The organism is Stenotrophomonas sp. GD03958, from assembly GCF_029839005.1.
Lineage (GTDB): Bacteria > Pseudomonadota > Gammaproteobacteria > Xanthomonadales > Xanthomonadaceae > Stenotrophomonas > Stenotrophomonas hibiscicola.
Genome location: NZ_JAOBZT010000002.1, coordinates 1 through 109,092 on the forward strand (window position 1 = coordinate 1; position 109,092 = coordinate 109,092).

A 109,092-nucleotide genomic window follows, 5' to 3' on the forward strand; every position below is an offset into this window, starting at 1 on the left:
TATCGACGATCCCCTTTGGGGCCGTACGATCCTTTATCGACGTTCGTGTGCGGGATGGGGATCGCTCGACTCGTCTGTCGGCTGGTATCCGCAGATGCATGCTTGACGGTCCCTCCACCCTGGCCCCTACATACCGCGTAGGAGCCGGGAGGAACATACAAGCCATGCTCGACTGCTGTTCGCAAGAAAGTCGAGCATGGCTCGACTCTACAATCAGCGCCGCCCTTCCATCGCCATGCGCACCGCCAACCCGGCCAGCACCGTGCCCATCAGCCAGCGCTGCACCCTCTGCCAGGTGGGGCGCGCGGCCAGGAAGCCGGCGATGCTGCCGGCGGTCAGCGCGATCAGGCCGTTCACGCTGACGCTGACCAGGATCTGGGTCGAGCCCAGCACGATCGACTGCATCAGCACGCTGCCTTCGCTGTCCGGATGCAGGAACTGCGGCAGAAGCGACAGGTACATCACCGCGATTTTCGGGTTCAGCAGGTTGGTCAGGAAGCCCATCGTGAACAGCTTGCGCGGGCTGTCCTGCGGCAGGTCGCGCGCCGCGAACGGCGAACGGCCACCCGGCTTGAGCGCCTGCCAGGCCAGGTACAGCAGGTACAGCGCGCCGCCGATGCGCAGCGCGTCATAGGCGAACGGCACGGTCATCAGCAGGGCGGTGATGCCCAATGCCGCGCACAGCATGTAGAACACGAAGCCCAGCGCCACCCCGCCCAGCGAGATCAGGCCCGCCATCGGCCCTTGGCAGATCGAGCGCGAGATGACGTAGATCATGTTCGGCCCGGGCGTGAGCACCATGGCCAGCGAAACCAGCGCAAAGGCCAGCAGGTCGGAAGTGGCGGGCATGGGCAGTCCTGGCAGCGGGCGTGGCGCAGTGTAACGCCTGCTGCAGGCGCGGCCTGCGCAGGCACCGCTGCCGGGTGACCGTTGCACGCGCATTCCGATGGCCATCACGCCGGTCGCTTAGAATCCGCAGCACCCCACACCGAAGCACCCCCATGACCCCGATCCCCGAGACCGTGCCGCCCATCGAAGTGCGCATGGCCGAAATCGTCTTTCCCAACCACACCAACCACCTTGGCACCCTGTTCGGCGGCCAGGCATTGGCGTGGATGGACAAGGCCGCCTTCCTGGCTGCTGCCCGCTACTCGCGCCGCACCGTGGTGACCGCGCGCAGCGACCAGGTCGACTTCAAACTGCCGATCCGCATCGGCCAGATGGTGGAAACCATCGGCCGCATTGTCGAAGTCGGCCGCAGCTCGATGAAGGTGGAGGTGGAACTGGTCGCCGAGGACCTGCACAGCGGCGAGCGCAAGCTGTGTACCCGCGGCCACTTCGTGATGATCGCGCTGGACGAGGAAGGCCACCCGATCGCGGTGCCGCCGCTGCCGGCCGCCTGAGCCGGCGCTTGCACGGGCGCTGCGGCGCCCCCATCTGGCAGCCATGACCTCGCCGCTGACCGACTTCATCGACCGCGCCCAGCGCCTGTTCGTGCTGACCGGCGCCGGTTGCAGCACCGCATCGGGCATCCCCGATTACCGGGATACCGACGGCCAGTGGAAGCGCACCCCGCCGGTGACCTACCAGGCGTTCATGGGCGAGGCGGCCACCCGCCAGCGCTACTGGGCGCGCAGCCTGCTGGGCTGGCCGCGCTTCGGCCTGGCCCCGCCCAACGGCACCCACCAGGCCCTGGCCGCCCTGGAAAGCCGCGGCAAGCTGCAGGTGCTGCTGACCCAGAATGTGGACGGCCTGCACCAGCGCGCCGGCAGCCACAACGTGATCGACCTGCATGGCCGCCTGGACCTGGTGCGCTGCATGGGCTGCGAGCGCCGCAGTGGCCGCGAGGACGTCCAGCAGCGCCTGCTGGACGCCAACCCCGGCTGGGGTGCGCTGGAAGCCGGCATCGCCCCGGATGGTGATGCCGATCTGGAGACCGATTTCTCCAGCTTCGTGGTACCCGAGTGCCCGCACTGCGGCGGCGTGTTGAAGCCGGACGTGGTGTTCTTCGGCGAGAACGTGCCGCGCGAGCGGGTGGAGGCGGTGCACGAGCACCTGCAGCAGGCCGACGCTGTGCTGGTGGTGGGCTCGTCGCTGATGGTCTATTCCGGCTTCCGTTTCGTGCAGGCCGCGGCCAGGGCAGGACTGCCGGTGGCGGCGCTGAACCGTGGCCGCACCCGTGCCGACGACCTGCTGCAGTTCAAGGATGAGCGGGACTGCGCCGAGGCGCTGGCGTCGGCTATCGAATCACCGGCTGGGTAGAGTCGACTGTCAGTCGACTCTACCGACAACCGTCCCCGCGAAACAGCGATCCATCCAGATGGTTGATCCGGGAGCCGCGCAGCGGTGCAATATGCCCCCCTACGTCGTCCCATCACTGTCTTGAGCCAGCTGTTTTCGCCGATCTCGTTCGGCCCCCTGACCCTGTCCAACCGCATCGTCATCGCGCCGATGTGCCAGTACTCCGCCGAAGATGGCCGCGCCAGCGACTGGCACGCCATGCACCTGGGCAACCTGGCGCAGTCCGGCGCCGGCCTGCTGATCCTGGAAGCCACGGCGGTCGAGCCGCGTGGCCGCATCAGCTGGGCCGACCTGGGCCTGTGGGATGACGGCACCGAGGCAGCGCTGGCGCAGGTGCTGGCCAGCGTCCGCCGCTGGTCGCCGATGCCGCTGGGCATCCAGCTCGGCCATGCCGGTCGCAAGGCGTCGGTGAACCGCCCTTGGGACGGCGGTGGTCAACTGCCAGCCGACGACACGCGTGGCTGGATCACCGTGGCGCCGTCGCCGCTGCCGTTCCATGCTGCCGATCCGACGCCGCAGGAACTGGACGAGGCCGGCATCGCCGAGCTCGTTGCTGCCTTCGTCGCCAGTGCGGTGCGCGCCGAGCGCCTGGGCTTCGAGCTGATCGAGCTGCATGCCGCGCACGGCTACCTGCTGCACCAGTTCCTGTCGCCGCTGAGCAACCGCCGCACCGATGGCTACGGTGGCTCATTGCCGAACCGCCTGCGCCTGCTCGTGGAAGTGTTCGACGCCGTGCGTGCGGCGGTATCGGACAAGGTCGCCGTGGGCGTGCGCATCTCCGCCAGCGACTGGGTCGATGGCGGCTGGGATCTGGTGCAGAGCGAAGCGCTGGCCCAGGTGCTGGACGCGCGCGGCTGCAATTTCCTGCATGTCTCCAGCGGTGGCCTGGACGAACGCCAGAAGATCACCGTCGGTGCGGGCTACCAGGTGCCGTTCGCGGCAGCGATCAAGGCCAAGGTGCGCATGCCGGTCATCGCCGTGGGCATGATCACCGAGCCCGAGCAGGCCGAATCGATCCTGCGCCATCGCCACGCCGATGCCGTGGCCCTGGCGCGCGGCATCCTCTACGACCCGCGCTGGCCGTGGCATGCCGCTGCCGCATTGCGCGACAGCGTGGAACCGGCGCCACAGTACCTGCGCTGCGAGCCGCGCGATGCGCGCGGCGTGTTCAAGACGCGCTGAGGCTCACACCCGCCAGGCCGGCGCGATGCCGGCCTGAAGGTGTTCGAACAGCGCGCGGATCTTGGCGGTGAAATCGCGGCGGTCGCTGACGCAGAAGTAGACCTCCATCGGTTCCGGGCGCCACGCGGTGTCGGCGCCGAACACCGCCTGCAGGCGGCCATCGCGCAGGTACGGCTCGGCCAGGAATGCGGCCAGCCGGGTGATGCCGGCACCGGCCGCCGCCAGCGTCGCCAGCGCATCGATGTCATCGCAGACCATGCTCGGTGGCAGCGCGGCGTCCACGCGCTGGCCGTCCTTCAGCAGGCCCCAGCGCAATGGCCGGCCATCGGTGGGGAAGCGGTGCAGCAGCCCGCGATGACCGCCCAGCTCGGATGGCTGTTGCGGGGTGCCGCGTGCCTTCAGGTAGGCCGGCGAGGCGCAGAACACGAACGGAACACGCGCCAGCTGCCGCGCCACCACCCCGTCCTCCAGCTGGGCCCCGATGCGGATGCTGGCATCCACCGCTTCCGGGCCATGCTGCACGGCGCGGTCGGTCAGGCGCAGCTCCAGCTGCAGTTGCGGGTAGCGCTGCTGCAGCGAAGGCAGCAACGGCGCCAGCACATGGCGGCCGAACGCACTGCTGCTGGCGATGCGCAGCGGCCCGGCCGGTTCGATGTCACCGGCGGTGACCATCGCCTGCGCGCGCGCCAGGTCGGCTTCGATGTGGCGCACCTGCGCCAGGTACAGCGCGCCGGCCTCGCTGAGGGCCAGCTGCCGCGTACTCCGGTTCAGCAACCGTACGCCCAGATGGGCCTCCAGCCGGTTGATGTTCTGGCCGACCGCGGTGGCGCTGATGCCAAGGATGCGGGCCGCGGCGGCAATGCTGCCGGTCTCTGCGGTGCGGGTGAAGCTGCGGATCAGTTGCAACAGGTTCATGACCGACCAGCTTGCCACGGGAAGATCCAAGTATCGCTTGGTACTGAACCAAGCAGGTCGGTTGCACCCGTGATCATCCGGCCGCTGGGCAGGGCGCTGCCCTACACTGTGGCGATGCGCCCCGATTCCATTCTTACCCTGTCCTGCCCCGACCGTACCGGCATCGTCTATCGCGTGTCCGGCCTGCTGTTCGACCACGGCTGCAACATCCTCGACGCCCAGCAGTTCGGCGACGAGGAAAGCGGCCGCTTCTTCCTGCGCGTGCATTTCGATCGCGATGCCGGCCTGCCGCTGGAGACCGTGCACACCGCGATGGCCACGCTCGCCCAGGACTTCGGCATGGACTGGCAGCTGCACGATGGCCGCCGCCGCGCACGCCTGCTGGTGCTGGTCAGCAAACAGGGGCATTGCCTCAACGACCTGCTGTTCCGCGCCCACAGCGGCCAGCTGAAGGTCGACATCGCGGCGGTGGCGTCAAACCACGCCGACTTCGCGCCATTGGCCGCCTCCTACCAGGTGCCGTTCCACCACCTGCCGGTGACCGCCGATACGCGCGCGGTGCAGGAGCAGCAGATCATCGACCTGGTCGAGCGTGAGCGCATCGACCTGGTGGTGCTGGCGCGCTACATGCAGATCCTGTCACCCACGCTGTGCCGCGCGCTGGCCGGACGTGCGATCAACATCCACCACAGCTTCCTGCCCAGCTTCAAGGGCGCGCAGCCGTACCACCAGGCGCACGCGCGCGGGGTCAAGATCATCGGTGCCACCGCGCACTACGTCACCGAGGACCTGGACGAAGGCCCGATCATCGAACAGGACGTGGCCCGCGTGGACCACGCGATGGCGCCGCGCGAACTGGTGCGGCTGGGCAGTGATACCGAATCGCTGGTGCTGGCACGCGCGGTTCGCCGCCATGTGGAGCACCGCATCCTGCTCAACGGGCATCGCACGGTGGTGTTCCGGTAATCGCCCATCCCGCGTCCGCCGGGCATGGCCCGGCACTACCGAATCCTGATTTCATCCCATGAAAAGCCCCCGGTTCGGCCGTCCCGCGATCTGTAGGGGGGCGTAGTTAGGGGGCTGGGTGAATCGATTGTGTTGTTGTGGGCAGGAGCGCGCAAGCGGCATAAGCGACGTGCCCGGTAGCGCCGGGCCATGCCCGGCGGTCACGCCTCAGACGATCGCGATTCCCGCCTTGCCCAGCGCCTCGCGCACCATCACGTCGTTGGCTTCGGTCACCGGCTTGGTCAGCTCCCACAGGAACTTCGCCCGGAAGCCGGACTTCACTGCGTCCTGCGCGCTCCACAGCACGCAGTAATCGCGGGCCAGGCCGCACACGTGCACTTCGCGGATGCGGCGCTCATGCAGCCAGCCGGCCAGGCCGGTGGCCGGGCGCTCGCCATCGGGACCGTGGTTCTCGCGGAAGGCGCTGTACGAATCCACCTGTTGGCGCGTTCCCTTGCGCAGGATCAGGTCGGCCATGGCCCAGTCCACGCCCGGGTGCAGAGCGGCGCCATCGCTGCCCTGCACGCAATGGTCGGGCCACAGGGTCTGCGGCTGCGCGTGCAGCAGGATGGTCTCGAACGGGCGTTGGCCGGGGTGCTGGCTGGCGAACGAGGCATGGTCGGCCGGGTGCCAGTCCTGGGTGGCCACCACCGTGCGGTAGCGGCGCTGCGCCAGCAGTCCGGCAATCGGTGCCACCAGCGCATCACCCTGGTCGCAGGCCAGCGCGCCACCCGGCATGAAGTCCGGCTGCAGGTCGATCACCAGCAGGGCGACGTCGGCGGGCAGGGCGGTCATGGCAGATCCACTACAAGAGAAGGGGCGACCAGCGTGGCCGCCCCTCGCTCACACGTCAATCGCCCTGCGGCGTCCCAGCGTCCTGCCCGTAGTACAGCAGGCCGATTTTGATCCGCTCGCGGCCGTTCTCGCGACGGTGGCGGTTGGCATCGCGCAGCGAATACACGCAGCCGCAGTACTCCTGCTGGTAGAACTGCTCGCGCTTGCTGATCTCGATCATGCGGCTGGCACCGCCGCCCTTGCGCCAGTTGTAGTCCCAGTACTGCAGGCCTTCGTAGCGCGAGGCGGCGCGGATGCCGCAATCGTTGATCTGCGCCATGTTCTTCCAGCGCGAGATGCCCAGCGACGAACTGATGGTGTCGTAGCCGTGCTCGTGCGCGTACAGCGCAGTGCGTTCGAAACGCATGTCGAAGCACATCGTGCAGCGGATGCCGCGTTCGGGCTCGTTCTCCATGCCACGCGCACGGCTGAACCAGTTGTCGGTGTCGTAGTCGCAGTCGATGAAGGGAATGCCATGCTGCTCGGCGAAGCGGATGCTTTCCTGCTTGCGCAGTTCGTATTCCTTCACCGGATGGATGTTGGGGTTGTAGAAGAAGATCGCGTAGTCGATCCCGGAGGCGGTGATCGCCTCCATTACCTCGCCGGAGCAGGGCGCGCAGCATGAATGCAGCAGCAGGCGCTTGCCGTTGGCAGGCAGGGTCAGGGTGGGGCGTTGGAACTCGGTCATCGTCAGGTACCGCATGACCGCCGGCAACGGCGGTGGCCCATGCATCTGTGCGTGGGTGGACAGGGCTGGCCGGATACCGTGAAAAGGACGCACGCGGCCGCACTGCCCGCACTCGCAGGTCAGCGACGGCCCCGGCACCCTCCCCGCGGAGAGTCCAGGTCGAGTCAGGGGACGGTCGTGTCCCCCGGCCGGGGCCGGTATTCGGGCTGATGGACACGGGCCGCAGCCCACCTACTACCTGCCGCTTCCCAGGCGCGAGCCCAGTGCTGTTGGCAGGATTCGTTTCCATTCACCGCTGCGGGGCAGCTCCGGAATGGGCGCGCCAGGCGCCTTCACCGGATTCCCGTTCAAATCCCTGTCGCCATCAATGCTGCGGCGGGGATACCTTCGGCGTGCCCACGGTGGACGCATCGAGGGCAATGGTCAAGGGTCAATGAAAGCTCGGGGCTGTGGTCCGTTTCTCAGGCCGTGAGAGCGCCGCTTGCCATACTGGGCATCGACAGACGGGAGGTGGCTCGTGGCGGCGAAGTACTGCGATCTGGTCATGAAAGGCGGCATCACCAGCGGCATCGTGTACCCCAATGCGGTACTGGCGCTGGCGCGCGAGTATCGCTTCAAGAGCATCGGCGGCACCTCGGCCGGCGCCATTGCTGCGGCGGTGGCGGCTGCGGCGGCATGCGGCGATCGTCGCCAGCAGGCCGGCGAGCACCTGCCCAGTGATGCCGGGTATGGGGGGCTGTCGGCGGTGTCGGCGCAGCTGTCGCGGCGCGGGTTCATCTACAGCCTGTTCCAACCGGCGCGGGGCGCGCGTGCGGCCTATCGGCTGCTGGTGGTGCTGACCGGCAATGCGGGCCTGCCACACAAGCTGCTGTGCCTGGCGGTGGCGGTATTCGAGATCGCGCCGCTGGAAGTGCTGGTGTCGCTGGCGCTGCTGCTGGGCCTGGGCGGGTGGGGCGGCGGCTGGAGCGGTGTGGCCGCCACGCTGCTGCCGTCGCTGCTGTGCGCCTACGGTGCCGGTGTGGCCGGTGCCGCGCTGCGCGTGGCCCGCGTGGCACGGCGCAACCTGCTGGGCCTGTGCAGTGGCCTCGGCCGCGATGCACGCAAACCGGCGTTGACCGAGTGGCTGCATGAGTGCCTGCAGCAGTTGTCAGGCAAGCCACTTGATGCACCGCTGACCTTCGCCGACCTGCACGACGCACCGCGCTATGCCGGCGAGCCGGACAGCCCGCATGCGATCAGCCTGCAGATGATCACCACCTGCGTCTCGCACAACGAGCCGCGTACGCTGCCACTGGGCGGCGCGCAGTTCTGGTTCCTGCGCGAAGAGTTCGAGCAGTTGTTCCCGGCCAGCGTGGTGCAGTGGCTGGTGGATCAGGCTGGCCCGCCGCTGGACGTGGAGGGGCGGCAGTACTACCACCTGCCGCAGGGCCCGAAGCTGCCGGTGCTGGTGGCCACACGCATGAGCCTGAGCTTCCCGTTGCTGATCAGCGCGGTGCCGCTGCACGAACCCTCGCGCCGCGAGCGCCGCTGCGAACCCACCGCGCCGGCGGCCGACCCCGAGCACAACGTGGCCGACAGCATGGAAGGGCTGACCAGCGCCGGGCAGGCTTGCGGTCCGGTGATCACCGCCTTCCGCATCTGCTGGTTCTCCGATGGTGGCATCAGCAGCAACTTCCCGATCCATCTGTTCGACGCCGCATTGCCGCGCTGGCCGACCTTCGCCATCAACCTGGTCTACCCGCAGCACGCCGAAGACGTGAGCCAGGGCAGCGGTAGCCGGCAGGCACTGGAGCATGCCGTGTTCCTGCCCACCGAGAACCGCCACGGCTGGCAACGGCATTACCAGTCCATTGCCACGCCGCTGGCCGCAGCCGAGCTGGGGCGTTTCCTGTTCGCGGTGGTGGCGACCATGCAGAACTGGCGCGACCTGCTGCAGGCGCGCGCGCCGGGTTATCGCGACCGCATCGTGCATGTGAGCCTGCAGGGCGACGAAGGTGGCATGAACCTGGACATGCCGCAGGAGGTGCTGACCCGCATCGCCGACAAGGGCAGCCTGGCCGGTGCGCGGTTCTGTTCGTTCTCGTTCGAGAACCACTACTGGATCCGCTGGCGCAACCTGGCCTCGGCCTACCAACGGTACGCGCTGGAAGTGGCCCGTACCGACGACCCGGCGCAGCAGGTACTGGCCTATCGCGCGGCGTACTCGATGGTCGCTCGCGGCGAACCGACACCGCCGTCGTACAAGCTGGGCTCGGAAGACAAGCGTCGCGGCTCGCAGCAGCTGTGGGCGCAGATGGTCGAGCAGGGCCGAACCTGGGAGGACCTGGGCCCTGACCTGACCGACGGCGCACCGCGTCCGCTGCCGCAGATGAAGGTGACACCTATCTACTGAGCGCGATCGATACAATCGTGCTTCATGCTGCAAGGAGCTGTGGATGTCTGCCCGCCAGGAACTGTTGGATCTGCTTGAACGCCTTGATGCCCGCGATCCGGAGCACCTGCCGGTGGTGCCACTGGCCGCGTACTTCGAAGGCAATGATTTCGAAGAATGCATCGCGCCCAACCAATGGGGTTTCGGCCGCCCGCCGATTGCCGAGCTGTACGCGCGCCTGGCCGCGATTGCCGAAAAGCCCGAGGTGGAAGGCGTGTATGTAGGCCTGCACCAGGACTGGAGCAGCGCATTGGAAGACGACAGCGAATGGCCTGCCGCAGAGAACGTGCACGTGCTCACCCGCGCCGACGTCGAGACCGTGGAAGGTTGGCTGCAGGGTCTGGAATGCGACGGTGTGGGTGAAGGCTGGCCCTACGGCCAGCACATCGACGCCCCCGTGCCCTCGCAAGGCCACCGCGTGCTGACCGTGTTCTGGGACTAAAACGCGCCAACCAGGGCTGGCACCTACCAGTAGAGCCACGCCACGCGTGGATGCATTCCAAGATGAGAATTCATCCGGATGGGGTCAGAGCCCGTTGCGTGGCAACCGGACCCACCCCGCCATCCCACTGAATGCCCGCTTTTGCTTTTGAGGTTGCCGGCCAGCGGCCGGCACTACCGCAGGTGCAGGGCGCAGCGCTGCAGAACCAACCCTATCGCCCCGGCAACTGCGCGAACGCGCGCTGCATGCAATCCTCGCGCGGGCACACCCGGCACCCCGGGCCGATCGACACCGAATTGCCCGGGCTCTGCACATCCAGCCCCAGCGAATACACCAGCCGCTCGGCATGCTGCAGATCGCAGCCCAGCGCCACCGCGAAGGTCTTGCGCGGCTGGCCATGGCCGACCGGACCACTGCTGACTTGCCGTGCCAGCCAGAAATGCCGTCGCCCATCGGGCATGCGCGCGGTCTGCGTAAGGATGCGCCCGGGCTGGTTGAACGCCTCGTAGACGATCCACAGCGGGCACGAACCACCCACCTGCGAGAAGTGGAAGTCGGTGGCCGAATGGCGCTTGGACACATTGCCCGCGCGGTCCACGCGGATGAAGAAGAACGGCAGCCCGGGCGCGCTGCGCCGTGCCAGCGTGCTCAGCCGATGGCAGACCGCTTCGAAGCCGACGCCGAACTGGTGTGCCAGCAGTTCGATGTCGTAGCTGCTGGCCTCGGCCGCACGCAGGAAGCGCATGTACGGCATCACCAGGGCGCCAGCGAAATAGTTCGACAGACCGATGCGGGCCTGAGCGATGCGTGCCTCATCGGTGAAGCCGGCACGTGCCACCACCGCATCGATCTGCGGCAGGTAGCCGTGCAGGGCCAGCTCGGCGGCCATCTGGAATGCCTGCTGGCCTGGCTCCAGGTAGTCCGGCAACCACAGCCGCCGTGCTTCGGCATCGTACTGGCGCTTCTCGCGCCCGGCCTGCAGCGCGGCCACTTCCACCAGCACGCCGTGGCGGTCGGCCAACAGCTGGCGCAGGCGTGGTGCCACGTGCCCGGGCGACAGCCCCCACTCGGCGAACAGACGCTCGGCCAGCTCGTCCAGTTCGGGAATGTGGTTGTGCATGCGGTTGAAGAACTCACGCACCTGGTCGCCTGCGGGCAGGATGCTGCCGGCGCCGGGCTCGCCCAGCTGGAACTCCAGGGCGGCGGCATGCTCACGCAGCGCCAGGTGGCGGCGGTGCAGATCCAGCAGGGCGCGGCTGACCTGCGGCAGGTTGCCGGCCAAGGCGCGCAGCTCGGTCGCGCTGACCTCCGCCAGGCCCAGGTCGCGCAGGGTTTCGCCCAGCGCTCCCTGCAGCGCGGCAGGCTCATCTTCGTCGAATAGTGAGGAAACGTCGCCCAATACTTCGCCCAGCTTCTTCTGAACGGCCGGGGTGAGTGGGCGCTTGTTGCGCTCGATCTGGTTCAGGTAACTGGCCGACAGGCCCAAGGCGCGGGCCAGATCCACCTGGCTGTAGCCGCGCTGCTCGCGCAGCCGCAGCAAGCGAAGGCCAAGCTGCCGCTGGCTGGATGAATAATTCACAGAATTAACATGAATCGTCTGGCGTGTTGGCCAGATTAAGCGGATTCAGGCCGGAAATCGAGGTGGCTGCTGTGAATAATGCCAAGCATCTTTCGAGCCCGTGGGATTGTCGTCATGACTGTTGAAGCGCCCCGTATCCGCATGCTGATCGATGGCCAGTTCATCGAATCGGCCACCTCCCACTGGCAGGACGTGATCAATCCGGCCACCCAGGACGTGCTGGCCAAGGTGCCGTTCGCCACCACCGCGGAAGTGGACGCCGCCGTCGCCGCCGCCAAGGAAGCCTTCAAGACCTGGCGCAAGACCCCGATCGGCACCCGCGCGCGCATCTTCCTGAAGTACCAGCAGCTGATCCGCGAGAACATGAGCGAGCTGGCCCACATCCTCACCGCCGAACAGGGCAAGACCCTGCCCGACGCCGAAGGCGATGTGTTCCGCGGCCTGGAAGTGGTCGAGCATGCGGCCGCCATCGGCAACCTGCAGCTGGGTGAGTTGGCCAACAACGTGGCCAATGGCGTGGATACCTACACGATCATGCAGCCGCTGGGCGTGTGCGCTGGCATCACCCCGTTCAACTTCCCGGCGATGATTCCGCTGTGGATGTTCCCGATGGCGATCGCCACCGGCAACACCTTCATCCTCAAGCCGTCCGAGCAGGACCCGATGGTCACCATGCGCCTGGTCGAGCTTGCCCTGGAAGCCGGCATTCCGAAGGGCGTGCTGAACGTCGTCCACGGCGGCGAAGAAGTGGTCAACGCGATCTGCGACCACCCGGACATCAAGGCCGTGTCGTTCGTCGGTTCCACCCGCGTCGGCACCCACGTGTACAACCGTGCCTCGCTGGCCGGCAAGCGCGTGCAGTGCATGATGGGCGCCAAGAACCACGCCGTGGTGCTGCCGGACGCCAACAAGGAACAGACCCTCAACGCGATGGTCGGCGCCGCCTTCGGTGCGGCCGGCCAGCGCTGCATGGCCGCCTCCACCCTGGTGCTGGTCGGTGAAGCGCGCAACTGGGTGCAGGATCTGGTTGAAAAGGCCAAGACCCTGAAGGTCAGTGCCGGCACCGTGGCCGGCACCGACGTCGGCCCGGTCATCTCCTGCAGCGCCCGCGAGCGTGTGGAAGGCCTGATCGCCTCGGGCGTGGAGCAGGGTGCCAAGCTGGTGCTGGATGGCCGCAAGCCGCAGGTCGATGGCTTCGAGAAGGGCAACTTCGTCGGCCCGACCATCTTTGCCGGTGTCACCACCGACATGCGCATCTACCAGGAAGAAATCTTCGGGCCGGTGCTGGTCATCCTCGAAGCAGAGACGCTGGAAGACGCCATCGCGATGGTCAACAGCAACCCGAACGGCAACGGCACCGCACTGTTCACCCAGTCCGGCGCTGCCGCGCGCAAGTTCCAGGAAGACATCGACGTCGGCCAGGTCGGCATCAACGTGCCGATCCCGGTGCCGGTGCCGCTGTTCTCGTTCACCGGTTCGCGCGCCTCCAAGCTGGGCGACCTGGGCCCGTACGGCAAGCAGGTGGTGCTGTTCTACACCCAGACCAAGACGGTCACCGCGCGCTGGTTCGATGACGAGACGCTGAGCCACGGCGTCAACACCACGATCAGCCTGAAGTAACGGCAGGAGCAGCCATGAGCCACTCGATGACGACGGAACTGGACGAAGCACAGCAGGCGTACCGCGAGGCTGCGCGCGACTTCGCACTGGCCGAACTGGCGCCGCACGCCGCGCGATGGGATGCGGAGGGCATCTTTCCGCGCGAGGCGATCGCCAAGGCCGGTGAACTGGGCTTCTGCGGTCTGTACATGGACCCGGAAGTGGGCGGCAGCGGCCTGAGCCGACTGGACGCCACCGTCGTCATCGAGGAGCTCGCCAGCGTCGATCCGTCGACGGCGGCGTACATCAGCATCCACAACATGGCCTCTTGGATGGTGTCCACGTGGGGCCAGCCGGCACTGCGCGATGCCTGGGGCAGCGACCTGTCATCGGGCAACAAGCTGGCCTCGTACTGCCTGACCGAACCGGGCGCCGGTTCCGATGCGGCCTCGCTGAAGACCACCGCCGTGCGCGATGGTGACTTCTATGTGCTGAACGGCTCGAAGGCCTTCATCTCCGGCGCCGGTGCCACCGAGCTGCTGGTGGTGATGGCGCGTACCGGCGGTGCCGGTGCCGGCGGTGTCAGCGCCATTGCGGTGCCGGCGGACCTGCCGGGCATCAGCTTCGGCCGCAAGGAAGAGAAGATGGGCTGGAACAGCCAGCCCACCCGCGGCATCACCTTCGAAAACGTCCGCGTGCCGGTCAGCCACCTTCTGGGAGAGGAAGGCGGCGGCTTCAAACTGGCGATGAAGGGGCTCGACGGCGGCCGCATCAACATCGCTGCCTGTTCGCTGGGTGCCGCGCAGGGTGCGCTGGATGCCGCACGCCGCTACATGGGCGAGCGCCGCCAGTTCGGCAAGGCGCTGGCCGAATTCCAGGCGCTGCAGTTCAAGCTGGCCGACATGGTCACCCAGCTGGTGGCCGCGCGGCAGATGGTGCACACCGCCGCACGCAAGCTCGATGCCGGTGCCAGCGACGCCAACGTGTGGTGCGCGATGGCCAAGCGTTTCGCTACCGATGCCGGTTTCAGCGTCTGCAACGAAGCGCTGCAGATCCACGGTGGCTACGGCTACATCCGTGAATACCCGATCGAACGCCTGCTGCGTGACTGCCGCGTGCACCAGATCCTGGAAGGCACCAACGAGATCATGCGGGTGATCGTTGCCCGTCACCTGCTCAACACCGAAGAGGAACTGCGATGAAGGATTGGCGTACCCAGGAGCACGTGGGCCTGAAGGTGGAGGTCGATGGCCACACCGCCGTGGTCACCCTGAACAACCCGCCGGCGCACACCTGGACCGTGCACAGCCTGTCGGCGCTGCGCGACCTGGTGGGCGCGCTCAACGCAGACCGCGACATCTACGCGCTGGTGATCACCGGTGACGGCGAGAAGTTCTTCTCCGCCGGTGCCGACCTCAACCAGTTCGCCTCCGGCGACAAGGCCGCTGCGCGCGAGGCCGCGCGCCGCTTCGGTGAAGCCTTCGAAGCGCTGTCCGGTTTCCGTGGCGTGTCGATCGCCGCGATCAACGGCTACGCCATGGGCGGTGGCCTGGAATGCGCACTGGCCTGCGACCTGCGCATCATCGAAGACCACGCCCAGGTGGCGCTGCCGGAGGCCACCGTCGGCCTGTTGCCGTGCGCCGGTGGCACCCAGAACCTGCCGCGCCTGGTCGGCGAGGGCTGGGCCAAGCGCATGATCCTGCTGGGCGAGCGCATCAATGCCGAGACCGCACTGCGCATTGGCCTGGCCGAAGAAAAGGTCGGCAAGGGCGAATCCAAGGCACTGGCCCTGGAATGGGCGAAGAAGGCCGGCAAGCAGAGCCCGACCAGCATCGCCGCCTGCAAGACCCTGGTGCAGTCTACCCGCACCGGCACCCACGCCTCGGCGCTGGTGGCCGAGCGCGAAGCCTTCGTCGACCTGTTCGACACCGCCGACCAGATCGAGGGCGTGACGGCCTTCCTGGAAAAGCGCACCGCGCAGTGGAAGAACGCATGAGCACCGACACCGCTGCCGACGACGCACCGGTGCTGTTCGAAGAGCGCGTGGCCGGCAATGGCACGCGCATCGGCATCGCCACGCTCAACGCGCCGCGCACGCTCAACGGCTTCTCGCTGCCGATGGCGCACCTGCTGCTGAAGCAGCTCAACGCCTGGGCCGACGACGATGGCATCGCCATGGTGGTGCTGCAGGGCGCCGGTGAAAAGGCGTTCTGTGCTGGTGGCGACCTGCACAGCCTGTACAAGGCCATGGCCGCCTTCCGCGAGGCCGGCCACAGCGACATCCGCCAGAACGCCTATGCCGCCGAGTTCTTCGACGTCGAATACCGCGTCGATTACCTCATCCACACCTATGCCAAGCCGATCCTGTGCTGGGGCCATGGCATCGTGATGGGCGGTGGCATCGGCCTGATGTCCGGCGCCAGCCACCGCGTGGTCAGCGAGCGCTCCAAGCTGGCCTTCCCGGAAATCACCGTCGGCCTGTTCCCCGATGTCGGTGGCAGTTGGCTGCTGCCGCGTGTACCCGGAAAGGGGGGCCTGTTCCTGGCGTTGACCGGCGCGCTGCTCAACCCGGGCGATGCCATCTACGCCGGCCTGGCCGATGTGCACGTGGCCGAAGAACGCCGCAGTGCAGTGTTCGATGCGCTGCTGCAGGTGGCCTGGTCCAGCGACCCCGCACACAACCACGAACGCCTGACCCACCTGCTGCAGTCGCATGCCAGTGATGCCGCCACCGGTCCGCTGCTGGCCAATGCGGCGCAGGTCGATGCGTTGTGCGAAGGCGATGACCTTGAAGCCATCGTTGCGCGCATTGCCGGCCTGCAGACCGATGATGCGTGGTTGCAGGCGGCTCAGAAGACCCTTGCTGCCGGTGCACCGGGTTCGGCACGGTTGGCGTACGAACTGCAGCGCCGCAGTGCCGGCCAGGACCTGGCCGCGATCTACCGCCTGGAGTACATCGCCGCCCTGCATTGCGCCGCCCACGGCGATTTCGCCGAAGGCATCCGCGCGCTGCTGATCGACAAGGATCGCAATCCGCAGTGGAACCCGGCCACCCTGGCCGGGGCCACCGGCGCGTGGGCCGACACCTTCTTCGCTTCCCCCTGGGCCGATGCCGCGCATCCGCTGGCCGACCTGGGCACTCCCCTTGTTGAAAGGAGCCTTGCATGAGCCGCATTGCATTCATCGGGTTGGGCAACATGGGTGGCCCGATGGCCGCCAATCTGGTCAAGAACGGCCACAGCGTGCGCGTGTTCGATCTGGTTCCGGCCGCGGTCCAGGCCGCCGTCGATGCCGGTGCCAGTGCTGCGTCGTCGGCACGCGACACCCTGGCCGACGCCGAAGTGGTGATCTCGATGCTGCCGGCCAGCCGCCACGTCGAAGGCGTGTACCTGGGTGACGACGGCATTCTTGCCGCGATTCCGGCCGGCGCACTGGTCATCGACTGCAGCACGATCGCACCGGCCAGCGCCCGCAAGGTCTCGGAAGCGGCCGCCGCACGTGGCCTGCAGATGATCGACGCACCGGTGTCCGGCGGTACCGCCGGTGCCCAGGCCGGCACCCTGACCTTCATCGTCGGTGGCGAGGAGGACGCGCTGGAACGCGCGCGCCCGGTGCTGCAGGCGATGGGCAAGAACATCTTCCACGTGGGCGCCAGCGGCGCCGGCCAGGTTGCCAAGCTGTGCAACAACATGGCGCTGGGCGTGATCATGGCGGTGACCGGTGAAGCCATTGCGCTGGGCGTGGCACACGGGCTGGACCCGAAGGTGCTGTCGCAGATGATGGCGGTCAGCACTGGCCGCAGCTGGGCCACCGAAGTGTGCAACCCGTGGCCGGGCGTGCTGGAAAACGCGCCTGCGTCGCGCGGTTACAGCGGTGGCTTCGGCAGCGATCTGATGCTGAAGGACATGGGCCTGGCAGTGGAAGCAGCGATGAGTGTCGGCGCCTCGATCCCGCTGGGCGAAGTGGCCCGCAACCTGTACTCGATGAACCACCAGGCTGGCCGCGGCAAGCTGGATTTCTCCAGCGTCGTGCAGCTGATCACCAGCGAGAAGTGACCTGGTAGTGCCGGCCGCTGGCCGGCAACCTCATGCCCCCTGTGGGACAACGAAGGTGGGATGGGCGGATGTTCGGTTTCGACCGGCATCCGCCCATTTTTTTCCCTCGCTCGAGTAGTGCCGGCCGCTGGCCGGCATCACCTCATCAGGCCACGACCAGCGTCACGTCGATGTTGCCGCGGGTGGCATTCGAGTACGGGCACACGATGTGCGCCTTCTGCACCAGCTCTTCCACCTGCTCGCGCGGCACGCCGGGCACGTTGATGGTCAGCTCGGCTTCAATGCCGAAGCCGGTCGGGATCTGGCCGATGCCGACCTTGCCGGTGACGGTGGTGTCGGCCGGCAGCGCGACCTTGGCCTGGCCGGCCACGAACTTCAGCGCACCCAGGAAGCAGGCAGAGTAACCGGCCGCGAACAGCTGCTCCGGGTTGGTACCCGGGCCACCGGCGCCGCCCAGCTCGCGCGGGGTCGACAGCTGGATGTCCAGCACGTTGTCGGAGGAGACGGAACGGCCTTCACGGCCGCCGGTGGAGGTGGCCTGGGCGGTGTACAGAACCTTTTCGATGGACATCGGGATGCTCCTGGTCGGTGGGTGGGTGGTGCGTTGGAGCCTACTTTGCCCGCTTTCCGCGTACGTTGGGTTGCAGGGCGTACGAAAAACTTGATCGATCGTCCTGTCGGCCTAGATCGTCCACTCGCGGTCGGTGGTGAACATGATGGTCAGCCAGCGGTCCGGCGAGGCCTCGCCCAGCGCATCGCCGATCTCGTCGCGCAGCTGGTCCCATTCCACCAGCGGCCGTGGTGGGTCGTTTTCCGGCACCACGAAGAACAGCTCGATCTGCTCGCCTCGCCCCACCTGCGCCACGTAGCTGCGGTGCTCGACGAAGCCATGCTTGGCCACGATCGCGCGTGCCACGGCATCCACGTGCGTCTGCAGCTCCGCCGGGGTGACCAGCAGGATGCCGGCCAGCGCCCGGCGCACGGTGCCGAGCGGGGCGATCATCACCAGCACGCAGACGAAGGCAAGGATGGCCGGGTCGATGTACGGCCCGACCCAGGCCCAGGACGTGCCCTGCACCAGCACGCCGCCGAGGAAGGCCAGCAGGTAGCAGGCCGACATGCTGGCCGCGATCACCCAGTTCTTCGCATCCAGTGCGATGAACTCCGAGCCGATGCGGCGGTTGGCGCGCAGGATGAACCATGCCAGTGCGCCTTCGCCGACGATGGACAGCCCGGCGAAGGCGATGGCCGGGCCCAGCGCAATGTGGCGGCCCCCGGACATCAGTGCATCTACCGCATTGACCAGCGCATACAGCGCCGCGCCGATCATCAGCGTGCCGCTCACCCCCAGCACGATCGGCTCCAGGTGCCAGAAGCCCATGGTGAAGCGCTGGTTGAGCCGCGATTGCAGCGCATCGGTCTGCGTGGACAGCGCAATCAGCCGCGCCACCAGCAGTGACAGCCAGGTCATCACCACGTCGATCAGGCCGTAGATGCCGTCGAAGATGATCAGCGAGGAATTGGCCAGCAGGCCGAACACCACTGCGGCGGCGGCCAGTAGCAGCGAGGCGGCGATCGACAGGCGCAGCACGCCTTGTTCGGTGGCGGGGTCGAAGAACTGCGGGCGATCAGTAGCCATGCCCCGATTGTAGAGCGGCGCCATGCCCCGCGGCCTTTCGCGGCCGGTCGCGCTACCTTCGTGCGGCCGCTTCCCGTAGACTGCGCCCCTCCCACGTACCGACGCCCGCCTGCAGTGATCACGCCACCCTGACCCTTGCCGCACATCGGCAGCCGGCCCGCCCGGCTCAGGAACCCGTGTCTTTCCACTGCAGCGCCGCGCGGCCACGCCCGCGTGCGCGCGGAGTTTTTCCATGCAAACGTCCTACCCCCTGCGCCAGCAATGGCTCGGCAACCTCCGTGGCGACCTGCTGTCCGGCATCGTCGTCGCCTTGGCCCTGATTCCCGAGGCCATCGCTTTCTCGCTCATCGCCGGCGTCGACCCCAAGGTCGGGCTGTACGCGGCGTTCTCCATTGCCGTCATCACCGCCATCGCCGGCGGCCGCCCCGGAATGATCTCCGCCGCCACCGGTGCGATGGCGCTGGTGATGGTCGACCTGGTCAAGGACCACGGCCTGCAGTACCTGTTCGCCGCCAGCATCCTGGCCGGCCTGCTGCAGGTGCTCGCGGGCGTGTTCAAGCTCGGCTCGCTGATGCGCTTCGTCTCGCGCTCGGTCATCACCGGCTTCGTCAACGCGCTGGCGATCCTGATCTTCCTCGCGCAGATGCCGGAACTGATTGGCCGCGGCCCTACGGTCTACGTGCTGTGCGCCGCCGCGCTGGCGATCATCTACCTGCTGCCGCGTATCACCCGCGCCGTACCCTCGCCGCTGGTCGCGATCGTGGTGCTCACCGCCGTGGTGATCGGCTTCGGCATCGACGTGCGCAGCGTCGGCGACATGGGCCAGCTGCCAGACAGCCTCCCACACTTTTTCATTCCCGATGTGCCGCTCACATGGGAAACGCTGCGCATCCTGTTGCCGGTGTCGGCCACGCTGGCCGTGGTCGGCCTGCTCGAATCGATGATGACCCTGCAGATTGTCGAGGACATCACCGAGACGCCCAGCGAACGCAACCGCGAATGCGTCGGCCAAGGCGTGGCGAACACGGTCACCGGCTTCCTCGGCGGCATGGCTGGCTGCGCGATGATCGGCCAGTCGGTGATCAACGTGACCTCTGGTGGCCGCGGCCGCCTGTCCTGCCTGGTGGCCGGCGTGTTCCTGCTGGTAATGGTGGTGTACGGCAGCGACCTGGTGCGGCAGATCCCGATGGCTGCGCTGGTGGCGGTGATGATCATGGTCAGCATCGGCACCTTCAGCTGGCGCTCGCTGCGCGACCTGCGCACGCATCCGCGCAGCTCGTCTGCGGTGATGCTGCTGACCGTGGTGGTCACCGTGGCTACCCACGATCTGGCCAAGGGCGTGCTCAGCGGTGTGCTGCTGTCGGCCCTGCTCTTCGCGCGCAAGGTGGGCCACATGCTGGATGTGCAGCGCGACGATGCCGGTGGCACGCAGGTCTACCGCGTGCGTGGGCAGGTGTTCTTTGCCTCGGCGGGGCAGCTGGGTGCGGCGTTCGATTACCAGCACGTGGCGCCGAAGGTGCAGATTGACCTGCGCGATGCCCACCTGTGGGATCTGACTGCTGTGGCCGCGCTGGAGCGGGCGCAGGAAAAGCTGGCCGCGCACGGTGCGGAGGTGACGGTGGTGGGGCTCAATGCGGCCAGCCAGACGCTGATCGAGCAGGTCGGTGGCGCGCGCAGCGCGCACTGAAGTGGTAGTGCTTCAATGCCCGGGTCGGTTCTGGGGGCGGCTAAGCCTCCAGAATTTTCCTGAATCGGCTTTTCAGTGCGGTAGCGCCATTGCAGATGGAGAGTCCATATGTGGCCAGCGCCTTGGCAGACTCGGTGTCATCCTTGGCCTGCCATGAAAGGGCAGATAGCAGGGCCCTGCGGACGCGCGTGACCGAATTGAAGTGTGCCGGCGTCGAGTCCGCCTGAATGGCCGCGATCGTCAACGCTCCACAGATGGAATCGATGTCCTGGAACTGCGAAAAGAAGGGAAGGGCATTCTCCGTCAAAAGAGCATCCACCTCGGTCTTGAGCAGTTCAGCGTCCTGTTCAACGCTTATCCAATGGTCGCTTTTCCCTGGGGGAGCGGCCCTGCAGCTCACATCGCAGTCGGTGTTGTTGAGGTTCGTGGTCTGATCCTTGCAACGCCCCGGGATGAAGCGGGCGAGCACACCGACATTGAATGCGAGTGCTTTGCCGTCGCTTCTGGTCTGCAGTGAAAGAACATCTACGAAATGCTCGCGCACTCTCATGAAGGTCGGCCCGTTGCGCACAAATCCTGCGTCCTTCATTGAGGCGAAGGCGGTGTCCAAAGCTTGCCTTTTCATTGGGCCTCACGAGGCGAACATGGGCGGGAAGATGACTGCAGGTGGGGCATGCCATAACGGGTGTGCCGGTGCGCTGTACTGAAGCCTATCGGCTGAAAAGGAAGGTGCAATGGGGGCTGGCGTCAGAACATGTCGCATTTGACGATAGCTGTGTGATCGCTGTGCCCAGCTCGGTGGGCCCCGATCCTGCACGACCTGCTGCGTTGCATGGGTAGCGCCGGGCGATGCCCAGCGAGCCCGGTACGCGCCTACCTAGATGTTCTCGCGGCCAAGACCCGATTCTTCGGCATTGCTGCCTGTGCCGCGCGCTCGCACCACTGTTCCAAGCGCCTCCTGAAAATGGCTTGCATTACCAGCCGCCAAGGCGGCGCTCAGATAGATGGCGATTGCGACGTCATCATCCAGATAGTCTGCGGGATCGAAGGGAATCGTCTTCAGCCTGCTCATTGCGAATCCAAGGAAAGCGTCTGCAACCTGCAACGCGTTGGACTGTACCTCACATGGCAGACCACCAGCTTGGTCGAGCTTCCCCGAGCGATGTAGTGCAGGGCATTGGACGGTGCCGTTCGATAGCGCACATTGACGCTATAGGCTGCGACTGCATCACTGCGACTTCATGGCTGCTGTTGCGGTTGCTGCATCTGTGGCCTGTGAACCCTGCCCAGGGTGGAAGAATCGCCGCGATCGTGCTCCGTTGTGATCCTCACGACGGAGTACTTCTTCCGGAATGGATACGCTGTTCAACAACGCCACCACGCTGCTGACCTATCTGCTGCCGGGCTTCCTGGCAGCCTGGGTGTTCTACGGGCTGACTTCACACCCCAAGCCACCGCAGTTCGAAAGGACCGTGGAAGCGCTGGTATTTACCTTCGTAGTCCAGGCGCTGGTCAAGTTCATCGAACTGATGCTCCTGCTGGCTGGTCGCTGCTTTGTGCTGGGGATCTGGACCGAGACCAGCAGCCTGCTCTGGGGGTTTGTCCTCGCCGGACTGCTGGGGACAGGATTGGCCCTCGCTGCGAACAAGGACTTTCTCCACGCGGGTCTCCGCCGCGCAGGCTTCACCACGCGGACGTCCCACCCCAGCGAGTGGTACTGCGTGCTCGGTACGCGTCCTGCTTTCGTGGTGCTGCAGTTGAAGGATGGCCGTCGACTGACCGGCTACCCCAAGGAGTGGCCGATCAGCCCGGCTGCGGGACAGTTCTACATGCAGATGCCGGCCTGGCTCGTGGATGCGGATCCGCCAGATGAAGGTGCGGATCCGCTGGCAAACCCCGCCGTGGTGGAGCTTCCGCAGCTCGATGGCATACTGATTCACGCGGTGGATGTGCAATGGGTCGAGATTCTCCAGGAGACAGACAATGGCTAAGTTGAGGAAGGGTTCCAACCCACCACTGGACCAGCTGGTCGTATCCATGGAGAACGCAAACCCCAAGCTCCCCGAGGGCAGGAAGCGTCCGCTGCCACCGCCCAGCCCACCCCGGCCGCCAGCCGGAAGCGGGCCCAACCGGCGCTTGCCGCGCGACTGACCGGGCGCATTCAGCCGGGCGGTGTAAACTATTGATCTCACTGGCAATGCCAGTCTCCACGATCAACGCCCCGATGACGTCCGCCACCGCCCGTTACGCTGATTCCCTGCGCCTGTCCGTTGCCCCGATGATGGATGGGGCGGATTCCCAGTAGATTCAGTGGTTTATGGGTGGTCTGGTGCGCGGGTGGTACGCACGGTGACCAATGTATGAACTGTCGCCGGTGGCTTTAGTCTCTCAGGCCGTGAGACGTGTTTGTGTGATAGTTGCTTTCGCTCAATTTCCCAGATCCTGCATCACCACCGGACGGGAGCTCACCTTATGCCTTATCCCTCGACCAGTATCGCCAACTACTTCTTGGAGCGCGCCTCGCAAGAGAGCCGTGCGTTAACGCCCATGCAGCTGCTCAAGCTGGTGTATATCGCGCATGGGTGGCACTTGGGCTACACGGGCCAGCCGCTCATAGCCGAGGAAGTGCAGGCGTGGCGCCATGGCCCGGTGATCAAGCAACTGTACGACCGACTTCGGCACTTTGGCCGCGAGTCTGTGCGCGGCCTGATTGCTAGTAGCCCTTTTGGAGGGCTGCCCCAGCCGGTAGGCACTGAGGTCGTGCCGCTGCTCGATGGTGTCTGGAAAAACTATTCGCGTTTCAGCGGCATGGAGTTGTCGGATATGACACACCGGCCTGGGACGCCATGGTCTGTTGCCTGGCATCAACAAGGTGGCAAGGACACGATGTTCGCGCCCATGAGCAATGATCTGATTCGTGATCACTATCAGGCGAAGATCCGCGAGGCCCACCAGGGAGCGTAGTTTTAGATGCCACCTAGCACGGATGATGCAGTGTTTCCAGAAATGGAAGCTGCGGCTAAACAGGCCGAGGATGAGTTCAATGCGAATCCGGCCCCGCCGGAAGCAGACGCGCCGACTGAGCTCCGCGAGCTTTTCCAGAGCGAAGCGGATCGAAACCACAAGACGCATCGCTACATGCGCGTGGCCGCGTTCATTGTGTTGGGCGCACTGATAGCGGCCTTCCTCATCGTCCTTCTACTCGTACTGGTAAACCTCCTGAGCAGCGAGTTCTTGTCGGTCTTGGTTAAGGGGGGGACGACAATGAACTGGCACATTCTCGTTTTCGCCGGCGCTGCGTTAGCAGTGTTTGCCGCTGTGCCACTCTCTTTGGCTATGGCATTGGTCAAGATGATCAGCGTTGAGCAGAACTGCGACGCAGACGGCAATTACAAAACGCCAACGACAGAGCTTGGAAAGGTCATCCTTGACCTCATCAAGTCCGTTGCGCAGGCTGCCAAGTCAAATTGAGTTAAACGCGCGCGCGCTGACCATCCCACCAGTTGGCTACATCGCGCACGTCGAGTACCCCGTTGATAGGCCTTGGCGCGTCGCCCCGTGCGATCCAGTTCTGCAGGGTCTTCATGGTCATCTTGGGAAAGAACTCCTCGCGGAACTTCTCCACCGTCATCGTGGGGCCGTACTGCCCGTAGAGCAGCCAAAAGGTCGAGTGTTCAGCTGCGGCCATGCGGGCCTCCTTCCTTCGGTAGCCGGCCGTCCTTCCAACGGCCGTTCTCGTTGTAGCGAATGTGCTGGTAGCGGCCGGTCAGCCGGTGGCGGCGCTCCGTCGGCCAGCTGAGCCAGTTGCGCGCGGTGATGCGCCAGAAAAGGCGGTCAATCCATGCCATTGGTCGGGCCCCCCACCTTCTTCCAGCGCGGATTGGTCAGGCCGTCGTGGTAATGCTGTAAGGCCAGCGTTCCCATCTCGGTGTCCACGGCGAGCAGCTGACCAGTGAGGCGTTCGGCCACCACCAGGACGCGCTCGATCGCGCCGTCAATTTCCTCGCAGGTGAATCTGTACCAGCCCGGTTCCGTCGGCACTTGGTCCATCCACGGCTGCGGAGACGAGAGGACAGGCGGCGGCGCTGCAGCCGTTTGTGAGCCGAGCAGGGCCGGCTGCAGGACGTGGCGCGCGCCGACGACTTCGAGCCCGGCATCGAAGCCGGGGCCGGCTTCAACGTCCACGATGGCGCCCTCCTGCTTGACCAGCAGCTTCTCCAACGCCTTGACTGCGGCCCGCACGTACTTAGGCACCGCTTCGGCCCGCTTATAGCTGTCCACGAGGCGCGCCTTTGCCTCGGCGCTGGGCTCAGGCATAGGCCCGAGACCTCTGAGCGTTTCGACCATCTCCTGCGGCGTCTGGCCGACTTCGCCGCGAACCCATGCCAGGAGTCTGCGTAGGTGGTTGGTCTGCGCCCGCGTCAGGTTGGGCTTCATCGATCACCTCCCGGCGTACCGCGCCAAACGAAGTCGCCCTTGTCCTCAGCCATCAGTGGCTCGCTGGCTTTGCACGGACACTCGAGCCCAATCAGGTGTTCGGCAACAGGTCGCCAGAAGTTGCGGACCACTCCGTTCGGGACGTGGTTGTCTTCCTCGGCGCCATCGATTTCGAAGTCGGCAAGCACCTGCTTTGCATCACTGGAACTGCAGCGCTTCCCGTCACGGCTGATACTGATGTGATACTCCGGCCCTTTGTCGGGCTCGCCCGGATCGGTGGCCACTTCGACAGCGGAAATGACGTTCAGCCCCCTGGCTGGGTGGCGGAATCGGCGCCCGGCATACCCGAGAGTTACCCACATCGGCGGCGGCGGCAGCTCTACCCAGCCGCGGTCAGCTTTCGGCTGTTTCGGGGTGATGATCTCGATCATTTGCCCACCTGCGGGCGTTCTTCCAGCGTGTCGGCCCAGCCGGGGAAGAAGCTCAGCCCGCGAGCCTCGCGAATCCCGAAGTCGCTATCCCAGCCGTCATAGCTGCCAAACGTCTCGGTGTGCGGCCGGCGCTTGAACCAGCACCAGCGGCCATCGCTGTCCATCGCCCGGTAGTTGTAGCCATCCGGGGCCTCGGCCCAGCTGGGCGGCGGTGGGTTCGGGATGGTGGTCCCGATGCCGTGCGCACGCTCGGCCGCACGGATTGCCCAGGTCCCGTAGTCCTCCGGCGTCCAGCCGTCCTGCAAGGTCGGCAGGAGACCGGTCACTGTGGTGGCTGGCAGCGGCGCGCGCTGCAGAATCGCAATGGTCTGTGCTGCCCGTTCGAGTAGCTCGGCGCTGATCCGGTCGGTGGTGGTCCCGCCCGGCTGGCGGAGCGTGGCTGCTGCCGAGCGAAGCTCAGCCATCTGCGCGTAAATTTCAGACGCTGTCATGCCACTCTCCTCGTGCAATTTACGGCCGTAATCGCTGCCAGTACCTTCAGCTCGCTCTTAGGGATGAACTGGCCCAGCTCCATCGCCGAGAGGTAGTACACATACAGTCCCTTTGACCCTCGGTCCTGCACGTAACGCACGACCTGCCGGCCATGCAGTTCGAGGACATAGATGCCGTCGTAGCGCCATTCAGTGCGGGACAGGTCTGCGAGCAGAACGTCACCCTTTTCAAAGCGCGGTGCATTGAGGTTGTCCCGCACCAGGATGTGAGCGCAGCCCTCGGCCGGCGGCGGGAATGCCACCGACGTATGCACTTGGAGTGCTGCCGGCACAGCCTCGCGAATCGTCATCACGTTCATGCCATCGCTCCTTTCACTTGCATGGCCCGCAGCCGCTTGAGCAGCAGGTGGTAGGTCCAGTCGTCGCACTTGCGAATGTGCTTCCACGCCTTGCGTCGCGCGGTCCCTGGCGTGATGGGCCGGCCAGCTTTCTCGGCCTCCTTTGCGAAGTCATCGGCAGCAACCTGCACTGCCGCATTCAGTTCAGCTACCGCCTTACGTTCCTCTGCATCTTTCTGGCGCTTGACTTCGCGCTCGCGCGCCTTTGCACGTCGAGCCTGAGCAGCCTCGTTGTACCGACGGTCGTCCCTCTTCTTCGCGGCGGCGAGTTCGCGGGCGGGAAATGCCAGTGGCAGCATCTCGGTTGTGTCGTCGCAGGCTGTGGCGAACCAGTGAACCCCGCGCCGCCGGTGGTAGATGGCTTCGCCGAACATGCAATAGGGGTGATCGGGATTTGGATCATCCGGGGTCCAGCCCAGCTCCCGTGCCCGGGTGATCAGCGCAGGAGCGGCAACCTCTTCCACCACAACTCGTCCAGCATCGTCGTGGTAGCAGAGGCGGAACGTTTCGTCCTGATGCTCCGCCAGCCAGACGATGCCGGGGAGCATGTAGGAGACCAGGTCGCGGCCGGTCAGCCCCCGCGCCAACAGGCGATCGATGGGGCTCGTGTCGGCGCTCATAGGACCCCCTCCGCCACCTTGCACAGTGCGACGGCGCGCTCGTGCGTCATGCTTACGGCTGCTGCAATGCCCCGCGGGAACTCCTCGTTGCCAAGCGGACCGTTCTCAATCACGAACTGCAGCAGGTCCCTCATGTCAGCGACGCCCACGTACAACTCGTGAAGCGCCTGGGTTACGGCTTCGCGGCTCTCGCCGTCATGGGTACTGGTCGCTGCCCGGCTCACTGCTCCACCCCCACCGCAGCGGCAGCAGTGTCGAGAATCTCGCCGATATGCACGACCGCCAGTGCGGCGTGGTCGGCAATGACGTTCACTGAGGACGACTGAACGTCGCTCAGGTCGCCCTCGCACAGAATGTCGGTATACGCGGTCAATTTCCGGAGGTGCAGCCTGATGAGATTCATCTGCCCAGCGTCGAGGGACACTGCGGGGCTGCCCGGGGATACACTGTTGTTGGCCATGTCTGCTTCCTTGATCTCGTCGATTGCGGGGCGGCTTGGTTGACGGCTCGGGCGTTGGCGCGCTCGGGCCGTCACTGTTTTGGTGCGGTGATTTCCAGATGGCGCGGCGCCCGGATACCGATTCGGGCCTTCCCGTCGCGCGCTGCGAGAACGACGAGGTGGATGCTCTCCCCGATGTGGATCTCGCCTTCCTCGTATTGCTTGATGACACGGCATCCGGAAGCGGGGTGATCGCTACCCTGGGGTGGCGTCGGAATTTTCCTACTCACTTTTCAGGTTTCCTTGGTTCTGGTCGGCGTGAGAAACTGCAAAAGTTGGGGCAGATGCGTCACTCGGTACGGCAACGCAAAAAACGGCACCGGGATGGTTCGCGGCGACGATCTCTGCGATTCGCAGTGGCACAACAGCCGACGCCGTGAGGACGACTAGGATCCAACCCACGCGAATCAGCGTAGAGACCTTGCGGTCCGATCCGTGGGCGTAACCGGCCTTAATGCAGCGGCGGTTAGAGTTCATCCCGGCAACCTCGAGCGCGTCCCAAGGCGGTAGCCGAATCCGCCTCGAAAGCAGCGGAGACGATGCTCAACCGGCAGCAGTAGGGGTCGACGTCCGGGAATGCGACCAGGACAGTCGCCTGGTCGGCATGATCAAGAAGGCTGAAACCTCGGCTCGGAAGACGGCTCTCATAGCGCTTCCGAAGGGTGTTCAGTTGGCGCACCAGCCTGTGCTTACTGCGCCAGGTGTCCCTTGTTGCGTGCATCTCTGTGGCTCCCATCAACCGCGGGTTGCGGCGACAGGGTTAGATTAGGCATTGCTAATCGAAGACGCAATAGGGATCGCTAATTTACTCTGACTAATTTCTAAACTCGTTCAGAAATGCGCATTAGGCGATCTGACGCGCGCTGTACTGGACCACCGCCTTGCCCGCGATGAACAAGTCGTCCGGTGCCGCGTAGGGCGGGAAGAGCGGGTTGGCGCTAACGATGTACACGCCGTCGGACCGGCGCTGCAGCCCCTTGATCTGAGTTTCGCCGCCAATGTTGATCACGTAGATGGCATCGCCGTCGAAGTAGTCGACGGCGGTGTCGACCATGACTACGTCGCCGTTGTTGATGATCGGTGCCATCGACGGGCCTCGGCCAGTGATGAGCTTGAGCCGGCCTGGTTTCGGCAGATAGCCCAGGCGTTGCCGGATATCCCACTCGGCGTAATCCATGCTCCGAATCACTTCCGGGAATTCCTCATTCACGACCCCTGCGCCCATGCCTGCTGCTCCATCAAGTAGCTCGAGGCGAAGGTATCCGGGTGGTGTCTCACGGACGGAGAGCGGCGGCGCGTCCGGAGCATCGTCGATAGACCCCTCGCCTGTAGCAAGCCACAAGGCCGGCACCCCAAGGACACGCGCAGCCTTGACCAAGGCATCTCCCCTGATCGACTGCGATTTCCCGCTCAGCCAGCCGCTCACACTCGGGGCGGAAACCCCAGCGGCCTTGGCCAGTTCAAGTTGAGAGACGCCTGCGCGCGCCAGCGCCGTGCGAAGCCGGGTTGAGAGATCCATGGTTAGGGTCTGTGAATGGAATTAGGCAATGTTACGCACGAAGTCGTTGTAAAGTAAATTAGGAACTGCTAATCTCCTTCGCCATGACCACGACTACCCACGTTTCCGCGATCAGCGATCCCGTACAGGCATCGCAACTGATCGATTCCCTCGGGGGCACGAAGCGAGTCGCTGCCTTGTGCTCCGTCAGAGCCCCTTCAATCAGCCAGTGGCGCAGGCGGGGTATTCCCCGGCCCTGGGCGCTGTTCTTCCAAGCCAAGTTCCCCGACAAGTTCGACGCCGATGGCAATGTCGTAGCCGGGGCTGACCCAGTCGCGGCTGGGTAATCAACTCTGCTGAGGCCGACGGAACGGCCCGGGCGCAGTGAAGGAAAGCGTGCATCCCTGGCGTGGTAGTGGCCGCTCGGGTGTCTGGCGCGAGAACCCAACGTCCAGATACGACGAAGCCCCCGCTGTCGGGCAGACATGCGCGGAGGCTTCGTTCAGAGCGAGGCCACTATGCCATACCACGAATCCGATGCAAACCTGCATGGCCAGGGACCGCGTCCCTATGGCGAAGTCATGCAGGAAGCGCTTACTCGCATCCAGGAGCGCCATGCCAGGCCCTTGGTCAAGCTGCAGGAGCGCCTTCCCGACGGCCGAATCGCGGTAGAGATCTACGACCGGACCCGCCCGGGCGACGAACCCACCTACGACTTCTACTGTTCCGGCCCGCAGCAGGCGCTGGAGTGGATCCAGCAAATGTCAAGCAAGCGCTGGATCACCGCAGAGCACTTGGGCGCCTTCGCCACGTTGATGATTGCCGCATTCCCGGAAGTCTCGGGGGCATCGGCGTGAGCGTTCAGGCGATGACATGGGCGCTGGACCAGCAGGACGTGACCGACTCGATTTCCCGACACGTGTTGCTCTGCCTCGCCAACTATGCGGACAAGGACGGCAAAAACGCATTCCCGTCGGCATCCACGCTCGCGCAGGACACCGGCTTGGCGGTTCGCACGGTGCGTGTCCGGCTCGCCCAACTGCTGGAGGCGGGCATCATCAGGAAGGGCAATCAGGTGATCGTGGCTGCCCACATCCCGGCTGCCGATCGCCGTCCCGTTTGCTATGACCTCGTCATGTCACGGGGTGCACCACATGCACCCCGTGAGGGGGAACGGGGTGCATGCCACGACACCAACGGGGTGCACGCCACGACCGAACGGGGTGCACGGCGTGCACCCAATCCGTCATATAACCATCAGAAAGAAAACCGTACCCCTGTAGTCCCCGGCGGGGACGACACAGCTGATTCGCTTGCTCTGGAGAATCCGGCCAGCGAGGAAGGAACCGATCCCCTCGAGGCCATCGTCACGGCGTACAACCGCATCTTGGGAAACCGCCCAGGTTGCCGAGCCAGCCTCACGACTACGCCGAAGCTCTCCCGCGCGCTGGGTAGAGCCTCCACCTTGGCGCAGACGGTGTGCAAGCAGCATGGGCTGGTGTTTGAGCCGGCCGAGTTTTGGGAGGTCTACTTCACGTCCTGCCTGGACGACAAGTGGCTGCGTGGCGACACGCCCAACCCCAACAACCCCAAGTGGAAGCAGAGCCTGCCGACGCTGATCGATGAGGACCGGTTCGCGCAGATCATGGACACGGTCCTGTCGGAGATGCTGGAGGGCCGGGAATGAGGCGCGAGGACTTTGACGCCGAATCGGCCGTGCTCGCTTGCCTGCTTCGGGACGGGCAAGCGTACTGGCGGATCGCCGACTTCCTGTCGTGCGACGACTTCACCAACGCCGGGAACCAACGGTTGTTCAGGACGCTCCAGCACGAAATCACCGCAGGACGACCGACCGACGCAGTCACCATCGGCGAGCTCGATGGTGGGTTGGCCACCCTTGCGCTGGATATCGATTCGACCTCCATCGGCAACCCGAGGTTCATCCGCAGCTATGCCGAGTTGGTCAGCAAGCGACAGCTGCTGCGCCGACTCCGCGCAGCCGGCCGCATGATCGCCAATCTTGAGCCGGACGAGGATGTTTTCGGCGAGGCGCAGCGAATCCTGGCCTCGTGCGCACCACGGATCACATCGGGTGGCCCGAAGCACATCAGCGAGTTCGTCCGTCAGTCCATGCGCGGCCTGACCGATCGCGCGCATTCTGACCGTGATCTCACGGGCGTTCCGACCGGCTATGCCCCATTGGATGACTTGACCGGCGGCTGGCAGCCAACGGACCTGATCATCATCGCGGCGCGGCCCAGTGTGGGTAAGTCCGCGTTCTCGCTGCAGTCGATCCTGCATGGCACACGGCCAAAGGAAGGTGTGAACGGCTTCATGGCGTCACTGGAAATGTCGGGCGAGCAGTTGGCTGATCGGGCTATTTCCCACATCGGTCGGATCAACGCCGTACACATCCGTCGACCGAAGTTGATGGAGGAGGATGAATGGGACCGGTCCGCTCCAGCGGCCAAGACGCTGATGGAGCACTCGCTGTTCATTGACGAATCCTCGGGCCTGAACGTCGAAGGCATCTCCGCTCGCGCCCGCCAGTTGCACTCGGAGAACCCGCTGGGCTTGATCGCAATCGACTACCTGACCTACATCGACCTGCCTCGCAGGGAGACCACGGAGCAAGGCATTCAGCATGTCACCCGGAGTCTGAAGGGGCTCGCCAAGGAGCTGCGAGTTCCGGTGATCTTGCTTTCGCAGCTGAACCGCGACGGCGACGACGAGCCCAACCTGAAGCACCTGCGCGGGTCCGGCGCGATCGAGCAGGACGCTGACGTGGTGATCTTCCTCCATCGCCCCGACAAGTCCCGCCGCGACGTTGTGAAGGTCAAGGTCGAGAAGCAGCGCAATGGCGCCCTGGGCGAGTTCTACCTGAACGCGATGATGGAGAGGCAGCGCTTCGAGCCTATGGATTGGAACCCGCCGGCTGCACCAGAGCGTAAAACGCTGCGCTCGGTAGGTGCAGCACGGCAGCCAAACCTGCGGAAAAACTGGCAGGAGCGTGACGATGAGTAACTACATCCCTTCGGGGTCTCAGGCACTTCGTCTCTTTGCCGACACCCTCGACCAGCAGGCGGACCGGCTCGACCGCCTGTTGTGGCGGGATCGGGGACAGCGGTCTACGACCGCACAGGCGTACCGCACCTCGGCATCGCTGGCGCGGCAACAGGCGGTGAAGTTGGAGCAGATGGAGAGGCTGGCCGCTGCGCGCGCTGGAGGCGGGAAATGAGCCTGTCGCTGAAGGAGCAGCTGAAACACTGGGGCCACTACCAGGAACATCGGTTCTGCGCACCGCTCGCCCCGGACGAGGCGCCGAGCAGGGACGAACACCCGCTGGCCCGGGCTCAGCAGTTCGCTCAGGGCACGAAGCGTGAACGTCCACCATTGCTCCGTGACGGACACGACCGGCGCATGCTGCTGGGGGCCGGCGCCGGCCGGGTGAATCGCAACGGGGCAGTGCTGCCCGTCGCGCCCTGGGCGGTTGATCCGATCCCATGCACTGAGACCCGCACGCTGGTCTCCCGATCAGCCACCGCCGCCGTGATGGTTGGTTCGCCAGACGAGTATCGATGGATCGACCGCGCGCTGTCCGACCTCTACCGGCAGAACATGGTGCGCGCGCTGGTGGTGCTGGAGGAGTTCACCGGGCGGGGCAGCCAGGCACAGCGGGCCGCAGCCGTCGCCAAGAAGCTCGGCGCCGCATTCACGAAGTGGCAGTACCGAAAGGAGCTGGACAAGGGCATGGCGTTTATGGAGGCGCGGCGCGCATGAGGGATCTGACTTTGGCACAGGCCGCTCGCGATGCGGTGTACCTCTGCGCAGCCTGCGGCGGCGATGGGATCGTCCGAATCAGCGTCACCCGAAACCCCGAAGGAAGCATCCGCCGCCGGCCCAACCTGGTTGCCGCCCAATGGGCTTGGGTGGGTAGCGAATCGCGAGCAAAGCTGCTCGTGCGCCGGCTTCGCAGGCAGTGGGCATCGCGACACGCTCTTGGCGAGGGCTACCGGTTCGACTACGGGTCGGAGGGTGGTGTATTTCGAGCGGGGCTGGATGCGGCGTTCCGTGAGGTGGCCAAGGCGGTCCCGCAATGGGAGAAGCTTGGGCCGGATTCGCTGGTGGTGCTGAAGGCCAGAAGGGCTGGACGCAACTGGCCAAGGGCGTAATCACCGGGATTCCGGTGATTCTGGAGCGTATCCAGAACTGGATAGGCCTAGGGAGATAGACGGAAATCCGTCTATCTTCCGATCGGCGGAACTCTCCGCCGATCTTCTGGGGCGGGATCCACGATTCTGGCTGGGAACTGCCGGGATTTCGGCAGCTGTGTGAAGGTCTGGTTGAAACGCGACCTTTCTCCGGTTTGAAACCGGGCAAACAACCGCCCCCCATACGGAGGACGGTTGGGTTTGGTCAGCGAGGCGGCACCAGATACTTGCCGTTCTTGAGGCCATCGAGGATCGCGTCCTTCACCTTGCGGAACTCGTCCTCGGCCGTGCGGTAGAGGTTGTCCGGCAGGTTTGCCTCAACGAGCCGCCCCTGCAGCTGCGTGCGGCCCATCTCGAAGTTCATTTTCAGGACGTCCGCCATTGCGGCCGGCTCGTTCCTGCGAGGGCTGCCGATGAATGCCAAGAGCGCCCGCTCTTGGGCAACGTCGCGGCCAATAGAGCGTGCGAGTTTCGTCTGATCGTCCGTGTTCAAGCGCGGTTCTCCGCTGTGGGATGAGGCCCAATCGTATCGCTTCTGTCCAGTTTTAGGGCGGCGCAGTGGCGTCAAAACAACGGCGCATTTTTATCGAGAACCGCTGCTAGTATGCGGAAGGTCCAGGATTGGCCGGGGCCGCCAAGGAGCTGGTTATGAATACTGAGAATACTGAACACGCCGGAAGCGACGCAGCGGATTCCCCGCAGGAGTCAATCCTCAACCCAATGCAGTACTCGGATGGCATTCTGCAGATGATTGCTGCAATGGCTCTGGATGGAGTGTCACTGCCGATTACGGTCAACGTCGGAGGCCTGCTTGTCTGCGGCGAAACCATGTCTGGCAAAGACTACATGCGTCAGACCACCGACCAGTTGAAGCAACGCTGCCCGGATGAGGTGACGGCAAACTACTTTGAGAGTGCATTCGAGCAGTTCGCTGCACCGTACGAGAATCTAGAGGACCTTAATATTGGCTTCCTCCACATGAAAAACGTGAGTTATCACTCTGCTGCCGTTGCCGAAGGTGTGCCCAACGGAGCAATTGTTAAGCCTCTTTGGCGCGGTCGTATTAGCCAGATCGACGGGTTCAACTTTGGCCGGCTGGGCGTCTCCCACCCTAGCCAAAGCTGACCAAACGGGGGCCCAGTCGCTTGGGCCCTCCCAGCCATTGCTTGCAGATAGTCGGCAATCTGCACAGGACCCTGAGCGGACTCGCCGCACACACCCACCATGCCCGCACCCAACCTGAAGCCGTGTGTACAAGGCCGCCCGGCCTCCCATCGATGCAGTCCCGAAAAAGGCGCTATGAGTTAGTACTTGACCGTTGCCAACATGATGGTACAGTTCTAGGCAAGGTGGGGAGAGTCCCATCTACGCGGCTCGCCAATCGGCGGGCCGTTTGCGTATCTGGCTCCGTAACTCCGGAAAATGCCGGAGTTGAAGGGCTAGCACGCCAGCGCAATCCGCGCCCATCCGTAAACAAACAGGGCGGCGCCCCGATGCCTGCAAGCACCGGAGCGCCGCCGCCGTACACGCGTTTCAGCCGCGTGCCATTGGCTCAAGCCCTGCCGCTCTCCGGAGAGCGAGTGAAGCTTGCTTAACTAGTGTCGCATGAGCTGAGATTTGAAGACCAAAACACTGTTTCCCTGGCCGGGTGGCAAGACACGCCTGGCGAAGCATCTGCTGCCGCTGATCGACGAGCGGCCACACACCTGCTACGTCGAAGCCTTCGCCGGCAGCGCCGCCATGCTGTTCGAGCGTGCACCGGCCAAGATTGAAGTCCTGAATGACACGCACGGCGAGCTGGTCCGGCTCTACCGCGTGGTGGCCAACCACCTGGACGAATTCGTTCGGCACTTCCGCTGGTCCCTGACGAGCCGGGAGATGTACCGGTGGGCCCAATTGCAGCACGTCGATACGCTGACTGATATCCAGCGCGCCGCGCGGTTCTACTACCTGCAGAAGCTGAGCTTCGGTGGAAAGGTGGACGGGCAGTCGCTGGGCGTTGGCCCGACGGCGGCAAAACGCATCAACCTGCTCCGGCTGGAACAGGATCTGAGTGATGCCCACCTCCGACTGCAGGGCGTCGTGATCGAGCAATTGACCTGGCAGCGCTGCATCGAGAAGTACGACCGGCCCGAAACGTTGTTCCTGCTCGACCCTCCGTACTGGGAGACCACGGGCTATGGAAGCGAGTTCGGCATGGAGCAGTACGAGATGCTGGCTGAAACCATGGGCCAGCTCAAAGGCCGGGCAATCCTGACTATTAACGACCACCCCGCCATGCGCGCGCTGTTCGATCGCTTCAGTCGGGTCAGCGTGCCGATCCGCTACACCGTGGGCGGTGGTCAAGGCGTTGCTCGGAGCGAGCTGATCTACACCACCTAGCCGGGCATTGGGTTCGGCCGGGTATCCATGCCCCGCTCAGCGCGGCGGGGCTGAACCTCCGCAGGAACCGAGATGACGCAGATCACTCCCCAACAGGCTGGCGGCGTGAACGTCGTGGCCTTCCTCGACATGCTGGCTTGGTCCGAAGGTACGGACAACGGCAAGCAGGCCACCAAGGACCGCGGCTATGACGTGATCGTTGGCGGGCAGTTGTTCAAGAGCTACGCCGACCATCCGCGCGTGCTGGTGGACCTGCCGCGGCTGAAGATTCAGTCCACGGCAGCCGGCCGCTACCAGCTGCTGCGCCGCTACTACGACGCTTACAAGAAGACGCTCGGCCTGAAGGATTTCTCGCCGCTGAGCCAGGACCTGATCGCGCTGCAGCAGATCCGGGAGCGTCGCGCGCTGCCGCTGATCCAGGCGGGCAAGATCCCGGAGGCAATTAAGGCGGTCAGCAACATCTGGGCGAGCCTGCCCGGAGCTGGCTACGGCCAGCACGAGCAGAAGCTCGCCGACCTGTTGGCCGTGTACCGCAAGGCCTGCGGGACGGTGGCGCCATGATCGGGGTCGACGTGGATTGGCAGGCAATTGGCACAGCGGTCGGCGGCCTGATGGTTGGGGCTGGCGGTGTGGCGCTGTGGTGGCGCAAGCAGTTCGTAGAGACAGCCAGGGAAGGGGCCGAGGTCAACGTGATCCAGCTGATGCGCGAGGAAGTGACCCGGCTGGGCGAACGGGTTGGTCGCATGGAGGCCAGGGAGCTTCGCCTGATCCGCCACATCTACCGACTGGAAGGGTTGATGCGCGCGGCCGGCTTGGAGCCGCCGCCGTTTGACCCGGACAGCGACACGATCAGAGCAGGAGGTTCGGAATGAACGACAAATGGAATCCGCGCCTGTGGCTGCGGGACTGGTTGAATAAGCCTTCGAAGGCAGAAAGGAGGGCCAAAGATACTCATTCGGCCCTCATGGATCTATGCAAAGAGACGAGCCTTACGGATCCCATCCGACAGTTGCTGAAATGACCTTTTCAGCTTTGTCGCGCATAGCGGCATATTTGGCTTTGCCGATGGCGTGTGCGGATGAGGCGGAATCGCCTTCAAGTGACTCAGCGGCCTTGTAGAAGAGGTTCTCCTCTTCCTTCATCAGGTGGTCGATAGCGATCCGGAACTTGTGAGGCTCTGGATGCGTGGTAATCAGCGCGGATAGCAACAGCTCGAGTGCGCGTTGTTTCCCTTGTGCCTCAAATCCTGTCAAGAAGCTCTTCTCGTCAAAACCAACAATCTCAGTCATTTCGCCCTCCTTGGGCTGTGTCGGTAGCACGCACAGCGTACCCCAGGGAGGGCGACCCATTTATGTAGGTGCCCCATGCTGGACCCACTGCGCCCTTACGCCGACCTGCTCAAGCTGCTGGCGGTCCTGGCGCTGGTCGGCGGCTTGTTCGTTACGGGCTGCCAGCACGGCAGCGACCACCAGGCTGCCAAGGATCAGGAAACCATCGCCAAGGCCGACAACGCGCGCGCTGCCGCAGAGGCTGACGCTGCAGAGAACCTTCGTGCGGCCAACGCCTGCGGCCTCCTGCTGGAGGACGTGAACCGGCAGACGCAGGCATCGATCGATGCTGCCGCGCGTCAGAGGGCGGCAGCCGATGAAGCTGCGCGCCAGGCGGAAGCGGCGGCAGCCGAGAGCAAGCGCCGAGCCGACAAGGCTGAGCAGGCGCTGCAGGCCGCCAAGAGCAAGCCGGCATGCCGGTCCCAACTGGAGATGGCCCTATGCGCCGACATACCGCTGCTTTGATGCTGGTCGCTGCGCTGCCGCTGTGCGGGTTTGGCAGCTGCAGCAAGGCTGCCAAACCGGACATTCCCAAGGTGGTGTACGTCACGGTAGAGAAGCCGGTGGCGCCGCCCGCTGCGTTGACCCGGCAGTGCCCGATCACTCGGGCACAGGATCGGACCGTTGAACAGGTGGTGTCCGCCTACAACGCCAACATCCTGAGCCTGCAGCAGTGCAACAAGCAGTTGGGTGAGATCCGGGAGCTGAGCGTTGACCAGGTGAGGCGATGAACCGTCGGGTTCTGGCCCTTGGCCGGCTGAAGACCGGCGAGATGAACAAGACCGAGGCCGCGTATGCCGAGCACCTGCGCGCGCTGCAGGCGGCAGGCGAGGTGCAGTGGCACCGGTTCGAGGGCATGAAGCTGCGCTTGGCCGACAACACGTTCTACACCCCGGACTTTGCAGTCATGGCTGCCGACGGCGTCATGGAGTGCCACGAGGTGAAGGGCCACTGGCAGGACGATGCACGGGCCAAGATCAAGATTGCCGCGGCCATGTACCCATTCCGCTTCATTGCGGTGAAGGTCAGGCGCAAGCGCGACGGCGGTGGCTGGGAAGTGGAGGAGTTCTGATGGGCGGCCAGTGGCATGGTGGCTGTCATCAACCGTACTCCCAGACTTCGAAATCCCGGTTCCAGATTACGCAGTCCTTTGCCGCATCCGCGATGAGTCGAAGCGCGAGGATGCAGCCGTGTTTAGACGCGTATCCCTTCGGACTGACCGCGATTGGCACTGAGTTGCTGGCTAACAGCTGCCAGTGCCAGCTGCGTTGATGGTCTCTGTAGAGCTCGAATCGAGCCGTATGTTTACGTGGCATGTCTCTGTTCTCTCCACTGCAGGACGACTCGCAACTGAGTGTCTCACCCAAGGTTGAGCACGGTCCATCGGTAGATGGTCACGACGGCGGGGAAATGGGAATGGTCTGAGTGGTGGATACGCCGCGGCCTGGTACTGCGAACGACGAGGGTTGGTGATGGACGCTGCACGAATTGAAGAGGTAGCGCGCGCTGCGGCTGTCACGGCCCTGGCGGGGCTGATTGAGAGCAGCACCGACAGCCGTATCGACCGACTGGTCGGGATCATCGAGCAGCAAGGCAAGCAGATCGCCGAGCTAGCAATGCACGTTGGCTTGCTGGTGCAGGCCGTGGCGCAGCTGCTGGGCGAGGAGGCCGGAACGCCGGTGCATGACGAAGGTGCCGAGCCGGAGCGAGTCGACCTGGACGGGAAGCCCTACTGATGGCGGCGGGCCCGACCCAGCGCCGCGGCAGGACCCGACAAACAGGCGGCAGCGCCTTCGCACACCTGTATGGCACCGCGCGCTGGCAACGCACGCGCAAGGCGCAGTTGGAGCGTGAGCCGCTGTGCAGCAGGTGCAAGGCTAGAGGCCACGTCACGGTCGCCACGGTGTGCAACCACACCAACGGCCACCCTGCCGGCGAGACGGAGGAAATGTTCTGGACAGGCCCCTTCGACAGCCAATGTGCCAACTGCCATAGCAGTGACCAAGCCCGACTCGAGCGAGGCGCCGCGCAGGTCCGTGGGTGTGACACCGACGGTTGGCCGATCGGTCACTGACGGTTCCACGGTCCGTCGTTCCACGCCAACGGGTAGGGGGGGGCGAATTTATGGCGTTGGCCGGCTCCTAGACCGAGCGCCCCCCCAAACACGCGTATCCACAATTCACGGGACGACCCTCGAACGGGCACTCCCAGTCAAGAAATCCCGCATTTTCCCGAGGAATTCATGCCAAGGCCCCGATTGCCCGTCGCAAAGGCTGCGACAAGCGGCGCCGCCATCAAGAATCCCGGCCGGCACGCTGGCCGGAAGAAGCCGGCGGGCACACGAAGCTTGGGCGAGCCGTACAAGGCCATGACTGCGGCGGAGAAGCGGGCATGGAAGGAATTCGCGACGGAAATGCCCTGGCTCAACGCGAGCCACCGAGTACTGCTCCGCCTTGCCTGCCTCTGGACGGCTCGGATGGATGACCCGAAAGCCGAATTCGGCGTGTCAGCAACCCAGGCGCTCAGCTCGATCCTTTCAAAGCTGGGCGCCACACCTGTGGATGAATCGAAGGTCTCGCATGGCGGTGACGAAGACGACCAGGGCGAAGAATTCTTCGGTGGCCCCAGCTCCGGCCGACCGCACTAAGGCGTATGCGCTGGATGTGGTGGCTGGCCGGATCGTAGCCGGCCCCCATGTCCGAAACGCCTGCCGGCGCCACCTGCAGGACTTGATCGAAGGCCCCGAACGGGGCCTTTACTTTGACCACGAGGCTGCCGAGTACGCGTTCCGCTACTTCGAGAACGTCCTGATGCTCTCCGAGGGGCAGTTCGAGGGGCGGAAGTTCGAGCTGCACCCCTCGCAGGCGTTCATCATCGGCTCGCTCTTCGGCTGGAAGGGCGCCGACGGGCTTCGCAGGTTCCGCCGCGCGTACATCGAGCAGGGAAAGGGCAACGGAAAGAGCCCGCTGGCCGGTGGGCTGGGCCTGCTGGGGATGACGGCCGCAGGCGAGGCTGGCGCACAGATCTACTCGGCGGCGGCGAAGAAGGACCAGGCCGGCATCCTGTTCGCCGACGCGGTGAAGATGGTCAAGAAATCGCCGCTCCTGGCCAAGCGCATCGAGTTCGCTGGCGGTGAGGGTCGGGAGTTCAGCATGGCGCACCACGCCAGCGCGAGCTTCTTCCGGCCGGTGTCGCGCGACACGGGCCGTACCGGCTCCGGTCCTCGACCGTTCTTCGTGCTGGTCGATGAGGTGCACGAGCTTCCCGACCGGCGAATCATCGAAATGCTAGAGCGCGGCTTCAAGTTCCGCCGCGAGCCGCTGCTCTTCATGATCACCAACTCCGGCAGCGACCGGACCTCGGTGTGTTGGGAGGAGCACGAGCATGCCGTCAAGGTCGCCGCCGGCCATACCGAGGCGGTGAACGATCCGACCTTCGTCGGCGGCGTTATCGATGACCGCACCTTCAGCTACGTGTGCAGCCTGGACGACGGCGACGACCCGCTTGAGGACCCCAGCTGCTGGGCAAAGGCCAATCCCCTGCTGGGGATAACTATCACCGAGCAGTACCTGGCGGACGTGGTGGCGCAAGCCAAAGCGATCCCCGGGTCACTGAACGGCATTCTTCGTCTGCACTTCTGCGTGTGGACCGATGCGGAGACCGCCTGGATGACGCGCCCAACGCTGGAACCGGCGCTGGCCGACTTCGACCCGCGCATGCATGAGGGGCGCAAGGTCTACCTGGGCCTCGACCTGTCGCAGGTTCGCGATATCACCGCGATGGCTGCGGTCGTGGAGACCGGCACTGTACCGGTGGAGGTGGAGGTCGAGGGCGAGAAGCTGATCATCGAGAAGCCGACGTTCGACGCCTGGATAGAGGCTTGGACGCCCGGCGACACGTTGGATCAACGGCAATTGCAGGACAAGCTGCCCTATCGCACGTGGGTCAACGGTGGACACCTGCACGCGCCACAAGGGCAGGCCATCAACTTCCGGCACGTGGCCCAGGTCATGGCCGAGTACGACAGCCGCTATGACGTGCAGCTGGTCGCGTACGACCGCTACGCGTTCCGCCGCTTCGAAGAGGAGGTCAACGACATTGGCCTATCTGTGACCTTCGCGGAGCACCCGCAGGGCGGTTGCAAAAAGGGCAAGCCACTGGAAGCGGCGGTGGAAGCCGCCGAGCAGTCGGGGCAGCCAGTACCTGAAGGCATGTGGATGCCCGGATCGCTGCGCCTGCTGGAAGAGGCGCTGCTGGAGGGTCGCCTGCGCCTGCGCCGGAACCCGGTTCTGGTGTCCGCAATCATGTCCGCCGTCATCGAATCGGACCGCTGGGGCAACAGCTGGCTGTCGAAGGCCAGGTCGGCAAACAAGATCGACGCCGCGGTGGCCCTTTGCATGGCCATCGGCGCGGCACACGCCATGCCACCGGATGCCGGCGGCATAGACGACTACCTGGAAAACGGCTTCTTTGGACTGATCGGATGACTACCTTTCGCTGGTACAACCCGCTGAGCTGGCGGTTCTTCGGATACGACGACCCTGCCACCGGCAACTACGTGGAGGTCGACCTATCCACCGGTGGCCGAGGCACCAAGGCGGGCGTCCGGGTGACGCCCAAGAAAGCGCTGACGGTCAGCATCGTCTGGTCGTGCGTGAAGGTGCTGTCCGAGTCCGCCGCGGGGCTGCCTTGGAAGCTGTATGAGGACGCGGGCGGCCTCCGCCAGCTGGTCAGGGGGAGCAGCCCGCAGAGGCGCCGTCTGCTTCGCCTGCTGAGCAAGCCGAATCCGTTCATCAAGTGGCTGGACCTGATCAAGGCAGTCGTGGTGAACATGGCGCTGCGTGGCAATGCCTTCGCCATCATCCAACGTGACGACGATGGTGGATGGATCGGCCTGATTCCTGTGGCGGTGGATAGCGTCCGCATCGACACCGACGACGGCCTGATCTACTGGGCGACGATCAACGGCAGCGAGACGCCGGTCTCGCCGCAGAACATGCTGCACTTCAAGCTGTTCAGCCCAGATGGCATCACCGGCCTGTCGCCAGTCGAGTACCAAGCCGAAACCATCGGTCTCGCGCGCGCTGCGCAGGACTGGTCAGCGCGCTTCATGCGCAAGGGTGGCTTCACCGGTGGATACATCATTTACCCCGGCTTCCTGACCAAGGAGCAGCAGGCGCAGATCAAGGCGAAGTTGCCGGATATCCGTCAGGGCGATGTAGACGACCTCGGCAAGATGGCCATCCTGCAGGGCGGGCCGACGATCACGCCGGCCGGACTGACCCAGAAAGACAGCCAGTTCATCGAATCGCAGCAGTTCCAGGAAGAGGCGCTCGCCGGCATCTGGGGCGTTCCGCTGTACCTGACGAACCGCGCTCGCTCCACGTCTGTGCTGGGCTCCAATCTGGAGCAGCAAACCAGCGGCTTCGTCACCTTCGGCCTGAAGCCTTACCTCGACGCGATCGAGAGCGAGATCAACGACAAGCTGTTCGCTGATGGCGACATGTTCGTTGAGGCTGTCGTGGAGGGCCTCCTGCGGGCCGACAGCGGCGCCCGTTCTACCTACTACAAGACGGCCCTTGGCGGCTCCGGCGGCTCTGGCTGGATGACGATCAACGAGGTTCGGGTGAAGGAGAACCTGCCTGTGCTGGAAGGCGAGCAATACAACCAGGTCACACGGTGGACCAGCAACAAGCCCGATTCCAGTAACGACGACCCAACGGGAGATCCCGCCAATGCTTAGCAAGTATTCCTGCCCGTTCGAGGTAAAGGCGGCCGACGATGCCGGCAACTTCGAGGGCTATGCCTCGGTGTTCAACAACGTGGATCTCGGCGAGGACCTGATCCTCCCGGGTGCCTTCGTCAAGGTGAAGACGACTCGAACTGGCCGACTGCGCCTGGCGCTGTACCACAACCTGACCCGGCTGATCGGCGATGCCGAGTTCAAACAGGACGGCAACGGCCTGCACTTGAAGGGCAAGGTCAACCTCAACGTCAGCTACGCCAAGGACGCCTACGAGCTGATGAAGGCCGGCACCCTGGACGAAATGTCAGTCGGCTTCAACACGTTGGAGGACGCGATCGAGAACCGCGAGGGGCGGCGGGTGCGCGTCATCAAGAAGGCCGAACTGTGGGAGGCATCGGTCGTTCCATTTGGCATGAACCCGGAAGCACAGGTGATGAGCGTCAAGTCCGACGTTCGCGCCTTCGAATCGGCCCTGCGCGAACGCATGGGGCTGTCCCAGAAAGAGGCGGCGGCCGTCGCCTCGCTCGGCTTTCCCGCGATCCACCGTGACGGTGGCATTGGGGACACGGAGACCGTGAAGCAGCTGAAGCAACTCGGCACATCCATCGAATCCATTTTCAAAGGTATGAACCAATGAGCGAGAACATCAGTGATATCCGTGAGGGTCTGGAAAAGCAGCTGAAGGACGGCTTCGCCGGCCTGCAGAAGAAGTACGACAGCGCCTCGGCCGAGATCGAAAAGGGCAACCAGGTCACCACTGACTTGAAGAAGCAGATCCAGTCGGCCACCGACGAGATCCAGAAAGTCGTCGACAAGGTCCTGAAGCTGGAAGAAAAGGGCATCGGCCTGGGCAACCAGCCCGGCACGAAGAAAGGCTTCATCGACTTCATCAAGGGCAACGACGAGTACAAGGCGCTGCAGGGCCGTGAGAAGTCGGCCGCCGAGATCGAGGTCAAGAAGGACGATCTGGCGTCCATGCAGGAGACCAAGGCGGTCACCAGCGCAGGCATCGTCGTGCCGAACTTCGATCCGACGATCCAGCCGGGCATCCGCCAGGAACTGCGCATCCGCGACCTGATCCCGTCGATCTCCGTCACCGGCCAGAGCTACACCTACTTCCGCGAGAAGCTGCACACCCGCGGCGCCGGCCCGGTCGGCGAAGGCGGGGCCAAGCCGCAGAGCAACGTTACCTTCGAGCAGAAGACCGACCTGGTGAAGAAGCTGGCGGTCTGGATCCCGGTCACCGACGAAGCGCTGGACGACGTGCCGCAGATGTACGGCTACCTGCAGCAGCTGCTGCGCTACGACCTGAAGCTGGAAGAAGAAGTTCAGATCCTGAAGGGCGACGGCCTGGGCAACAACCTGCCCGGCCTGATGACTGACGCCACGCTGTTCGATGACGCCCTTTCGAAGGCGAGCGACACCTCGATCGACACTGTCCGCCGCGCCATCTACCAGGTGCGCAAGCAGTCGAAGCTGTCGGCCGACGCCACGGTGATGACCGAGCTGGACTGGATGAACATCGAGCTGGAGAAGGACAGCCAGAACCGCTACCTGTTCGCCAACCTGCAGGGCTTCGTTACCCCGATCCTGTGGGGCCGGCCGGTGGTCGCCTCGGACAGCATGGACGAAGGCGACGGCACCACCACCGGTGGCGAGTTCCTGGTCGCCAACTTCCAGCGCGGCGCCACGATCTACGACCGCATGAGCTTCCTGTTCAAGGTCGGCCTGATCAACGACGACTTCGTGAAGAACCAGCGCGTGTTGCTGGTGGAAGAGCGCCTGGGCCTGGCTAAGCGCCGCGTCGAGGCATTCGTGAAGGGCCGCTTCAAGCCGCAGGCGTGATAGCGAGCTGATCCCGAACGAGGCCGGCCACGCGCCGGCCTCTCTCTTTCTATACGGAGCAGGAACATGAAGATCAAAGCCGAATGGGGCTTCCGCGGCGACGCCCCGAAGCTCAACGCCGAGTCCGCCGATGTGAAGGCTGGCGACGTGTTCGACGGCGTGGATCCGGAATACGGACACGCGCTGGTCGGCAAGGGCCTGGTGGTACAGGTCCACGAAGGCGCCGCACCCCAGGAGACGAAGCCGGCCAAGCCCAGCGAACTGAAGGCGGGCGAGGGCGACGGCGTGGACGGAACTACCAGCACCGACGCAGTCCCAAGCACAGCCGCACCGGCGGTCGATGGTGCTGCTTCCGGTGAAGCTGTCACGGCCGGCGCTGTTGCCGACGCCGTCGCAGGGAGCCCGGCAGCCGATCAGGTCGGCGCTGATGAAAGGGCGCTCCTGATCCAGCAGCTGGAGGCCGCTGGCGTCGAGTTCGATCGCCGCTGGGGCGCTGCTCGCCTGGCAGCGGTGTTGGCCGAAGCCCAGAACAAGGATCCCGAGTAATGGCAATCACCCTCGACCTCGCGCTTGTGCGCGAGCAGTGCCGCGTTGTCGATGAGATCAGCGATGCGCTCCTGCAGACGTACGTAGACGCGGCCCTCGTGCACGTGGAGATGCACTGCGATCGCCGCCTGGTTGAGGGTGAGCCGTCCGGCGAAGAAGAGATGGCGCTTACGGCGGATGTGCACCAAGCGGTTCTGTTGATGGTCGGCAGCTGGGCGGAGAACCGCAGTGCCCTGGGTGAGCTGACCTCGGAGATTGCCCTCGGGGTGTCACGACTTCTTTGGTACAGGAAGCGATTCTGATGGCTACTTCAGCAGGCCAGCGCCGTCACCTGATCCGCTTCGAGCGCGCAGTCGATGTCCGCGATCCGCTAGGTGGGCCGCCCAAGAAGGAATGGCAGCTCGTCGCCGAGGCGTGGGCAAAGAAGACGAACCAACTCAGCGCGACGGCCGAGGCGGTCGCCGCAGGGGCGGAGCGATACCGCGAGCAGGTCCGGTGGGACATGCTCCCACGCCATGTCGAGCCCACTTGGCGCATTGTCGAGCGGGGCAAGCCTTATGCGATCAAGAGCATTGCACCGAGCAACGACGGTAGTGAGATGGCGATCATCGCCGTAGCGGGGTTGGGCAATGGCTGAGCAAGTGTCCATTCACGGTCTGGATGGCCTGTTGCGCTCGCTGCGGGAGGCCCCCAAGGCCATCCAGGGCAGGGCAGTCCAGGCCGGCATGCGCAAGGGCGGCAATGTCATCCGGGACGACGCCAGACGCCGGGCGCCGAAAGCAACAGGCTTCATGGCGTCTCAGATCGTCACCCGCCGGGCCAACTCCAAGAGCCGGCAGCGCGCAGGTGTAGGCCGAGGCGGCGAGTACTTCACCGTAGGCGTTAAGACGGGGCGTCGCCGCAAGTACGCCAACACCAAGCGCAACCGGCGCCGTGGCCGCGTTGGGAAGGTCTACGAGGAGTCTGGGTGGGCCTATTACTGGCGGTTCGTGGAGTTCGGCACCAAGAACATGCGGGCGTCTCCCTTCCTCACACCCGCCGGTGAGACGAAAGGACCGGAAGCGGCACAGGTGATCATCAATGAGACCTGGGCGGCGCTCGACAAGCAGCTGAAAAAGGATGGCTGGCGATGATGGTTCCTTTGATCCAATCCCTGCTGGAAAACGATGCGGCAGTCCGGCAGGTGCTCGGCGATCCTGTCCGCCTATTCCTGGGTAGTGCGCCCCAGAACACGCCGCTCCCCTACGCGACGTGGGAGGTGGTTAACGGATCGCCAACGGCGATGCTGTCCGAACCGCCGCCGGCTGACGGCTGGCGGGCCCGCATGACCGTATGGGGCGAGGTCCTCAGCCAAACCAACGCCGTTGGCGTCGCTATCCGCGACGTGGTGGAGCGCGTGGGCAGCATCGAGTCGTACAACCCGACGCCCGACAACGACGGCACGGATTCGGTAGGCATTTCATTCGACGTGCGGCTCCTGCAACTGCGCTGATCCACACAACGGCAACCCACTGGCCCCGCAAGGGGCCTTTTTCATGCCCGGCGACGGGCGCAACACAAGGAAATCCCTATGGGACAGGTAATCAAGTCGAAGCACTCCCAGCTGTTCGTCGCCATCGGCGCGGCCGAGGTCATCAAGGTGACCCGCCTGCGTTCGGTCGGCTTCCCCGATGGCCAGGCATCGGAGATCGATATTTCCGACTACGACGACGACTGGGACCAGTTCGTCGCCGGCCGCAAGCAGACCGGCAGCACCAGCATCGAGATCATCTACGACAGCGTCGACCACGAGAAGCTGGAAGAGCTGCATGAGACCGGTGCCGTCGTGAACTGGCTGGTGACCGCGCCGCTGTCGGAAACCGAAGGCGTGGCCAAGCCGACCGCCGTTGCCGGCAAGATCACCCCGCCGGACACCGTGCTGTCCAAGCAGTTCGACGGCTTCGTGCAGAACTTCGCGGTGACCAGCCAGGACAACGACGTCTGGAAGGCGACGATCACCATCCGCGGCTCCGGCGCCGTCACCACGCACCGCCCGACGCCGTAAGGCCGCGTCAACGGCGCCCACCCAGGCCCGCTCCGGCGGGCCATCTCTCTGACAGGGCGCGCGGATCCTCCGCGTGTTAGCCGTGCGCGGCCCGCGCGCCCTGTCGCCATTCAAGGAAACGGCCAATGAGCAAGACCAACGACACCCCCCAAACCCAGCCGCAGCAGCCCCTGAGCGTCCTGCAGTCGTTCACCAACCTGGGCATGTTCGCGTCCAAGGACGTGCATGCCGACACCATTACCCTGCCCAATGGAGCCAAAGCGCAGTTCCACGTGCGCGAGCTGCCGGATGCGGAGTTCCGCAAGCTGTGGGGTGAAGGCGACCGCGCCAAGCTGATCGCAGCGACCATCTGCGACGAGGACGGCAAGCCGGTAATGAACGTGGAGCAGGCCGCCCAGCTCAAACCGCTGGTTGCCGCTGAGCTGCAGCGCGTCGCCATGAAGCATTCCGGCTTCGGCGAGGATGCTGCGCAAGCCCAGGCTGACGCGGGAAACGGCTAAGGCAGCGCGGCGAGGACTGGTTCTGGAAGGTCCTCGCCGGTCACCTGCACCGGACGGTGTCGGACTTGCGGGCGACCATGTCGCGCCGCGAGTTCCTGGAATGGTGGGAGTTCCACAAGCGGAACCCCATCGACCCCTTGAGCCTGCACATCAAGCCCGCTGCCTTCGCCGCGTATATCACCGCCTCGCACAGCCAGGGCGGGACAAAGCGCTCCTTTCAGCACTACCTCGACGCTCTCGTGCCACGGTCCGATGAGGACGAGGCGCAGGACTGGTTCGATGGACTGGGATGACCATGACCGACACTTTCGGGCGGTTCGCCGCCACGCCCATTGGCCCGTTACTCGCTGCGCGAGATGGCGGGCTTACCCTGGCCACCACCGGCGCCACCGCGCTGGCCAGCCACGCGCGCTCCGACTTCGGCCTTGATGCCGGGACGGTGGGCGTGGAGTTTGCGGTGTGGGGCGATGACGCCCTTGCAGCCCTCGTAGGCTTCGCCACGGGCCCGGCAGCGCTGAACAAGGCGCTGGGTGCGGATCTCGCCAGCATCGGCTGGGACCTCGCCGCCGGGCGCCTGCTGCAGGCTGGAGGAGCGATCGCCACTGGCCTGCCGGCGGTGGCCCACGGCGATATTGTCGGGCTGCAGGTCGTGTTCTCGAACCCTCGCCAGCTGCGGCTCTACCTCAACGGCGCGCAGATCCTGGTGCGCGAGCTGCAGCTGTCTGGGCCGCTGTTCTTCGCCGCGTCACTGGCCGCAACCAAGGCGGGCGGGCTGTGCCTCGCGGTCAACGCAGGGCAGTGGGGGCCGCGAAGCGAGGCGGCGGCCGCTGGCTGGCGGTTGCCCGCTGCATCCGTCAGCCCGACTCGGCTGGCCGACGTGGACTGGCTGTCTGCGCCCGGCGATAGCCCGGCGAACGTTCGCTACGAGGGGTTGGTGGCCGAGGGCGTCAACCTGATCCAGGAGCTGGCGTTCTGGCCGTGGGGCGGTGACCCGGTGTCCCAGGCCGCGGCCGCCGAGTGCGTCGTGGTCGATGCGGAAGGTTTGCTGGACTGGATGGCGGGCACTGGTGCCTCTGGCAGCTCGGTGCAGATCCTGCTGGCGCCCGAAAACGGGATGCGGGCCGACGCGGTCCCGGCCTTCCGTTGCGCGATCGAGCAGATCGAGATCAACGACGACGGCACCAAGACGCTGCACCTGCGTGATGCGCACGACTATCTGGATGAAACCATCAACCAGGGCGTGTTCCTGCCAAATGTGGCGTCACTGGCATGGAAGCCGCAGCCGGTAGTGATTGGGGCAGTGGGCAGCGTCCCGGCAATGGGCGCCAACTCGGATGCGACTTCAATGTTCGTGGCCGACAGCCGGGTCTACATCGATGCGGTGATGGATCGCGGTGACCTGATGGAGGACGGCACCTACAGCGAGGCTCCGGACGGGCAGCAGCTGCTGTTGAAGTCACCCCCCGTGACGCCGGTTGTCGTGGACGCATCGAGCATCGGACCGAGCATGATGCCGGCGCGGTTGGAACAGGCGGTGGGTGATGTGATGGCCCGGTTGGGCCGAGCGGCGTGGTCGGCCAGCGACTGTGCGGATATCGACCACGCCACGGGGTATATGGGCATCGGCTACTACGCAGGAACAGCCATGACCGGCCGCGCTGCGCTGAATGCGCTACTACCCAGCTACGGCGCCGGCTGCTATCAGGATCCATCCGGGGTGCTGCGCTTCGTCCGCGTGACCGCGCCCGAGGATCATGCCGGCGCGTTTGCCTTCGATCTGTCGGAGGATTATCTGGCCGCTGACCTGGTCATGGTGCCCGATGATGCTCCGAACCTGACTCGACGCATGGCCTACCGACCCAACGGCCAAGCGCTGGGCGCGTCAGACCTGGTCACCGACGTTGTCGACGTGCCGCAGTCCAGGCGCGACGAACTGACCGGCCTTTACCGGGGGCAGGTGTATGGCGCTGGTCCGCTGCACGCCCACTACCAGCGGGCAGAGGCGGCTGATCCGGTGATCTCGTTGTTCTGGCATGCGGCCGACGCGCAACAGGAGATTGATCGCGTCCTGGGCCTGTACCGGGTGCAGCGCCACTTCTACCAGCTGGCGGTGCGTGGTGATCAGGACTTGGCGCCCCTGCCGGGACAGATCGGCCGGATCACCTACGGACGTTACGGTCTCGACGACGGCAAGCCGGTGCTGGTGCGCCGTGTAGAGCGCAATCCTGCCACGGGGGACGTGGTGCTGACGGTGTGGGGATGATGACGTGTTGATTGGATATGGCATGCCGGCAGTCGCGACGGTGACCCTCACCGGTGGCACGTGGTTGAGTGCGGACCAGGGCTCGGCGCTCTTCGACGGAAAGCCTGGCAGGGCGTCGCGGATCCGCCGCACCAGTTCGCTGGCTATCACCATCACCCTCGCCGACGCTGTGGTCCCGGGGATCATCGCGATTCTCGGCCTGAACATTCCGCCCGGCGTGCAAGTCAGCGCCGCCGCAGCCACCGGGACCACGGTGCGTCTGCCCGACGGCAGCGTCTGCGCTTGGCTGTTCCCGCAGGCCAGCGCCCTGGTCTCGGTGGTGTCCGTGGAGATTGCCACCACCGCCACCAACGTGGACGTGGGCGAGATTGCGATCTTCCGGGCAGTCGAGGTGGGTATCAGCGACGGTTGGGCGGTGGCCACAACCGACACCAGCGTGCACACCCGCACCAAGGGCGGCCAGGTCAACACGGTTCCCGGGCCTCTGTACCGCCGGCTCACCTGCACCTTGTCCGGCAGGGCGACAGCTGCCGTGCGCGGCGGTGGGCTGGGCGGGACCGATTGGGAGACTGTGGCCGCAGCGATGGCGGGGCGTCGGCGCTCCTGCGTTGTGCCGCAGTACCGGGACATGGTCAGCAAGACGTTCGACCCGCTGCTGGGGGCGCGCTCGGCGCTGTACGGCTACCCGACACAGCTGCCGTCGGCAGAAAACATCAGCCGGCAGTACTTCAAGGGGTACATGGAATTTGAGGAAATCCCGACGTAGCTGGCATGATCTCCGCAGATATCGGGAGGTTCTATGAAGCATCTAATCAGGTTGGCGCCGGTGCTGCTGCTCTCGCTTGCAGCTGGCTGTTCGACGGCACAGGACGATGGAGCCAAGCGCGGGTTGCTGAACTGCATGAGCGCGATTCAAGCGGCGTCAGCGGACCCCAGCCGCACCAAGGTGCCGTACGTAAAGGACATGGGATCCGCCAACGAACACTATTTCGCCTGGCCCGCCGGGGCCGGGCTGGTCCTTTCCGAAACAGGCGGTTCCACGAAGCCTGCATCCGCGTCGTGTGTCACGAACGCTGAGGGAACCGTGACACAGATGACCATCAACGGGTCGGAAATCCCGATTCCGTAGAACATCTTTCCATCAGCCCCAAGCCCGCCATGTGCGGGCTTTTTTTTTGGAAGCGCGATGAGCCTCTACACCCTTACCGTCGACCTGCTGCTGAAGTCGGGATCGTTCGAGCGCGACAGCGGGAAGGCCGCGCGCGTCGTGCAGCGCGACATGGCTACGATCCAATCGTCTATGTCAGACGCCGCACGCCGCGGCGCCGATGAGGTCGCGGCCGGATTTCGTCGGGTAGCGACTGAGGCGGTGGGTCTTACATCAGCCTTGGTGGCCGTAAAAGCCGCAATTGGCAAGGCCGACGAATGGACGAACCTCAACAACAGGCTGCGACTGGTCACGCAGGGCCAGGCGCAGTTCGCTGCCGCGCAGGCTGACGTGATCCGGATTGCCGGCGCAGCGCGACAGCCTCTGGGTGCGACTGCGGAGCTGTACCAGCGAATCGCGATGAACCAGGAGGCCCTCGGTCTGTCTGGGAGAGACTTGGCACGCGTTGTCGAGACCATCAGCAAAACGATGGTGATCAGCGGCACGTCCGCGGCGGGTGCCGATGCCGCCCTCGTGCAGTTGGGTCAGGCGTTTGCCTCTGGCACCCTTCGAGGTGAAGAGCTGAACTCGGTACTCGAGCAGGCGCCAGCCCTGGCACAGGCCATCGCCAAGGGCCTGAACGTACCGATCGGGAAACTGCGTGAACTGGGCGCCGCGGGCAAGTTGTCGTCACAGCAGGTGATCAACGCGTTGCAGAGCCAGGCTGGCGCTGTGGACGAGGCGTTCGGCAAGATGGATTCCACCGTTGGGCAGGCAATGACGCTGTTCAACAACAACCTGCAGGTCATGATTGGCCGTGCCGACGAGGCTACCGGCGCATCCAAGGCGCTTGCAGCCGGCATCGGTGCCCTCGGCAGCAATCTGGAGATGGTAGCTGTCGCCGGAGCCGCAGTCGCATCTGGACCGCTGCTGAAAGCCCTACTGGCGCGGGTCGCTGCGGCCAACGCTGGTATGGCGGCAGATCGGGCCGCAGCGGCTCAGAACTTGGCCGCTGCGCAGCAGCTCGAGCTGCGGACCCGTGCCGCAATGCTCGATGCGGAGGCGGAGGTGCGCCGCACGGCTGCGATCGGCGGTAGCGTGTCCGTGAGCAGCAAAGCCGCTGCAGCGACCCTTGAGCATCGACAGGCCACGCTGCTGCTGGCTCAGGCGCAAACGCAGGCTGCAGCGGCCAACGCCGGCTGGCTTGCGCGTGCTGGATCAGCGACGCTTGCCATGCTGGGAGGCCCGGCGGGCATTGTGACCATGTTGGCCACTGCCGCCGCGGGCTGGTTGATCTTCCGCGACAACACGAAGATTGCGTCGGCTGCGCTGATCGATTTTGGTGGTGCGGCTGACACTGCCATCGAGAAGTTCAAGACCCTCAACGCCCAGATGCAGGCCGGCGAGATCCTTCGACTGCAGAAGGAGATCGACGAGAACTACCGGACCATCACCAGCTCGATTACGGAGATGGTCGCTGCGGCGACGAACTTTGCCACAGCGAGCCAGGCTTCAGAGTTCATCCGGGAGACGCAGCGGCTGGATGCCGCATTTAGGGCCGGCAAGATTGGCGCCGATGAGTTCTCCAATGGTCTGGAGGCGGCATGGCGAGCAATGATCGCTGGCTCGCCAGCTGCTGCCACCGTGGCCAAGAGCCTCACGGAAGAGACCGCTGCCGCGGCGACTGCTGGCAGGGAGGTCGATCGTAAGCGTGCGATCCTCGACGCCTTCACAGGCAGCAGTACTCAGGCGAAGAGCGCAACTGACGCCCTGTCGGGTTCGTTCAACGTTCTGGGAGACTCGGCAGGCGCGGCTGGCAAGCGCATTGCGTCGGCAATGCAGTCGCTGCCGGGTCAACTCGCCCGCGTGGGCAAAAGTGCTGCCGAAATTGCAAAGCTGGACGTGAATGACTGGTTCAAGGAGGCCCAAGCCAGCGGCGTCGACTTCTCCAAGCGCGATGACCCCAAGGTCAAGCAGTACATCGAGCAGGGCGCACAGTACATCCGGCTCCAGACGGAGCTGGCCGCTGCGCAGAAGAACTTCACGGAGTCGCGCAAGGCGTCGGCAGCCGCTGAGCGCGCAGGCGCCAAGGATCGCAAGGCAGACGCGGAAGCGATCAAGCGCTACAACGATCAGGCTGCAATGGCCGCGGCAACGATGGCCGGGCCACTGGCCGAGGCCACCGAGCGACAGAAGCAGCTCGAGGACAAGCTGAAGGAGGCGCTGAAGGAAGGGCGCATCGAGCGGGCCGCGTACAACACGCTGATCCTGGAGTCGCAGAAGGCGTTGGAGCAGTCCAGCGCGGAGATCAAGAAGGCCCTAGCCAGCCCCGAGGCGCTCCTTGCGACGATGGATGCCGAGGTCGCCATGCTGGGCAAGGTCGGCCGTGCGCGTGAGCTGTCGCGGCGCGAGATGATGAACGAGCGCGACATGCGGCAGGAGCTGCAAAAGGCGGTGGAGGCCGCTGGCGGCAAGGAGGCGCTGGCGCTGTCCAAGGGGGCGGCGAGCTACGAGCAGTACGAGCAGTCCATGCTTGGCGCCGCCCGGGCATCGGCCGATCTGTCGCTGCGTGCGGAGGAGGCTGCTGCTAACGTTGAGGCGTGGGCCGGCGTGGTTATCAACGGCGTGGGCGATGCCGCCGACGCCATGGCCGACTTCGTTGCCGGCGGCATGCGGGACTTCGACAACCTGTGGGACGACCTGAAGGATGCCGCCAAGCGCGGGCTGCGTGACCTGGCGCGTGAGTTCCTGCAGCAGAAGATCGTGATCCCGATCCAGACGCAGATCCTCAACGGGATGAACGGGCAGGGCGGTGGCTTGAACCTGCAGAGTCTGATGGGGTTGTTCGGCGGCAATGGCTCTGCGGCCGGCGGCCAGAACGTGAGCACGGTGGCCGGGCTGCTTTCCAAGGGCCAGGGACTGTTCGGGTTCGGCCGTTCCGCCGGGGCCGCAGCCGGAACCCTGACAGGCTTCGGCGACGTGACCAGCATGGCCGGGATGACCGGTTCCAGCTTCTCCGGGTTGATCGGGGGTGGCAGTGCAGGAGCCGGCGCAGGTGCGGCGGGTGCAGGCGCTGCTGGCTCGGCAGCGGCTGCGGTCCCCATCATCGGCTGGATTGTCGCCGGCATGATGAAGAACGCCCAGTTGTTCGACCAGGGCTGGAACATCGCCAATGGTGAGAGCTGGGCCGGCAAAATCGCCACCGCCGGGGCTGTCGGCTTGGCCGACAAGGGATTCCGCGCCTTGGGCTTCAACGACAAAGTCGCGTCGATCCTGTCCGGCTCCAGCATCCACGCGAAGCTGTTCGGTCGGCAGGCTCCCAAGGTCACCGGGCAGGGCATCACGGGCAGCTATGGCTTCGGCGGATTCGATGGTCAGAGCTATGCCGATATCAAGGCCAAGGGCGGTCTGTTCCGCAGCGACAAGAAGTGGACGCAGTTCGGCGCGCTGGACCCCGGCATCGATCGCACGTTCGATATGGCCGCGCGCCAGGTCCGGGGTGCTGCAACCGATCTGGCCAAGCAGCTGGGTGTGGATCTGACCCAGAAGCTCGGCAGCGTGAAGGTGGACCTGGGGAAGCTCCAGTTGTCGGCTGACTCCACTGAGGCCAAGGCACAGCTGGAGGCGTACCTCAGCGACATGACCAATCGGTTGTACACCGAGGCGGTCAAGGCGGCGGGGTTCGGTGGCCAACTCGACGGCTACTTCGAATCGGCGGACGTCTTCACCGCGCTCAGTGCGTCGATCGCGCTGGCCGTTGGCAACGCCGATGAGTTGGGCCGGGCGCTCAATAGCCTGGAGGTCGACAAGGTCAACAAGGCGGTCGACTACTTCCAGGATCTAGCCGCCGTTGCCGGCACGGACCTGGCCACCCAGGTGCAGAAGGTGACCGGGCTGCTCGGGAACTACGCCAGCCTCATGGCCGACGTGAGCACTCAGCTGATGACGGCCAACCTGACGCAGTACCAGTCGCAGGCACTGTCGATCGAGCGCACGTATCGCCAGCAGGTGAAATCGGCGAACGACTACGCCAAGGCGCTCGGCTTGTCTGGCGCTCGGGCGGAGGACCTGGCCAAGATCGAGGCGCTGCGTGCCACCAACATGGGCAAGCTGCAGGCGCAGATCGACAAGGACAAGAAGGCCATGCAGTACGGCCTGTCGATCAGTGACCTGTCGCCGCTGACGGACCAGGAGAAGCTGGGCGAAGCGATGAAGGAGCTGGAGCGGGCGGTGTCCGGTGGCGACACCAGCGCCGCGCAGGCGGCCGCTCAGGCCGCACTGGGCTTCGGACGGAACCTGTACGCCAGCGGGCAGGACTACAACAGCCTGTATGGCCGGGTCACCGGCCTCATCGATGGCATGAAGGTCGGAGATCTCAATCAGCCTGACGGAACCAGCATGGGTGCGCTGGCCGACGCCATCGAGGCGCTGCCGGACAACCTCAGCCGGGCCGTGTTCGACCTGGTCGTGAACAACGACGCTCAGACGCAAACCACCGCCGCCATACAGCAGAGCAACGCTCTGCTCGCCGAACAGAACCAGCTGCTCCGCCAGCTCGTGTCTACCACTACCCAGGGCGTACGCAACGCCAGCAGTTCAGCGCTGCGCGAAGCACTCAACGCGAGGTAATCAGCAATGCAAGCAAGGAAACTCACGCTGGTAGAAATCGGCGTGGGCGGGCTGCCGTCCGCGTCTCCGGTGGCACCGCGCTTTTCCACGTGGTTCCCGGTGCCCTTCAAGGCGCCGGACGTGCCGCCGGCGAACGGGGTCAATCCCACGCCGGTAGCCGACGGCGTCGTGCTCGAATGGGACGCCGTCGATCTGGAGGGTGTGATCTACGTCATCTCGCGCAGCGAGAGCCAGGACGGTCCTTGGACGGAGATCCACCGCACCACCGAGACGCGGTACGTGTACAGCGACGGCAGCGGCAAGACGTGGTGGTTCCAGATCACCCCGACCGTACGCGGCAAGACAGGCACCGGAACCGTAGTGGGCGTTGTTCCGCCGACTACGTCCAAGGACCTGGCCGAACAGCAGGCCAAGCTGGCGGCGGAGATCAGTGCCCGCATCCAAGCGATCGCAGACGAAGCGGCTGCTCGCGCCGCCGGCCTGGCGCAGGCCGCACAGGACTTGGTCGCCGAGGCGCTGCTGCGGCAGCAGGGCGTGACGGAGGCCATGCAGGCGATCAGTGCGGAGGCCCAAGCACGGATCGACGCGCTCCTGAACGAGAAGATGGAGCGCGAGGCGGCGATCAGCCGTGAGGAACAGCTGCGGCAGAGCGCCGATGAATCGTTGGCGCGCGCGGTGTCCGAGGTCGCGGCCGGCAGCGGGACGCAGTTCGACAGCATCAAGCTCTGGCCCTTCAACCAGACCATTGAAGGGTGGACGGGCAACGGTGCGCCAACCCTCGTGGATGGCTGGCTGCGGCCCGCCAACCACGCCACCGCGCCCTGGGTGCAGTCGCCGGTGGCCTTGGCCGTAGACGGCAGCGCATACCGCTTCGTGAAGCTGCGCGTGAAGCGCGTTGGCTCGCCGACGTGGAACGGATTCCTCCAGTGGATCACCACCACGGACCAGGCATGGAACACGCAGAAGCGTGTAGCCATCCCGGAACCGGCGTGGGACGTGAACGGCGTGGCGACCGTCGACGTGCAGGACATTGCGTGGTGGCCGGCCACGGTGGATGCGATTCGCCTGCAGCTGGGGGCGGCGCAGACCGTCGCCAACTACTACCTGATCGACTACATCGCTGTCGGTCGTCCGCAGCCCGGCGCGTCGGTGGCGTTGGTACAGGAAGAAACCCAGGCGCGTATCACCGCAGATGCCGCTGAAGCTCTCCAGCGCAACACGCTGGCCGCTCAGATGCGTGGCAACTACACCGGAACGGATCCGCTGCAGCTGACTGCAGGGCTGGCCTACGAGGAGCTGAAGGCCCGTGTGGCTGCGGACGCGGCGCAGGTGCAGCGCATCAGCACGATGGAGGCCCGCATGCCGGCCGGTGCCGGTTCGCTGGCAACTGCTGCATCGGTTACGACGCTGCAGGAGGCGACCGCCACCACCACGAGCGCGCTGGCTCAGTCGATCACCACGATCAACGCCGCATTGCCGGCGATGATTACGCAGGGCAGCAACATGGTCCTGAACGGCAGCTGGGATCAGGGTAATACCGTGGGCTGGTCGTACAGCAACATGGGCGGCGTCAGCATTGTGGCTGAAGGTCGAAACGGTAAGTGCCTGAAGGTCACCGCACCCAGCGGTAGCCGCAGCATGACCGCAAACGGTGCCACGGACCGCAACATCCCGGTCGTAATGGGAAAGAAATACCGTATCAGCGCCTATTACAAGACCGATGCGGCGTACAACGGGACCAGCGGCAACGGCAAGATTCGTATTGCCAATCAGGATGATGGGCTGATCGCAGGGCTGGCGTTCGCTGCCAATCGTACCGAGTGGACGCGTCTGGAATCCACCGTCACCGCAACCACCATCAGCGCACTGCGCGTGTACGTCAACAGCGATCACACAGCTGGTACGTTATGGGTTGACGACGTTGTGCTGGAGGAAGTGACCGAGCTGCTGGCGAATGCCCAAGCGATCTCGGACCTCAGCACCAGCGTGACGCAGCTGGGTGACACGGTCACGTCTCAGGCAGGGCAGTTGACGGCGCTTCGCAGCGACCTTACCGGCGTTTCTGGGAGAACCGACGCCAACACCCTGGCGCTGACCCAGCTGACCTCGCGCACCACTACGGTGGAGGGCAAGGTGGAGACGGTGGGCACCAGCGTAACGAAGCTGGAAGGCCAGATCCAATCTGTCGGCGGCGACAACCTGCTCTGGAACAGCAGCATGGAAGACGCCCCGGTAGCCACCGCGGCCCCAACCGGTTGGAACCTGGAACGTATCCGCAGTGACGTGGGTGGGACCTTCTCCTACGTCGACTCGTCGCTATCCGGTGGCGGCAAGGCCGTGCGACTCGACTGGACGGCTGTGAACGCCAAAGACTGGGTCGGCCTGAACCGTGCCGGCCCTGGCTCCAACTACGTGAAGGTGGATCCGAACACGGACTACACGCTCTCCTCCTGGGTGCGGGGCGCGGTAGGAACGAAGGCCCAACTCTACGTTCAGTGGATGAACGATTCGGGCGGGACGGTGTTGGGTACGGTGACCCTGCTGGAAGTGGTCATGACCAGCCAGTGGCAGCGGCTGATTCTGCCCGCACGCTCCCGTGGCGATGCCGTACGTGCTCGCGTCTACGTGGGCCGGCAGTTCGCAGACCAGGCGGGGTCGTACTGGCTCGAAATCGACAACGTGCAGTTCCAGCGTGGGTTGGTGGCCACCGAGTACCGCCCTAGCGGTCAGGAGGCGATCAACGTCACCACGCAGAACGTGTCCGCTGTTTCCGGCCTGACCACCCGCATGGTCAACGCCGAGAACAAGGCGACCTCGCAGGCGGACCAGCTGACCAGCCTCACGGCGTCGGTGAACGCGAGCTTCAACCGTGGCGACAACATCAACACCAACTCCGCTTTTGACGGGTCTGCCCAGCCGTTCGCGCTTGACGGGGCGGTGGAATGGGTAAGCGGCGGGGGACAGGTCGGGTCTGCAATCCAGATGACCCACGTCGCGGGAGCGACGAACCCAGCGGTGCGAGCTAACCGTGGCGCCTGGTCTCCACTCCGGGCGGGTACTGGACGGCGCATGCGTACCGTCATCGTGGCACGCGCCACGTCGGGTTCCATTTCCTTGACAGCGCGATGCCGTGTCCGCACGGGAGGCGTGGCGGGCGAGGGCAACAACGACCAGACGACGCCCGTTCTGACTACTGCCTGGCAGCGGTTCGCTTTGGAACACCCCATTGGTGATGACCGTACCGATGCCATGTCCCACGTGTGGGCAACGAACCGGGGAACCGGAACCGCTGTGGTGCTGGTGGATCGCATCGAGTTCTACGACGTGACCGACGAGCTGCTGATCAGCGCCAACGCATCAGCAACGGCAGGGTTGATCACGGCGGTGAACCAGCAGGGCAGCAAGCTGGACGCAACCGCGCAGGACCTGGTGAGCCTGAAAACGCAGGTAGGCAACGTCAACTCTACCGCGTTCAATCAGATGCAGACCACGGTGCAGCAGCACGAGGGCAAGATTAACGCTAACGCTTCGGCTATCCAGAGCGTACAGGCGGGTCTCAGCGGAAAGGCTGATGCCACGGTTGTGCAGGACATGCAGGCGACCGTGCGCAATTTGGGTGGTCAGAGTAACCTGATTCCTAACAGCACCTTCCCGGGGTGGAGTGCTTCCGGCTGGGCATGGCTGTCCAACGGCTACCACTGGCATAATCTTGGTAATCCGACCGGTGGCAGCGATTGGAATCCACCGGGTGTCTTCGGGCTGGGATCCGTCAGTGGCGAGACTATTCCCAATAACGCAGGCGATTACTTCGCCACCAACACAGACATAGCAGTGGAGGCAGGAAAGACCTACTGCGTATCGGCATACCTAGCTTGCCATCGCTCGAAAGTTTACCTATACGCGGAGTTCTTCAATCAGGCTGGGGATATCATCGCCCAAATTGGTTGCCCGGAAGTAGTAAGCCACCAACCGAGCCCGGTTACCTTGGATAGCCTGCGTCGAGTGTTCGGTATCGGCAAGGCCCCTCCCGGGGCTGTCAAAGCTCGCGTAGTCGGCCTCGTGCGAGGCACTGGGGAAGCAAACCCGTACTGGTGGATTTTCCGACCGATGCTTTCTCAGGTTGAAGAGGGTGCCACGCAGCCGCCCCCGTGGTCTTCCGGTGGTATGGAATCGAGTACCGAGTGGTCGGTGGACATGCGGGCGGACGGGTATATCGCGGGCGTTAAGTTGGGTATCCGCAATCAGACTAGCGAGTTCAATATCCTCGCCGACAAGCTCCGCGTCTCGTCTCCTTCGGGTGGCCAGCGCACGGAGTACAGCGACGGGAACTGGCGGGTGTACGACGGTAATGGTGTCCTGCGCGTAGCGATGGGGGTGAACATCTGATGGCGGCGGGCATCAAGGTGTTCAACGGGGACGGGTCGCTGGGATTTGACAGCGGCCAGTTCCGACTGTTCCGACTCATCGCGCGCCTGAACTATGGAACAGGCGACGGCGGCTCGTACTTTACGCGTCGCCCGGAGGACACCGTGCTGACGCCAGTGGCGCTCAACTGGTATCCGCCGGCCTTCACACTCGACGTCGCCAACAGTGCGATCTATTGGAACTTCACCAATGTGCCGGCGCTGTATCGGCTGCCCGGCGTCGTGGAAATTTGGGCACGCTGATGGCAACAGGAATCAAAATCGTCAATGACTTCGGGACGATCCTGATCGATGATCAGTTCCCGGTGCTCACCGTTCTTGCGCAGGGCGTGAGTCAGTTGAACGGCGCCGGCAGTGCATTCATCGGCGACTACGGGGGCAAGGTTGCGGTGCGGGCGGTGTCACTCGTTGGCACGCAGCGGTTCAACTACGTTGATGGCTACCCGGCCGGTATCTACCTGTTCGGCTCGCCTGGTGAGACGGTCGAATGGTGGGTGTTTGCCGAGCCTCAAGGCGCTCCCAGCAACGTCGGCTTGAAGATCTACAACGCTGCTCAACAGCTGATGTTCGACGCCGGCAAGAAGGTGGCCAGGGTGGTAGATCTCCGGGCTGGGCCGGGAAATGGCAACTGGCAGGGCAACATCGGGATGCCTGGCGGTGGACGGAAGTGGGCCGTCCTGCCGCTGGTCAATGCGTTCTCCTCAGTAATGACCTTCACCCGTGCAGGCGCTGGTGGCCCGGATCAGTACTGGCAGCGCGAGAACGTCAGCGTGGCAGGCGGAGCGGTGCTGGGCGATACGGTAGTACTGGGCATGACCCCGCAGTCAATGCGGCAGTACGGTCCATACACCGGCACGCAGGTGCCGGCCGGCTACACCGTGGCCTCTCAGAACGCGGCCATGGCTGTGATGGACATGACCGGCTACTGATTGGCGGCTGGGTTACCTGGCCAGGTCATCACGGCCGCCACACGCTGGGTTAGCCAGATTGCGCCCATGTGCTACTCCGCCCAGATCACCGCCGCCTATCAGAAGCTGGTCAGGATGACCGGCGCCACCCTGTCGCTGCAGGAGTTCGCTGCGCTCTACGCCCACGACCCGGGCAAGAAGCGGCCCAAGACCCCGAAGGCGATGGACGATGCCTTCCGGGCCGGGACGAGCCCGGCGGAGCTGGCGGTGTGGGCTGAGGTTGAGCAGTGGAACCGGGCCGAGGCCGCGGTACTGGAGCAGGAGCTGTTCGCCAACCGCAAGCGGCTGGCTGACGCTGAGCGCTCGCTGCAGGTGAAGGAGACGAAGAAAGCCCGCGAGGACGTGCGGATTGCCGGCAACAAGATCGAGCGGGCCCTGGCTAAGCTGGCCGACCTGAAGCGCACCGAGCCTAAGGACCGCGACAGTCGCATCTTCCCTGGCGTCTATGCCCCGGTGATCGTCTCCGAGGGCGGAAAGCTGGTCATCAAGCCGATGCGCTACCAGTGCCGCCTGGCGGGGAAGCCGGCCAACTACGACCAGCGCTTTCCCGGCACCTACAACGCTCGCCGCGACAGCCTGGAGAAGTTCTGGGCGCCGGCGTTCGGACAAACCCACGGCCTGATGGTGGTCGACACGTTCTACGAGAACGTCGAGGGGCCGGACGGGAAGAACCAGGTGGTGCAGTTCACCCCGCGCACGGGCGAGCCGATGCTGGTGGCGTGCCTGTGGTCGCACTGGGAGGATCCGGCCGGCAAAGAGCCGGATCTGCTGTCGTTCGCCGCCATTACTGACGAACCCGAGCCCGAGGTGGCCGCCGCCGGCCACGACCGGACCATCATCAACATCAAGCCCGAGCACGTGGATGCCTGGCTCAACCCGGATCCATCCGACCTGGGTGCGCTCTACCGGATCTTCGATGACAAGCGGCACCCGTTCTACGAGCACCGGCTGGCGGCTTAGGCGGCCAAGGTCAAGCTGCGCGGGGAGCGGGACCGCCGTCACTGAGGATGTGATCACACTCGACCAAGCGCGCATTGCTGACCATCTGCCGTGCGCCGCACTTTCCACAGGCCAGAACGGTGCCGCCGCGCGTTGACTCGAGGTCCGCTCCCGCGGAGCGTGTGACGTGAGTACAGCGCGGGCATTGCACGGCCAGGCTCGTGATGCATGCGATGCGCCCCTGTTCATCGAGCACCGCATCTATATCCAGCACGTAGAACATTCCTGTGTCAGGCATAGCCGCAACCTCCAAAGTCGGCGCGATCTTGCGCGGTCCGTCGCGTTGGCCGGGTGACGGGTCGCCCTGTTCATTTGCAGATGCCGATGAACTGTTCATCACGCGGCGCTGATCCTCACCCTCGCGTTCGCTAAGGGCTGCTACGGTCTACTGCTCATCAATGAGGTGGGCTATGGCTATCCAGGCAGTCGTGTACGTGAGCGGCGCCGACGTGGAGATCGCCGGCGACAAGCTGGGCCTGTCCAATGGAAAGCTCGATCAGATTGTGGACGACGCGGCCCGGTTCAACCGAGATGCTGGAGTCACGGGGGTGCTTCTCTTCGACGGCGAGCGCTTCCTCCAGTACTTGGAGGGTCCCGAGGACGGGCTGTCAGTGGCCTATTCCCGCGTGCTGGGCGCCAGCAGCCACAACGGTATTGTCGAGCTGCAGAGGGGCAGGGTGGGGCAGCGTCGGCTGCCGTTCTGGCCGATGAAGTGGCTACCCGTTGAATCGGACGAGCTGCGGCGATTGGCCCGCGCAGACTGGACCAGGTTCAACCAGCGTGACGCCGAAGACCCTAACCCGACGGCTATGGATCTCTTGGCGGGGTTGGTCGAGCCATATGCCCTTGCTGCCTGAGGGACGTGCGGGGGGCGAGCCCGGCTCGACCCCCGCAATTCGGTCAAATTGACGATTTCGTCAAATCGCCGGTGCAGCGCTTAACAACTCGTTCCCCAAACGATTCAGGCAGGCCGGCAACGCGATCGCGGCCTTTGCGACGACCGGCCGTATGCTGCCGGCCATGACGCTGCCCCCTGACTTTCGCTGGACAACTCGGTCTGCAAGCCTCCCGGATGACCCGTTGACCGTGATCGCCTGCCACGGCGTCTGGGTGGTGGCCATGATCCGCCGGGTGAACGACGGCATCTGGATTGCCTCGCTGGACCGGCATCGGCATGGCCCGGGCGGTCCGTTCCGCGTGTGTAGCAGCTACGAACAAGGCCGGGCAGGGGCCGAGCTGTGGGTGACCAGGCACGAGGCCAGGCTGCGGGAGGATGTGGCCACCATCCTGGCCTGGCAGGAGAAGGTCCGCGGCAACCGGCTGGCCAAGGCCGACCTGAAACCGCCGTTCGGCTGGATGGGGTGAGGTTCGGCTATGTGATGGCTTTGAAGACCCAACCGCCATATCCCCAAAGCACAGTGCCTGCGATGACCATCACGCAGCCCCAAATCTCGTCGGCCTCAACCGACCTGACCTTGGTAGCCATTGCTTCCTCGGCGGTCTCGCTTGCGAAAGTGGAAGCCCTCGTTATCGCGTAGAACTTCGCGCGGGTCGGTAGAGGAGACCCGTCTGCCGCTTGGCGATGGAAGATCGCGCTCTGTTTGATGTTCAGAAGAAAACCGCCGAGGGTGAAGATCGCGCCCGAAGCAGCAAATAGACCTGAGTCCGGGCAGCGCAGTTCAAGCGCAAAAGACACCCCGGAAAATGCAGTGCAGGCAGCGACAGACCGCCAGCGGTTGAACGCGATCGCTCTGAACGACTTTCCTACCACTCGCTTGAAGTCAATCACTATCGGGCTCCGAGGCAGAAGTTGGCGCCGGCCGGTGTATCAATGACTGAGGCAGCGGCTGGTGAAGGGGATCTCGATGTAGCGAACTTGGTGCGAGCTGCGTGTAGCGCTTCAGCGATTTCCAATCCTTGTGGCCGGTCACGATTGCGACCTCTGGAATGGTGTACCCCTGCTCAAACAGCCTGGACGTTCCCTCGTGACGCAGATCGTGGAAGTGAAGATCCTCGATCTGTAGCCGGTTGCAGGCGCGGCGAAACGATGCACCGATGCTGTCTGCCTTATAGGGGAAGATCAGCGGGCCATTACGGGGCTGACTCGCAATGATCGCCGCCGTCCGCCCCAGCAGTGGCACCCATTGATGGTTGCCCTTCTTGTCCTTGGGATCCTTTCTGTCCCGGATCAGGATCATCGGCTTCTCGCCGCCTTGGTAGTCGTCCCAGCGCAGTGCGACAATCTCACCCATGCGCATGGCCGAATCGATGGCGAACGGGATCAGATCGCGCATCGGGATGGCGCCGAAGTTGAACTTGTAAAAGGCGGCAAGCTCGTCCAGCTCCTGGGCTGTCGGGCGCCGGTCGCGCTCCTCTGGTTTGGCGATTGCTCCGGCGCGGCGCAGTACTGGCCGGACGGCAGTGACCACGTCGGGGATGGTCATGTTCCATAGCGACCGAGCAGCGGCCAGGGCCTCAGCCAGGAACCCGAGTTCCATTGCCATGGTCGCCGGTCCCGGGGCCTTGCCGCCATTCAGTGCAGCGGACGGGTCCGTCCTGGCTCGGATGTGGTTCAAAATGTCCTGCCCGGTGAGGGTGGACACCTCTCGGTCGCCCAGGCTTTCAACCCATCTGCGAAGGTTCCCGCGCTTGGTGGCGGAGATGGGTTTGAACCGGTCCATCTCCTTGATGTACCGATCAATGAGGGTTTCCAGCGTCATGCTCTCCTGCGGGGGAGGCAGGCCAGCTCGAAGGGCGTCTTCTGTAATGCGAGCCCAATCCTCAGCGGCCTTGCGACCGTTGAAGGTCTTCGAGGCGGTAGGATGGGGCTTGATGCGGACCATTGCCCGCCACTTCTTTCCGCGCTTTTCGACTACTGCCATGTCTTGGTGCACTCCCCGCTGCTTGGTGCAGCAGGGGTACATTACACCGGGATCGGCAGGGAAAAACAGGGACTTACAGGGAGTCCCAGCGCACCAAGGATGCACCGAAACATGCGTAAAACGTTGAATTTAAAAGATATTCGCCTTTCCGTGGCGCCCATGATGGACTGGACCGACCGCCATTGCCGCGTGTTCCATCGCGTGCTGGCGCCGGGTGCACGCCTGTACACGGAGATGGTGCACGCCAACGCGGTCATCCACGGCGACCGCGAGCGCCTGCTCGGCTTCGACCGCAGCGAACAGCCGCTGGCGCTGCAGCTGGGCGGCAGCGATCCGGCCCTGCTGGCGCAGGCTGCGCGCATTGCCGCCGAGTGGGGATACGACGAGGTCAACCTCAACTGCGGCTGCCCGTCCGACCGCGTGCAGGCCGGGCGTTTCGGCGCCTGCCTGATGCGCGAGCCGGTACTGGTGGCCGAGTGCGTGGCGGCCATGGTCGATGCGGTCGACATCCCGGTAACGGTGAAGTGCCGCCTGGGCGTGGACGAGGACAACGACTACGACGTGTTTGCCAGCTTCGTCGACCGCCAGGTCGCCGCTGGTGCGGCAATGGTGGTGGTGCATGCGCGCAACGCGTGGCTGAAGGGCCTGTCGCCGAAGGAGAACCGCGAGGTTCCGCCGCTGAAGTACGACTGGGCCTACCGCCTGAAGCAGGAGCGCCCGGCACTGCCGGTGGTGATCAACGGTGGCCTGGCCAGCATCGAGGCGGTACAGGCGCAGGCCGCGCACGTCGATGGTGTGATGCTGGGCCGGGCGGCCTATCACGACCCCTATCTGCTGCATCAGCTGGAGGCGCTGCACACCGGCGCCCCGCTGCAGGCCCGTGGTGACCTGTTGCGCGCGCTGCGCCCCTACGTCGAGGCGCGTCTGGGCGAAGGCCTGGCGCTGAAGCACATCACCCGCCACCTGCTCGGCCTGTTCCATGGCCAGCCCGGTGGTCGCGCATTCCGCCAGGTGCTGAGCGAGGGCGCACACCGCCCCGGTGCGGATTGGACCCTGCTCGAGCAGGCGCTGGCGGTCACCGAACGCGAAGCTGATCGCGCCGCAGCGTGACCGCAGTCACATTCCTGACTTGACAAGGCCAGCGCTTTCGTCCCGAATGTTCACCTAGATGAACAACTCGCGGCATCGCCCGGAAAAGTTCAGATCGGATTCACTGCCCCAAACCAAGAATTTGCAAAGGAATTGTAAAGGCCGGGTCCCGCACCCGGCTTCCGGATTTACGACTTTTGAACGAATCGCCGTGCTCGGCTAGGATCGCATCGATGTCTTCCGCTCCCTTCCATCGCCGCATTGCCCTGGCCACCTGCGTGGCGCTGTCGGCTGTGCCGCTGTCGTCGGCGCTTGCGCAGCAGCCGCCGCGCGGCGACCAGGGGCGCGCGGAGATGATGGAGCGCGGCGAGCGCGGTGGCCGTGGCGACGAGCGCTCGCTGTCCGACGCCGTGCGCCGCGTGCAGCGCACCACCGGCGGCCACATCCTCGGCGCCGAGCGCGTGCCGTTCGATGGTCGTGACATCAACCGGGTGAAGTACATGGACGACCGGGGCCGTGTCCGCTACATGGACGACCCCGCCCCGTCGCGTTCACAGCCGCGCACGCCGCGGTCGGATATGTCATCACTACGCGGCGATAACCCCTGAACAGGGATAGTTGTCGCTATCAACCCGTACCCCACAGGCCTCCGGGCCACACCCAGGACACTAGGGAGAGTTCATGCGTATCCTTCTGGTCGAAGACGAAGCCCCGCTGCGTGAGACCCTGGCAGCCCGGCTCAAGCGCGAAGGCTTTGCCGTCGATGCTGCGCAGGACGGCGAGGAAGGCCTCTACATGGGGCGTGAAGTTCCGTTCGATGTCGGCATCATCGACCTCGGCCTGCCCAAGATGTCGGGCATGGAGCTGATCAAGGCCCTGCGTGACGAAGGCAAGAAGTTCCCGGTGCTGATCCTGACCGCGCGTTCGAGCTGGCAGGACAAGGTCGAGGGCCTGAAGCAGGGTGCCGACGATTACCTGGTCAAGCCATTCCACGTCGAAGAGCTGCTTGCCCGCGTCAACGCGTTGCTGCGCCGCGCCGCCGGCTGGAGCAAGCCGACGCTGGAATGCGGTCCCGTTGCACTGGATCTCGCCGCCCAGACCGTCAGCGTCTCTGGCAGCAATGTGGACCTGACCAGCTACGAGTACAAGGTGCTGGAGTATCTGATGATGCACGCCGGTGAACTGGTCTCCAAGGCCGACCTCACCGAGCACATCTACCAGCAGGACTTCGACCGCGATTCGAACGTGCTGGAAGTGTTCATCGGCCGCCTGCGCAAGAAGCTGGACCCGGATGGCGAACTGAAGCCGATCGAGACCGTGCGCGGCCGCGGCTACCGTTTCGCGATCCCGCGCAACGAGGGCTGAGCCGGCTCCGCCTGGCGACACCATGATGTCCGGCCGTCTGTGGTTCTTCCGACGCTGGCGGCCGCGCTCCCTGCAGGCGCGCCAGATGCTTGCCGCGTCCGTGGGCTTGGTCGCGTTCCTGGCGCTGGCCGGTTACGCGCTTGACGCCGCCTTTGCCGATACGGCCAAGGCGAACCTGCGCGAGCGCCTGAAGAACTACGCCACCGCCTACGCGGCCGGCATCGATTTCACCCGCGACCGCTCGCTGTACATCCGCGAGCAGCCGCCGGATTCGCGCTTCGACGTGCCGGGCAGTGGCCTGTACCTGCAGGTGGTGATGCCGCACGGAAAGGGCAATTCGATGTCCGCCGAAGGCCCGATGCTGCCCACCGTCGGCGGCGGCCTGCTGGCACCGCGCCAGGAAGTGTTCGAAGGCCCGCTGCCGATGATCCAGATCGACGGCAGCCAGGGCTCGGTGTACCGCTATGGCCTGGGCCTGGTGTGGGACGCCGACGCCGACCCGGCCACCGAATTCCCGTACACCATTTATGTGATGGAAGACTCGCGCGCGCTGGGTGCGCAGCTGCGCGTGTTCCGTGGCCGTGTCTGGTTCTACCTGGGCGGCATCGGCCTGATCCTGCTGCTGCTGCAGACCGTCATCCTGCAGTGGAGCCTGCGTCCGCTGCGTCGGGTGATCACCGAGCTGACCAAGGTGCAGCGCGGCGAGACCGAGCGCATGAGCGAGCGCCACCCGCGCGAGCTGGAACCGCTGACCGACAGCATCAACGCCTTCATTGAAAGCGAGCGCGAGAACCTCGAGCGCCAGCGCAACACCCTGGCCGACCTGGCACACAGCCTGAAGACGCCCATTGCGGTGCTGCGCACGCAGATGGACAGCGGCGCGGGCGATGGCGCGCTGCGCGAAGAGCTGGATGTGCAGCTGCAGCGCATGAACAACCTGGTTTCGTACCAGCTGGCACGTGCTGCGTCGTCGGGCCACAAGCTGTTCTCCGCGCCGCTGCCGATTGAATCCAACGCCGAGGAGATCGTGCGCGGCCTGGAAAAGGTCTATGCCTCCAAGGGCGTGCTGTGCGAATTCGACATCGACCCGGCCGCGCGCTTCCACGGCGAACCGGGCGACCTGCAGGAACTGCTCGGCAACCTGCTGGAAAATGCCTTCAAGTGGGCCAACCGCCGCGTGTTGCTGACCGCGCAGCCGCTGCCGGCACCGAACGCGCGCCGCGCAGGCCTGCTGCTGGCGGTGGACGACGATGGCCCGGGCATTGCCCCGGACGACATCGGCAAGGTGCTGCAGCGTGGCGTGCGTGGCGACGAGCGCGTGCAGGGCCACGGCATCGGCCTGTCGATCGTGCAGGACCTGATCAAGGATTACCGCGGCGAACTGGCCGTCGGCCGTTCCAGCGAACTGGGCGGCGCCCGTTTCGAAGTGCGCTTGCCGCCGGGGCCGTAAGCCCCCGCAAACGGTAGTGCCGGCCGCTGGCCGGCAACCTCATGATCCTCGGTGGCATTGCCAGGGTGCCGGCCAGCGGCCGGCACTACCGTATTGCGATCCTGGGCGGCTCGCCATAGAACCGCCGCAGCTGCGCGGCCACCTCCGGCAACGCCTGCTGCAGCAGATCCGGTGCCGAGAAGTGATACTCGCTGGTCACCGCGAAGAATTCTTCCGGCGCTTCGGCCGCATACGGATCGATCAGCGTTTCTTCGCCCGCATCCACCTGCGCGCAGAACGCATCGTAGGCGCGCTGGAAGATGGCCGCCCACTCACGCTGCCATTCGCGCGGCAGCGGCGGCGTGCCGTCCATCGCGCCATCCAGTGCATCCAGCTTGTGCACCATCTCGTGCACCGCCACGCAGTAGCCCTCGTGCGGCGTCGCCAGGTCGGCCTGCACATCGGCCCAGGACAGGATCAGCGGACCGCTGTCCCACGACTCGCCAATCAGTTCGTCATCCCACTCATGCAGTACGCCGGCTGCATCCATGTGGCTGCGATGTACGCGGAATGCATCGGGGTAGACGACCAGCTGCGACCAGCCTTCCAGACCCACCTCGCCGAACTCCAGCAGCGGCAGGCAGCACAGCGCCGCCAGCAGCACGCCATCGCCGGCCTCCAGCTGCAGCTCGCCGATCGGCGTGATGGTCTTCTCGTGCAGGAAGCGCGTGGCCAGCACGCGCAGGCGTGCGCGGCGTTCGTCGTCCAGACCGCGCAGCCAGGCCGCACGGCGGCAGGCCTCATTCCACAGTACATCGTCGATAGGCCGCGGCGCAGGTCGCAGCCACTGCAGCAACGACTTGATCAGCGGAACATTCCCGGCAGGTAGCTGTGCCACTTCGGTGCGCGGATGCGCTGCAGCACGTCGTCGTCGCTGCCACCGCCGCCCGTGCTGGTGCTGGCTGCCGGGCGGACCGGTGCCGGCTTGGTGGTGGCGGCCGAAGCGGTCGCGGTCGGTGCACGCTGCGAGGCGGCATCGCCGTTGGAGGACACGCAGGCGCCGCGGCTGTCGTCCAGCGCTGCCGTCGCAGACGCCGCGAAGGGCATCGTCAGCAGGATCAGGCAATGGGCATAGCGGCGCATTGACGACATCCACGTTAAGGGAAGGTGAGTTCCCGATTCTAGCCCGAACCCGGCGCCCCGTTGGAAGCCCCCGCAGAACCCAGCGTGGCGGGCGCCGCTGGCGGCTTTCCCGCATAATTCCTTCCTGACTTCGTGGAAGCTGCCGTGGACGACCGCCAATTGCTGGCCAAACTCGCTGCCGGTCGCCTCTCCGGCGACGCCCTGGCCCGTGAGCTGGGCCAGACCCGGGCGGCCATTTGGAAGCGTATTCAAGGACTTAGAGCCGCCGGTGTGGACATCGAAGGCCGTGCAGGTGAGGGCTATGGCCTGACCCGCCCGGTCGACCTGCTGGACCCGGATGCGATCCGTGCCGGCCTGCCCGCCGAGGTGCTGCCGCTGCTGCACGACCTGCAGGTGGCTTGGACGGTGGACTCGACCAATGCCGAATTGCTGCGTTGCAGCGCGCCCCAGCGCGGGGTGAGCGTCCTGCTGGCCGAACGCCAGACCGGCGGCCGCGGCCGTCGCGGCCGTACGTGGGCGTCGCCGCTGGCCGCGCATGTGTACCTGTCGGTGCTGCGGCTGTTCTCCGGTGGCCTCGGCCGCCTGGCCGGGCTGAGCCTGGTGGCCGGCATCGCCGTGGCCGAAGCGCTGCACGACCTGGGCTACACCCAGGCGCAGCTGAAGTGGCCGAATGACCTGATCGTCGATAGCAAGCGCAAGCTGGTCGGCCTGCTGGCCGAGGGCGGTGGCGAATATGCCGGCCCGGCGCGCGCGGTGATCGGCATCGGCATCAACACGCACATGCCGCCATCCTTCGCCGAGCAGATCACCCAGCCGTGGGTGGACCTGGACACGCTGGCCGGCAAGCCGGTGGACCGCAACGTGGTGGTTGCTGCCGTGCTGGCGCGCCTGCTGCCGGCACTGGAAGAATTCGATCGCGAAGGCCTCGCTCCCTTTCTGCCGCGCTACGCCGCGTTCGACATGCTGGCCGGTCGCGAAGTACGGGTGGAACTGGAAGGGCAGTGGCAGCATGGCACCGCGCTCGGCCTGGCCGATGACGGCGCCTTGCGCGTGCGCATCGATGGCCGTGAGCGCCTGCTGCACGCCGGCGAAGTCAGCGTGAGGGCGGCATGAGCGATTGGTTGTTCGACCTCGGCAACTCGCGCTTCAAGTTCGCGCCGTTGCAGGGCGACCGTGCCGGTGACGTGCAGGCCTGGGCGCATGGCGCCGAAGGCATGGCCGGACAGCCGCCGCACAGCCTGCCCAGCGGCACCACCGCGTTCGTGGCCAGCGTGGCCGCACCGTCGCTGACCAGCGCGATGCTGGACCAGCTGCAGCGTCGCTTCGAGCACGTGCACGTGGTGCGTACCAGCGCCGAATGCGCCGGCGTGCGCATTGCCTATGCCAAGCCCGAAAAATTCGGTGTGGACCGCTTCCTGGCCCTGCTGGCCGCGGCCAAGGCGCAGCGCCCGGTGCTGGTGGTCGGGGTGGGCACCGCACTGACGATTGATCTGCTCGACGCGGACGGCCAGCACCACGGCGGCCGCATTTCCGCATCGCCCACCACCATGCGCGAAGCACTGCATGCCCGTGCGGTGCAGCTGCCGGCTACCGGCGGTGACTACAGCGAATTCGCCAACGACACCGCCGACGCGCTCGCCTCCGGCTGCGATGGTGCGGCCGTGGCGCTGATCGAACGCAGCGCCCAGCAGGGGCACGCGCTGCTGGGCGTTGCACCGTCGCTGCTGGTGCACGGTGGCGGCGCACCGGCGCTGATGCCGTTGCTGCCCGGCGCCGACTACCACCCCTCGCTGGTGCTGGATGGTCTTGCCCGCTGGGCGGTGCACCAGCCCGCAGGCTAGTATCCGCGCATGCTGACCCGTGCCCTGATCGTCGTACTGGCCATCCTCAACCTTGGCGTCGCCTGCTGGTGGCTGCTGCGCGATGCACCACAGAAGCCTGCGCCGCCACCGCAACCCGCGGGCGTGGCCGAGCTGCGCTGGGTGCCCGGTGGCGTGGATGCCGCCGCGGCCGCCGAAGCCACGGCTGCCGCGCCGACCGCGCCGTTGATGGAGCGCGAGCCGGCGGAGAAGACGGCCGTGGCTGTAACGCCGGCGCCCGCCGCCCCGGCCAAGCCGGAGATTGCCAAGCCGCAGGCGGCTGAGGCTACGCCGGTTGCTGCCGCTGCCATGCCGGCAACACCGCCTGCATCAGCCCAAGCGCCGGGAAAACCCGCAACCCCGCCCGAGGCTGCCGAACCGCCGCGCTGCGTCGCACTGGGCCCGTTTGCCGACCGCGCCGCCGCGGCCAATGCGCAAGGCAAGGCCGGCACGCTGCTCAGCCAGGTGCGCCTGCGCGAACAGCCCGCTGCCAGCGGCAGTGCCCGTTACCGGGTGATGCTGCCGGCCGCCGCCAACCGCGAAGAAGCCCAGGCCACCGTGAAACGCATCGTCGCCGCTGGCCTGAGCGACTACTACATCATCAGCCAGGGCGAGGAGGCCAACGCCGTGGCGCTGGGCCAGTACCGCAACCGCGAAGGCGCCGAGCGGCGCATGGCGGCGGTGCAGGCCGCCGGCTTCCAGCCGCGCCTGGTGGCCAGCGGCGACTCCGGCCAGTGGTGGCTGGAAGCGCAACTGGCGGCGGGCACCCAGCCGGCCCAGGCCCAGCAGCGCAGCGGGGCGGCACAGAGCCGGTCGCTGGATTGCACGCGGTTGCGCTAGAATCCCCGGACCGCGGCGCTGCCGCCGGTGCGCCACCACGCCGCTTTAGCTCAGTTGGTAGAGCAACTGTCTTGTAAACAGTAGGTCATCCGTTCGATTCGGATAAGCGGCACCACCAAACTCCAGTTGTGCAGCTCGACACGGGCGGCGCAGTAATCGGTCGAGCACTGCTCTCTGCTGCGTCTCTCCCCTTCTTTTCCTTCCTTGCTGTTATCTCATCTTGCACCTGACGAGGTGCGTCCCACCTGCCTGTGCGCGTGCTTCGTGGTCTATGCGCGTTTCTCGTAGTCGAAAATGTGTAGCCATTAGGCTACATTTTTCCATGAAGATCCAGCGTACCCGTCAGTTCGCGACATGGATTGACGCTCTCTCAAGGACGTAACTGCACGCGCTCGCATCCTGGCCCGCATCGGTCGGCTCTCCGAAGGCCATCCGGGTGATCACCGCCATCTGGGGGACGGTATTTCCGAACTGCGTATCGATGCAGGGCCGGGCTACCGCCTGTACTACACCCAGCGCGGCAGGCAGTTGCTGATTCTTTTGGTCGGAGGTGACAAAAGCTCACAGCAACGCGATATCGAAAAGGCCAGGGAGATTGCACGTGCCCTGTGAGCGTCGAACCGGCTGTAGTCGAAACGAATCAATACCGAAGTACTGGAGCTGTTCCATCATGGCCACCAAGAAAAAAGTCGAACTCAAAGCATTTGATGTGGCCGAACACCTTCGGACACCCGAAGAAATGGCAGCCTATCTCGACGCCTGCATCGAGGAAAGCGACGGCGATTCCGCGTTCATTGCCAAGGCGCTCGGCGACATCGCGCGCGCTCAGGGTATGAGCAAGGTTGCGCGCGCGGCGGGCCTGTCGCGCGAGAGTCTTTACCGCGCACTGTCCGGCGAACGCAGCCCCGATTTCGCCACCATCCTGAAGGTGACCCGTGCCTTGGGTGTGCGTCTGCATGCCAGTGCCGCGTGAGGCATCAAGGCACTGCGCTCCACTTCCGCCGCCTCAAGAAGTCAGGTGCGATCAGTCTCAATCAAACCGAATGATGCGGATCAACCCTCTTGTCGACGATCCGTCTCCGAAGGCGGCCACCGTGCCACAGGGGAATACCTCTTTCGCACCATCATGGTTGACGAATGAGATCGTGCAGTGTGCCCGCGTCCCAGGCGTGATGCGGGTAACGGCGCGGTCATTCAGCACGAAGCTGTACCACATGAATTCAGGGCTTATGGAAAGCGCCCTGGGACGCGCGGTGGAGGCGATCATCTCGGCAACAGCGCCACCGCGCGAATCCACTTCGTCCAGTCGCAGTTCAACAAAAACAGGTTTCAGGTTTGGATAGGGTGTGCGCATTTCAGGAGTGGGTCAGCCTGATTCGATAGCCGGGGTAGCGAGGCGTTGACGCTGTGCGTTGGAATCCCACCGTTCTGCATTACTGAGCCCCCTGCACCTGCAACGCCACATACTCCGCCAGCCCCCGGCAGGCCAGCATCAGTCCCTCGCGCGTGCCATCGCCGATATCGTCTTTCTCTTCCCCGTCCACGCGCACGCGCTCTGCGGCGTGATACAGCTCCAGCAGCGACACCAGGCCCACTGCGGCGCGATCCCTGCGTGCGGCGGCCACCGTGTCGCCAGGTGTGCTTGCCGGTCCCGGCCACGGCTGTCCATCGGCGGCGTCACCGGCCTGGATGCGCTGCAGGCATCCGGGCAGGTTGATCGGCGCGGGCGCCTCGTTCGCGGCGGCAAAGGCGGCTTCCAGCGGCTGCGCCAGTTCGAGCGGCAGATGCAGGGCGGCGTCGCCCAACGTGGCGGTCAGATACGGGTAGAGCGTCTTGGACATGCGGGCATCCTCGTCAGGCACGGAGGCGCGCCACGATAGGGTGGCGGGCGATGCGTGGCTTCCAAGACCGGAAATCGATGAGCCGGCGGGCACAGGGCCCCCACGCACCGCCCGCCGTCGATCGGCGAACGGATTGCCAGCCGGCGCCGCTTTTGGGAAGACGGCGCCGGCTGGCAAGCGTATACAGCTTCGATTAAACGGGCTTGGAAGTCCCGACCACCTTTGCAGGTGGCGATTCATCATGCGCACGCGAAATCCCCGCCTGCCAGTCGTTTGTTTCGATGGCATCGGGTGATCTGAAAGGAAAAGTGAATTATCGCGTTTGGCCCGTTTCGAGCATCGCAATGCCAGAAGCGACATATAGAGCGGGGCTGCACTCCACCGCGAATCCGGCGCCGTCTTCGCTATCGCGCTGCCCATCACGACCCACGTGGTGAAGCTGGCTCAACTGCGTGACGCCGATCAAGCGGCGCTGAGTCTGTGTCCCATGATGGCAGTCAGGCATGTGGTTGCTCGCGTGTGAATTGACCTGCAGAAGCACGCCAATGGTGCTATCACGTGGTGCCATCAATCCTCCTGGGTGGGGAGGGACGGCTTGGCCGGCCCGACTGTGACTTTGCCGGAGCCTCCGCCGCCGCCTCCACCGTAGCTGCCGCCGCTGATGGGCCCGGTGTAACCGCCGCCGCCACCGCCACCGCCATTGCCATTCCCGCCGCCGCGAGGGGGAGGGCTCGTTGTGATGGGCTCACGCGAAGTCCCATTCCAGTCCTGGCTATCGGTCATTTGGTAGGTCACGCAGTGGGACGCGTTGCAGACGATGACCTTGGATCCTGGTTGGATGGACTCATTGAAGGTTCCGGAATTTTTCTTGTTCGTCACCTGCGTGTATCTGGTCAGGAACGCTCTGGTAGCTGTGTCTGGAAGTGGGGTCTGCCCACGACACGGTGTGCAGGACGCTGGGCCGAACACGGTTGAAGGGTTGCCGAAAGGCCAGGTTGCATGCGCGAATGGAAGTGCGGCGAATGCTGCCAGGACCACGATTGCCGCAATAATTATCTTTGTTCTCATATTATTAAGCCGTTTGTCTATTTTTGGTTTGCAGGATTACCAATCGAACGTCATTGGCAGCATGATTGGTAGATTTCTCTTGAGATTTCCTGCGCACGAATGATCTGCTCTGCCTGCATGCTGCTGGACAGGCGACTTATCGATTCCGCCGAGTACTGGCTTGGATGCACGCGGTGCAGGGCCATCCAGTAGCCGAGGCTCCTGGTGTAGGAGCGCTCGGCGACTATTCCTCTGTCATAGATGTTTGCGAGCGCTTCGATGGAATCCAGGTTTCCTGAAGAAACAGATTCGTTCAGATACTCCACAGCGTTCCGGCGAAAGTCGATCAACCTGCTGGGATCAGAGAGGACTTCGGTGAGATTGCCGATGGCGGCGCGAGGGTTCTGGGCGTACATCAGTCGGGCTTCAATGGACCCTTGAGCGGCTGCCAGTGACAGCCAGTTTTCTCCCGTGATGTCGGTTCGTTGGGCAATCGCCTTGCAGTTCTCGATTTCTTCTTCGATACGCCTCGAGAACTGCTCGGCAAGTCCCATGGATGAGTACACCTTGTACTCACTGTCGTCGCCCGGATCGAGGGCTCGTTTGCAGCTGGCAAGCCTCGAGTGTATTTCGTAGCTTGCTTGGCCGTCGCCAGATTTTGATCGCTGCATTCTCTGGTCGATGTAGTTCGTGGCATCGCCTCTGTATTCGGGAGGCCTGATGTCGATCAGGAAAGCTTTGGGTCCCAACGCGATGCGCGCATTGACCGTCGCGGTGGATCGCTGTGCAGCGGTCCTTGCCGTACGCGGATCGGCTATTTCATGGGTTGAAGCTTCATCCACCGACGCCAGAAGTGGCGCGTGCTCTGCCGAGGAGGTATCGGCGCCGGATACCGAGCAGGACGCGGTCAACACCGTGAGCGTGCCGATACACAGGTGCTTGCTGAGTGGCGCCAAGAAGCCGGCTGGGAGTCTACTTCGATTCAATGCGGGAACATCCGAGCCTCCAATTTGGGCGAGAACCTTCGCTGCACTGAAGGGAAAGCGATAGAGCCGTATCCGTCACTGTGGAGAACCCCATCACAGGCGGAAGAATTTCTGATCCATAAGGCCGGGGAATCCCTACGCATGGCTGCCTGTTGTCCATTTGCGCCATGGCGGCGCCAATGCCCTGCTGCACCGCCGCGAGTGGTGTCACACAGCTCTGGCTAGACTGTGCTTCTTTTTCCCCCGCAAGGAGGCACCCATGGCCCATCCCATTTCCGTATCCCTGATCGGCGTTCCCACCGATGTCGGTGCGGGCCATCGCGGTGCACGGCTGGGGCCGGAAGCGCTGCGCGTGGCGGGCCTGCCGGAGGCGCTGGAAGCGCGCGGCGTGGACGTGCGCGACCTGGGCAACCTGGATGGCCCGCGCAACCCGTGGACCGCGCCGGTGCAGGGCTACCGCCATCTGGAGGAAGTGGTGGCGTGGAACCATGCACTGATGGAAGCCAGCTATGCCGAACTGCAGGCCGGCCGCATGCCGATCATGCTCGGCGGCGACCACTGCCTGGGAATCGGTTCGATCACTGCCGTGGCACGCTGGTGCCGCGAGCAGGGCAAGACCCTGCGCGTGCTGTGGCTGGATGCACATTCCGATTTCAATACCAGCGATGTCACCCCCTCGGGCAACATCCACGGCATGCCGGTGGCCTGCCTGTGCGGCCTCGGCCCGGAGGCGCTGACCCACCTCGGCGGCAGCGCACCGGCGATCACTCCCACCCAGGTGCACCAGATCGGCATCCGTTCGGTGGACCCGGAAGAGAAGCGCCTGATCAAGACCCACAACGTGGATGTCTATGACATGCGCTACATCGATGAGAACGGCATGAAGCGCACGGTCGAAGCAGCACTGGCGGGCATCGACGAGAACACCCACCTGCATGTCAGCTTCGATGTGGATTTCCTCGACCCGAGCATCGCGCCGGGCGTGGGCACCACCGTGCCGGGTGGGGTGAACTACCGCGAGGCGCAGCTGGTGATGGAGATGATCGCTGACACCGGGTGCATGGGGTCGCTGGACATCGTCGAGCTCAACCCCTTGCTGGACAAGCAGAATGCCACCGCCGAACTGGCCGTGGACCTGGTCGAGAGCCTGTTCGGCAAGTCCACCCTGATGCGCGACTAAGGCAACCGCCTGAACGGATCGCCGATCCGTTCACACCCGCTCCACGCCCCTGCCGCCAGATTGCACTTCACGCGGCGGCGGCGGGCATTGGCCTTCTCCCGCTGAGCGAAAGAATCCCATCCGCGAATGAAGCGGTGTAGCGGCAAACCCAAGGAGAAGCCCATGAAGCGCGTAGTTGCCCTGATGCTGTTGTCGATGTTCTCGGTGGCCCTGCTGGCCGGTTGCAACACTGTGGCCGGTGCCGGCAAGGACGTGCAGAAGGCCGGTGAGAAGGTTGAGGATGCCGCCAAGGGCAACTGAGCCCGGCGCGGAACGGAAGGAAAAAGGCCGGGGATCATCCCCGGCCTTTTTCTTGCACGCTGCCACACACGGCTGTGCAAGCGGAGTGAACCATTCAAGCAGGTGAGCACGCATTTCATTGCTGGTTGACCGGTACTCAACAGCGACTGCGCGAAGCTGGAACCACGGTAAGAACGCCGTTGCAACCAAGGACTCCCAGCAATGAACAAAGACATCATTTCCGGCAAGTGGTCGCAGCTGAAGGGCAAGGCCCAGGCCAAGTGGGGCGATCTGACCAACGACGATTTCGATGTGGCCGAAGGCAATGCCGAATACCTGGCCGGTCGCCTGCAGGAGCGTTATGGCTGGGCCAAGGACCGCGCCGAGAAGGAAGTCCGGGATTTCGAAGACAGCGTGCGCAAGGATTACCCGGATTACAAGTAAGCCCCCGGGTTTCCCCCACGACACAACGCCCGCGCCGAAAGGTTGCGGGCGTTGTGTTGTCTGCGCGGAGGATCAGCGTGCCGGCGGGTCCGGCACGTAGCGGTTGGGGAACGCCTGCGGTTCGCGCGGCAGGCGTGACGGCGAATCGACCAGGATGCCGCGCGCGCGCAGGTTGCGGGCGCTGTCGTAGCGCAGCTGCAACACCTGCGCCGGGCTGCGGCTGGCGCGCTCGAACTCGGTATCGCGCACCGAGGACTGCTCGCGCGCGCCGTGGCCGGTGCCCAGCGCCGGCGCCTGCGGCTTGCTGGCGTAGCCCTCGATGCGGCTGGCGCCGGCATCGGCGGCCGCTTCGGCCTGTGCAGCCGGGGCCGGCGGTGGCAGGCCCCGGCGCAGGATCGGCTCAGGGCGCCAGCGGCGTGCTTCCTCGAACACGGCCACGCCCACCACGCCGATGTTGTCGGGGCGGCCGGTGCGGCTGGCATAGCTGCCGCTGGGGCTGCTGAAGACGAACTGCGCCACTTCGTCCTGGCTCTTGCGCCAGCCGGTGATGTCGGCGCGCTGTCCGGGGTTGAGCACGTAACCGGTCTGCGAGGGATCGGCATCTTCGCCGGAGATGGCGTTGACGCCGTCCACCGACAGCACCACCAGCACCCGGCGGGGGCTGTCGTTGTACAGGCGCACGGCGTAGCGGTGACCGCGCTCACCGGCCACCCAGCGCTTGCCCTCGGCGGGGTAGCTGCGCAGTTCGGTGCCGCGGTCGCGGTCGACCAGGGCCATGCGCACGGGGCCGCCCTCGTAGACCGGCGGCGGCATCGGGGCCGGGCGGAAGCCGGCCAGAGGCAGGATAAGCAGCAGGGGCAGCAGGCGTTTCATCGGGCGTCTCCAGCGGGGTTGCGTGAATGAACGCGCCGCAGGCCCTGACGGGGTTGGTGGCGTGCAAGGTAAACTGGCCCCGTTCATCGAAGGTTACCCCACGCAGTCATGACCACCCGAGTCCTTACCGGCATCACTCCCTCCGGCACGCCCCACCTGGGCAACTACGTTGGCGCCATCCGCCCGGCCATCGCGGCCAGCCGCGCGCCGGGGATCGAGAGCTTCTTCTTTCTGGCCGATCTGCACAGCCTGATCAAGTCACAGGATCCGCAGCGCACCCAGCGCGCGACCCTGGAGATCGCGGCCAGCTGGCTGGCCTGCGGCCTGGACCCGGAACACGTGTGGTTCTACCGGCAGAGCGACATCCGCGAGACCACCGAGCTGATGTGGTTCCTCACCGCCATCGCCAGCAAGGGCATCCTCAATCGCGCGCACGCCTACAAGGCGGCGGTGGACAAGAACCGCGAGGAAGGCGTGGACGAGGACGCAGGCGTCAGCGCCGGCCTGTTCATGTACCCGGTGCTCATGGCGGCCGACATCTTGATCTTCAAGGCCAACCAGGTACCGGTGGGCCGTGACCAGATCCAGCACATCGAGATGGCGCGCGATTTCGCCCAGCGCTTCAACCACGTGTATGGCAAGGAGTACTTCCCGCTGCCGGAGGTGGTAATCGACGAGCAGGTGGCGACGCTGGCGGGCCTGGATGGCCGCAAGATGAGCAAGAGCTACCACAACACCATTCCGCTGTTCGTGCCGCGCGAGGAGCTGAAGAAGCTGGTGTTCTCGATCCTGACCGATTCGCGCGCACCGGGCGAGCCGAAGGACACCGAGGGCTCGGCACTGTTCCAGATGTACCAGGCGTTCGCCACCCCGGAACAGACCGCGGAATTCGCCAAGGCGTTCGCTGCGGGCATCAGCTGGGGCGATGCCAAGCAGCAGCTGTTCGAGCGCATCGACAGCGAACTGTCGCCGCTGCGCGAGCGCTACAATGCGCTGATGGCCGAGCCGGAGAAAATCGAAGCGCTGCTCAAGCGCCGTGGCCAGCAGCTGCGCGAGCAGTTGGCGGCACCGCTGCTGGAAGAACTGCGCCACGCCGTGGGCCTGCGCGACCTGTCCACGGCGGGCGACATCGCCAGCGAAGATGCCGGCGTGGCCCGCGTGGCGCCGCCGCAGTTCAAGCAGTACCGTGAGAAGGACGGCCGGTTCTACTTCAAGCTGACCGCCGGTGACGGCACGCTGCTGATCCAGAGCGAAGGCTTCGATTCGCCGCGTGATGCCGGGCAGTTGATTGCCGTGATCAAGCAGGCCGAGCAGGGCGACCAGCTGCAGAGCGAGCTGTTCAAGCTGGAAGCCGAGGTGGACGCGGTACTGGCCGCGCTGGCCGTGCTGCGCGAAGAATAAAGGTCGTGCCGGCCGCTGGCCGGCAATTGCATGGGAAACGCCGGCCAGCGGCCGGCACTACCACGGTATTTGCATAGGGAATGCCGGCCAGCGGCCGGCCCTACCCGCGAACGAAGGTCATGGCATGATGTCCGCGCGCCTCCGGCGCGATGACATGGAGTCTGCAATGGCCTGGTTGTCGCTGCTGCTGTTCCTGCCCTGGTTCCTGCTGCTGGGCAGCCTGTACTGGCTGTTCCCGCGCCAGCCGCGCACCGCGCGGCGGCGCCTGTTCGATGGCACCACCCTGTTGCTGGCCTTCGCGCTGAGCATCGCGTCGATGCTGTGGGGGTATCGCATCGGCATGGCACAGCTTGGTGCCGGCCCCATCTGGCCGCAGGTACTGGCGGTGCTTTACGCCTACGGCGCGTTCCTGGCGGTGCTGGTGCTGGCGCTGCTGGTGCGGCCGCGCTGGTTGGACCGGTAGTGTCGGCCGCTGGCCGGCAACTGCATTCAACGGGCTGCCCCGAGGTTGCCGGCCAGCGGCCGGCACTACCCGACCAAAGCCGCATCGAAGCCGGGTTGCCTGCGCGCCTACCATGGGCTTCTGTTTCCGAGACTGCCAGGTGCGTGCCGATGACCGCCGACCCCAGCATCCATACCATCGATACCGGTTTCCAGCGCCCCGACTTCGACGCGGCCTACCTGATCGTTGAAAACGGCCGCGCCGCGTTCGTCGACTGCGGCACCGGGCTGTCAGTGCCGGCCATGCTGCAGGCGCTGGCCGACGCCGGCCTGGGCGTGGATGCGGTGGACTGGCTGCTGCTGACGCACGTGCACCTGGACCACGCCGGCGGTGCGGGCCTGCTGATGCAGCAGCTGCCGAACGCGAAGGCGGTGCTGCACCCGCGCGGTGCGCCGCACATGATCGACCCGACCCGGCTGATCGCCGGTGCCACGGCGGTGTACGGCGCCGAGGAAATCGCGCGCAGCTATGGCCGCATCGAACCGATTCCCGCGCAGCGCGTCGTGGTGGCTGAAGATGGCCACCGCATCGACTTGGCCGGCCGCGAGCTGGTATTGCTGCACACGCCGGGCCACGCACTGCACCACTACTGCGTATGGGATGCACGAAGCCGCAGCTGGTTCACCGGCGATACCTTCGGCATTTCCTACCGCGAGCTGGACAGCGCGCAGGGGGCCTTCATCTTCCCGACGTCGTCGCCGGTACAGTTCGACCCGGAGGCGATGAAGGCCTCGATCCGGCGCATGCTGGGCTACGGCCCGCAGGCGATGTACCTGACCCACTACGGTCGTGTGGAACAGGTGGAGAAACTGGCCAACGACCTGTTCGAGCAGATCGATGCGATGGCCGCCATCGGCCGCCAGTGCGATGGCCGGCCGGACCGTCACCGCTGCCTGCTGGCTGCACTGCAGGCGCTGTACCTGGAACGTGCGCAGCTGCATGGCTGTGCGCTGGACGATGCGGCGGTGACTGCGGTGCTGGCGATGGACATCGAACTCAACGCGCAGGGCCTGGCCTGCTGGCTGGATCGCATCCGTCGGTAGATCCACGCCATGCGTGGATGACGCAAGCTCACGCTGCACCGCGATGTCACGACCACGTTACACTCTGGTGACTTCCAAGCTAGCCGTGGTACTGCCGTGAATCCGATGCGCGTGTTGCTGCTGTCGTCCTGCCTGTTCGTCGGTGGCCTGGCCCATGCGGCCAATGACCTTCCCGGTGGCGGCATCGATCCGCAGGCACTGTCGCGCCACGTGCGCGTGCTGGCGTCGGATGAGTTCGAGGGCCGCGCACCGGCCACCGAGGGCGAAGAGCGCACGGTGCAGTACCTGATCGAGCAGTTCCGCAGCTATGGCCTGCAGCCGGGCGGCGTGGACGGCAGCTGGGTGCAGCCGGTGCCGCTGGTGCGTGCGCAGCTGGAGGGCGCGGCCAAGGCCAGCCTGTCGTTGAAGCAGGGCAAGCGTGCGCTGGCCAATGGCGTGGACGTAACCCTGCAGAGCCTGCAGCCGCGCAAGCGCGTGCAGATCAAGGATGCACCGCTGGTGTTCGTCGGTTACGGCATTGATGCGCCGGAACGCCACTGGAACGACTACAAGGACGTGGACCTGCACGGCAAGATCGCCGTGGTGCTGATCAACGACGCCGATTTCGAAGCCGATGCGCCGGGCGCGTTCGACGGCAAGGCGGTGACCTACTACGGCCGCTGGACCTACAAGTTCGAGGAAGCCGCACGCCGTGGCGCCGAGGGCGTGCTGATCGTGCACGAGACCGCGCCGGCCGCCTATGGCTGGGCCACGGTGAAGAGCTCGGGTACCTCGCCGCTGTTCGACATCGAACGCAGCCAGGCCGAGGCGATGGCGCAGCACACGCCGCTGCGCGGCTGGATGCAGCGCGAGCTGGCCGAGGCGATCTTCGCCGACGCGGGCCTCGACTTCGATGCGGAGAAGCGCAAGGCGATGCGTGCCGACTTCCGCCCGGTGGCGCTGGACAACGCCAAGCTGAGCGTGGACTTCGCGCTCAAGCGCGAACAGGTGGTCACCCGCAACGTGGTGGCCAAGCTGCCCGGTGGCGAGCATGCCGACGAGGCGGTGATCTTCTCCGCGCACTGGGATGCGTTCGGTATCGGCCAGCCCGACGCCAAGGGCGACCGCATCCGCCGTGGTGCGATCGACAATGCCACCGGCGTGGCCACGGTGCTGGAACTGGGCCGCGTGTTCGCCGCTGGCCCGCAGCCGCAGCGCACGCTGTACTTCGTGGCACTGACCGCCGAAGAGAAGGGCCTGCTGGGCGCCAGCTACTACGCCGCGCATCCGCTGGCGCCGCTGGACAAGACCGCTGCGGTGCTGAACATCGAAATGTTCAGCCCGGATGGCCCGACCCGCGACATCGCCTCGTGGGGCAAGGGCCGGGTGTCGCTGGAAGGCGACCTGGAACGCGTGGCCAAGGCCCGCGGCCGCAGCTACAGCCCGGATCCGAACCTGGAAGCCGGCTTCTTCTACCGCGCCGACCACTTCGCCTTTGCCCGCCTGGGCGTGCCAGCGATCACCATCGGCCCGGGCCTGGACAAGCTGGACGGTGGGGCTGAAGCCGGGCGCGCGCTGCGCGAGAAGTACTTCGCCGACTGCTACCACCAGGCCTGCGATGCCTGGACGCCGAGCTGGGACCCGAGCGGCCACGCTGCCGACACGCTGCTGGTCTACGACCTGGGCGCCGAGCTGGCCAACAGCCGCCGCTGGCCGACGTGGGAAAAGGAATCGGAGTTCCGCGGCGCGCGCGACAAGAGCGAAGCGGCCCGCCGTTGAGGATCGGAATCGGCGGGGTGTCATGTCATTCCGCCGCGGGTAGAGTCGACTGATAGTCGACTATCGCGCGCAGCGCGGGTTTTTCGGTGCCGACCTAGAGAGCAGTCGACTAACAGTCGACTCTACCGATTGCCGATTGTCGATTGTCGATCAGCGGCCGGCACTACCTGCGCCGGCGCAGCAGCTTCCATGCGCCCCAGCCGCCGGTGGCGAGCGCTGCCAGATAGCACGCCACCATCGTGCGCAGGCCGACCAGCGATCCGCCGTTGACGCCGCGATGCAGGCGCAGCTGCAGCGAGCTGTGGCCGCTGCCCAGGTCCACTGCCAGCTGCAGCGCCAGTGCGGCGCAGAACAGCAGCAGGGCGACCCCGAAACCGATGCGTGGCCATGCGGCCTGTGCGCTGGGGCGGCGCAGCAGCCAGGCCAGTGCCGTGGCTGCGGCCAGCGTCACCGCGATCCACATCAGTGGAGGAGCGGGAGACGCAGCGGCCACCGGCAGTGCACCGGTGGCCGCGATCAGGGCAACGCGCCTACTTGCGGGTGCCGTCGAGCCAGTTCGGGCCCTTGTTGGTAAGGAAGAACACATAGACCACCAACGATACCGCGATCGTGGCAGTCACGTAGAGGGCGAACCAGTCGACGTGGCCGGTCTTCAGCGCGCCCTGGTACAGCAGCGGGGCGGTGCCGCCGAACAGCGAGTTGGCCAGCGCGTAACCCAGGCCTACGCCCAGCGCACGCACGTGGGTGGGGAACAGCTCGGCCTTCACCACCGCGTTGATGGACGTGTAGCCGGTGAGGATGACGAAGGCCAGTGCCAGGGTCAGGAAGGCCAGGGTGGCGTCATGCTGGTGCGGTAGCTGGGTGATCAGGTACCAGCTGTACAGCACGCCGCCGGCGCCGAAGAACACCAGCAGGGTCTTGCGGCCGATGATGTCAGACAGCCAGCCGCCGACCGGCTGCAGCACCATCAGGAACGCCAGCACGCCCAGGTTGATCAGGGTGCCGGTCATCGGATCGTTGCCGGCGAAGGCGCTCTGGATCATCTTCGGGCCGTTCACCGAGTAGGTGTAGAAGGCCACGGTGCCACCGGCGGTGATCAGGAAGCACAGCAGCAGCGGCCGCCACTGGTGCACGAACAGTTCGTACATCGAACCGGATTTCTGTGCCTTGCCCTCGCGCGCGGCCTCGATGGACGACTCCGACAGCGACTCGTCCATGCCACGGCGCAGCCAGAACACCACCACCGCGGCGATGCCGCCGATGCCGAATGCGATGCGCCAGCCCCACTCGGAGATCTCCGGCTTGCCCCAGAAGGTCAGCATCAGCAGCAGGGTCAGCTGGGCCAGCACATGGCCGCCGACCAGGGTGACGTAGTGGAAGGAGGACAGGAAGCCGCGGCGGCCCGGGATGGCGGCCTCGGACATGTAGGTGGCGCTGGCGCCATATTCGCCGCCGGTGGCGAAGCCCTGCAGCAGGCGCGCGAACAGCAGGATCACGGCGGCCCAGATGCCGATGCTGGCGGCGGTGGGGGTGATGGCGATGAGGAACGAACACAGTGCCATCAGCGTGACCGAGACCGTCAGCGCCAGGCGACGGCCATGGCGGTCGGCGAAGCGGCCGAAGAACCAGGCACCAATCGGGCGCATCAGGAAGGTCGCGGCGAAGATCGCCCACACGTACAGGGTGGAGTTCTTGTCGTCCGGCGAGAAGAACTGCGATTCGAAGTACACGGCGAACACCGAGTACACGTAGACGTCGTACCACTCCACCAGGTTGCCGGCGGAGCCTTTGAGGGTGTTGGAGATCGAACGCCGCAGGGCGGCACGGTCGTTCGCGGGTACGGCAGGATGGGACGTGGTGCTCATCTGGGTGGGAATCCTCGATGCGGCGCGTCCGTGCGCAGGGAAAACGGCGCACGGCCTTGGGGCGGCGCGGCCGGACAGCCCTCTTGGTACTGCATGGGCCGTCAACACGGGGTAGCAGACCAGAGCAGGGTGCATGGATGGATGACAGCGTGCCACCGTATGGGGTCCCGGACCATACTCAAAACGTCCTAGAATCCGCCTTCCCCCGGCTCCCTGGTGTGTCATGTCGGCTCCCCCCTCTTCGTCTGCGGCTGCCCCCCGGGGTGGCCTTGTTGCGCTGGCATTGCTGCTGGTCTACGTGGTCTGGGGCTCGACCTACCTGGGCATCGCCAAGGCCCTGCACGGGGGCGCGCTGCCGCTGACGATGGTGTCCGGCAGCCGGTTCATCATTGCCGGTGGCCTGATGTTCCTGGCCTTGCGCCTGTTCTGGAAGATGCCGAACCCGACCCTGCGGCAGTGGCGCAACCTGGGCATCATGGGCGTGACCATGTTGGTGCTGGGCAACGGCATGGTGGTGCTGGCCGAGCGCGAGGTGTCCTCGGGACTGGCAGCCACTGCGGTGGCCTCGGTGCCGCTGTGGATGGCGCTGTTCTCGGCGCTGCGCGGCCAGCACGCCAGCCGCGGTGAGTGGCTGGGCATCGCCATCGGCTTCCTCGGCGTGGTCTGGCTCAACGCAGGCAGCAGCCTGACCGCCTCGCCGACCGGGCTGGTGCTGCTGCTGATCGCGCCGGTCGGCTGGGCATTCGGCTCGGTGTGGGCACGCGGACTGGACCTGCCGGGCCCGTTCATGACCGCCGCCGGGCAGATGATCTGTGGCGGTGTGCTGCTGGTGCTGATCGGCCTGGCGGTCGGCGAGCGCCCGACCACGCTGCCCGATACCGGTGGCCTGCTGGCGATGGCCTACCTGTGCGTGTTCGGCTCCATCGTCGCGTTCACCGCCTACGTGTGGCTGCTGCAGAACGTGCGCCCGGCGCTGGCTGGCAGCTATGCATACGTCAATCCGGTCATTGCGGTGCTGCTGGGCGCGCTGCTCAACGGTGAGCGCTTCGGCTGGCGCGACCTGCTGGCGATGGCGGTGATTCTCCTGGGTGTGGTGGTACTGACGATGGCAAGGACGCGCAAGAAATGAGCATGGACGAGAAAGAACAGCGCCGTGGCCTGCTGGTCACGGCTTCCACCTTCGTCATCTGGGGTCTGGTGCCGGTGTACTGGCACCTGCTCAATGAGGTGCCATCGTTCCAGATCATCGCCCACCGCATCATCTGGAGCACCGTGCTGGTGCTGGGCTGGCTGCTGCTCAGCGCACGCCTGGGCTGGTGGCGGAAGATCGCTGCGCAGCCGCGCGCGCTGCCGATTCTGCTGGTCTCGAGCCTGACCATCGCCTTCAACTGGGGCCTGTACATCTGGGCGGTCAACGCCGGCCATGTGATCGAGACCAGCCTGGGCTATTTCATCAACCCGCTGGTGAACGTGCTGCTGGGCGTGCTGGTGCTGAAGGAGCGGCTGCGCCGCCTGCAATGGGTGGCGGTGGCGATGGCGGCAGTGGGCGTGGCCTGGCTGACCATCGATGCCGGCACACCACCATGGATCGCGCTGGGCCTGGCCTGTTCGTTCGGCCTGTACGGCCTGCTGCGCAAGCTGGTTTCGGTCGACCCGGTGGCGGGCCTTGGCGTGGAGAGCATGTACCTGTTCCTGCCGGCGCTGGGCTTCGCGATCTGGGCCGAAAATGGTCATGGTGGCGCGTTCTTCCACGGCTGGGGCTGGCGCAACGACCTGCTGCTGATCTTCGGCGGTGTGGTGACGGCGGTACCGTTGATTGGCTTTGCCTACGGCGTGAAGCGCATTCCGTTGTCACTTGTCGGCATCCTGCAGTACATCGCGCCGAGCCTGCAGCTGCTGCTGGGCGTGTTCTTCTTCCACGAAGCCTTCGACGCCGGCAAGGCGATTGGCTTTGCCGCGATCTGGGCCGGCCTGATCCTGTTCGTCGGCGATAACATCCGCACGATGCGCGCCAAGCGGTAGCACCGGGCCGGATCGACTGGCACGCATGAAAAAAAGAGCGGCGCCCCGGGGGGCGCCGCCCTGCTTCCATCCACCGCCAGGAGAGAGATGGCGGTGGCGGGAACGCGGGTGCAGGCTCAGAAGCGCTGCTGGTACTTCATGTACATGAAACGACCGATGTCGAAGCCGCCGTAGTAGACGAAGCTGCTGTTGGGCTGGCTGTACATGATCGGACCCTGATGGTCGAACACGTTGTTCAGGCCCAGCGAGACGGTACCGTCCCACGGCAGGGCGTAACGCACCTGCAGGTCGTGGAAGGTGTTCGAACCCACCTTGTTGGTCGGCGAGGCATCGGTGTAGGCCGAGCTGAAGCCCGGCATGTTGCACTCGTCCATGTAGGAGCACTTCTCCTTCATGCTGGAGTAGTAGCGTGCAGTCCAGCCGATGCCCAGGTTGCCGTACTGCCAGTCCAGGTTGAGGGTAGAGCGCACACGGAAGTTGCCACCCCAGCTGGTCAGCTGTTCCACCGGCGTGGTCGCGGCGTTGTCGTTGCGCTGCTCCAGATAGTCGGTATAGGTGGTGTTCCAGGTAACGGCGAACTTGCCGAACGCGGTTTCCGGCAGGCGGTAGCGCGCGCTGATGTCATAGCCGGCGGTTTCGCGGTAGCCGGCGTTGACCAGCGAACGGTCCAGTGCGTTGACCTGGCCGTTGCTGCCACGGGTGAAGCGGCCGCAGGCGGCGTCCGAGCCCTGCACGTAGCACTGTTCCAGGATGTTGGTGGCCGACTCGCCAACGATGGCGTTGTCGATGCGGATCTTCCACCAGTCCAGGCTGACGTCCAGGCCCTGCACGAAGTCGGGGCTGTAGACCAGGCCCACGGTCCAGGTCTTGGCGGTTTCCGGCTTCAGGTTCGGGTTGGAACCGGAGTTGAAATCGGTGGTGGCCTGCTGGCCCGGCTTGCTGGCCACGCTGCCGTCGCTGTTGAGCTGGCGGAAGTTGGCCGGCACCTTCAGGGCCTTGCAGCGTGCGGCAACGGCGGCGCTGGTGGCGGCAGTGCCGAACGAGGTATCGCACGGGTCGGTGAACGAGTCACGGCTGCTGACAGTGCCGCCGTACAGGTCGTCCACGGTCGGCGCACGGAAGCCGGTGCCGTAGGTGGCGCGCACCAGCAGGCTGTCGATCGGCTTCCACTTCACGCCGAACTTGCTGTTGGTGGTGGAACCGAAATTGTTGTAGTCCGAGTAGCGACCGGCAACGTCCAGCGAAAGCTCGCGGGCGAAGGCCATGTCGGCCAGCAGCGGCACCTGCATTTCCAGGTAGATCTCGTTGAGCGAGTAGTCGCCCTGGGTCGGCTTGCCGGTGGTGCCGGCGATCTGGCCGTTCTGCACCGTCAGGTCCGGGGTGTAGCGTGCTTCTTCGGTGCGGTGCTCGAAGCCCATCGCAGCCATGATGTCGCCGGCCGGCAGCGAGAACAGCGAACCGGAGATGTTGGCGCTGGCCACCTTGGTGGTGGTCTGGCTCTTGTCCACGTAGCGGGCGAACAGGTAGTCCTGCACGTCCTGGTTGCTCAGCGAGCCCGGGCCGGTGTAGCCCATCGGCGCGGCCGGGTTCCACGGCACGCAGCCGGCGATCACCGCATCGCGGGTACCGCAGTAGGCCACGCCGTTCTCGATGAAGGACGGGCCGACGGCCAGGTTGACGTTCGGCTGGTACATGCTGCCGGTACCAACGCGCTCGCCTTCATTGCGGTTGTAGGTGTAGCTGACGTTCCAGTCCCAGTAGCGCGAGCCGGTTTCGAAGCTGCCTTCCAGGCCCAGGCTGCCGCGCTTGGTTTCCAGGGTGTTCTCGGTGCCGCGCAGCATCTCTTCGGTGCGATGCGAGAACAGCACGTCCTCGCCCCACAGGTTGAATGCGCTGTCCTTGGACAGGGCGGCGCGGCTGCCGTTGCGCGCCTGCGTGGCGGTGACCGAGTACGGGTAGCCAGCCAGGTGCTTGGTCGATTCGCGCTTGCTGTACATGGCATCGGCAACGATGCGCAGGTCATCGGTGATCGAGAAGCCGCCGTTGGCGAACACCGAGGTGCGCTCCAGGCCGGTCAGCAGGCTCATGTTGGTCTTGGTGTTGGCACCATCGGCCGGGTTCGGCGCGTGGAAGTTGCCGGCGCTGGTCGGGTCGCCGCCCGGACCGACGGTCAGCGACTTGCCGCCGACGGTGACGCTGCCCCACGGCGTGGTGCCGTTGAGGCCATCGTTCGGATGGCGCGGACCGTTGACGTAGCGGCTGAACTCGCGCGCGCCGCCCATCACTTCGTCTTCCTTGGTGCGCTCGGCGCCAACGCTGAACCAACCGCGGTCGAAGGTCTTGCCGAAAGTGGCACTGTAGGAGCGCTTCTGCCCATCGCCTTCACCGTACTGGCCGACGTAGACGCTGGCTTCGCCACCATCGAAGTTCTTGCGGGTGATGATGTTGACCACACCGGCGATGGCATCGGAGCCGTACAACGCCGATGCGCCATCGGTCAGCACTTCAACGCGCTCCACGATGGCCGAGGGGATGGAGGCCAGGTCGGAGTAGCCGCCGGCGCTGACGCCCATGCGGCGGCCGTCGATCAGCACCAGGCTGCGCTCGGGGCCCAGGTTGCGCAGGCTGACATACATTCCGCCGAAATCGCGCGATGAGGTCAGCGACGACGCGCGGCTCATGCTTGGCGAGCCGGCAGCGGTCACATCCTGCAGGATGTCGGCGACGTTGACGTAGCCCTTCTTCTCGATCTCGGCGCGGTTGAGCGCGACCACCGGCTGGGCGGTTTCGACACTGGCCTGGCGGATGCGCGAGCCGGTGATTTCGATGCGGTCGAGGTTGGTGGTGTTGTCGCCCGCATCCTGTGCGAAGGCGGGGGTAGTGCAGCTGGCGGCCAGCGCGATGATGATCGCGTTGCGCAGCGGGGTGGTCTTCAGGGACATCCGTGAAATCTCGTGTTTCAGAAAAAACAAGCGTCCATTCTGTGGACGCGTGGGGTGCTGCAAACCAACGTGGGGGGCCGGATTCTAGAGTGTTTTCATTCGCAACTGTTTGTCGCGATGCTGCGGAATGTGCGTGAACATGAATCGCAACCAACAATCCACAGATGCGCTGTGCGCGGCGTCACGCGCGCTGCGTTTGCGATGGGCAGAGGCATCGATAGCGGCACGAAGCTGGCACGCTTGAGTGGTTGCGACAACGCGTCGCAGTACGCGCTTGTATGCAGGCGCGCAGCCGTTGTGATGCATCTGCCCGCATGAAATGCTCTTCGCCTCGTCATCGAAGGCAGGAGATGAAGAAATGATCCAGCTTGAAGAAGCACGCCGTCGCGTGGAGGCTGCACTTGCCAGCGACGATGAGCCGGTTGCCATCACGCATGAGCACGAAGTGGTCGAAGGGTGGCTGTTCTGCTTCCAGTCGCTGCGCTACCTGCAATCCGGCGAAATCTCGGATGCATTGGCCGGCAATGGGCCGATCTTCGTCGACCGGCACACAGGCGAGCAGCACGCGCTGGGCACGGCGTATCCGCCCGAGGAAGTCCTTCGCCAGCATCTGGCCGCGCGCGGCCCCGCCGTCTGATGCTGCGGCGGCGGATGTCTGAGTTCGGCAACCTGAAAGGGACGGAGCCTTCGCTCCGTCCCTGCAGGATGCGCGAAATGCCGCTGCGTGATGCTCAGGTTTCGCGCAGCGCCGTGGTGATCGGCAAACGTGCCGCGCGCAGCGCTGGGAACAGGCCGCCGACCAGGCCGATGCCCAGCGCCCATTTCAGTCCGGTCCACAGCAGTTCCGGCGACACATGGAACTTGAACACCACTGCGCTGAAGTTGCTGCCGATGGTGGACACGCTGTAGCCGTTGAACAGCAGCCACGCCACCGCACAGCCGAGCAGGCCACCCAGCAGCGCCAGCAGCATGGTTTCCAGCATCACCGCCGTCACCACCGGCAGGCCGCGGAAACCGATCGCGCGCATGGTGGCGATCTCGCGCGCACGGGTGGCCACGGCCGCATACATGGTGTTGAGTGCGCCGAACACTGCACCCACCGCCATGATCGTGCCGATCACCTTGCCGAGGATGTCGATCAGCTTGGTCAGCCCACCGCCCTGCTTGCTGTAGTAGACACGGGTGGTTTCCACGTCAAGCTTCAGGCGTGGGTCGGCGGCGACTGCTGCCTTGAACTGCTCGAAGCCGGCCTTGCCCTCGGTACGCACGCTGATCGACTGCCAGGCGCTGCGCTGGTAGGTGGTGGCCAGTGTATCGGCGTCGGTCCACAGCTCCGAATCGTGCGCATCGCCGGTGGCGAATACACCCACCACGGTCCAGGTCTGGTTGCCCAGGGTCAGCGTCCTGCCCACGTCCATGTCGCGGAACTGGCCCTTGGCACCCTGGCCGACCACGATCTCGCGCAGGCCGGTTGCGAACCTGCGGCCTTCGATGATCTTGACCTTGTCATGCACGGCCCAGGCCTGCGGACCGACGCCGCGGAACTGCGCGTTGACGTCGGTGCCGTCGGACTTGGACACCAGGTTGACCACCTGCGACAGTTCCGGTGACAGCAACGGCCGGCCCTGCGCATCGCGGCTGATGCCGGGCAGGGTGGACAGCATCGGTACCTGCTCGCGGGTGATCACCGAGTTGGTCTCGGCCTGCGAGCCACCGCGCAGCACGATGGCGGTGGTGTCATCGCCGGTGTTGTTGAGCGTGGCCTGGAAGCCTTCGCCCATCGCCAGCATCGCCACCAGCACGCCGACCACGCCGGCAATGCCGACCACGATCACCGACGATGCGCCCCAGCGTTGCGGCAGGCTGGCCACGCCGATGCGGGTGGCGGCCAACGCCAGCCGTCCGCCGCGGGTCAGCAGCAGCCACAGCGCCACCAGCACGGCCACGGTCAGCACGCCGATCCACGGCAGGCTGATCCACAGCACCAGGCCGATCGCAAGCAGCAGCACGGTTATGCCGTTGCCCAGCCACTTCTTGAGCTTGTTCATCTGCAATCCTCCTCAGCGGCCGGCCAGTGCATCGACGATTTTCAGGCGCTTGGCACGCAGCGCGGGCAGCAGCCCCACGATGATGCCGATCACCACGATCAGGCCCAGCCCCATCAGCCAGGTTGGTGTCGGTACGTGCGGCGGCAGCATGCCCATGCTCTTCGGGCCGATCGCCGGCAGGATCAGGGCGGCCAGGCCCATGCCGATCAGGCCGCCCAGGCCGATCAGCAGCACCGACTCCACCATCACCAGGGTCAGCACGGTGCCGTCCTTGAAGCCCAGCGTCTTCAGCGTGGCCAGCTCCGGCACGCGCTCGCGCACCGCCTGCGCCATGGTGTTGCCGGTCAACAGCAGCAGGGTGAAGAACACCGCACCCATGATCGAGGTGACGATCATGCCGATATCCGCGAATTGCTTGACGAAGGCCTGCTGGAACGCCGATTCGGTCTGGGTCTTGGTCTCGTGGTCGGAGTTGGCCGAGATCGCGTCGATCGCCTGCGCCACCCGTGAAGAGTGGTCCGGGTTGTCCAGCGTCACCGTGTACCAGCTCACCTGGTTCTTGATGTAGTCGTTGGATTCATCGAAGTACTTCCAGTTCATCATCAACTGGCGTTCTTCGTTGGCGGCCAGCGCACGGTCCTTGGAACGGTAGATGCCCTTGAGCACCAGCGGCCAGTCGTTGCTGCCGCCACGCGGGAAGATCGTGGCCTGCAGCGGGATGGTGTCGCCGATCTTCCAGCCGAACTGCTTGGCCAGGGTTTCGCCGACGATGGCGCCGGTACGGGTCTGCTTCCAGTCTTCCAGCTGTGCCGGGTCGATCTGCAGCTCGCGGTAGACATCGAAGTAGTTGGGGGACACCGAGAAGTTCGGGAAGAAGTTCTTCGGGTCCTGGTAGATGCCGCCAAACCACATGCCGTAGGCCACGTCGCGCACGCCGGCCACCTGGCGGACCTGGGTTTCCAGGCGGATCGGCAGCGACTGGGTGATCGACAGCCGCGAGGCCACGATCAGCCGGTTGGCACCTTCCACGCTGCCACCCGACGAGAACGCCACCCGCACCGAATCGAGCATGCCGAACAGCAGGAACGCGGCCACCACCGAGAGCAGGGTCAGCAGGGTGCGGGTACGGCTGCGGAACAGCTGCGCCCACACCAACGAGAAGTATTTCATCGCCGTGGCCTCCGTCAGTGGGCCAGCGGCGCGTCGGCCAGCTCGCCCTTGTCCAGGTGCACCGTGTGCGTGGCGTACTCGGCGGCCTTCGGGTCATGGGTGACCATGATGATGGTCTTGCCGTGTTCGCGGTTGAGCAGTTGCAGCAGGCCCAGGATCTCCTCCGCGGACTGGCGGTCGAGGTCGCCGGTGGGTTCGTCGCAGATCAGGAAGGTCGGGTCGGAGACGATCGCCCGCGCGATCGCCACGCGCTGCTGCTGGCCGCCGGACAGTTCATTCGGGCGGTGGCTGCGGCGGTCGGCCAGGCCGACCAGGGTCAGCGCGATCTCGGCGTTGCGGCGGCGCTGCGCCGCATTGAGGTGGGTCAGCAGCAGCGGCAGCTCCACGTTCTTCTGCGCGGTCAGCATCGGCATCAGGTTGTAGAACTGGAACACGAAGCCGACGTGGTGGCTGCGCCAGGTCGACAGCTGGCCGCCGCTCATCTGGTCGATGCGCTCGCCCTCGATGCTGATCTCGCCGCCGCTGGGGTTGTCCAGGCCGCCGATCAGGTTGAGCAGGGTGGTCTTGCCCGAGCCGGACGGACCCATCAGCGCGACGAAGTCGCCGCTGGCGATGTCCAGGTCGATGCCGTGCAGCACCTGCACTTTCTCGGGGCCACGCTGGTAGGTCTTGGTGATGTTGCGCAGTGAAACCAGGGTCGACATGGGTGGTTCTCCACGGAAGGCGGGAAACGGGGAAGCGCACCTGCGGTGACCGCAGGCGTGCGTCGAGCGGTGCTGCCGGCGGCGCCCATGGGCGCCAGGCCGTTACTGCGCTTGTTTCTGTTGCACCTTGGCGCCATCGCGCAGGGTGTCCGGCGGGTTCACCACCACCGATTCACCGGCGCTCACGCCCTTGAGGATCTGGCGGTCCTTGCCCATCGCCTGGCCGGCCTCGACCGTGCGCTGCTGCACGCGGTTCTCGTCACCCAGTACGAAGGCCACCGAGGCGCCCTCGCGCTGGACCACGGCGCCAGCCGGTACGCGCACGCCCTGCGGTTTGGTTGTGGCCTGCGGCTGTGCCTGTTCCAGGAAGCTGACCCGCACGCCCATTTCCGGCACGATGCGCGGGTCCTTCACCTTCAGCGCCACGCGCACCTTCACCGTGGCCTTGCCGCGGTCGGCGGTGGGGATGATGGCGATCACCTCGCCGGGAATCTTCCATTCGGGGTAGGCGTTGAGCGTGGCTTCCACCGGCATCTTCGGCTGCACGCGGCCGATGAAGGCCTCGCCGACCTCGACTTCGATCTCCAGCGAGTCCATGTCCACGATGGTGCCGATGCCGGTACGGGTGAAACCACCGCCCGCCGACAGCGGCGAAACGATTTCGCCCGGCTGCGCGGCCTTGGCGGTGACCACGCCGGAGAAGGGCGCGCGCACGATGTTGTTGTCCACACCCAGGTCGGCGATGGCCAGCTGGTCGTTGGCGACCTTGACGTTGCGCTGAGCCGTTTCCAGCTGCGCACGCAGGCTGTCGCGCTGGGCCACGGCCTGGTCGTACTGCGAACGTGACACCAGTTGCTGGCCGACCAGCGCCTGCAGGCGGCTGGCTTCGGCGGCGGCCTGCTTCTGCTGCGCCTCCAGCCCGGCCACCTGGCTGCGCGCGGCCTGCAGCTGCGAGGCATACAGGCTGCGCTGCGCATCAGCATCGATCGGGTCCAGCGTGGCCATCACCTGGCCGGCCTCGACCCGCATGCCTTCTTCGATCATCACCTCGCGCACCTTGCCGGTGATCTTGGCCGAGACCGTGGCCATGCGCCGGGCGACCACGTAGCCACTGGCGTCGAGCACCGAACTGCTGGCGCTACCCTGCTGGATGGCCACGGCCGGCGCGGTTTCCACCTCCACGGCCGGCGCACGGCCGAACAGGAACGCCACGGCAGCGGCGATCAGCAGCACGACCACGATGGTCGCGATCCACAACCAACGGCGACCACCGCCGTTGCTGCCACCACCGGAGGCGGGCGGCGGCGACTTGCGGTCGATACGGAGTTCCTTCAACAGCTCGGCAGAAGCGTTCATTCGTTCCATCACAGGCGTTCGGGCGGGTGTGGCCGGAAGCGCGGACGGCGGCGGTTCCGGCGGTGGAGCGTGCGTCACAGCATGAAGGCAGGCACAGCGATGACGGCAGTGACAGCTGTCATCCGATGACACTGACGGCGGCAACTGCGAAATGTGACCGCGGCGGCACAGGATGGCAACGTCCCCGCTGCCGGTACCGCTCATGGATCCGACCACCCCATCGCTGGCCCGCTGCAGCGGTACCGCCAAGCGTACCGTGATCTGCGGCGGGTTGCGCCGGTGCCATCTTGCCGGCGGTGGCGCCTGCGCGCAGCCAGCCGAACTGGCATGATCGGCGGCGATCATCCCCGCCTGGAACCGCCTGTGCCGTCCACCTGGCTTGCCTCCCTGCTGCGCCCCGCGCCGGACTCGGCGGTGGCCGAGACGCTGCGCCGGGGAAAATCACCCTGGAGCGAGGCGATCCACCTGCTGTGGTCGGTGTGGATCTTCCTGACGCCCTTGCTCGGCCATGGCTTCACCCTGCACTGGCTGCTGCTTACAGTGGCCAGCTATCCGGTGTTCCTGCTGCTGTACGCCAAGGTGATGGTGGCGCCACGCCATCACGCGCCGCGCTATGCCCTGGGCCTGATCGGGATGTCGCTGGTGCTGCTGCCGTGGTACCCGTCCGGGTTGACCTACTTCGTGTTCGGCTGCGTGCTGCTGCGGGTGAGCGGACGCGGCGGCTGGTGGCAGTACCTGCTGCAGCTCACTGGCCTGAACCTCCTGTTCTGCGGCCTCGCACTGCTGTTCCAGTACCCGTGGCAGAGCCTGGTCTGGATCCCCGCCGTGTCCTATATCGTCGGGCTGGTCGTGAACGTGGAGGCACTCAACCAGCAGAAGGATGCGGCACTGCAGCTTTCACAGGACGAGGTGCGGCGGCTCGCAGCCACCGCCGAGCGCGAACGCATCGGCCGCGACCTGCACGACCTGCTCGGCCATACCCTGTCGTTGATCACGTTGAAGCTGGAACTGGCCCGCAAGCTGCACGATCGTGGCGACGCGCGGGCGCGGCAGGAAATCGGCGAAGCCGAGGACATTGCCCGCGAAGCGCTGGCACAGGTGCGCAGCGCGGTTACCGGCATCCGCGCCAGTGACCTGGCCGGTGAGCTGGCGTCGGCGCGGCTGCTGCTGGAGTGCCAGCAGGTCCACCTTCAATACGCACCACCACCGGCGATGCCGGTGGATGTCGAACGCGGTCTGGCGCTGGTGCTGCGCGAGGCCGCGACCAACATCGTGCGCCATGCACAGGCGACACAGGCACGGGTGGAATTCATGCTGGAAGGACGCATGCTGGCGATGCAGATCCGCGATGATGGTCGTGGCGGCGTGCAGGCCGAGGGCAACGGGTTGTGCGGCATGCGCGAACGCGTGGCCGCCCTGGGGGGCAACCTTCAGGTTCAGTCCGCAAAGGGCGAGGGCACGCTGCTGACCGTGCGCGTGCCACTGGCTGCCGCGACCACACCGTTGCCGCCAGGCACGCCGTCGTCGCTGGTGCAGGACGGTGCCGCATGATCCGCATCCTGCTGGCCGAGGACCAGGCGATGGTGCGCGGCGCACTGTCGGCGCTGCTGGGGTTGGAGCCTGATATCGAGGTGCTGGGCAGCGCCGCCGACGGCGAAACCGCGTGGCGCATGCTGCAGCAGCTGAAGCCGGACATCCTGGTCACCGACATCGAGATGCCGGGCCTGTCCGGGCTCGAGCTTGCCCAGCGCATCGCGCGTCACGAGCTGCCGATCAAGGTGGTGATCGTGACCACCTTCGCCCGTGCCGGTTTCCTGCGCCGCGCGCTGGAAGCCGGCGTGCTGGGCTACCTGCTGAAGGATGCACCGGCCGAGAACCTGGCCGATGCCCTGCGCAAGGTGAAACAGGGCATCCGCGCGATCGACCCGCAGCTGGCACTGGATGCGTGGTCGCAGGCCGATCCGCTGACCGACCGCGAGCGCCGCGTGCTGCGGCTGGCGGGCGAGGGCCGCACCGCCAGCGAGATCGCCGAGCAGCTGGGGTTGTCGCACGGTACGGTGCGCAATTACCTGTCCGAGTGCATCGGCAAGCTGGGTGTGGCCAACCGGATCGAGGCGTACCGGCTGGCGCGGCAGAAGGGATGGCTGTAGGGGCGTGCGCCGACGCACTGGTAGCGCCGGGCGCTGCCCGGCGGATCATTTCCGCGACCGCGGAGAGGTGTCACTTTCTTTGCTGGTGCAAAGAAAGTAACCAAAGAAACACGCCGCCAGAGCGCGAGCCGGTGCTACGCACCGGTGCCCTGCGCTTCTCGGGGAATCAGGGGACGGCGCCGAACTCGCTTCGCTCAAACACCGGCGCCTCTACGCCCCTGATTCCCCTGCGATGCTCGGCTCGCTAGAAGGCGGACCCAACGTCAAAAGCCACAGCTGCACCCAGTAGATCCACGCCATGCGTGGATGCTGTTGCTCTTGATCTTGCCCTTCCAGTCCGCCTTGAGCGAGCCGAGCACCGCAGGTCCGGCGAGGGCGAAGAGGCACGGGTGTCTGAGCGCAGCGAGTTCCCGTGCCGTCCCTCGGCGGGCCGAGGAGCGCAGGGCACCGGCGTGCGCAGCACGTCGGCTCGCGGCCGGCGGAGCGTTTCTTTGGTTACTTTCTTTGCGCGCAAAGAAAGTGACACCCCCACGCGGTCGCGGAAACAATCCGCCGGGAACGCCCGGCGAATCCTTTCAATTCTTCCCGCGCGCCATCGCCTGGAACACCCCATCGCGCCGCACCCACAGGTGGAACAGCGCCGCACCCACGTGCATCAGCACCGTTGCGAACAGCACGTAGGCCAGCAGGCTGTGCGCATTACGCAACGCGGCATACAGCGCCGGGGTATGCGGCACGATCGGCGGCAGGTGCAGGCCGCCCCACAGCACGATCGGGTAACCGCCTGCCGACAACATCGCCCAGCCGATCAACGGCATCGCCAGCATCAGCGCATACAGCATCCAGTGCGAGGCCTTGGCCGCCATCACCTGCCAGACCGGCAGATCCGCCGGCAGCGGCGGTGGGCGATGGCGCAGCCGGTTGTACAGGCGCAGCAGCGCCAGCAGCAGGATCGCGATGCCCAGCGGGCGGTGCAGGTCGATCAGCACGGGACGCAGGTGCAGCGAGGCGACCATGGTCACGCCGATGAACAGCATGGCGACGATCATCAGCGCCATGGACCAGTGCAGCACCCGCGCCAGCAGGTTGAAGTGGCCGTTGCCGGTGCTCATCGTGCGGCCTCCTTCCGTTGCTCGACGTTGCCGGTGGCGCGCTCGCGTTCGCGGCGGTTGAAGGACTGCGAATACACGGCCGAGCGGGCCGCCAGGATCGGATCATTACTGCCGCGCACCCCACTGGGCAGGATCAGCGGATCGAAGTTGATCTGGCCGCAGGCACCCTGTTCCTGCGACTGCATGCGGTCCACGCTGAGTACGCCCGCCACTACCTGGTCACGCGACTCGGGCCATGGCACCGACGGATCATCGATGGCATCGCCGGGCTCGGCGGTGGTCACGACCAGGTTCCAGCGCACCGGGCCGTTGGCCAGGCGCTGCTGCAGTTCCTGGCTGAGGAAATCGACGCTGGCCTGCTTGCGCGTTTCCGCATCCATCTCCACTACCGGCGCCTGCGGCTGCCAGCGCCAGCGCACCGCGCGCTTCTGGCCCTGCGCATTGGTGAACCAGAAGCTGTTGACGCTGTTGAAGGTGGTGTCGGCCCAGCTGCTGGTCCACGGCGCCGTCTTGGCCCACTGCTGGAAGGCCTGCGCACTGGGGTACTTCGCCAGCACCGCAGCCATCTTCTGCGGGTCGGGCTTGCCGGTGGCCGGGTCGGGAATGGAAGCGCGGGTCTGCTCGTAGAACGCCTCGGCGCTGGGCACCGCGAAGAACGGGAAGCTGTTCATCGCCATGCGCCATTCCTGCCCATCATCGCTGACCATCTGCACCGCGAGGCTGCGCACGCGTGCAGTGTTGTCGGCGCCGTACGGGTCGCCGCCGCCGATCGACAGGCGGCCCATCACCGGCACGCGGCGCTGCGAGAACACCCGTGCACTGGACAGGGTGCGGGCCTGCGCACTGGGTTCGAACCAGCCGCTTACGCAGATGCCCTTGCTGTGCGCACGGCGGAAGCCCGGATGGGCCGGGCCGGTGGCCTCGATGGTGTCGGTGAAGCGCTGCGCGGTCAGGCGGTTTCCAATCCAGCCGGCCAGCCAGGCGAAGGCCAGCGCGACGGCACCCAGAATGAGCGCGATCAGTGCGATCCAGAGCAGCGGCGAATGCCTGCGCGGTGCGCCCGCCGTCTGGCCGGCACGGGTGTAGCGGAAGAGCGACATGGTCGGAGTCCTGCCTTCACGGAGCGTGTGGGTGGTCGACCCACACATCCTCGCAGAACCCGGCCGGGGCCGAAATTCAATTTTTCGTCAGAATTTCCGGGGACGGCGTGCCGACCAACGGTCGGCACCCAACCGATCAGCTGTAGCGCTGCTTCAGCATCGTCCACGCCGAGCGCAGCGCCAGCGCTTCGCCACCGGCCGGACGGCCCGGGCGCTCGCCGTCGTTCCAGGCATACACGTCCAGGTGCGCCCAGCGCTGGCCGTCTTCCAGGAAGCGTTCCAGGTACAGCGCGGCGGTAACCGAGCCGGCCATGCGCGAACCGGCGTTGGCCAGGTCGGCGATGCCGCTGCTCAGGTAGCGCAGGTAGGGGCGCCACAGCGGCATGCGCCAGACCGGGTCGCGGGTCGCGTCACCGGCCTGCAGCCACTGCTGGGCCACCGTGTCGTCGTTGCTGAACAGTGCCGGCAGGTCCGGGCCCAGGGCGATGCGCGCGGCACCGGTGAGGGTGGCGAAGTCCAGCACCAGGTCCGGTTTCTGCTCACCGGCGAAGGTCAATGCGTCGCACAGGATCACGCGGCCCTCGGCGTCGGTGTTGTCGATCTCCACGCTCAGGCCCTTGCGGGTGGCGATGACCTCGCCCGGACGGAACGCATCGGGGCCGATCGCGTTTTCCACAGCGGGCACCAGCAGGGTCAGGCGCACCGGCAGCCCGCGCGCCATCACCAGGCCGGCCAGGGCCAGTGCGTGCGCGGCGCCGCCCATGTCCTTCTTCATGTTGCGCATGCCGTCGGCCGGCTTGATGTCCAGCCCGCCGGTATCGAAGCACACGCCCTTGCCCACCAGCACCAGTGCCGGGTCGGTCTCCCTGCCCCAGCGCAGCACGACCAGGCGCGGCGCACGATGCGAAGCGCGGCCCACGGCGTGGATGGCCGGGAAATTCTGCTTCAGCAGTTCGTCGCCGGTAATCGCCTCGACCTGCGCACCATGTGCATCGGCCAGCGCGCGCGCGGCGTCTTCCAGCTGCTGCGGGCCCATGTCTTCGGTCGGGGTGTTGACCCAGTCGCGCACGCGCAGGCTGGCGGCGATCAGGTCGGCCACTTCGCCGGTCGGCGAGGCCACCAGCTGCGCCGGTGCGCGGTTGCGCTTGCGATAGCGGTCAAAGCGGTAGCTGCCCAGGCCCCAACCCAGCTGCAGCAGCGCCAGTTCGGCGGCCGGCAGTTCATTGGCCAGCTGCCAGACGCTGCCTTCCGGCAGCGCGTGCGGCGCATGCGCATAGCTGTAGGCATCGGCACGATCACCCACGCCCATCACGGCACCGGCCAGGCCATCGGCGCCCGGCAGCAGTGCCACGCTGTGGGCGCCGGCGTTGAAGCCCTGCGATGCCAACCACGCCTGGGTGGCAGCCGGCTGGCTGTCCTTCCAGGCGGCGAACTGCTCGCGGTCCAGCACGTACAACGGCAGCGCCGCAGCGGTGTCGGCGGTGAAACCAGTGATCTCGCTCATGCGTCAGGTACTCCGGGGTGCGGCGGCGTCGAGGTTGGCATCCAACCAGTCGGCCAGGCCGGTAAGGGTGTCGAACTGCAGGTCCGGCTGCAGCTGCGGATGGGTCCAGGTGGCTGCGTCGCGGTTGATCCAGCAGCCGCGCAGGCCGGCGGCAATCGCCCCGGCCACGTCCATGTCGACATGATCGCCGACGTGTAGCACCTGTGCCGGTGCCGCACCCAGGCGGGTGCACGCGGCATGGAAAATGCTGGCTTCGGGCTTGGCCGCGCCGTGTTCGCGCGAACCCAGCTGGAAGGCGAAATGATGGGCCAGGCCGATCCGCTCCAGGTCGGCGTTGCCGTTGCTCAGCGCCGCCACCGGTACCCGTGCGGCAATGCGCGCCAGCGCGTCGATCGCATCGGGATAGCACTCCACCTGGTTGCGCGCGGCGTAGAACACTTCATACGCAGGCTCCAGCAGATCGAGGCTGGCACCGCTGGTGTGCAGTGCTTCGTGCAGGGTCAGCCGGCGCAGCGCACTCAGGTCGTGGTGGAGGTGCGGATGGGCGTGGTACAGCCGCTCGCGCAGTTCGCGCATCGCCTCCACCGGATACATCGCGGCGGTAGCGGGGCTGTGTTCGCACATCCAGGCGTGCAGGACCTGTTCGATGCGGGCGCCGATCGGAGCGAACGGCCACAGCGTGTCGTCAAGGTCGAGGGTGATGGCTTGGACGGGGAAATTCACCCCGCCATTCTACCCCTGCCCGCGCGGGCTTTCATGCGACGCGGCGGGCGGGTGGGCACTGTGGCTGGGCCGGGTCAGCGCAGGTTGTACGAGCAGGCGATGGTGGTCTGGCCGTCGAACTGCTGCACGTCCAGGTTGTGCCGCCCAACTTCCTTCGTGTAGGTGCCTGCTACCGGGTCGGACATCTTCGCCAGTGCCGCGACCTGTTCCACACTGGCCGAGCTGAAGTACGCGGTGAAACTGTCGATGCCATCCTCGCCGCTGTCGCCGTCATAGGACTGCAGCCGGTTCACGGGCTGGCCCAGCACCATCAAGGGCGTGGTCAGCCGGAACTCGCCGCTGGATTCGCCGTCCTGCACCCTTGCCGGGGCCGGTGTCAGCATCCGGGCCATGGCGTCGAACTGTATGGGCGTGAGGTGCCGCTTGCAGGTAACCGCCTCAGCAAGCTGGGTGCGCGCCTGATCGGCAGTCGGCGGTGTCGCGGCGAACGCGGGAGCGGCAATGCAGGCCAAGGCAAGGCAACGCGTGGCGAGAGAGTTCATCCGAGCGGATCCATCCGGGTAGGGCGCCATAGTCTGCCACTTCGTCCCTGTTTCTGGTTCCGCCACCTGCGTCCATCCGTTGTTGATGCCCTCACTCCAGCAGGCGTGCCCAGCCCTGCATGCCGTCCAGGCGTGCCAGCACCAGCTTGATGCACACCAGCAGCGGCACCGCCAGCAGCAGCCCGATCATGCCCCAGGCCCAGCCGAACACCATCAGCGCCAGGATCAGCACCAGCGGCGACAGCTTCATCCGACGGCCCAGCACGATCGGGGTCACCATCTGCCCTTCCAGTGTGTGCAGGCCCAGGTAGGCGGCTGCGGGCAGCAGGGCCTGCAGCGGGTCGCGGAACTCGACGAAGCCCATCAACAGCATCAGCGCCACGCCGATCAGCGGACCCACATACGGCGCAAAATTCAGCAGCGCGGCCACCGTGCCCCACAGCAGCGCTTCCTGCAGGCCGATACCGAGCAGCATCAGCACGCCGGCGAACACCAGCCCGACCAAGGTGTTGATCACGCTGATGGTCAGCACGTAACGCGAGACCTCGCGTTCGATCGAACGCAGGATGTCCGTAGTGAAGCGCTGCTGCTGGCGGTTGGGGAACAGGGCGATCGCCGCGCGCTGCAGGCTCTGCCCGTAGATCATGAAGAACAGCGTCAGCAGCACCACGGCCAACACCGAGGCAGCCAGCCGCGGTGCACGGGTCAGCATGCGGTAGGGGTCGTCGAGCTGGGTGCGGATCACCTGCACCTTGTGGTTGCTGTCACCGCCGGCCACACGGGCGAAGTTTTCCGCCGCCTGGTTGGCCTGCTGCACCGGCTTGGTCAGGTTCTGCACCTGGCGGGCGACCTTGCGCAGCTGCTGCGGTGCTTCCTGCGCCCATTCCATCGCCGGTCCGATCAGCTGCACGGCCAGCGAACCGGTCACGCCCAGGCCCGCACCGAGGATCAACAGCGCGCCCAGCGCGCGCGGGATCCACAGCTTCTGCAGCAGGCGCAGGATGGGATTGCCGACCAGCGCGAAGAACATCGCAAGCAGCACCGGCAGGATGATGTCCTGCGCCGCCCATAGCGTATAGCCCACGGCCAGGGTCGCCAGCACCACCAGCGACATCGGTCCGCGTGGGCGCGACGGGGGCGGCAGCGGTGCCTCGGATGCGTCGTGGCCGGCCGGTGACGGGGACAGGGAGGACTCGCTCATCGACGCATCAGCCGGAAAGGGGAGCGCATTATCCGCCGGCCGCGACCGGCGCGGCGGATTCCAGGGATCAACGTTCGGACAGCTCGGTGGCCGCCTCGGCCGGGCGCGGTTCGCGCAGGTCCGGTTCCGGCTCCGGCTCCGGCACAGCTCGCGCTGCCGCTGCGGGCCGTGCGTCAGCGGCGGAGGCCGCTGCGTGTGCCTGTTCGCTGGCATCGCCGGCTTCCTCGGCCGCATCGTCGGCGGTGGCCGCCGCCTGCGCCGCCATCGCCGTGGCGAACGCCGCCTGCGCACTGGCGAACAGGTTCGAGACCGAACCCACCATCTGCAGCCAGCGCGCACCGTTGACCTTGCCCGGCATTTCCAGCTTGCCGGCAATGAAGCCACCGGCCAGGCCCACTACCACGATGCGTAGTGGCGACCAGCCCTGGCGCCAGACCTGGCCGAGCGTGGACCAGTGGTCCTGGGTCTCGATCAGACGCACGGTTACCACCTGTTCGCAGCGCTTCACCCGACGCTGCAGCGCACCGAACTTCATGGCTTGCCCTCTGGCAGCTCCACATCGGCATCGGGGTCGTCTTCGCTGGGCTCGTCGAACAGGCCCAGGCGGGACAGCTGGCGCCGGGTTGCGTGCATGCCGGTGTGGTGGAAGAAGTAGGACACCCGCCAGATCGCATAACCGGTGACGGCCAGGCTCAGCAGCGAGGTGATCAGCAGTGCCTGCAGCCAGCTCAGGCCCCAGCTTTGCAGCAGCGCGATAAGGGTGGCGGCCATCAGCAGCCAGGCCGACGCACCAAATACGATCGCTACGCCGGCCCAGGCCAGCGCGCGGCCGAAGGCACTGCGTGCCAGCGCGAAGTCGGCCGAGGCCAACCGGCGCAGCGAACGCAGCGAGTGCTTGGCCGAGTCGGCAGCGGCACGACCGGCCGCGCCGACCTGGCGGATGCTCTCATCCAGCGGCGGGGTAGCCGCCGGATCAGGGGCTTGCGCGTTGTCTTCGCTCACGCCGCGGCTTACTTGTCGCTGCTGCCGCGGGCCAGCTTGGCGATGATCCAGCCGGCCGCGAAGGCAACACCGAACGAGGCCAGCGGACGCTCACGGATCAATTCGGCGGCGCTGTCGATCAGGTCCTTGCCCTTGTCCATCAGCGCATCGACCTGCTCCTTGGCGGCGGCACCACCAAACTCGGCAGCGGCCAGGCCGGACAGTGCGCTGTCGGATAGTTCAGCCTTGACGTTGGCCTTGCCGATGCGCAGTTCGTCGGTCGCGGCACCGGTGGCGCCCTTGATCGCACCGCCGGCGGCGCTGGCGGCCTGCTTCAGGTGGGAACCGGCTTCACCCAGGTGTTCCTTCAGGTTCTCGGTATTGGTGGGGCTCATCGAATCACTCCTGTTGCGATGGGGGAACGGCGTCGGCGGTGCCGACCTGGACTGACAGCAATAGCATTGCCGGGGTATAGGGGGTGTTACGGCAGGGCGATCAGCGCATCACGAGCTGGCCCTGCTGCTGGCCGTTGTTGCGCAGCACGCGCACCACCAGGGTCGGCGGGCGTTGCTGGAAGTTGGCGCGCCAACTGGCCAGGTCGGCGAATTCGCCCACGGTGGCGTCGGTGATGATGTCGCCCTGCTGCAGGCCGTTGCTGGCAGCGCGGCTGCCGCGCTTGACCTCGCTGACCAGCACGCCGCCGACACCGGATTGGCGCAGTGACTCGGGCAGGTCGACGAAGGTCGCACCGGTCAGGCGCGGGTCCAGGCTCTCACCGGTGACCGCGCGCGCCTGTTCCTTCAGTGTCGCCTTGATCTGCAGTGGCTTGCCTTCGCGGCGTACGTCCAGCGTCATCGCGCTGCCGACGGCCGCCAGGCCTTCCACGTTGTGCAGGGCCTCGGCGCTGTCCACGCGCTGGCCGTTGGCCGACACCACCACGTCGCCCGGCTTCAGCCCGGCTGCGGCGGCGGCCGAACCGGCCAGCACGCGGGTGATCAGCGCACCGCGGGTTTCGCCCAGGCCCAGGCCCTGCGCGATCTGCGCGGTCAGGTTCTGGCTTTCCACGCCCAGCGTGCCGCGCACCACCACGCCGTGCTTGACCAGCTGGTCGACCACGCTGCGCGCCAGGTTGGAAGGAATCGCCAGGCCCAGGCCGATGTTGCCGGCCATGCTGCCCTGCGGGTTGAAGCTGGCGGTATTGATGCCGACCAGCTGGCCCTGCAGGTCGACCAGCGCGCCACCGGAGTTGCCCGGATTGATCGACGCATCGGTCTGGATGAAGTTCTGGTAGCCCAGCCCGCGGATGCCGCTGCGGCCCACCGCCGAAACGATACCCGAGGTAACGGTCTGGCTGAAGCCGAACGGGTTGCCGATGGCCACCACGAAGTCGCCTACGCGCAGCTGGTCGCTGTTGCCGAGCTTGATGTCGGTCAGGTTCTGCGCCGGGATGCGGATCAGCGCGATGTCGGTATCGCGGTCCGAGCCGAGGAACTCGGCCTTGACCGTGCGCCCGTCCGCCAGTGTCACCTGTACGTCATCGGCGTTGTCGATGACATGGTGGTTGGTCAGCACCAGCCCCTCCTTGGCGTCGATGATCACGCCCGAGCCCAGCGATTCGTTGATGCGTTCCTGTGGGATGTCCGGGAACAGGCGGCGGAAGAACGGGTCGTTGAAGAAGGGGTTGCGCACGCGCACCACCTGCTTGGTGTTGACACTGACCACCGCCGGCATTGCCTTTTCCAGCATCGGTGCCAGCGACGGTACCGCCTGACCGGCCACCGAAGCCGGCAAGGCCGCCGTGGTCGGCAACACCGCCGGCAGCGGCGCGGCGTCGGCACGGTTGTCCATGTGGGCATTGATGCCGGTGGCAACGAAGCCACCGAAGGCGGCGGCGATTGCGAGCGTGAGCAGGGTAGGAAGCGGTCGCATGGGAGTCGGTTCGCTGGCGTGGGTGGGGGCGGCACGGCCCTACGGTAGAACAAGCTGAATGAGTGTGTCGCGATATGGATAAATGCGCCATGAAAACGCCATGCCCGGAACCCGGTCCAGCATCGCTACCGTGGGCCGCAGGCGGCAACGCCGGAGGTTCCTCGCACTGTGCCGACGTCTGCCCAAGCGCGTGGGTATGCAGGCCGATGCTTGCGCAGTTCTGCGCATCCCGATGCCGCGATGCGCCATATCGCATGCCTTTCGCTACGTCCGGGCGGGTGTGCGCACGCAGCCCCTGCCGCTGCCCGCATCGTGCGGCGCAGCACTGAAAAAAAGGGGTTTCCCGTCAACACATCGTACTCGCGAGGGTACCCGACTACACCATTGCCGTCGCATCAGATGCGATTGCTCGTGCGTGCCCCGTTCCACGATCGTCAATGTCGGTATAGCATCGCCCCGTTTTGATACTTAAGGCCCCCAGGAGGGCAACATGAGCAACGGTAATGGTGTGTCGGTCGTGACCGACGCCGTCGAGAACGTCAAAGAAACCGCCACCAACGTTGGCGAGACCATCGCCCACGCTGCCGAAGACGCAGTGCAGTCGGTCAAGAAGACCGTCAAGCGCGCGACCAAGGCTGCCGGTACCCGCGTTGCCAAGGCCAAGAAGGCCGTGGCCAAGGTCGAGAAGACCGTTGCCAAGAAGGCCGAGAAGGCCGCCAAGTCGGTCGGCAAGACTGTTGCCAACGCCAAGAAGAAGCTGGAAGCCGCCAAGAAGAACGCCAAGGCCGAAGCCGCTGCGCTGAAGAATGAAGTGGCCAAGAAGAAGGCGGCTGCAGGCAAGGCTGTGACCAAGAAGGCCGCCGCTGCCAAGAAGACCACCAAGGCCGCCACCAAGGCTGCCGGCAAGAAGGTCGCTACCGTGAAGAAGGCCGCCACCAAGAAGGCTGCCGTCGCCAAGAAGACCGTTGCCAAGAAGACCGCGGCCGCCAAGAAGGTTGTCGGCAAGAAGGTCGCTACCGCCAAGAAGTCCGTGGCCAAGAAGACCGTCGCCGCCAAGAAGGTTGCTGGCAAGAAGGCCGTGGTTGCGAAGAAGGTTGTCGGCAAGAAGGTTTCCGCCACCAGGAAGGTCGCCACCAGGAAGACCACGGCCGCCAAGAAGGTTGTCGGCAAGAAGGCTGCCGTCGCCAAGAAGGCCGTCGGCAAGAAGACCGCCGCTGCCAAGAAGGCAGTGGGCAAGAAGGTTGCCGCCACCCGCAAGACGGTTGCCAAGAAGGCTGCGCCGCTGAAGAAGGTCGCCGCCAAGAAGGCTCCGGCCAAGAAGGCCGTGCGCAAGGTCGCCAAGCGCAAGTAATCGCGCCGTGACCGAAGGCCCTGCCACCCCCGGGTGGTGGGGCCTTTCGCGTTTCAGGGACACGGTCTGGAGCAAGATGCAGGTTCTTCCTGCTGGAGCCCCGGGCATGCGCGGTATTGACTTCAGTTCCTGGCAGGGCGTGCTGTCCACCTTGGCCGGCCTGGTCCTGATCACCCTGCTGGGCGTGGGCATCCGCCTGCTGGTGATGCAGACCCTGCAGCAGCGCCGCGAGCGCGAGAACCGGCAGATCAACGAACGGCTGCGCACGCTGATGGCGGCCTACAAGACCCTGGGCGGTTCGTTCACCGGCGAACTGGGTGTGGATCCCAGCCATCGCCGTGACCTTCGCCAGCGCGAAGATGCCGAAGGCATCGCCGAGCCCCGCTCGGATCGCGCGCGCCGCATCCGTGATGCCGTGGAAGCGGCGTTGTCGGACATCCTGTTGCTGGGCACCGACGAACAGGTGCGGCTGGCCGCGCGCGCTGCCAACGAACTGGCACAGGGGCGGCCGGTACATACCCACGAACTGGTGGTCTCGCTGCGCGACTTCGTGCGCGAAGCGCTGGACCTGGCGCCGATTCCTCCCGACCTGCGGATTCCGCCGCAGGGGCCGACCCGCCCCGCTGCCAGTGGTGGCGGCAAGGGCCGCAACGATGGCGATGCCAAGG

General features: G+C 65.6%; 118 protein-coding genes, 1 tRNA gene, 1 pseudogene and 1 riboswitch (1 of these 121 only partly in view). Of the genes and pseudogenes, 75 read left to right on the top strand and 45 right to left on the bottom strand.

All coding sequences use genetic code 11. From position 1 onward, the window contains the following. Positions 1-213 precede the first annotated feature (213 nt). Positions 214-849, bottom strand: a complete 636-nt coding sequence (locus tag N5C25_RS00620) for a LysE family translocator (protein ID WP_058979749.1) — start codon at positions 847-849, stop codon at positions 214-216. Between the two features lie 152 nt (positions 850-1,001). Here N5C25_RS00620 and N5C25_RS00625 point away from each other — a divergent pair, with 152 nt between their 5' ends. From N5C25_RS00625 to N5C25_RS00635, 3 genes are all read left to right on the top strand, one after another. Next, on the top strand, positions 1,002-1,403 hold the full coding sequence (locus tag N5C25_RS00625) for an acyl-CoA thioesterase (RefSeq protein ID WP_005407672.1): 402 nt from the start codon (positions 1,002-1,004) through the stop codon (positions 1,401-1,403). Positions 1,404-1,446: 43 nt separating this feature from the next. Then, complete coding sequence (locus N5C25_RS00630; RefSeq protein WP_279936138.1) at positions 1,447-2,262, top strand: NAD-dependent protein deacetylase; 816 nt, start codon at positions 1,447-1,449, stop codon at positions 2,260-2,262. A 120-nt stretch (positions 2,263-2,382) separates the two neighbouring features. Continuing rightward, positions 2,383-3,483 (top strand): NADH:flavin oxidoreductase/NADH oxidase, encoded by a 1,101-nt coding sequence (locus tag N5C25_RS00635; RefSeq protein ID WP_279936139.1) that lies wholly within the window; start codon positions 2,383-2,385, stop codon positions 3,481-3,483. A gap of 3 nt (positions 3,484-3,486) precedes the next feature. Here the strand turns inward: N5C25_RS00635 and N5C25_RS00640 are convergent, their stop codons facing one another. Beyond that, on the bottom strand, positions 3,487-4,398 hold the full coding sequence (locus tag N5C25_RS00640) for a LysR family transcriptional regulator (protein WP_279936140.1): 912 nt from the start codon (positions 4,396-4,398) through the stop codon (positions 3,487-3,489). 114 nt (positions 4,399-4,512) lie between these two features. Here N5C25_RS00640 and purU point away from each other — a divergent pair, with 114 nt between their 5' ends. Continuing rightward, positions 4,513-5,364 carry a formyltetrahydrofolate deformylase gene (gene purU / locus N5C25_RS00645; RefSeq protein ID WP_279936184.1) on the top strand — a complete coding sequence of 284 codons (852 nt, stop codon included), beginning with the start codon at positions 4,513-4,515 and terminating at the stop codon, positions 5,362-5,364. 207 nt (positions 5,365-5,571) lie between these two features. On the opposite strand, the gene pncA is transcribed toward purU, so the two are convergent. Together pncA and N5C25_RS00655 are read right to left on the bottom strand one after the other, a co-directional pair. After that, complete coding sequence (gene pncA / locus N5C25_RS00650) at positions 5,572-6,198, bottom strand: bifunctional nicotinamidase/pyrazinamidase (RefSeq protein WP_279936141.1); 627 nt, start codon at positions 6,196-6,198, stop codon at positions 5,572-5,574. 55 nt (positions 6,199-6,253) lie between these two features. After that, positions 6,254-6,925, bottom strand: a complete 672-nt coding sequence (locus N5C25_RS00655; RefSeq protein WP_279936142.1) for an epoxyqueuosine reductase QueH — start codon at positions 6,923-6,925, stop codon at positions 6,254-6,256. Between the two features lie 174 nt (positions 6,926-7,099). Continuing rightward, positions 7,100-7,315, bottom strand: a riboswitch (cobalamin riboswitch). Positions 7,316-7,442: 127 nt separating this feature from the next. On the opposite strand from N5C25_RS00655, the gene N5C25_RS00660 reads away from it, so the two are divergent. Beyond that, a complete protein-coding gene (locus tag N5C25_RS00660; protein ID WP_279936143.1) occupies positions 7,443-9,317 on the top strand; it encodes a patatin-like phospholipase family protein in 1,875 nt (624 codons plus the stop codon). A gap of 43 nt (positions 9,318-9,360) precedes the next feature. Next, positions 9,361-9,798 carry a hypothetical protein gene (locus N5C25_RS00665; RefSeq protein ID WP_279936144.1) on the top strand — a complete coding sequence of 146 codons (438 nt, stop codon included), beginning with the start codon at positions 9,361-9,363 and terminating at the stop codon, positions 9,796-9,798. Positions 9,799-10,009: 211 nt separating this feature from the next. Here N5C25_RS00665 and N5C25_RS00670 read toward each other — a convergent pair whose 3' ends face one another. Beyond that, on the bottom strand, positions 10,010-11,377 hold the full coding sequence (locus N5C25_RS00670) for a short-chain fatty acyl-CoA regulator family protein (RefSeq protein ID WP_279936145.1): 1,368 nt from the start codon (positions 11,375-11,377) through the stop codon (positions 10,010-10,012). A 114-nt stretch (positions 11,378-11,491) separates the two neighbouring features. Here N5C25_RS00670 and N5C25_RS00675 point away from each other — a divergent pair, with 114 nt between their 5' ends. The 5 genes from N5C25_RS00675 to mmsB are packed head-to-tail and all read left to right on the top strand — an operon-like array spanning position 11,492 to position 17,031. Then, positions 11,492-12,997 carry a CoA-acylating methylmalonate-semialdehyde dehydrogenase gene (locus N5C25_RS00675; protein WP_019661851.1) on the top strand — a complete coding sequence of 502 codons (1,506 nt, stop codon included), beginning with the start codon at positions 11,492-11,494 and terminating at the stop codon, positions 12,995-12,997. Between the two features lie 14 nt (positions 12,998-13,011). Beyond that, positions 13,012-14,178 carry an acyl-CoA dehydrogenase family protein gene (locus tag N5C25_RS00680; RefSeq protein WP_058979764.1) on the top strand — a complete coding sequence of 389 codons (1,167 nt, stop codon included), beginning with the start codon at positions 13,012-13,014 and terminating at the stop codon, positions 14,176-14,178. Further along, on the top strand, positions 14,175-14,972 hold the full coding sequence (locus tag N5C25_RS00685) for an enoyl-CoA hydratase (RefSeq protein ID WP_279936146.1): 798 nt from the start codon (positions 14,175-14,177) through the stop codon (positions 14,970-14,972). Before N5C25_RS00680 ends, N5C25_RS00685 begins: the two co-directional genes overlap by 4 nt. Continuing rightward, the gene (locus N5C25_RS00690; protein WP_279936147.1) at positions 14,969-16,144 is read left to right on the top strand and encodes an enoyl-CoA hydratase/isomerase family protein; all 1,176 of its coding nucleotides are present in this window, start codon (positions 14,969-14,971) and stop codon (positions 16,142-16,144) included. Before N5C25_RS00685 ends, N5C25_RS00690 begins: the two co-directional genes overlap by 4 nt. After that, positions 16,141-17,031: a 3-hydroxyisobutyrate dehydrogenase gene (mmsB, locus tag N5C25_RS00695; protein ID WP_005407687.1), complete on the top strand. Its 891-nt coding sequence runs from the start codon at positions 16,141-16,143 to the stop codon at positions 17,029-17,031. The genes N5C25_RS00690 and mmsB overlap by 4 nt, the downstream gene beginning before the upstream one ends. 145 nt (positions 17,032-17,176) lie before the next feature. Here the strand turns inward: mmsB and N5C25_RS00700 are convergent, their stop codons facing one another. Then, positions 17,177-17,602, bottom strand: coding sequence for an organic hydroperoxide resistance protein (locus tag N5C25_RS00700; protein WP_005411948.1), 426 nt, complete (start codon positions 17,600-17,602; stop codon positions 17,177-17,179). Between the two features lie 111 nt (positions 17,603-17,713). Further along, positions 17,714-18,694, bottom strand: a complete 981-nt coding sequence (locus N5C25_RS00705; protein ID WP_251102078.1) for a cation transporter — start codon at positions 18,692-18,694, stop codon at positions 17,714-17,716. Positions 18,695-18,902: 208 nt separating this feature from the next. Here N5C25_RS00705 and N5C25_RS00710 point away from each other — a divergent pair, with 208 nt between their 5' ends. Next, entirely contained in the window at positions 18,903-20,357 is a 1,455-nt protein-coding gene (locus N5C25_RS00710; protein WP_279936148.1) for a SulP family inorganic anion transporter, read from the top strand. 40 nt (positions 20,358-20,397) lie between these two features. Here N5C25_RS00710 and N5C25_RS00715 read toward each other — a convergent pair whose 3' ends face one another. Together N5C25_RS00715 and N5C25_RS00720 are read right to left on the bottom strand one after the other, a co-directional pair. Further along, the gene (locus N5C25_RS00715) at positions 20,398-20,982 is read right to left on the bottom strand and encodes a DUF4304 domain-containing protein (protein ID WP_251102077.1); all 585 of its coding nucleotides are present in this window, start codon (positions 20,980-20,982) and stop codon (positions 20,398-20,400) included. 252 nt (positions 20,983-21,234) lie between these two features. Then, positions 21,235-21,429: an addiction module antidote protein gene (locus N5C25_RS00720; protein ID WP_227844238.1), complete on the bottom strand. Its 195-nt coding sequence runs from the start codon at positions 21,427-21,429 to the stop codon at positions 21,235-21,237. A 280-nt stretch (positions 21,430-21,709) separates the two neighbouring features. On the opposite strand from N5C25_RS00720, the gene N5C25_RS00725 reads away from it, so the two are divergent. From N5C25_RS00725 to N5C25_RS00735, 3 genes are all read left to right on the top strand, one after another. After that, complete coding sequence (locus N5C25_RS00725; protein ID WP_058979776.1) at positions 21,710-22,348, top strand: DUF6338 family protein; 639 nt, start codon at positions 21,710-21,712, stop codon at positions 22,346-22,348. A gap of 481 nt (positions 22,349-22,829) precedes the next feature. Continuing rightward, positions 22,830-23,321: a type II toxin-antitoxin system antitoxin SocA domain-containing protein gene (locus N5C25_RS00730; protein ID WP_088470404.1), complete on the top strand. Its 492-nt coding sequence runs from the start codon at positions 22,830-22,832 to the stop codon at positions 23,319-23,321. A gap of 30 nt (positions 23,322-23,351) precedes the next feature. Then, on the top strand, positions 23,352-23,828 hold the full coding sequence (locus N5C25_RS00735; protein ID WP_251103581.1) for a hypothetical protein: 477 nt from the start codon (positions 23,352-23,354) through the stop codon (positions 23,826-23,828). A 1-nt stretch (position 23,829) separates the two neighbouring features. Here the strand turns inward: N5C25_RS00735 and N5C25_RS00740 are convergent, their stop codons facing one another. The 9 genes from N5C25_RS00740 to N5C25_RS00780 form a co-directional block, all read right to left on the bottom strand. Continuing rightward, positions 23,830-24,045 (bottom strand): hypothetical protein, encoded by a 216-nt coding sequence (locus tag N5C25_RS00740; RefSeq protein WP_180874350.1) that lies wholly within the window; start codon positions 24,043-24,045, stop codon positions 23,830-23,832. Then, complete coding sequence (locus tag N5C25_RS00745) at positions 24,032-24,205, bottom strand: hypothetical protein (RefSeq protein ID WP_251103580.1); 174 nt, start codon at positions 24,203-24,205, stop codon at positions 24,032-24,034. The genes N5C25_RS00740 and N5C25_RS00745 overlap by 14 nt, the downstream gene beginning before the upstream one ends. Beyond that, on the bottom strand, positions 24,192-24,794 hold the full coding sequence (locus N5C25_RS00750; RefSeq protein ID WP_251103579.1) for a hypothetical protein: 603 nt from the start codon (positions 24,792-24,794) through the stop codon (positions 24,192-24,194). The genes N5C25_RS00745 and N5C25_RS00750 overlap by 14 nt, the downstream gene beginning before the upstream one ends. Continuing rightward, positions 24,791-25,225, bottom strand: coding sequence for a hypothetical protein (locus N5C25_RS00755; protein WP_111203773.1), 435 nt, complete (start codon positions 25,223-25,225; stop codon positions 24,791-24,793). Before N5C25_RS00755 ends, N5C25_RS00750 begins: the two co-directional genes overlap by 4 nt. Beyond that, on the bottom strand, positions 25,222-25,716 hold the full coding sequence (locus N5C25_RS00760; protein ID WP_279936149.1) for a hypothetical protein: 495 nt from the start codon (positions 25,714-25,716) through the stop codon (positions 25,222-25,224). Before N5C25_RS00760 ends, N5C25_RS00755 begins: the two co-directional genes overlap by 4 nt. After that, complete coding sequence (locus N5C25_RS00765) at positions 25,713-26,075, bottom strand: hypothetical protein (protein ID WP_279936150.1); 363 nt, start codon at positions 26,073-26,075, stop codon at positions 25,713-25,715. Before N5C25_RS00765 ends, N5C25_RS00760 begins: the two co-directional genes overlap by 4 nt. Beyond that, on the bottom strand, positions 26,072-26,734 hold the full coding sequence (locus N5C25_RS00770) for a hypothetical protein (RefSeq protein WP_251103576.1): 663 nt from the start codon (positions 26,732-26,734) through the stop codon (positions 26,072-26,074). The genes N5C25_RS00765 and N5C25_RS00770 overlap by 4 nt, the downstream gene beginning before the upstream one ends. Before the next feature lie 220 nt (positions 26,735-26,954). Beyond that, the gene (locus N5C25_RS00775) at positions 26,955-27,194 is read right to left on the bottom strand and encodes a hypothetical protein (RefSeq protein ID WP_088470396.1); all 240 of its coding nucleotides are present in this window, start codon (positions 27,192-27,194) and stop codon (positions 26,955-26,957) included. A gap of 883 nt (positions 27,195-28,077) precedes the next feature. Then, positions 28,078-28,752 carry a helix-turn-helix transcriptional regulator gene (locus tag N5C25_RS00780; RefSeq protein WP_279936151.1) on the bottom strand — a complete coding sequence of 225 codons (675 nt, stop codon included), beginning with the start codon at positions 28,750-28,752 and terminating at the stop codon, positions 28,078-28,080. A 560-nt stretch (positions 28,753-29,312) separates the two neighbouring features. Between N5C25_RS00780 and N5C25_RS00785 the strand changes: the two genes are divergently transcribed. Genes N5C25_RS00785 through N5C25_RS00810 form a run of 6 tightly spaced genes read left to right on the top strand, consistent with a single transcriptional unit; the run spans position 29,313 to position 32,903 of the window. Then, positions 29,313-29,588: a hypothetical protein gene (locus tag N5C25_RS00785; RefSeq protein WP_021203783.1), complete on the top strand. Its 276-nt coding sequence runs from the start codon at positions 29,313-29,315 to the stop codon at positions 29,586-29,588. After that, positions 29,585-30,418 (top strand): helix-turn-helix domain-containing protein, encoded by an 834-nt coding sequence (locus tag N5C25_RS00790; protein ID WP_279936152.1) that lies wholly within the window; start codon positions 29,585-29,587, stop codon positions 30,416-30,418. The genes N5C25_RS00785 and N5C25_RS00790 overlap by 4 nt, the downstream gene beginning before the upstream one ends. Further along, positions 30,415-31,755, top strand: a complete 1,341-nt coding sequence (locus tag N5C25_RS00795) for a replicative DNA helicase (RefSeq protein ID WP_279936153.1) — start codon at positions 30,415-30,417, stop codon at positions 31,753-31,755. The genes N5C25_RS00790 and N5C25_RS00795 overlap by 4 nt, the downstream gene beginning before the upstream one ends. Continuing rightward, on the top strand, positions 31,748-31,969 hold the full coding sequence (locus N5C25_RS00800) for a hypothetical protein (protein ID WP_180874359.1): 222 nt from the start codon (positions 31,748-31,750) through the stop codon (positions 31,967-31,969). Before N5C25_RS00795 ends, N5C25_RS00800 begins: the two co-directional genes overlap by 8 nt. Next, on the top strand, positions 31,966-32,511 hold the full coding sequence (locus tag N5C25_RS00805; protein WP_180874360.1) for a hypothetical protein: 546 nt from the start codon (positions 31,966-31,968) through the stop codon (positions 32,509-32,511). The genes N5C25_RS00800 and N5C25_RS00805 overlap by 4 nt, the downstream gene beginning before the upstream one ends. After that, positions 32,508-32,903 carry a hypothetical protein gene (locus tag N5C25_RS00810; protein WP_180874361.1) on the top strand — a complete coding sequence of 132 codons (396 nt, stop codon included), beginning with the start codon at positions 32,508-32,510 and terminating at the stop codon, positions 32,901-32,903. The genes N5C25_RS00805 and N5C25_RS00810 overlap by 4 nt, the downstream gene beginning before the upstream one ends. Before the next feature lie 244 nt (positions 32,904-33,147). Here the strand turns inward: N5C25_RS00810 and N5C25_RS00815 are convergent, their stop codons facing one another. Next, positions 33,148-33,435 (bottom strand): hypothetical protein, encoded by a 288-nt coding sequence (locus N5C25_RS00815; protein ID WP_180874362.1) that lies wholly within the window; start codon positions 33,433-33,435, stop codon positions 33,148-33,150. A gap of 155 nt (positions 33,436-33,590) precedes the next feature. Between N5C25_RS00815 and N5C25_RS00820 the strand changes: the two genes are divergently transcribed. The 4 genes from N5C25_RS00820 to N5C25_RS00835 all read left to right on the top strand — a co-directional run bounded on the left by N5C25_RS00820 (position 33,591) and on the right by N5C25_RS00835 (position 36,196). Beyond that, the gene (locus N5C25_RS00820; protein ID WP_279936154.1) at positions 33,591-34,067 is read left to right on the top strand and encodes a hypothetical protein; all 477 of its coding nucleotides are present in this window, start codon (positions 33,591-33,593) and stop codon (positions 34,065-34,067) included. Between the two features lie 492 nt (positions 34,068-34,559). Then, the gene (locus N5C25_RS00825; RefSeq protein ID WP_279936155.1) at positions 34,560-35,324 is read left to right on the top strand and encodes a DNA adenine methylase; all 765 of its coding nucleotides are present in this window, start codon (positions 34,560-34,562) and stop codon (positions 35,322-35,324) included. A 72-nt stretch (positions 35,325-35,396) separates the two neighbouring features. After that, a complete protein-coding gene (locus tag N5C25_RS00830; RefSeq protein ID WP_279936156.1) occupies positions 35,397-35,885 on the top strand; it encodes a glycoside hydrolase family 104 protein in 489 nt (162 codons plus the stop codon). Further along, positions 35,882-36,196 carry a hypothetical protein gene (locus tag N5C25_RS00835; RefSeq protein WP_032129818.1) on the top strand — a complete coding sequence of 105 codons (315 nt, stop codon included), beginning with the start codon at positions 35,882-35,884 and terminating at the stop codon, positions 36,194-36,196. The genes N5C25_RS00830 and N5C25_RS00835 overlap by 4 nt, the downstream gene beginning before the upstream one ends. A 117-nt stretch (positions 36,197-36,313) precedes the next feature. Here N5C25_RS00835 and N5C25_RS00840 read toward each other — a convergent pair whose 3' ends face one another. Then, the gene (locus tag N5C25_RS00840) at positions 36,314-36,613 is read right to left on the bottom strand and encodes a hypothetical protein (protein ID WP_100474854.1); all 300 of its coding nucleotides are present in this window, start codon (positions 36,611-36,613) and stop codon (positions 36,314-36,316) included. Between the two features lie 75 nt (positions 36,614-36,688). Here N5C25_RS00840 and N5C25_RS00845 point away from each other — a divergent pair, with 75 nt between their 5' ends. From N5C25_RS00845 to N5C25_RS00970, 26 genes are all read left to right on the top strand, one after another. After that, positions 36,689-37,117: a hypothetical protein gene (locus N5C25_RS00845; RefSeq protein ID WP_100474853.1), complete on the top strand. Its 429-nt coding sequence runs from the start codon at positions 36,689-36,691 to the stop codon at positions 37,115-37,117. After that, complete coding sequence (locus N5C25_RS00850) at positions 37,093-37,383, top strand: hypothetical protein (protein WP_279936157.1); 291 nt, start codon at positions 37,093-37,095, stop codon at positions 37,381-37,383. Before N5C25_RS00845 ends, N5C25_RS00850 begins: the two co-directional genes overlap by 25 nt. Continuing rightward, positions 37,380-37,724: a DUF1064 domain-containing protein gene (locus N5C25_RS00855; RefSeq protein WP_279936158.1), complete on the top strand. Its 345-nt coding sequence runs from the start codon at positions 37,380-37,382 to the stop codon at positions 37,722-37,724. Before N5C25_RS00850 ends, N5C25_RS00855 begins: the two co-directional genes overlap by 4 nt. 400 nt (positions 37,725-38,124) lie before the next feature. Continuing rightward, positions 38,125-38,388 (top strand): hypothetical protein, encoded by a 264-nt coding sequence (locus tag N5C25_RS00860; protein WP_235651490.1) that lies wholly within the window; start codon positions 38,125-38,127, stop codon positions 38,386-38,388. A gap of 843 nt (positions 38,389-39,231) precedes the next feature. Next, positions 39,232-41,139: a terminase TerL endonuclease subunit gene (locus N5C25_RS00865; RefSeq protein ID WP_279936159.1), complete on the top strand. Its 1,908-nt coding sequence runs from the start codon at positions 39,232-39,234 to the stop codon at positions 41,137-41,139. Continuing rightward, positions 41,136-42,395: a phage portal protein gene (locus N5C25_RS00870; protein ID WP_021203801.1), complete on the top strand. Its 1,260-nt coding sequence runs from the start codon at positions 41,136-41,138 to the stop codon at positions 42,393-42,395. The genes N5C25_RS00865 and N5C25_RS00870 overlap by 4 nt, the downstream gene beginning before the upstream one ends. After that, on the top strand, positions 42,388-43,035 hold the full coding sequence (locus N5C25_RS00875) for an HK97 family phage prohead protease (protein ID WP_134945719.1): 648 nt from the start codon (positions 42,388-42,390) through the stop codon (positions 43,033-43,035). Before N5C25_RS00870 ends, N5C25_RS00875 begins: the two co-directional genes overlap by 8 nt. Then, the gene (locus tag N5C25_RS00880; RefSeq protein WP_021203803.1) at positions 43,032-44,243 is read left to right on the top strand and encodes a phage major capsid protein; all 1,212 of its coding nucleotides are present in this window, start codon (positions 43,032-43,034) and stop codon (positions 44,241-44,243) included. The genes N5C25_RS00875 and N5C25_RS00880 overlap by 4 nt, the downstream gene beginning before the upstream one ends. Positions 44,244-44,309: 66 nt before the next feature. After that, positions 44,310-44,789: a hypothetical protein gene (locus N5C25_RS00885; protein WP_279936160.1), complete on the top strand. Its 480-nt coding sequence runs from the start codon at positions 44,310-44,312 to the stop codon at positions 44,787-44,789. Continuing rightward, on the top strand, positions 44,789-45,091 hold the full coding sequence (locus tag N5C25_RS00890) for a head-tail connector protein (protein WP_021203805.1): 303 nt from the start codon (positions 44,789-44,791) through the stop codon (positions 45,089-45,091). Before N5C25_RS00885 ends, N5C25_RS00890 begins: the two co-directional genes overlap by 1 nt. Next, the gene (locus N5C25_RS00895) at positions 45,091-45,426 is read left to right on the top strand and encodes a head-tail adaptor protein (protein ID WP_058982001.1); all 336 of its coding nucleotides are present in this window, start codon (positions 45,091-45,093) and stop codon (positions 45,424-45,426) included. The genes N5C25_RS00890 and N5C25_RS00895 overlap by 1 nt, the downstream gene beginning before the upstream one ends. Beyond that, positions 45,419-45,922 carry an HK97-gp10 family putative phage morphogenesis protein gene (locus N5C25_RS00900; RefSeq protein WP_279936161.1) on the top strand — a complete coding sequence of 168 codons (504 nt, stop codon included), beginning with the start codon at positions 45,419-45,421 and terminating at the stop codon, positions 45,920-45,922. The genes N5C25_RS00895 and N5C25_RS00900 overlap by 8 nt, the downstream gene beginning before the upstream one ends. Next, entirely contained in the window at positions 45,919-46,281 is a 363-nt protein-coding gene (locus N5C25_RS00905) for a DUF3168 domain-containing protein (RefSeq protein WP_279936162.1), read from the top strand. The genes N5C25_RS00900 and N5C25_RS00905 overlap by 4 nt, the downstream gene beginning before the upstream one ends. A 78-nt stretch (positions 46,282-46,359) precedes the next feature. Beyond that, complete coding sequence (locus N5C25_RS00910; protein WP_021203809.1) at positions 46,360-46,833, top strand: phage tail tube protein; 474 nt, start codon at positions 46,360-46,362, stop codon at positions 46,831-46,833. Between the two features lie 125 nt (positions 46,834-46,958). Continuing rightward, positions 46,959-47,333: a hypothetical protein gene (locus N5C25_RS00915; protein WP_005408966.1), complete on the top strand. Its 375-nt coding sequence runs from the start codon at positions 46,959-46,961 to the stop codon at positions 47,331-47,333. A gap of 77 nt (positions 47,334-47,410) precedes the next feature. Beyond that, on the top strand, positions 47,411-47,626 hold the full coding sequence (locus N5C25_RS00920) for a hypothetical protein (RefSeq protein WP_279936163.1): 216 nt from the start codon (positions 47,411-47,413) through the stop codon (positions 47,624-47,626). 2 nt (positions 47,627-47,628) lie between these two features. Further along, positions 47,629-49,596: a hypothetical protein gene (locus N5C25_RS00925; RefSeq protein ID WP_279936164.1), complete on the top strand. Its 1,968-nt coding sequence runs from the start codon at positions 47,629-47,631 to the stop codon at positions 49,594-49,596. 22 nt (positions 49,597-49,618) lie between these two features. Continuing rightward, entirely contained in the window at positions 49,619-50,362 is a 744-nt protein-coding gene (locus N5C25_RS00930) for a hypothetical protein (RefSeq protein WP_279936165.1), read from the top strand. A gap of 33 nt (positions 50,363-50,395) precedes the next feature. Further along, positions 50,396-50,725 carry a hypothetical protein gene (locus N5C25_RS00935; RefSeq protein WP_111203744.1) on the top strand — a complete coding sequence of 110 codons (330 nt, stop codon included), beginning with the start codon at positions 50,396-50,398 and terminating at the stop codon, positions 50,723-50,725. Positions 50,726-50,782: 57 nt separating this feature from the next. Then, complete coding sequence (locus N5C25_RS00940; protein ID WP_279936166.1) at positions 50,783-55,372, top strand: tape measure protein; 4,590 nt, start codon at positions 50,783-50,785, stop codon at positions 55,370-55,372. A gap of 6 nt (positions 55,373-55,378) precedes the next feature. Further along, positions 55,379-59,758, top strand: coding sequence for a carbohydrate binding domain-containing protein (locus tag N5C25_RS00945; protein ID WP_279936167.1), 4,380 nt, complete (start codon positions 55,379-55,381; stop codon positions 59,756-59,758). After that, positions 59,758-60,039, top strand: a complete 282-nt coding sequence (locus tag N5C25_RS00950) for a hypothetical protein (protein WP_279936168.1) — start codon at positions 59,758-59,760, stop codon at positions 60,037-60,039. Before N5C25_RS00945 ends, N5C25_RS00950 begins: the two co-directional genes overlap by 1 nt. After that, entirely contained in the window at positions 60,039-60,725 is a 687-nt protein-coding gene (locus N5C25_RS00955; RefSeq protein ID WP_279936169.1) for a hypothetical protein, read from the top strand. Before N5C25_RS00950 ends, N5C25_RS00955 begins: the two co-directional genes overlap by 1 nt. A gap of 66 nt (positions 60,726-60,791) precedes the next feature. Continuing rightward, positions 60,792-61,724: an SOS response-associated peptidase family protein gene (locus tag N5C25_RS00960; protein WP_279936170.1), complete on the top strand. Its 933-nt coding sequence runs from the start codon at positions 60,792-60,794 to the stop codon at positions 61,722-61,724. 449 nt (positions 61,725-62,173) lie between these two features. Next, complete coding sequence (locus N5C25_RS00965; RefSeq protein ID WP_279936171.1) at positions 62,174-62,620, top strand: BLUF domain-containing protein; 447 nt, start codon at positions 62,174-62,176, stop codon at positions 62,618-62,620. A gap of 223 nt (positions 62,621-62,843) precedes the next feature. Next, on the top strand, positions 62,844-63,128 hold the full coding sequence (locus N5C25_RS00970) for a hypothetical protein (RefSeq protein ID WP_279936172.1): 285 nt from the start codon (positions 62,844-62,846) through the stop codon (positions 63,126-63,128). Between the two features lie 7 nt (positions 63,129-63,135). On the opposite strand, the gene N5C25_RS00975 is transcribed toward N5C25_RS00970, so the two are convergent. Both N5C25_RS00975 and N5C25_RS00980 read right to left on the bottom strand, forming a co-directional pair. Then, positions 63,136-63,552 carry a hypothetical protein gene (locus tag N5C25_RS00975; protein WP_251103711.1) on the bottom strand — a complete coding sequence of 139 codons (417 nt, stop codon included), beginning with the start codon at positions 63,550-63,552 and terminating at the stop codon, positions 63,136-63,138. After that, a complete protein-coding gene (locus tag N5C25_RS00980; protein WP_279936173.1) occupies positions 63,545-64,606 on the bottom strand; it encodes a site-specific integrase in 1,062 nt (353 codons plus the stop codon). Before N5C25_RS00980 ends, N5C25_RS00975 begins: the two co-directional genes overlap by 8 nt. A gap of 150 nt (positions 64,607-64,756) precedes the next feature. Between N5C25_RS00980 and dusA the strand changes: the two genes are divergently transcribed. The 4 genes from dusA to N5C25_RS01000 all read left to right on the top strand — a co-directional run bounded on the left by dusA (position 64,757) and on the right by N5C25_RS01000 (position 68,549). Next, positions 64,757-65,755, top strand: a complete 999-nt coding sequence (dusA, locus tag N5C25_RS00985; RefSeq protein ID WP_279936174.1) for a tRNA dihydrouridine(20/20a) synthase DusA — start codon at positions 64,757-64,759, stop codon at positions 65,753-65,755. Positions 65,756-65,967: 212 nt separating this feature from the next. Next, positions 65,968-66,342, top strand: a complete 375-nt coding sequence (locus tag N5C25_RS00990) for a hypothetical protein (protein ID WP_058979781.1) — start codon at positions 65,968-65,970, stop codon at positions 66,340-66,342. A gap of 73 nt (positions 66,343-66,415) precedes the next feature. Next, the gene (locus tag N5C25_RS00995; protein ID WP_053520384.1) at positions 66,416-67,099 is read left to right on the top strand and encodes a response regulator transcription factor; all 684 of its coding nucleotides are present in this window, start codon (positions 66,416-66,418) and stop codon (positions 67,097-67,099) included. A gap of 25 nt (positions 67,100-67,124) precedes the next feature. After that, positions 67,125-68,549, top strand: coding sequence for a sensor histidine kinase (locus N5C25_RS01000; RefSeq protein WP_032953760.1), 1,425 nt, complete (start codon positions 67,125-67,127; stop codon positions 68,547-68,549). 85 nt (positions 68,550-68,634) lie between these two features. Here N5C25_RS01000 and N5C25_RS01005 read toward each other — a convergent pair whose 3' ends face one another. Both N5C25_RS01005 and N5C25_RS01010 read right to left on the bottom strand, forming a co-directional pair. Then, a complete protein-coding gene (locus tag N5C25_RS01005; RefSeq protein WP_186008950.1) occupies positions 68,635-69,426 on the bottom strand; it encodes a M90 family metallopeptidase in 792 nt (263 codons plus the stop codon). Further along, positions 69,393-69,671: a hypothetical protein gene (locus N5C25_RS01010; RefSeq protein ID WP_005407696.1), complete on the bottom strand. Its 279-nt coding sequence runs from the start codon at positions 69,669-69,671 to the stop codon at positions 69,393-69,395. Before N5C25_RS01010 ends, N5C25_RS01005 begins: the two co-directional genes overlap by 34 nt. A 144-nt stretch (positions 69,672-69,815) precedes the next feature. Between N5C25_RS01010 and birA the strand changes: the two genes are divergently transcribed. The 6 genes and pseudogenes from birA (at position 69,816) to N5C25_RS01040 (ending at position 73,343) form a co-directional block, all read left to right on the top strand. After that, positions 69,816-70,784 (top strand): bifunctional biotin--[acetyl-CoA-carboxylase] ligase/biotin operon repressor BirA, encoded by a 969-nt coding sequence (birA, locus tag N5C25_RS01015; protein WP_058979785.1) that lies wholly within the window; start codon positions 69,816-69,818, stop codon positions 70,782-70,784. Beyond that, positions 70,781-71,512: a type III pantothenate kinase gene (locus tag N5C25_RS01020; RefSeq protein ID WP_019661840.1), complete on the top strand. Its 732-nt coding sequence runs from the start codon at positions 70,781-70,783 to the stop codon at positions 71,510-71,512. Before birA ends, N5C25_RS01020 begins: the two co-directional genes overlap by 4 nt. A 9-nt stretch (positions 71,513-71,521) precedes the next feature. Beyond that, on the top strand, positions 71,522-72,370 hold the full coding sequence (locus N5C25_RS01025) for an SPOR domain-containing protein (protein ID WP_058979787.1): 849 nt from the start codon (positions 71,522-71,524) through the stop codon (positions 72,368-72,370). Positions 72,371-72,409: 39 nt separating this feature from the next. Next, positions 72,410-72,485 (top strand) — tRNA-Thr (locus N5C25_RS01030). 207 nt (positions 72,486-72,692) lie between these two features. After that, positions 72,693-72,982: pseudogene (locus N5C25_RS01035) on the top strand (type II toxin-antitoxin system RelE/ParE family toxin). A gap of 58 nt (positions 72,983-73,040) precedes the next feature. Beyond that, entirely contained in the window at positions 73,041-73,343 is a 303-nt protein-coding gene (locus N5C25_RS01040) for an addiction module antidote protein (protein WP_058979789.1), read from the top strand. A 57-nt stretch (positions 73,344-73,400) separates the two neighbouring features. Here N5C25_RS01040 and N5C25_RS01045 read toward each other — a convergent pair whose 3' ends face one another. The 3 genes from N5C25_RS01045 to N5C25_RS01055 form a co-directional block, all read right to left on the bottom strand. Beyond that, positions 73,401-73,724: a hypothetical protein gene (locus tag N5C25_RS01045; RefSeq protein ID WP_080398774.1), complete on the bottom strand. Its 324-nt coding sequence runs from the start codon at positions 73,722-73,724 to the stop codon at positions 73,401-73,403. 79 nt (positions 73,725-73,803) lie between these two features. Continuing rightward, positions 73,804-74,211 (bottom strand): hypothetical protein, encoded by a 408-nt coding sequence (locus N5C25_RS01050; RefSeq protein ID WP_058979791.1) that lies wholly within the window; start codon positions 74,209-74,211, stop codon positions 73,804-73,806. A gap of 1,118 nt (positions 74,212-75,329) precedes the next feature. After that, entirely contained in the window at positions 75,330-76,214 is an 885-nt protein-coding gene (locus N5C25_RS01055; RefSeq protein ID WP_279936175.1) for a hypothetical protein, read from the bottom strand. A 289-nt stretch (positions 76,215-76,503) separates the two neighbouring features. On the opposite strand from N5C25_RS01055, the gene rocF reads away from it, so the two are divergent. The 3 genes from rocF to N5C25_RS01070 all read left to right on the top strand — a co-directional run bounded on the left by rocF (position 76,504) and on the right by N5C25_RS01070 (position 78,147). Beyond that, positions 76,504-77,424, top strand: a complete 921-nt coding sequence (gene rocF, locus N5C25_RS01060; RefSeq protein ID WP_021203836.1) for an arginase — start codon at positions 76,504-76,506, stop codon at positions 77,422-77,424. 162 nt (positions 77,425-77,586) lie between these two features. After that, positions 77,587-77,724, top strand: a complete 138-nt coding sequence (locus tag N5C25_RS01065; RefSeq protein WP_019661832.1) for an entericidin A/B family lipoprotein — start codon at positions 77,587-77,589, stop codon at positions 77,722-77,724. A gap of 201 nt (positions 77,725-77,925) precedes the next feature. Continuing rightward, positions 77,926-78,147 carry a CsbD family protein gene (locus N5C25_RS01070; protein ID WP_019661831.1) on the top strand — a complete coding sequence of 74 codons (222 nt, stop codon included), beginning with the start codon at positions 77,926-77,928 and terminating at the stop codon, positions 78,145-78,147. A 72-nt stretch (positions 78,148-78,219) separates the two neighbouring features. On the opposite strand, the gene N5C25_RS01075 is transcribed toward N5C25_RS01070, so the two are convergent. Continuing rightward, entirely contained in the window at positions 78,220-79,020 is an 801-nt protein-coding gene (locus N5C25_RS01075) for a hypothetical protein (protein WP_279936176.1), read from the bottom strand. Between the two features lie 108 nt (positions 79,021-79,128). Here N5C25_RS01075 and N5C25_RS01080 point away from each other — a divergent pair, with 108 nt between their 5' ends. The 4 genes from N5C25_RS01080 to N5C25_RS01095 all read left to right on the top strand — a co-directional run bounded on the left by N5C25_RS01080 (position 79,129) and on the right by N5C25_RS01095 (position 83,724). After that, a complete protein-coding gene (locus N5C25_RS01080) occupies positions 79,129-80,421 on the top strand; it encodes a tryptophan--tRNA ligase (protein ID WP_279936177.1) in 1,293 nt (430 codons plus the stop codon). A gap of 166 nt (positions 80,422-80,587) precedes the next feature. Further along, complete coding sequence (locus N5C25_RS01085) at positions 80,588-80,884, top strand: hypothetical protein (protein WP_019661828.1); 297 nt, start codon at positions 80,588-80,590, stop codon at positions 80,882-80,884. A 149-nt stretch (positions 80,885-81,033) separates the two neighbouring features. Then, the gene (locus N5C25_RS01090) at positions 81,034-81,966 is read left to right on the top strand and encodes an MBL fold metallo-hydrolase (protein WP_251102070.1); all 933 of its coding nucleotides are present in this window, start codon (positions 81,034-81,036) and stop codon (positions 81,964-81,966) included. A 105-nt stretch (positions 81,967-82,071) separates the two neighbouring features. Next, positions 82,072-83,724 (top strand): M28 family metallopeptidase, encoded by a 1,653-nt coding sequence (locus N5C25_RS01095; RefSeq protein WP_262213611.1) that lies wholly within the window; start codon positions 82,072-82,074, stop codon positions 83,722-83,724. A 163-nt stretch (positions 83,725-83,887) separates the two neighbouring features. On the opposite strand, the gene N5C25_RS01100 is transcribed toward N5C25_RS01095, so the two are convergent. Then, positions 83,888-84,187: a hypothetical protein gene (locus tag N5C25_RS01100; protein WP_111101777.1), complete on the bottom strand. Its 300-nt coding sequence runs from the start codon at positions 84,185-84,187 to the stop codon at positions 83,888-83,890. Between the two features lie 67 nt (positions 84,188-84,254). Next, positions 84,255-85,589 (bottom strand): MFS transporter, encoded by a 1,335-nt coding sequence (locus N5C25_RS01105; RefSeq protein ID WP_134735244.1) that lies wholly within the window; start codon positions 85,587-85,589, stop codon positions 84,255-84,257. Between the two features lie 223 nt (positions 85,590-85,812). Here N5C25_RS01105 and yedA point away from each other — a divergent pair, with 223 nt between their 5' ends. Next, entirely contained in the window at positions 85,813-86,718 is a 906-nt protein-coding gene (gene yedA, locus N5C25_RS01110) for a drug/metabolite exporter YedA (RefSeq protein ID WP_019661823.1), read from the top strand. Then, positions 86,715-87,611: an EamA family transporter RarD gene (rarD, locus tag N5C25_RS01115; RefSeq protein ID WP_019661822.1), complete on the top strand. Its 897-nt coding sequence runs from the start codon at positions 86,715-86,717 to the stop codon at positions 87,609-87,611. The genes yedA and rarD overlap by 4 nt, the downstream gene beginning before the upstream one ends. 116 nt (positions 87,612-87,727) lie before the next feature. Here rarD and N5C25_RS01120 read toward each other — a convergent pair whose 3' ends face one another. Beyond that, positions 87,728-90,553, bottom strand: a complete 2,826-nt coding sequence (locus N5C25_RS01120; RefSeq protein ID WP_279936178.1) for a TonB-dependent receptor — start codon at positions 90,551-90,553, stop codon at positions 87,728-87,730. A 358-nt stretch (positions 90,554-90,911) separates the two neighbouring features. Here N5C25_RS01120 and N5C25_RS01125 point away from each other — a divergent pair, with 358 nt between their 5' ends. Next, positions 90,912-91,190 carry a YrhB domain-containing protein gene (locus N5C25_RS01125; protein WP_019661820.1) on the top strand — a complete coding sequence of 93 codons (279 nt, stop codon included), beginning with the start codon at positions 90,912-90,914 and terminating at the stop codon, positions 91,188-91,190. Positions 91,191-91,284: 94 nt separating this feature from the next. Here N5C25_RS01125 and N5C25_RS01130 read toward each other — a convergent pair whose 3' ends face one another. The 4 genes from N5C25_RS01130 to N5C25_RS01145 form a co-directional block, all read right to left on the bottom strand. Next, positions 91,285-92,601 (bottom strand): ABC transporter permease, encoded by a 1,317-nt coding sequence (locus N5C25_RS01130; protein WP_058979810.1) that lies wholly within the window; start codon positions 92,599-92,601, stop codon positions 91,285-91,287. 12 nt (positions 92,602-92,613) lie between these two features. After that, positions 92,614-93,771, bottom strand: a complete 1,158-nt coding sequence (locus tag N5C25_RS01135) for an ABC transporter permease (protein ID WP_021203846.1) — start codon at positions 93,769-93,771, stop codon at positions 92,614-92,616. 14 nt (positions 93,772-93,785) lie between these two features. Next, the gene (locus N5C25_RS01140) at positions 93,786-94,475 is read right to left on the bottom strand and encodes an ABC transporter ATP-binding protein (protein WP_058979812.1); all 690 of its coding nucleotides are present in this window, start codon (positions 94,473-94,475) and stop codon (positions 93,786-93,788) included. 102 nt (positions 94,476-94,577) lie between these two features. Then, a complete protein-coding gene (locus N5C25_RS01145) occupies positions 94,578-95,831 on the bottom strand; it encodes an efflux RND transporter periplasmic adaptor subunit (protein ID WP_279936179.1) in 1,254 nt (417 codons plus the stop codon). Between the two features lie 327 nt (positions 95,832-96,158). Between N5C25_RS01145 and N5C25_RS01150 the strand changes: the two genes are divergently transcribed. Then, positions 96,159-97,382, top strand: coding sequence for a sensor histidine kinase (locus N5C25_RS01150; RefSeq protein WP_279936180.1), 1,224 nt, complete (start codon positions 96,159-96,161; stop codon positions 97,380-97,382). Next, positions 97,379-97,981 carry a response regulator transcription factor gene (locus N5C25_RS01155; protein ID WP_058979816.1) on the top strand — a complete coding sequence of 201 codons (603 nt, stop codon included), beginning with the start codon at positions 97,379-97,381 and terminating at the stop codon, positions 97,979-97,981. Before N5C25_RS01150 ends, N5C25_RS01155 begins: the two co-directional genes overlap by 4 nt. A 575-nt stretch (positions 97,982-98,556) precedes the next feature. Here the strand turns inward: N5C25_RS01155 and N5C25_RS01160 are convergent. The 10 genes from N5C25_RS01160 to N5C25_RS01205 form a co-directional block, all read right to left on the bottom strand. Beyond that, the gene (locus tag N5C25_RS01160) at positions 98,557-99,093 is read right to left on the bottom strand and encodes a cytochrome b (RefSeq protein WP_279936181.1); all 537 of its coding nucleotides are present in this window, start codon (positions 99,091-99,093) and stop codon (positions 98,557-98,559) included. Continuing rightward, entirely contained in the window at positions 99,090-100,193 is a 1,104-nt protein-coding gene (locus N5C25_RS01165) for a catalase family peroxidase (RefSeq protein ID WP_262213576.1), read from the bottom strand. Before N5C25_RS01165 ends, N5C25_RS01160 begins: the two co-directional genes overlap by 4 nt. A gap of 136 nt (positions 100,194-100,329) precedes the next feature. Further along, entirely contained in the window at positions 100,330-101,697 is a 1,368-nt protein-coding gene (locus N5C25_RS01170) for a M17 family metallopeptidase (RefSeq protein ID WP_088436373.1), read from the bottom strand. A 3-nt stretch (positions 101,698-101,700) separates the two neighbouring features. Continuing rightward, complete coding sequence (locus N5C25_RS01175; RefSeq protein WP_024956412.1) at positions 101,701-102,420, bottom strand: HAD-IA family hydrolase; 720 nt, start codon at positions 102,418-102,420, stop codon at positions 101,701-101,703. A gap of 74 nt (positions 102,421-102,494) precedes the next feature. Continuing rightward, positions 102,495-102,962, bottom strand: a complete 468-nt coding sequence (locus N5C25_RS01180) for a hypothetical protein (protein ID WP_005407738.1) — start codon at positions 102,960-102,962, stop codon at positions 102,495-102,497. Positions 102,963-103,053: 91 nt separating this feature from the next. Beyond that, positions 103,054-104,163 carry an AI-2E family transporter gene (locus tag N5C25_RS01185; protein ID WP_019661808.1) on the bottom strand — a complete coding sequence of 370 codons (1,110 nt, stop codon included), beginning with the start codon at positions 104,161-104,163 and terminating at the stop codon, positions 103,054-103,056. Between the two features lie 67 nt (positions 104,164-104,230). Next, positions 104,231-104,698, bottom strand: a complete 468-nt coding sequence (locus N5C25_RS01190) for a protein sip-5 (protein ID WP_279936182.1) — start codon at positions 104,696-104,698, stop codon at positions 104,231-104,233. Then, positions 104,695-105,165 carry a phage holin family protein gene (locus N5C25_RS01195; protein ID WP_019661806.1) on the bottom strand — a complete coding sequence of 157 codons (471 nt, stop codon included), beginning with the start codon at positions 105,163-105,165 and terminating at the stop codon, positions 104,695-104,697. Before N5C25_RS01195 ends, N5C25_RS01190 begins: the two co-directional genes overlap by 4 nt. Positions 105,166-105,173: 8 nt before the next feature. Next, complete coding sequence (locus tag N5C25_RS01200) at positions 105,174-105,539, bottom strand: hypothetical protein (protein WP_010486932.1); 366 nt, start codon at positions 105,537-105,539, stop codon at positions 105,174-105,176. 100 nt (positions 105,540-105,639) lie between these two features. Next, the gene (locus N5C25_RS01205) at positions 105,640-107,073 is read right to left on the bottom strand and encodes a Do family serine endopeptidase (protein WP_019661805.1); all 1,434 of its coding nucleotides are present in this window, start codon (positions 107,071-107,073) and stop codon (positions 105,640-105,642) included. 490 nt (positions 107,074-107,563) lie between these two features. Here N5C25_RS01205 and N5C25_RS01210 point away from each other — a divergent pair, with 490 nt between their 5' ends. After that, positions 107,564-108,424: a histone gene (locus N5C25_RS01210; protein ID WP_279936183.1), complete on the top strand. Its 861-nt coding sequence runs from the start codon at positions 107,564-107,566 to the stop codon at positions 108,422-108,424. 106 nt (positions 108,425-108,530) lie between these two features. Then, on the top strand, positions 108,531-109,092 hold the 5' portion of the coding sequence (locus N5C25_RS01215; protein ID WP_251102061.1) for a hypothetical protein. It continues 131 nt past the right edge of the window; only the first 562 of its 693 coding nucleotides appear in the window; the start codon lies at positions 108,531-108,533; its stop codon lies beyond the right edge, outside the window.

Bases quoted from the DNA above. Each gene is read 5' to 3' on its own strand.
- N5C25_RS00620 (WP_058979749.1), bottom strand. From the start codon at position 849: ATGCCCGCCACTTCCGACCTGCTGGCCTTTGCGCTGGTTTCGCTGGCC.
- N5C25_RS00625 (WP_005407672.1), top strand. From the start codon at position 1,002: ATGACCCCGATCCCCGAGACCGTGCCGCCCATCGAAGTGCGCATGGCC.
- N5C25_RS00630 (WP_279936138.1), top strand. From the start codon at position 1,447: ATGACCTCGCCGCTGACCGACTTCATCGACCGCGCCCAGCGCCTGTTC.
- N5C25_RS00640 (WP_279936140.1), bottom strand. From the start codon at position 4,398: ATGAACCTGTTGCAACTGATCCGCAGCTTCACCCGCACCGCAGAGACC.
- purU (WP_279936184.1), top strand. From the start codon at position 4,513: ATGCGCCCCGATTCCATTCTTACCCTGTCCTGCCCCGACCGTACCGGC.
- pncA (WP_279936141.1), bottom strand. From the start codon at position 6,198: ATGACCGCCCTGCCCGCCGACGTCGCCCTGCTGGTGATCGACCTGCAG.
- N5C25_RS00655 (WP_279936142.1), bottom strand. From the start codon at position 6,925: ATGACCGAGTTCCAACGCCCCACCCTGACCCTGCCTGCCAACGGCAAG.
- N5C25_RS00665 (WP_279936144.1), top strand. From the start codon at position 9,361: ATGTCTGCCCGCCAGGAACTGTTGGATCTGCTTGAACGCCTTGATGCC.
- N5C25_RS00675 (WP_019661851.1), top strand. From the start codon at position 11,492: ATGACTGTTGAAGCGCCCCGTATCCGCATGCTGATCGATGGCCAGTTC.
- N5C25_RS00680 (WP_058979764.1), top strand. From the start codon at position 13,012: ATGAGCCACTCGATGACGACGGAACTGGACGAAGCACAGCAGGCGTAC.
- N5C25_RS00685 (WP_279936146.1), top strand. From the start codon at position 14,175: ATGAAGGATTGGCGTACCCAGGAGCACGTGGGCCTGAAGGTGGAGGTC.
- N5C25_RS00690 (WP_279936147.1), top strand. From the start codon at position 14,969: ATGAGCACCGACACCGCTGCCGACGACGCACCGGTGCTGTTCGAAGAG.
- mmsB (WP_005407687.1), top strand. From the start codon at position 16,141: ATGAGCCGCATTGCATTCATCGGGTTGGGCAACATGGGTGGCCCGATG.
- N5C25_RS00700 (WP_005411948.1), bottom strand. From the start codon at position 17,602: ATGTCCATCGAAAAGGTTCTGTACACCGCCCAGGCCACCTCCACCGGC.
- N5C25_RS00705 (WP_251102078.1), bottom strand. From the start codon at position 18,694: ATGGCGCCGCTCTACAATCGGGGCATGGCTACTGATCGCCCGCAGTTC.
- N5C25_RS00710 (WP_279936148.1), top strand. From the start codon at position 18,903: ATGCAAACGTCCTACCCCCTGCGCCAGCAATGGCTCGGCAACCTCCGT.
- N5C25_RS00715 (WP_251102077.1), bottom strand. From the start codon at position 20,982: ATGAAAAGGCAAGCTTTGGACACCGCCTTCGCCTCAATGAAGGACGCA.
- N5C25_RS00720 (WP_227844238.1), bottom strand. From the start codon at position 21,429: ATGAGCAGGCTGAAGACGATTCCCTTCGATCCCGCAGACTATCTGGAT.
- N5C25_RS00725 (WP_058979776.1), top strand. From the start codon at position 21,710: ATGGATACGCTGTTCAACAACGCCACCACGCTGCTGACCTATCTGCTG.
- N5C25_RS00730 (WP_088470404.1), top strand. From the start codon at position 22,830: ATGCCTTATCCCTCGACCAGTATCGCCAACTACTTCTTGGAGCGCGCC.
- N5C25_RS00740 (WP_180874350.1), bottom strand. From the start codon at position 24,045: ATGGCCGCAGCTGAACACTCGACCTTTTGGCTGCTCTACGGGCAGTAC.
- N5C25_RS00745 (WP_251103580.1), bottom strand. From the start codon at position 24,205: ATGGCATGGATTGACCGCCTTTTCTGGCGCATCACCGCGCGCAACTGG.
- N5C25_RS00750 (WP_251103579.1), bottom strand. From the start codon at position 24,794: ATGAAGCCCAACCTGACGCGGGCGCAGACCAACCACCTACGCAGACTC.
- N5C25_RS00755 (WP_111203773.1), bottom strand. From the start codon at position 25,225: ATGATCGAGATCATCACCCCGAAACAGCCGAAAGCTGACCGCGGCTGG.
- N5C25_RS00760 (WP_279936149.1), bottom strand. From the start codon at position 25,716: ATGACAGCGTCTGAAATTTACGCGCAGATGGCTGAGCTTCGCTCGGCA.
- N5C25_RS00765 (WP_279936150.1), bottom strand. From the start codon at position 26,075: ATGAACGTGATGACGATTCGCGAGGCTGTGCCGGCAGCACTCCAAGTG.
- N5C25_RS00770 (WP_251103576.1), bottom strand. From the start codon at position 26,734: ATGAGCGCCGACACGAGCCCCATCGATCGCCTGTTGGCGCGGGGGCTG.
- N5C25_RS00775 (WP_088470396.1), bottom strand. From the start codon at position 27,194: ATGGCCAACAACAGTGTATCCCCGGGCAGCCCCGCAGTGTCCCTCGAC.
- N5C25_RS00780 (WP_279936151.1), bottom strand. From the start codon at position 28,752: ATGGATCTCTCAACCCGGCTTCGCACGGCGCTGGCGCGCGCAGGCGTC.
- N5C25_RS00785 (WP_021203783.1), top strand. From the start codon at position 29,313: ATGCAGGAAGCGCTTACTCGCATCCAGGAGCGCCATGCCAGGCCCTTG.
- N5C25_RS00795 (WP_279936153.1), top strand. From the start codon at position 30,415: ATGAGGCGCGAGGACTTTGACGCCGAATCGGCCGTGCTCGCTTGCCTG.
- N5C25_RS00800 (WP_180874359.1), top strand. From the start codon at position 31,748: ATGAGTAACTACATCCCTTCGGGGTCTCAGGCACTTCGTCTCTTTGCC.
- N5C25_RS00805 (WP_180874360.1), top strand. From the start codon at position 31,966: ATGAGCCTGTCGCTGAAGGAGCAGCTGAAACACTGGGGCCACTACCAG.
- N5C25_RS00810 (WP_180874361.1), top strand. From the start codon at position 32,508: ATGAGGGATCTGACTTTGGCACAGGCCGCTCGCGATGCGGTGTACCTC.
- N5C25_RS00820 (WP_279936154.1), top strand. From the start codon at position 33,591: ATGAATACTGAGAATACTGAACACGCCGGAAGCGACGCAGCGGATTCC.
- N5C25_RS00830 (WP_279936156.1), top strand. From the start codon at position 35,397: ATGACGCAGATCACTCCCCAACAGGCTGGCGGCGTGAACGTCGTGGCC.
- N5C25_RS00835 (WP_032129818.1), top strand. From the start codon at position 35,882: ATGATCGGGGTCGACGTGGATTGGCAGGCAATTGGCACAGCGGTCGGC.
- N5C25_RS00840 (WP_100474854.1), bottom strand. From the start codon at position 36,613: ATGACTGAGATTGTTGGTTTTGACGAGAAGAGCTTCTTGACAGGATTT.
- N5C25_RS00845 (WP_100474853.1), top strand. From the start codon at position 36,689: ATGCTGGACCCACTGCGCCCTTACGCCGACCTGCTCAAGCTGCTGGCG.
- N5C25_RS00850 (WP_279936157.1), top strand. From the start codon at position 37,093: ATGCGCCGACATACCGCTGCTTTGATGCTGGTCGCTGCGCTGCCGCTG.
- N5C25_RS00855 (WP_279936158.1), top strand. From the start codon at position 37,380: ATGAACCGTCGGGTTCTGGCCCTTGGCCGGCTGAAGACCGGCGAGATG.
- N5C25_RS00860 (WP_235651490.1), top strand. From the start codon at position 38,125: ATGGACGCTGCACGAATTGAAGAGGTAGCGCGCGCTGCGGCTGTCACG.
- N5C25_RS00865 (WP_279936159.1), top strand. From the start codon at position 39,232: ATGGCGGTGACGAAGACGACCAGGGCGAAGAATTCTTCGGTGGCCCCA.
- N5C25_RS00870 (WP_021203801.1), top strand. From the start codon at position 41,136: ATGACTACCTTTCGCTGGTACAACCCGCTGAGCTGGCGGTTCTTCGGA.
- N5C25_RS00875 (WP_134945719.1), top strand. From the start codon at position 42,388: ATGCTTAGCAAGTATTCCTGCCCGTTCGAGGTAAAGGCGGCCGACGAT.
- N5C25_RS00880 (WP_021203803.1), top strand. From the start codon at position 43,032: ATGAGCGAGAACATCAGTGATATCCGTGAGGGTCTGGAAAAGCAGCTG.
- N5C25_RS00885 (WP_279936160.1), top strand. From the start codon at position 44,310: ATGAAGATCAAAGCCGAATGGGGCTTCCGCGGCGACGCCCCGAAGCTC.
- N5C25_RS00890 (WP_021203805.1), top strand. From the start codon at position 44,789: ATGGCAATCACCCTCGACCTCGCGCTTGTGCGCGAGCAGTGCCGCGTT.
- N5C25_RS00895 (WP_058982001.1), top strand. From the start codon at position 45,091: ATGGCTACTTCAGCAGGCCAGCGCCGTCACCTGATCCGCTTCGAGCGC.
- N5C25_RS00900 (WP_279936161.1), top strand. From the start codon at position 45,419: ATGGCTGAGCAAGTGTCCATTCACGGTCTGGATGGCCTGTTGCGCTCG.
- N5C25_RS00905 (WP_279936162.1), top strand. From the start codon at position 45,919: ATGATGGTTCCTTTGATCCAATCCCTGCTGGAAAACGATGCGGCAGTC.
- N5C25_RS00910 (WP_021203809.1), top strand. From the start codon at position 46,360: ATGGGACAGGTAATCAAGTCGAAGCACTCCCAGCTGTTCGTCGCCATC.
- N5C25_RS00915 (WP_005408966.1), top strand. From the start codon at position 46,959: ATGAGCAAGACCAACGACACCCCCCAAACCCAGCCGCAGCAGCCCCTG.
- N5C25_RS00920 (WP_279936163.1), top strand. From the start codon at position 47,411: ATGTCGCGCCGCGAGTTCCTGGAATGGTGGGAGTTCCACAAGCGGAAC.
- N5C25_RS00925 (WP_279936164.1), top strand. From the start codon at position 47,629: ATGACCGACACTTTCGGGCGGTTCGCCGCCACGCCCATTGGCCCGTTA.
- N5C25_RS00930 (WP_279936165.1), top strand. From the start codon at position 49,619: ATGCCGGCAGTCGCGACGGTGACCCTCACCGGTGGCACGTGGTTGAGT.
- N5C25_RS00935 (WP_111203744.1), top strand. From the start codon at position 50,396: ATGAAGCATCTAATCAGGTTGGCGCCGGTGCTGCTGCTCTCGCTTGCA.
- N5C25_RS00940 (WP_279936166.1), top strand. From the start codon at position 50,783: ATGAGCCTCTACACCCTTACCGTCGACCTGCTGCTGAAGTCGGGATCG.
- N5C25_RS00945 (WP_279936167.1), top strand. From the start codon at position 55,379: ATGCAAGCAAGGAAACTCACGCTGGTAGAAATCGGCGTGGGCGGGCTG.
- N5C25_RS00950 (WP_279936168.1), top strand. From the start codon at position 59,758: ATGGCGGCGGGCATCAAGGTGTTCAACGGGGACGGGTCGCTGGGATTT.
- N5C25_RS00955 (WP_279936169.1), top strand. From the start codon at position 60,039: ATGGCAACAGGAATCAAAATCGTCAATGACTTCGGGACGATCCTGATC.
- N5C25_RS00960 (WP_279936170.1), top strand. From the start codon at position 60,792: ATGTGCTACTCCGCCCAGATCACCGCCGCCTATCAGAAGCTGGTCAGG.
- N5C25_RS00965 (WP_279936171.1), top strand. From the start codon at position 62,174: ATGGCTATCCAGGCAGTCGTGTACGTGAGCGGCGCCGACGTGGAGATC.
- N5C25_RS00980 (WP_279936173.1), bottom strand. From the start codon at position 64,606: ATGGTCCGCATCAAGCCCCATCCTACCGCCTCGAAGACCTTCAACGGT.
- dusA (WP_279936174.1), top strand. From the start codon at position 64,757: ATGCGTAAAACGTTGAATTTAAAAGATATTCGCCTTTCCGTGGCGCCC.
- N5C25_RS00990 (WP_058979781.1), top strand. From the start codon at position 65,968: ATGTCTTCCGCTCCCTTCCATCGCCGCATTGCCCTGGCCACCTGCGTG.
- N5C25_RS00995 (WP_053520384.1), top strand. From the start codon at position 66,416: ATGCGTATCCTTCTGGTCGAAGACGAAGCCCCGCTGCGTGAGACCCTG.
- N5C25_RS01000 (WP_032953760.1), top strand. From the start codon at position 67,125: ATGTCCGGCCGTCTGTGGTTCTTCCGACGCTGGCGGCCGCGCTCCCTG.
- N5C25_RS01010 (WP_005407696.1), bottom strand. From the start codon at position 69,671: ATGCGCCGCTATGCCCATTGCCTGATCCTGCTGACGATGCCCTTCGCG.
- N5C25_RS01020 (WP_019661840.1), top strand. From the start codon at position 70,781: ATGAGCGATTGGTTGTTCGACCTCGGCAACTCGCGCTTCAAGTTCGCG.
- N5C25_RS01025 (WP_058979787.1), top strand. From the start codon at position 71,522: ATGCTGACCCGTGCCCTGATCGTCGTACTGGCCATCCTCAACCTTGGC.
- N5C25_RS01040 (WP_058979789.1), top strand. From the start codon at position 73,041: ATGGCCACCAAGAAAAAAGTCGAACTCAAAGCATTTGATGTGGCCGAA.
- N5C25_RS01045 (WP_080398774.1), bottom strand. From the start codon at position 73,724: ATGCGCACACCCTATCCAAACCTGAAACCTGTTTTTGTTGAACTGCGA.
- N5C25_RS01050 (WP_058979791.1), bottom strand. From the start codon at position 74,211: ATGTCCAAGACGCTCTACCCGTATCTGACCGCCACGTTGGGCGACGCC.
- rocF (WP_021203836.1), top strand. From the start codon at position 76,504: ATGGCCCATCCCATTTCCGTATCCCTGATCGGCGTTCCCACCGATGTC.
- N5C25_RS01065 (WP_019661832.1), top strand. From the start codon at position 77,587: ATGAAGCGCGTAGTTGCCCTGATGCTGTTGTCGATGTTCTCGGTGGCC.
- N5C25_RS01070 (WP_019661831.1), top strand. From the start codon at position 77,926: ATGAACAAAGACATCATTTCCGGCAAGTGGTCGCAGCTGAAGGGCAAG.
- N5C25_RS01075 (WP_279936176.1), bottom strand. From the start codon at position 79,020: ATGAAACGCCTGCTGCCCCTGCTGCTTATCCTGCCTCTGGCCGGCTTC.
- N5C25_RS01080 (WP_279936177.1), top strand. From the start codon at position 79,129: ATGACCACCCGAGTCCTTACCGGCATCACTCCCTCCGGCACGCCCCAC.
- N5C25_RS01085 (WP_019661828.1), top strand. From the start codon at position 80,588: ATGGCCTGGTTGTCGCTGCTGCTGTTCCTGCCCTGGTTCCTGCTGCTG.
- N5C25_RS01090 (WP_251102070.1), top strand. From the start codon at position 81,034: ATGACCGCCGACCCCAGCATCCATACCATCGATACCGGTTTCCAGCGC.
- N5C25_RS01095 (WP_262213611.1), top strand. From the start codon at position 82,072: ATGCGCGTGTTGCTGCTGTCGTCCTGCCTGTTCGTCGGTGGCCTGGCC.
- N5C25_RS01100 (WP_111101777.1), bottom strand. From the start codon at position 84,187: ATGTGGATCGCGGTGACGCTGGCCGCAGCCACGGCACTGGCCTGGCTG.
- N5C25_RS01105 (WP_134735244.1), bottom strand. From the start codon at position 85,589: ATGAGCACCACGTCCCATCCTGCCGTACCCGCGAACGACCGTGCCGCC.
- yedA (WP_019661823.1), top strand. From the start codon at position 85,813: ATGTCGGCTCCCCCCTCTTCGTCTGCGGCTGCCCCCCGGGGTGGCCTT.
- rarD (WP_019661822.1), top strand. From the start codon at position 86,715: ATGAGCATGGACGAGAAAGAACAGCGCCGTGGCCTGCTGGTCACGGCT.
- N5C25_RS01120 (WP_279936178.1), bottom strand. From the start codon at position 90,553: ATGTCCCTGAAGACCACCCCGCTGCGCAACGCGATCATCATCGCGCTG.
- N5C25_RS01125 (WP_019661820.1), top strand. From the start codon at position 90,912: ATGATCCAGCTTGAAGAAGCACGCCGTCGCGTGGAGGCTGCACTTGCC.
- N5C25_RS01130 (WP_058979810.1), bottom strand. From the start codon at position 92,601: ATGAACAAGCTCAAGAAGTGGCTGGGCAACGGCATAACCGTGCTGCTG.
- N5C25_RS01135 (WP_021203846.1), bottom strand. From the start codon at position 93,771: ATGAAATACTTCTCGTTGGTGTGGGCGCAGCTGTTCCGCAGCCGTACC.
- N5C25_RS01140 (WP_058979812.1), bottom strand. From the start codon at position 94,475: ATGTCGACCCTGGTTTCACTGCGCAACATCACCAAGACCTACCAGCGT.
- N5C25_RS01145 (WP_279936179.1), bottom strand. From the start codon at position 95,831: ATGAACGCTTCTGCCGAGCTGTTGAAGGAACTCCGTATCGACCGCAAG.
- N5C25_RS01150 (WP_279936180.1), top strand. From the start codon at position 96,159: ATGATCGGCGGCGATCATCCCCGCCTGGAACCGCCTGTGCCGTCCACC.
- N5C25_RS01155 (WP_058979816.1), top strand. From the start codon at position 97,379: ATGATCCGCATCCTGCTGGCCGAGGACCAGGCGATGGTGCGCGGCGCA.
- N5C25_RS01160 (WP_279936181.1), bottom strand. From the start codon at position 99,093: ATGAGCACCGGCAACGGCCACTTCAACCTGCTGGCGCGGGTGCTGCAC.
- N5C25_RS01165 (WP_262213576.1), bottom strand. From the start codon at position 100,193: ATGTCGCTCTTCCGCTACACCCGTGCCGGCCAGACGGCGGGCGCACCG.
- N5C25_RS01170 (WP_088436373.1), bottom strand. From the start codon at position 101,697: ATGAGCGAGATCACTGGTTTCACCGCCGACACCGCTGCGGCGCTGCCG.
- N5C25_RS01180 (WP_005407738.1), bottom strand. From the start codon at position 102,962: ATGAACTCTCTCGCCACGCGTTGCCTTGCCTTGGCCTGCATTGCCGCT.
- N5C25_RS01185 (WP_019661808.1), bottom strand. From the start codon at position 104,163: ATGAGCGAGTCCTCCCTGTCCCCGTCACCGGCCGGCCACGACGCATCC.
- N5C25_RS01190 (WP_279936182.1), bottom strand. From the start codon at position 104,698: ATGAAGTTCGGTGCGCTGCAGCGTCGGGTGAAGCGCTGCGAACAGGTG.
- N5C25_RS01200 (WP_010486932.1), bottom strand. From the start codon at position 105,539: ATGAGCCCCACCAATACCGAGAACCTGAAGGAACACCTGGGTGAAGCC.
- N5C25_RS01205 (WP_019661805.1), bottom strand. From the start codon at position 107,073: ATGCGACCGCTTCCTACCCTGCTCACGCTCGCAATCGCCGCCGCCTTC.
- N5C25_RS01210 (WP_279936183.1), top strand. From the start codon at position 107,564: ATGAGCAACGGTAATGGTGTGTCGGTCGTGACCGACGCCGTCGAGAAC.